At 72.5% G+C, this 81,788-nt stretch carries 65 protein-coding genes, 1 tRNA gene and 1 pseudogene; 31 read left to right on the forward strand and 36 right to left on the reverse strand.

Features of this window, described 5'->3' with window-relative positions:
* Window positions 1–82: 82 nt before the first annotated feature.
* Window positions 83–1,114: a DMT family transporter gene (locus AC3WRM_RS12880; RefSeq protein WP_492248239.1), complete on the reverse strand. Its 1,032-nt coding sequence runs from the start codon at window positions 1,112–1,114 to the stop codon at window positions 83–85.
* 39 nt (window positions 1,115–1,153) lie between these two features.
* Between AC3WRM_RS12880 and AC3WRM_RS12885 the strand changes: the two genes are divergently transcribed.
* Window positions 1,154–1,702: a CGNR zinc finger domain-containing protein gene (locus tag AC3WRM_RS12885; RefSeq protein WP_492248240.1), complete on the forward strand. Its 549-nt coding sequence runs from the start codon at window positions 1,154–1,156 to the stop codon at window positions 1,700–1,702.
* On the forward strand, window positions 1,699–2,319 hold the full coding sequence (locus AC3WRM_RS12890; protein WP_492248241.1) for a GyrI-like domain-containing protein: 621 nt from the start codon (window positions 1,699–1,701) through the stop codon (window positions 2,317–2,319). The genes AC3WRM_RS12885 and AC3WRM_RS12890 overlap by 4 nt, the downstream gene beginning before the upstream one ends.
* 61 nt (window positions 2,320–2,380) lie before the next feature.
* On the opposite strand, the gene AC3WRM_RS12895 is transcribed toward AC3WRM_RS12890, so the two are convergent.
* Window positions 2,381–3,067 carry a hypothetical protein gene (locus tag AC3WRM_RS12895; RefSeq protein ID WP_492248242.1) on the reverse strand — a complete coding sequence of 229 codons (687 nt, stop codon included), beginning with the start codon at window positions 3,065–3,067 and terminating at the stop codon, window positions 2,381–2,383.
* 65 nt (window positions 3,068–3,132) lie between these two features.
* Here AC3WRM_RS12895 and AC3WRM_RS12900 point away from each other — a divergent pair, with 65 nt between their 5' ends.
* The 3 genes from AC3WRM_RS12900 to AC3WRM_RS12910 all read left to right on the forward strand — a co-directional run bounded on the left by AC3WRM_RS12900 (window position 3,133) and on the right by AC3WRM_RS12910 (window position 5,141).
* Complete coding sequence (locus AC3WRM_RS12900) at window positions 3,133–4,092, forward strand: phosphotransferase (protein WP_492248243.1); 960 nt, start codon at window positions 3,133–3,135, stop codon at window positions 4,090–4,092.
* Window positions 4,093–4,108: 16 nt separating this feature from the next.
* Window positions 4,109–4,783: a leucyl/phenylalanyl-tRNA--protein transferase gene (gene aat, locus AC3WRM_RS12905; RefSeq protein ID WP_492248327.1), complete on the forward strand. Its 675-nt coding sequence runs from the start codon at window positions 4,109–4,111 to the stop codon at window positions 4,781–4,783.
* Window positions 4,784–4,862: 79 nt separating this feature from the next.
* Window positions 4,863–5,141 (forward strand): HU family DNA-binding protein, encoded by a 279-nt coding sequence (locus AC3WRM_RS12910; protein WP_067860776.1) that lies wholly within the window; start codon window positions 4,863–4,865, stop codon window positions 5,139–5,141.
* A 72-nt stretch (window positions 5,142–5,213) separates the two neighbouring features.
* Here AC3WRM_RS12910 and AC3WRM_RS12915 read toward each other — a convergent pair whose 3' ends face one another.
* Window positions 5,214–5,522 carry a rhodanese-like domain-containing protein gene (locus tag AC3WRM_RS12915; RefSeq protein ID WP_492248244.1) on the reverse strand — a complete coding sequence of 103 codons (309 nt, stop codon included), beginning with the start codon at window positions 5,520–5,522 and terminating at the stop codon, window positions 5,214–5,216.
* Between the two features lie 114 nt (window positions 5,523–5,636).
* Between AC3WRM_RS12915 and AC3WRM_RS12920 the strand changes: the two genes are divergently transcribed.
* The 4 genes from AC3WRM_RS12920 (at window position 5,637) to AC3WRM_RS12935 (ending at window position 9,122) form a co-directional block, all read left to right on the forward strand.
* Window positions 5,637–6,080: an ATP-binding protein gene (locus AC3WRM_RS12920; RefSeq protein WP_309633541.1), complete on the forward strand. Its 444-nt coding sequence runs from the start codon at window positions 5,637–5,639 to the stop codon at window positions 6,078–6,080.
* A 66-nt stretch (window positions 6,081–6,146) separates the two neighbouring features.
* Window positions 6,147–6,992, forward strand: a complete 846-nt coding sequence (locus AC3WRM_RS12925; protein WP_492248245.1) for a DUF5926 family protein — start codon at window positions 6,147–6,149, stop codon at window positions 6,990–6,992.
* Between the two features lie 119 nt (window positions 6,993–7,111).
* Window positions 7,112–8,590 carry a purine-cytosine permease family protein gene (locus AC3WRM_RS12930; protein ID WP_492248246.1) on the forward strand — a complete coding sequence of 493 codons (1,479 nt, stop codon included), beginning with the start codon at window positions 7,112–7,114 and terminating at the stop codon, window positions 8,588–8,590.
* Window positions 8,591–8,600: 10 nt separating this feature from the next.
* Window positions 8,601–9,122 (forward strand): cysteine hydrolase family protein, encoded by a 522-nt coding sequence (locus tag AC3WRM_RS12935; protein WP_492248247.1) that lies wholly within the window; start codon window positions 8,601–8,603, stop codon window positions 9,120–9,122.
* A gap of 259 nt (window positions 9,123–9,381) precedes the next feature.
* Here the strand turns inward: AC3WRM_RS12935 and AC3WRM_RS12940 are convergent, their stop codons facing one another.
* The 12 genes from AC3WRM_RS12940 to malQ form a co-directional block, all read right to left on the reverse strand.
* The gene (locus tag AC3WRM_RS12940; protein WP_492248248.1) at window positions 9,382–10,602 is read right to left on the reverse strand and encodes an arginine deiminase; all 1,221 of its coding nucleotides are present in this window, start codon (window positions 10,600–10,602) and stop codon (window positions 9,382–9,384) included.
* A 9-nt stretch (window positions 10,603–10,611) separates the two neighbouring features.
* Window positions 10,612–12,570 (reverse strand): 1,4-alpha-glucan branching protein GlgB, encoded by a 1,959-nt coding sequence (gene glgB / locus AC3WRM_RS12945; protein WP_492248249.1) that lies wholly within the window; start codon window positions 12,568–12,570, stop codon window positions 10,612–10,614.
* A 1-nt stretch (window position 12,571) separates the two neighbouring features.
* Entirely contained in the window at window positions 12,572–13,957 is a 1,386-nt protein-coding gene (locus AC3WRM_RS12950) for a maltokinase N-terminal cap-like domain-containing protein (RefSeq protein ID WP_492248250.1), read from the reverse strand.
* Entirely contained in the window at window positions 13,954–15,786 is a 1,833-nt protein-coding gene (gene treS / locus AC3WRM_RS12955; RefSeq protein WP_492248251.1) for a maltose alpha-D-glucosyltransferase, read from the reverse strand. Before treS ends, AC3WRM_RS12950 begins: the two co-directional genes overlap by 4 nt.
* 29 nt (window positions 15,787–15,815) lie before the next feature.
* Window positions 15,816–17,786, reverse strand: a complete 1,971-nt coding sequence (locus AC3WRM_RS12960; RefSeq protein ID WP_492248252.1) for a maltotransferase domain-containing protein — start codon at window positions 17,784–17,786, stop codon at window positions 15,816–15,818.
* 91 nt (window positions 17,787–17,877) lie between these two features.
* The gene (gene glgX, locus AC3WRM_RS12965; protein ID WP_492248253.1) at window positions 17,878–20,004 is read right to left on the reverse strand and encodes a glycogen debranching protein GlgX; all 2,127 of its coding nucleotides are present in this window, start codon (window positions 20,002–20,004) and stop codon (window positions 17,878–17,880) included.
* Between the two features lie 228 nt (window positions 20,005–20,232).
* Window positions 20,233–20,373: a hypothetical protein gene (locus AC3WRM_RS12970; RefSeq protein WP_492248254.1), complete on the reverse strand. Its 141-nt coding sequence runs from the start codon at window positions 20,371–20,373 to the stop codon at window positions 20,233–20,235.
* Between the two features lie 25 nt (window positions 20,374–20,398).
* Window positions 20,399–22,072, reverse strand: coding sequence for a malto-oligosyltrehalose trehalohydrolase (gene treZ, locus AC3WRM_RS12975; protein ID WP_492248255.1), 1,674 nt, complete (start codon window positions 22,070–22,072; stop codon window positions 20,399–20,401).
* A gap of 2 nt (window positions 22,073–22,074) precedes the next feature.
* Window positions 22,075–23,079: an aldo/keto reductase family protein gene (locus tag AC3WRM_RS12980; protein ID WP_492248256.1), complete on the reverse strand. Its 1,005-nt coding sequence runs from the start codon at window positions 23,077–23,079 to the stop codon at window positions 22,075–22,077.
* A 224-nt stretch (window positions 23,080–23,303) separates the two neighbouring features.
* The gene (gene treY / locus AC3WRM_RS12985; protein WP_492248257.1) at window positions 23,304–25,610 is read right to left on the reverse strand and encodes a malto-oligosyltrehalose synthase; all 2,307 of its coding nucleotides are present in this window, start codon (window positions 25,608–25,610) and stop codon (window positions 23,304–23,306) included.
* Window positions 25,607–27,718, reverse strand: coding sequence for a glycogen debranching protein GlgX (gene glgX / locus AC3WRM_RS12990; RefSeq protein ID WP_492248258.1), 2,112 nt, complete (start codon window positions 27,716–27,718; stop codon window positions 25,607–25,609). Before glgX (AC3WRM_RS12990) ends, treY begins: the two co-directional genes overlap by 4 nt.
* A 63-nt stretch (window positions 27,719–27,781) precedes the next feature.
* Window positions 27,782–29,746, reverse strand: a complete 1,965-nt coding sequence (gene malQ, locus AC3WRM_RS12995) for a 4-alpha-glucanotransferase (protein ID WP_492270929.1) — start codon at window positions 29,744–29,746, stop codon at window positions 27,782–27,784.
* Window positions 29,747–30,040: 294 nt separating this feature from the next.
* Between malQ and AC3WRM_RS13000 the strand changes: the two genes are divergently transcribed.
* The 6 genes from AC3WRM_RS13000 (at window position 30,041) to AC3WRM_RS13025 (ending at window position 36,461) form a co-directional block, all read left to right on the forward strand.
* The gene (locus AC3WRM_RS13000) at window positions 30,041–30,781 is read left to right on the forward strand and encodes a helix-turn-helix domain-containing protein (RefSeq protein ID WP_492248260.1); all 741 of its coding nucleotides are present in this window, start codon (window positions 30,041–30,043) and stop codon (window positions 30,779–30,781) included.
* Window positions 30,774–31,502 (forward strand): hypothetical protein, encoded by a 729-nt coding sequence (locus AC3WRM_RS13005; protein WP_492248261.1) that lies wholly within the window; start codon window positions 30,774–30,776, stop codon window positions 31,500–31,502. The genes AC3WRM_RS13000 and AC3WRM_RS13005 overlap by 8 nt, the downstream gene beginning before the upstream one ends.
* 119 nt (window positions 31,503–31,621) lie before the next feature.
* Window positions 31,622–32,332, forward strand: coding sequence for an HAD family hydrolase (locus AC3WRM_RS13010; protein ID WP_492248262.1), 711 nt, complete (start codon window positions 31,622–31,624; stop codon window positions 32,330–32,332).
* Entirely contained in the window at window positions 32,332–34,869 is a 2,538-nt protein-coding gene (locus AC3WRM_RS13015; protein ID WP_492248263.1) for a glycoside hydrolase family 65 protein, read from the forward strand. The genes AC3WRM_RS13010 and AC3WRM_RS13015 overlap by 1 nt, the downstream gene beginning before the upstream one ends.
* 132 nt (window positions 34,870–35,001) lie before the next feature.
* Window positions 35,002–35,436, forward strand: coding sequence for a hypothetical protein (locus AC3WRM_RS13020; RefSeq protein ID WP_492248264.1), 435 nt, complete (start codon window positions 35,002–35,004; stop codon window positions 35,434–35,436).
* Window positions 35,433–36,461, forward strand: coding sequence for an adenosine deaminase (locus tag AC3WRM_RS13025; protein WP_492248265.1), 1,029 nt, complete (start codon window positions 35,433–35,435; stop codon window positions 36,459–36,461). The genes AC3WRM_RS13020 and AC3WRM_RS13025 overlap by 4 nt, the downstream gene beginning before the upstream one ends.
* Window positions 36,462–36,476: 15 nt before the next feature.
* Here AC3WRM_RS13025 and AC3WRM_RS13030 read toward each other — a convergent pair whose 3' ends face one another.
* The 3 genes from AC3WRM_RS13030 to AC3WRM_RS13040 all read right to left on the reverse strand — a co-directional run bounded on the left by AC3WRM_RS13030 (window position 36,477) and on the right by AC3WRM_RS13040 (window position 39,952).
* The gene (locus AC3WRM_RS13030) at window positions 36,477–38,090 is read right to left on the reverse strand and encodes a bifunctional phosphatase PAP2/diacylglycerol kinase family protein (protein WP_492248266.1); all 1,614 of its coding nucleotides are present in this window, start codon (window positions 38,088–38,090) and stop codon (window positions 36,477–36,479) included.
* Window positions 38,091–38,222: 132 nt separating this feature from the next.
* A complete protein-coding gene (locus AC3WRM_RS13035; RefSeq protein WP_492248267.1) occupies window positions 38,223–39,329 on the reverse strand; it encodes an inositol-3-phosphate synthase in 1,107 nt (368 codons plus the stop codon).
* A 47-nt stretch (window positions 39,330–39,376) separates the two neighbouring features.
* On the reverse strand, window positions 39,377–39,952 hold the full coding sequence (locus tag AC3WRM_RS13040) for a PadR family transcriptional regulator (protein ID WP_492248268.1): 576 nt from the start codon (window positions 39,950–39,952) through the stop codon (window positions 39,377–39,379).
* A gap of 471 nt (window positions 39,953–40,423) precedes the next feature.
* On the opposite strand from AC3WRM_RS13040, the gene AC3WRM_RS13045 reads away from it, so the two are divergent.
* Complete coding sequence (locus tag AC3WRM_RS13045) at window positions 40,424–42,592, forward strand: transglycosylase domain-containing protein (protein ID WP_492248269.1); 2,169 nt, start codon at window positions 40,424–40,426, stop codon at window positions 42,590–42,592.
* Window positions 42,593–42,652: 60 nt separating this feature from the next.
* On the opposite strand, the gene AC3WRM_RS13050 is transcribed toward AC3WRM_RS13045, so the two are convergent.
* Complete coding sequence (locus AC3WRM_RS13050) at window positions 42,653–42,880, reverse strand: hypothetical protein (RefSeq protein ID WP_492248270.1); 228 nt, start codon at window positions 42,878–42,880, stop codon at window positions 42,653–42,655.
* Between the two features lie 208 nt (window positions 42,881–43,088).
* Here AC3WRM_RS13050 and AC3WRM_RS13055 point away from each other — a divergent pair.
* Window positions 43,089–43,793, forward strand: a pseudogene (locus AC3WRM_RS13055) (integrase core domain-containing protein); the annotation flags it as partial.
* A 297-nt stretch (window positions 43,794–44,090) separates the two neighbouring features.
* Here the strand turns inward: AC3WRM_RS13055 and AC3WRM_RS13060 are convergent.
* The 4 genes from AC3WRM_RS13060 to AC3WRM_RS13075 all read right to left on the reverse strand — a co-directional run bounded on the left by AC3WRM_RS13060 (window position 44,091) and on the right by AC3WRM_RS13075 (window position 47,624).
* Window positions 44,091–44,723 (reverse strand): hypothetical protein, encoded by a 633-nt coding sequence (locus AC3WRM_RS13060; protein ID WP_492248271.1) that lies wholly within the window; start codon window positions 44,721–44,723, stop codon window positions 44,091–44,093.
* A 581-nt stretch (window positions 44,724–45,304) separates the two neighbouring features.
* Entirely contained in the window at window positions 45,305–46,351 is a 1,047-nt protein-coding gene (locus AC3WRM_RS13065; protein WP_492248272.1) for an alanine racemase, read from the reverse strand.
* The gene (locus AC3WRM_RS13070) at window positions 46,348–46,479 is read right to left on the reverse strand and encodes a hypothetical protein (RefSeq protein WP_492248273.1); all 132 of its coding nucleotides are present in this window, start codon (window positions 46,477–46,479) and stop codon (window positions 46,348–46,350) included. The genes AC3WRM_RS13065 and AC3WRM_RS13070 overlap by 4 nt, the downstream gene beginning before the upstream one ends.
* A complete protein-coding gene (locus AC3WRM_RS13075; RefSeq protein ID WP_492248274.1) occupies window positions 46,476–47,624 on the reverse strand; it encodes a lipid II:glycine glycyltransferase FemX in 1,149 nt (382 codons plus the stop codon). Before AC3WRM_RS13075 ends, AC3WRM_RS13070 begins: the two co-directional genes overlap by 4 nt.
* 97 nt (window positions 47,625–47,721) lie before the next feature.
* Between AC3WRM_RS13075 and AC3WRM_RS13080 the strand changes: the two genes are divergently transcribed.
* Window positions 47,722–48,642 carry a siderophore-interacting protein gene (locus AC3WRM_RS13080; RefSeq protein WP_492248275.1) on the forward strand — a complete coding sequence of 307 codons (921 nt, stop codon included), beginning with the start codon at window positions 47,722–47,724 and terminating at the stop codon, window positions 48,640–48,642.
* A 13-nt stretch (window positions 48,643–48,655) separates the two neighbouring features.
* On the opposite strand, the gene murJ is transcribed toward AC3WRM_RS13080, so the two are convergent.
* Both murJ and AC3WRM_RS13090 read right to left on the reverse strand, forming a co-directional pair.
* On the reverse strand, window positions 48,656–50,293 hold the full coding sequence (gene murJ / locus AC3WRM_RS13085; RefSeq protein WP_492248276.1) for a murein biosynthesis integral membrane protein MurJ: 1,638 nt from the start codon (window positions 50,291–50,293) through the stop codon (window positions 48,656–48,658).
* The gene (locus AC3WRM_RS13090) at window positions 50,286–52,376 is read right to left on the reverse strand and encodes a DUF6049 family protein (RefSeq protein ID WP_492248277.1); all 2,091 of its coding nucleotides are present in this window, start codon (window positions 52,374–52,376) and stop codon (window positions 50,286–50,288) included. The genes murJ and AC3WRM_RS13090 overlap by 8 nt, the downstream gene beginning before the upstream one ends.
* Before the next feature lie 113 nt (window positions 52,377–52,489).
* Between AC3WRM_RS13090 and AC3WRM_RS13095 the strand changes: the two genes are divergently transcribed.
* The 5 genes from AC3WRM_RS13095 to AC3WRM_RS13115 all read left to right on the forward strand — a co-directional run bounded on the left by AC3WRM_RS13095 (window position 52,490) and on the right by AC3WRM_RS13115 (window position 57,795).
* Window positions 52,490–53,932: a CCA tRNA nucleotidyltransferase gene (locus tag AC3WRM_RS13095; RefSeq protein WP_492248278.1), complete on the forward strand. Its 1,443-nt coding sequence runs from the start codon at window positions 52,490–52,492 to the stop codon at window positions 53,930–53,932.
* 61 nt (window positions 53,933–53,993) lie between these two features.
* Window positions 53,994–54,926 (forward strand): DUF808 domain-containing protein, encoded by a 933-nt coding sequence (locus tag AC3WRM_RS13100; RefSeq protein WP_492248279.1) that lies wholly within the window; start codon window positions 53,994–53,996, stop codon window positions 54,924–54,926.
* 106 nt (window positions 54,927–55,032) lie between these two features.
* Window positions 55,033–55,689 carry a 4a-hydroxytetrahydrobiopterin dehydratase gene (locus AC3WRM_RS13105; RefSeq protein ID WP_492248280.1) on the forward strand — a complete coding sequence of 219 codons (657 nt, stop codon included), beginning with the start codon at window positions 55,033–55,035 and terminating at the stop codon, window positions 55,687–55,689.
* 55 nt (window positions 55,690–55,744) lie between these two features.
* On the forward strand, window positions 55,745–57,013 hold the full coding sequence (gene serS / locus AC3WRM_RS13110) for a serine--tRNA ligase (protein ID WP_492248281.1): 1,269 nt from the start codon (window positions 55,745–55,747) through the stop codon (window positions 57,011–57,013).
* Window positions 57,010–57,795, forward strand: coding sequence for an HAD family hydrolase (locus AC3WRM_RS13115; RefSeq protein WP_492248282.1), 786 nt, complete (start codon window positions 57,010–57,012; stop codon window positions 57,793–57,795). The genes serS and AC3WRM_RS13115 overlap by 4 nt, the downstream gene beginning before the upstream one ends.
* Before the next feature lie 94 nt (window positions 57,796–57,889).
* Here the strand turns inward: AC3WRM_RS13115 and AC3WRM_RS13120 are convergent, their stop codons facing one another.
* Genes AC3WRM_RS13120 through AC3WRM_RS13130 form a run of 3 tightly spaced genes read right to left on the reverse strand, consistent with a single transcriptional unit; the run spans window position 57,890 to window position 60,054 of the window.
* Window positions 57,890–58,444 (reverse strand): WhiB family transcriptional regulator, encoded by a 555-nt coding sequence (locus tag AC3WRM_RS13120; RefSeq protein WP_492248283.1) that lies wholly within the window; start codon window positions 58,442–58,444, stop codon window positions 57,890–57,892.
* Between the two features lie 35 nt (window positions 58,445–58,479).
* Window positions 58,480–59,031, reverse strand: a complete 552-nt coding sequence (locus AC3WRM_RS13125) for a bacterial proteasome activator family protein (protein WP_309633511.1) — start codon at window positions 59,029–59,031, stop codon at window positions 58,480–58,482.
* Between the two features lie 51 nt (window positions 59,032–59,082).
* A complete protein-coding gene (locus AC3WRM_RS13130; protein ID WP_492248284.1) occupies window positions 59,083–60,054 on the reverse strand; it encodes an NAD(P)H-quinone oxidoreductase in 972 nt (323 codons plus the stop codon).
* A gap of 841 nt (window positions 60,055–60,895) precedes the next feature.
* Between AC3WRM_RS13130 and AC3WRM_RS13135 the strand changes: the two genes are divergently transcribed.
* The 6 genes from AC3WRM_RS13135 (at window position 60,896) to AC3WRM_RS13160 (ending at window position 65,609) form a co-directional block, all read left to right on the forward strand.
* Entirely contained in the window at window positions 60,896–62,356 is a 1,461-nt protein-coding gene (locus AC3WRM_RS13135) for a cryptochrome/photolyase family protein (RefSeq protein WP_492248285.1), read from the forward strand.
* A 90-nt stretch (window positions 62,357–62,446) separates the two neighbouring features.
* A complete protein-coding gene (locus AC3WRM_RS13140) occupies window positions 62,447–63,241 on the forward strand; it encodes a carbon-nitrogen hydrolase family protein (RefSeq protein WP_492248286.1) in 795 nt (264 codons plus the stop codon).
* Window positions 63,238–64,302, forward strand: coding sequence for a hypothetical protein (locus AC3WRM_RS13145; RefSeq protein WP_492248287.1), 1,065 nt, complete (start codon window positions 63,238–63,240; stop codon window positions 64,300–64,302). Before AC3WRM_RS13140 ends, AC3WRM_RS13145 begins: the two co-directional genes overlap by 4 nt.
* Window positions 64,303–64,352: 50 nt before the next feature.
* Window positions 64,353–64,437 (forward strand) — tRNA-Ser (locus AC3WRM_RS13150).
* A gap of 117 nt (window positions 64,438–64,554) precedes the next feature.
* On the forward strand, window positions 64,555–64,959 hold the full coding sequence (locus tag AC3WRM_RS13155) for a hypothetical protein (RefSeq protein ID WP_492248288.1): 405 nt from the start codon (window positions 64,555–64,557) through the stop codon (window positions 64,957–64,959).
* A gap of 38 nt (window positions 64,960–64,997) precedes the next feature.
* Entirely contained in the window at window positions 64,998–65,609 is a 612-nt protein-coding gene (locus AC3WRM_RS13160; protein ID WP_492248289.1) for a TetR/AcrR family transcriptional regulator, read from the forward strand.
* Window positions 65,610–65,799: 190 nt separating this feature from the next.
* Here the strand turns inward: AC3WRM_RS13160 and AC3WRM_RS13165 are convergent, their stop codons facing one another.
* From AC3WRM_RS13165 to AC3WRM_RS13185, 5 genes are read right to left on the reverse strand one after another with little or no spacing between them, the layout of a single operon-like run.
* Window positions 65,800–66,756: a carbohydrate kinase family protein gene (locus AC3WRM_RS13165; RefSeq protein ID WP_492248290.1), complete on the reverse strand. Its 957-nt coding sequence runs from the start codon at window positions 66,754–66,756 to the stop codon at window positions 65,800–65,802.
* On the reverse strand, window positions 66,753–67,424 hold the full coding sequence (locus AC3WRM_RS13170; RefSeq protein WP_492248291.1) for a class II aldolase/adducin family protein: 672 nt from the start codon (window positions 67,422–67,424) through the stop codon (window positions 66,753–66,755). The genes AC3WRM_RS13165 and AC3WRM_RS13170 overlap by 4 nt, the downstream gene beginning before the upstream one ends.
* Window positions 67,421–67,906 carry an SRPBCC family protein gene (locus tag AC3WRM_RS13175; protein WP_492248292.1) on the reverse strand — a complete coding sequence of 162 codons (486 nt, stop codon included), beginning with the start codon at window positions 67,904–67,906 and terminating at the stop codon, window positions 67,421–67,423. Before AC3WRM_RS13175 ends, AC3WRM_RS13170 begins: the two co-directional genes overlap by 4 nt.
* Window positions 67,903–69,303 (reverse strand): flavin monoamine oxidase family protein, encoded by a 1,401-nt coding sequence (locus AC3WRM_RS13180; RefSeq protein WP_492248293.1) that lies wholly within the window; start codon window positions 69,301–69,303, stop codon window positions 67,903–67,905. The genes AC3WRM_RS13175 and AC3WRM_RS13180 overlap by 4 nt, the downstream gene beginning before the upstream one ends.
* The gene (locus tag AC3WRM_RS13185; protein WP_492248294.1) at window positions 69,300–70,403 is read right to left on the reverse strand and encodes an alpha/beta hydrolase; all 1,104 of its coding nucleotides are present in this window, start codon (window positions 70,401–70,403) and stop codon (window positions 69,300–69,302) included. Before AC3WRM_RS13185 ends, AC3WRM_RS13180 begins: the two co-directional genes overlap by 4 nt.
* 141 nt (window positions 70,404–70,544) lie before the next feature.
* Here AC3WRM_RS13185 and AC3WRM_RS13190 point away from each other — a divergent pair, with 141 nt between their 5' ends.
* The gene (locus tag AC3WRM_RS13190; RefSeq protein ID WP_492248295.1) at window positions 70,545–71,783 is read left to right on the forward strand and encodes an FAD-dependent monooxygenase; all 1,239 of its coding nucleotides are present in this window, start codon (window positions 70,545–70,547) and stop codon (window positions 71,781–71,783) included.
* A gap of 10 nt (window positions 71,784–71,793) precedes the next feature.
* On the opposite strand, the gene AC3WRM_RS13195 is transcribed toward AC3WRM_RS13190, so the two are convergent.
* Genes AC3WRM_RS13195 through AC3WRM_RS13205 form a run of 3 tightly spaced genes read right to left on the reverse strand, consistent with a single transcriptional unit; the run spans window position 71,794 to window position 74,746 of the window.
* Window positions 71,794–72,510, reverse strand: a complete 717-nt coding sequence (locus AC3WRM_RS13195; protein ID WP_492248296.1) for a class I SAM-dependent methyltransferase — start codon at window positions 72,508–72,510, stop codon at window positions 71,794–71,796.
* Between the two features lie 36 nt (window positions 72,511–72,546).
* On the reverse strand, window positions 72,547–73,797 hold the full coding sequence (locus AC3WRM_RS13200; protein WP_492248297.1) for an activator-dependent family glycosyltransferase: 1,251 nt from the start codon (window positions 73,795–73,797) through the stop codon (window positions 72,547–72,549).
* Between the two features lies 1 nt (window position 73,798).
* Complete coding sequence (locus AC3WRM_RS13205; protein WP_492248298.1) at window positions 73,799–74,746, reverse strand: NAD-dependent epimerase/dehydratase family protein; 948 nt, start codon at window positions 74,744–74,746, stop codon at window positions 73,799–73,801.
* 189 nt (window positions 74,747–74,935) lie between these two features.
* Between AC3WRM_RS13205 and AC3WRM_RS13210 the strand changes: the two genes are divergently transcribed.
* A partial coding sequence (locus AC3WRM_RS13210; RefSeq protein WP_492270930.1) for an SDR family NAD(P)-dependent oxidoreductase occupies window positions 74,936–81,788 on the forward strand: 6,853 nt, incomplete at its 3' end.

Consider the following 81,788-nt stretch of genomic DNA (forward strand, 5'->3'; position numbering starts at 1 on the left):
ACCGCGCGTTTGCGTGGGGGAGTGTCTGTTTCCTTGGCGCCCCACGGAAACAGGCACCAGCGGCGACGGTGGGGCGGGGCGCTCAGGTCGGCGGCAGCGGCTCGACCGTGGGCGAGGTCGCGACCTGCTCCTCGACGTACCGGGGCTCGCCGACCTTGACCAGCACGACACCGGCCAGGACGAGGAGCCCGCCGAGCAGCTGGGCCGTGGTCGGCAGCTCGTCGAGCAGCAGCCAGGCGAACAGCACGGCCATGAGCACCTCCGAGAGGGCGACGAACGACGCCACGCGCGACCCAAGCCGTCGTCCCGCTGCGATGCCGGTGACGTACGCGAGCGCCGCGGTCACGACGCCGAGCAGCCCGACGAGCAGCCACCAGGGGAGCGCGACGTCGCCGAGCGTCGCGTCGGCGGTCGACGCGGTCATCGGCAGCACGCCGACGAGCCCGCCGAGACCGAGTGCGGCGCTGCCGACGAGCAGCCCGCCGCCCGCCAGCGCGACCGGCGGCAGACCGACGCGGTCGTCGGCGGACAGCAGGAAGTAGGTGGCGGCGCCGACCGTCGCGCCGAGTGCCCACAGGACCCCGACGCCGTCGAGCGAGACGCCGGAGAGCAGACCCAGCACGAGCCCGAGCCCGCCCATCGCCACGACGGCTCCGGCGACGGTGAGCCGACCGGGACGCTCCCCTCGGGCCGCCCACAGGAACAGCACGACGGCCACCGGCGCCATGTACTCGATGAGCAGTGCGACGCCGACCTGCAGCGTCTGCACGGCGTAGAAGTAGCAGAGCTGCGCTCCGGCGACGGCGAGCAGCCCGTAGAGCAGCACCATCGGCGCGGCGCGCCGGACGCCCCGCCAACGACCCCGCATCGCGAGGGCGGCCGGGAGGGCCACCACGGCCGCGGCGACGCCCATGCGGACCGCGGCGGCCGCGCCCGCACTCCAGCCCGACTCCAGCAGTCCGCGTGCCAGGGAGCCGGACAGCCCGAAGGCGGAGGCGGACACCAGGGCGAACACAAGGCCCGACGTGGTGCGTCCGGTCCCGGCGTTCGGGGAGCGTCGCGCCGACGCCGAGGCGCCCGTCGCCGATCCGGCGTCAGGGGCGTTCATGGTCATGGGTCCTGACGATAGAGGCCGATGTCGTAAGGTGTCAACATGACCTTCGCTCCTGACATCGAGGCCAACCTGCTGGCCACCGTCGAGCTGGTCAACACGGCGGAGGACCCGGACACGCTCACCACGGTCGAGCAGCTCGACGCCTTCTACGAGCGGCACGGCTACACCGGCCGCCGCGACCGCGACGCCGGCGAGCTCGCGCAGGTGCGCGCCCTGCGCCCCGTGCTGCGCGGGTTGCTCACGACCGGCGACCCCGACCAGCTCGCGGTGCTGGTCAACGACCTGCTCGATGCCCATCCCACTCGGGTTCGGCTCGTGACGCACGGACCGCTGGGGCGGCACCTGCACGTCGCCGACGACGACAGCCCGTGGCCCTCGCGCATCTGCGTCGAGGCGGCGATCGCCGTCAGCGACGTCCTGATCGCCGGCGAGCTGTCACGGTTCGGCGTCTGCGCCGACGACGGCTGTGACGGCATCGTCCTCGACCTCTCCCGCAACCGGTCCCGTCGCTTCTGCAGCACCGCGTGCGGCAACCGTCACGCCGCCGCGGAGTACCGGGCCCGCCAGCGCGAGCAGGAGCACGCATGACGCTCGACCGCAAGCGCACGCTCGCCCCCTACCGGGCCCGGCGCGGGGTCTTCGACGTGGTCGAGGTGCCCCCGCTGACGTACCTGGCCGTCGACGGCACGGGCGACCCCAACACGTCGGCCTCCTACGCCGAGGCGCTCGCCGTGCTCTACCCGGTCGCCTACACCCTGCGCTTTGCCGGCAAGGCACTCGGTCACGACGAGACGGTCATGCCGCTGGAGGCGCTCTGGTGGTCCGACGACATGGCGGCGTTCACGAGCGCACGCGACAAGAGCCGCTGGAGCTGGACCGCGCTGATCCTCGCGCCCACCTGGGTCGACGACGCCGCGTTCGCCGACGCCGTCGCGACCGTGGCGCGCAAGAAGCCCGACCTGGGCGGCCTGGAGCGGGTCGACCTGCGCGTGCTGGACGAGGGCCTCTGCATGCAGACGCTCCACGTCGGCCCCTACGACGACGAGGGCCCGGTGCTCGCCCGGATGCACGACGTCGAGATCCCCGCGGCAGGTCTGCGCATGACGGGCCGCCACCACGAGATCTACCTCGGCGACCCGCGGCGCACCGCCCCGGAGCGCCTGCGGACGATCCTGCGGCAGCCGGTCGAGGCCGTCGAGTCCTGACCCGTGGTCCCGGTCAGGCTGCTGATTCCCATCAGTTCATGGGAATCAGCAACGAGTGGGTTCAGCGTTGCCGCTTCGGGATGTTGCGGTCCTTCAGCTCGCGAGCGGCGTACTGCCCGATCTGGTGGGTCGACCACCCGTCGGACCCGCCCGCGACGGCGCCGCCGATGAGCGGCACGCGGCGCGCGACGAGGGTGACGGCGCGGCGGCCGACCGTGCGGGTGACGAGCTCGGCGGTGACCTCGTGGGAGATGATCCGGTCGAGCTCGGGGGAGTGCACGGGCGACGTCGCGAGCGTCATCGGCGGCGACGGCAGCTTGCCCGACTTCAGCAGGTCCTTGACCGCGTCCTCGCCGAGCATGCAGACCAGGATCGCGTTGCGCACCCGCGGGTCGGTGAGGTCGTAGCCGCGCAGCGCTGCCACGCCCGCGACCATGTGCGCCTGCACCAGCGTGACGCCGACGACGTTCGCCGGCACCGACACGGCCACCGCTGCGATGCCACCGAGGTTGGTCACGAAGCCCTGCGCGCCGGCCAGCGCGGTGTGCCGGCGCACGAGACGCGTGATCGCCGCCTCGACGTCACCGTCGGTGTCGACGAGGTGGGCGTCGGCGGCCTTGCGGGCCGAGGGGAGCGGGCCGACGCCGTCGATCGCCCGGTCCAGGACCTGACGGACGAACCCGCCGGCCACCTGCGGAGCGATCTTGTTCGTCGCCGCGACCGCGGCCCTGCCTCGGAGTCCAGCCATGCCCCCATCCTAGGGACGCGGCCGAGGTCCGCCCCCTGAACAGCCGCGGGCCCTACGCTCGGCCCATGGACCAGGCGTTCAGTCGACGCGTCACGTCGTCGGACTGGCTCGAGGAGGCGCACGGCTGGATCCATGCCCGCGCGGAGGAGGCCGGGCACGCGCTCGCCGGCCCTATCGAGCAGCGTCGTGTGCGGCCGTGGTCGACACAGCTGGTCGTGCCGACCGACCGCGGGCGTGTGTGGTTCAAGGCGAACTGCCGGTCGATGGCGTTCGAGCCCGCGCTGCACGCGCTGCTGGCCGACGTCGCGCCCGACCAGGTGGCCGCGCCGCTCGCCGTCGACGCCGCGCAGGGGTGGATGCTCACCGCCGACCGTGGCGTGACGCTCGGCGACTCCCGCGAGACGACCCTCGCCGACTGGCGCGGCGTCATGATCGCCACCGCTCGGCTGCAGCGTCGGCTCGTCGACCAGCGCGATGCCGTGCTCGCGACCGGTGTTCCCGACTGCTCGCCCGAGACCGTCCCGGCACGCTTCGACGCCCTGCTCGAGCGGCTGGCGACGCTGCCGGCCGAGCACCCCTCGTCCCTCGCCCACGCCGGCGCCACCGCGCTCGCCGCACGTCGCGACCAGCTCCTCGAGGCCGTCGCCCGCCTCGCGTCGTCGAGCGTCCCGGTCACCGTGCAGCATGGTGACGTGCACCCGTGGAACGCCTTCGCCGACCTGCGCGTGTTCGACTTCGGCGACCTGCAGTGGTCCCACGCGCTCGAGGTCCTGAGCGTCCCCTACGGCTGGATCACGACGCGCAGCACGCTGGCCTGGGACGACGTGCTCGCCACCTACTCCGAGATGTGGTCCGACGTCGCCGACCCGCGCGACCTCGCCGAGCTGCGCGCCGCCACGGCCTTCACGCAGCCCGTCAACCGGGCCCTGACCTGGTGGGACTCCCTCGAGGGGGCCACCGACGAGGAGTGGCGCGAGTGGGGCGAGATGCCCGCGCACCACCTGAGCCGCGTGCTGGAGGCCTGACGTGCCCGCCGTGCCGCTGCCCCCGACCCCGTGGGAGTTCCGACCCGACCTCTGGCCCCGGTCCGACTGCGTCGCCGCCGGTGCCGACCTCGAGCCGTCGACGGTGGTCGAGGCCTACCGGCACGGCGCGTTCCCCATGCCGGACGAGGGGGACCTGCTGTGGTGGTCGCCGGTCGAGCGCGGTGTGCTCGAGCCGTCGGCGCTGCGCGTCTCGCGGTCGCTGCGCCAGGCGGTGCGACGGATGACGGTCACGATCGACACCGCGTTCGCCGAGGTGGTCGACGCCTGCGCCGACCCCAGCCGACCCGGCGCCTGGATCGACCGCGGCATCCGTGACGCGTACGTGCGCCTGCACGAGCTCGGCTGGGCGCACTCCGTCGAGACCCGCGACGCCGACGGCAACCTCGTCGGCGGGCTGTACGGGCTCTCGGTCGGACGCCTGTTCGCGGGCGAGTCGATGTTCCACCACGCGCGCGACGCGTCGAAGGTGGCGCTGGTGGCGCTGGTCGACGCGGTGGGGCCGGACGGGCTCGTCGACGTGCAGTGGGCGACCCCGCACCTGGAGTCGCTCGGCGTCGTGCGGTGGCCCCGTGAGCGGTACCTGGGAGCCCTGCGGAGCCTCGTCGACGCTCCCGGCCCCGACTGGGACGCCCTCCAGGGCCCGATATCACGGGCACGAGGCACGCCGTAGGGGCCGGGGTGCACCGGAATGTCGGGGTTTCCTGCCTAGACTGCTGAGCGCACAACATCCGAACTCTCTAGGAGTCCCCGTGGCTATCTCCCGCAGCGACCTCGTCTCGGCCCTCGCCGAGAAGGCCGACACCACCAAGTCCACCGCCGACGACGTCCTCAGCGCGCTGGCCGACGTCCTCATCGACGCCGTCAGCAAGGGCGAGAAGGTCGCCATCCCCGGCATCCTCTCGGTCGAGCGCGTCTCGCGCGCCGCGCGCACGGGTCGCAACCCCGCGACCGGTGAGACGATCGACATCCCCGCCGGCTACGGCGTGAAGGTGAGCGCCGGCTCGAAGCTCAAGGCTGCCGCCAAGTGAGCTAGGCCCGTCAGCCACGGAGAGGCCCCCCGGACCACACGGTCCAGGGGGCCTTTCCGCGTCCGGGGACGCTCAGCTCTCGGTGGGACGACCCGCCGCCTCCCAGGCGTCCATGCCGCCGGCCAGGTTGACGACGTCGTGCCCCTGCTGCCCGAGCCATGCCGTGGCCCGCGCCGACCGACCGCCGAGGTGGCAGACGACGAGCGTCCGGGCCTGCGGGTCGAGCTCGCCGACGCGCGCGGGGAGGTCGCCGAGCGGCACGTGCACGGCGCCCGGGACGTGGCCGGCCTCCCACTCGTGGGGCTCGCGGACGTCCAGCACGACGAGGTCGTCGGGCAGCGGGTCGGGCAGGTCGGCAACGGTCGTCGTGGGCACGTCCACGGGGGCTCCTGAAAGGTCTGGCGCCCGTGCGGAGCAGGTCGCGCGCGGCGTCCGCGGCGGGAGGTGGGCCACACGGGCTGGATTATCGGCTGCTGACTGGTTACTTTGGACTATATGCACCCGGGCGGAGAACAGGTCGACGGCAACGCCGCGGCGACCACCCGTCCCTCCGCCACCGTGCGTCTGCCCTTCGAGCCGTCGACGCCGAGCATCGCCCGCACCAAGCTCGCCGGCTTCCTCACCGTGCACCGCGCGTCGTCGACCGTCATCGACGACGCCCTCATCGTGCTGAGCGAGATGGTCGCCAACGCCGTCGCGCACGGCCAGCCGTCCGACGACGGCACGATGGAGCTGGCGTGGACCATCGACCCCGAGCGGCAGCTGCTCGAGATCAGCGTCCACGACGACGGCCAGGGCGGTTCGCTCAAGCCGATCGACTTCGACGAGGACTCGCTCAGCGGTCGGGGGCTGTCGATCATCAACCGCGTCGCCGACCGCTGGTGGGTCGACATGTCGGCCGGCACTCGGGTGGGCGCCGAGCTGCCGCTCGCCCGCTGACCACCCCACGGCCAGCAGCGACCCTGCGGCCTGCCGACGGCTGCACCCCTGGCTAGGGTGCGACCCATGGGAAAGAAGTCGCGCCGCACGAAGGCGCCGAAGCCGGCCCGCATGCCTTTCGTCGCCCGCACGTTCGAGGGCCTGCCGCACGAGGGTGACTGGATCGCGCTGCGCGAGTTCGTGCCGTCCGCGACCGCCACCGTCACGCTCACCGACGGCGAGCAGGTGCGCGTGTGCTCGCTGCTGCCCGGTGGCGGCGCCGGCATCCGTCGGCCCGACGGCGAGATCTGGCTCGGCCTGCAGGTGCTGCACAACTACGGCGACGTCAGCCGCGACCTCGCCGGCGCCATCGAGGCCGCCCGCGAGACCGAGCCCGGCAACCCGGTCCGCCTGACCGACCCGGGCGTCGGCGACCGGCTGCAGCAGATCGTCGACCCCGCGTCGTCGTTCGACGTGGAGGTGCACGACGGCTTCGACTTCTGGGTCGAGGGCACCGACGCCGAGGGCTCCGAGGCGCTGGCCGCCGCGAACGAGTCGATCGCCCCCACGGAGCGCCTGAGCTCGGTCGAGGCGGCCTACTGGGTCCGCATGGGCGACAAGCGCTACCTGCGCTGGGTCGTCACGCAGAGCGAGGCCACGGTGCTCGACGGCTTCGCGCGTCTCGCGGCCGCCGGCGAGGAGACCCTCGGCGACGGCACGAAGCTCATCGGCATGTTCCGCGCCCACGGGCTGCTCGTGCCGGTGTGGGAGATGGACCCGGCCGTCGTCGACGACGGAGCGGCCGCCCTGGAGGAGCCCGTCGCGGCCCTCGCCCAGCGGCTGGAGGGTGCGATCGCCGACGACGCGCCCCTCACCCAGGAGCAGCGCAACGCCCGCGCCAACCTCACCAGCCGTCAGCTCACCATCCGCTGACCCCCTCACCCTTGGGGTGGGGCCCCACCCCAAGGGTGACTCCCCACCGCAGCGCTGGGGTGGGACGCATCCCCTGAGGTGGGCAGACGCGTGACGCCGCATCGTGGGACCCTGACCTCATGAGCGAGCTGGACGCGGTCCGACGGGCCGGTATCGAGGTCACGGGCATCGAGATCGTCGACGAGGCGGAGCGCACGGCGAAGCCGTCGGACCTGTTCTGGCCCTGGTTCGCCGCGAACGTGTCGGTGTTCGGCATCTCCTACGGCAGCTTCGTGCTCGGCTTCGGGCTGTCGCTGACACAGGCCGTGGTCGTCACCGTCCTCGGCGTCGTGGTCTCGTTCGCGGCGTGCGGGCTCGTCGCGATCGCCGGCAAGCGCGGCTCGGCGCCCACGATGATCCTCAGCCGCGCGCCGTTCGGCGTCGTCGGCCAGAAGCTGCCCGGCGTCTTCAGCTGGCTGATCTCCATCGGCTGGGAGACCTTCCTGGCCATCACCGCGACCCTGGCCACCGCCACCGTCCTGCGCGAGCTCGGCTGGGGCGGCGGCACGGCCACGAAGGTCGTCGCCTGCGCCGTGATCGCCGCTCTGATCGTCGCCGCGTCGGTCGCGGGCTACCACGTGATCATGCGCCTGCAGTCGGTGCTGACCTGGCTCACGGGCGCCGCCACCATCGGCTACATCCTCCTCACGTTCGACCAGATCGACCTCGACCGCGTCACGTCGCTGCCCGGCGGCTCCGGCCAGGCCATGGTCGGGGCGTTCGTCATGGTCATGACCGGGTTCGGCTTCGGCTGGATCAACATCGCCGCGGACTGGTCGCGGTACCAGCGGCGCGACACGTCGGGCGCACAGATCGTCGCGTGGAACACGCTGGCCGGGGCGCTCGCGCCCGTCGTGCTCGTGGTCTACGGCATCCTGCTCGCGGGCTCGTCCGACACCCTCAGCGCGGGCATCGTGAACGACCCCGTCGGCACGCTCGCGTCGGTCCTGCCCACCTGGTTCCTCGTGCCCTTCCTCGTCGCGTCGGTGCTGGCGCTCGTGTCCGGCGCCGTGCTCGGCATCTACTCCTCCGGGCTGACGCTCCTCAGCCTCGGCGTGCGCATCCCGCGGCCGGCCGCCGCGCTCGTCGACGGCGTCATCCTGACGGCCGGCACGGTGTACGTCGTGTTCGTCGCGCAGACGTTCCTCGGCCCCTTCCAGAGCTTCCTCATCACGCTCGGCGTCCCCGTCGCCGCCTGGGCCGGCATCATGATCGGCGACATCGCCCTGCGACGGCGCGACTACGACGAGGCGGCGCTGTTCGACGCCTCGGGACGCTACGGCGCCGTCGCGTGGACGTCGGTGGTGACGATGGTCGTCGCGTCAGTCGTGGGCTGGGGCCTGGTCGTCAACCAGATCTCCGGCACCGCGTGGAACGACTGGCAGGGCTACCTCATCGAGCCGTTCGGGCTCGGCACCCGCCTGCCCGACGGCGCCGGCTGGGACGGTGCGTGGCCGTACGCGAACCTCGGTGTGCTGGCCGCCTTCGCGATCGGGCTGCTCGTCACCCTCGTCGCGCGGCGCTCGACCGTGCGTCGCCAGGAGGCCGGTGCCGCGTGAGGGTCGGGGCATGACGCAGACCTGGTTGGTGGTCGTCGACCCGCAGCGGGTCTTCGCCGACCCCGCGTCGCCGTGGGGCTCGCCGATGTTTGCCGCGACCCTCGAGCCGGTGCGTGCCCTGGCGGCGACGATGCCGACGATCGTCACGCGCTGGGTGCCGGCTCCCGACGCCGAGCGGGTCGGGTCGTGGCGGGCCTACTTCGACGCCTGGCCGTTCGCCGACCGGCCGGCCGACGACCCGATGTTCGACGTCGTGCCCGAGCTGGCCGACGTCGCGGCGGCGTCGACGGTGGTGGCGGCGCCGACCTTCGGCAAGTGGGACGTCGTGCGGGCGGTGACGGGCGAGGCCCCGGACCTCGTCGTCGCCGGCGTCTCGACCGACTGCTGCGTGCTGTCGACCGTGCTTGCCGCCGCCGACGCCGGAGCGACCGTGCGGGTGGCCGTCGACGCGTGCGCCGGCTCGACGCTCGAGAACCACCGTCGCGCCCTCGACGCCATGGCCCTCTACGCGCCCCAGGTCACCCTCGCCTGACCCATCCCGCGCACCCTTGGGGTGGGGCCCCACCCCAAGAGTGACCTCCCACCCCAGCGCTGAGGTGGGACGCATCCTTTGGGTGGGGCCCCACCCGAAGAATGTCCGCCCGACGTCCGCCCGCGGGGGACGCTGACCGACGTCACCGCCGCTCATCACCCCCACCCGAAGGATTCACCCCACCCCAGCGCTGGGTGGGTGAGTCACCCTTTGGGTGGGGCCCAACCCCAAGGGCGGCGAGGGTGGGGGGGAGGGTGGGTCAGTCGCGGAGGACGGGGCAGGACATGCAGCGCGGGCCGCCGCGGCCCGACCCGAGCTCGGAGCCGCTGATGGCCACGACCTCGATGCCGTGCTCCTCCAGGCGGGCGTTGGTCTGCTCGTTGCGCTCGTAGGCGACGGCGAGACGGGCGTCGATCGCGAGGGTGTTGTTGCCGTCGTCCCACTGCTCCCGCTCGGCGGTCACCGGGTCGAGGCCGGTGTCGATGCGGTGCAGGCGCTCGATGCCCATCGCGTCGGCCGCGGCGGCGAAGAACGACCGCTCCGGACCGACCCGCAGGTCGCCGTCGTCGTCGAGGGTCACCGCCAGCGCGCGCAGCTGGTCGGCCATGTTCGGGTAGATCACGACGGTGTCGACGTCGACCATCGTGACGATCGTGTCGAGGTGCATCGTGGCGCGCTCCTGGGCGATCGGCACCGCCAGGACCGTCTCGGCGAGCGCTCCACCTCCTGCGGCCCCCGGCCCCGCACCCCCGCCGGGCGCCAGCACCTGCGCCGCGAACCGCTCGAACCCGGCCGGGGTGGTCCGCTCCCCGACCCCGACCGCGACGACGCCGGGCGCGAGCAGCAGCACGTCACCGCCCTCCAGGTGCTCCAGGTGCGGGCCGTGGACGCGCTCGACGCCTGCGAAGCGCGGGTGGTGGGCGTAGACGAGGCCGGTCAGCTGCGTCTCGCGGACGCGCGCCGGCATCGCCAGGCTCGTCACGGCCACCCGGTCGGGCAGCCAGACGGAGGAGTCGCGGGTGAAGAGCAGGTTGGGCAGCGGGTCGACGAGGAAGTCGTCGGGACGCAGCAGGCTCGTGACGATGCTGCGGTGCGCGACCTCGTCGTTGCGCAGGCCCGCGGTCACGACCGCGGCGAGGTCGGCGGGCGCGAGGTCCGACAGCGCGGCCACCAGGTAGCGACGCAGGCTGTCGCCGAGGTGCAGCGTCGACGTCGTGCTCTCGACGATCTCGGCCCGCGCGTCGGCCTGCTCGAGGGTCTCGGTGAGCAGCTCGACGAGGTACAGCACCTCGACGTCGTGGTCGCGCAGCGCCTGCGCGAACGCGTCGTGCTCGTCCTGGGCGCGACCCAGCCAGGGGATGCCGTCGAACAGCAGCGAGTCGTTGTTGCGCGGCGTCAGCCGCGCGAGCTCCTGGCCCGGCCGGTGCAGCAGCACCGTCCGCAGGCGGCCGACCTCGCTCGAGGCACCCCACGTCGTCATGCGCCCACCCTAGGTGGCGTCGGGCACCAGCCAGAGCACCCCGGCCGGAGGCAGCTGCACGGACGCCGACGCGGCGAAGCCGTGGTGCGGCACGCCCTCGGCCTCCACAGCACCGAGGTTGCCCACCCCGGAGCCGCCGTACGCCTGCGCGTCGGTGTTCAGCACCTCGCGCCACCGGCCCAGGAGCGGCAGCCCCACGCGGTAGTCGTGGTGCGGCGCGCCGGAGAAGTTCGCCAGGCACGCCAGCTGCGACCCGTCGCTGCCGATCCGCAGGAAGCACACGACGTTCCCCGCGACGTCCGACGCGTCGATCCACCGGAAGCCGTCGGGGGTGGTGTCGGCGGTGTGGAGCGCCGGCATCGAGCGGTACGTCTGGTTCAGGTCGGCGACCAGCTCGAGGACGCCCGCGTGCAGCGGGTCGCGCAGCTCGTCCCAGTCGAGCCCGCGGGACTCCGCCCACTCGCCCTCCTGCCCGAACTCCCCGCCCATGAACAGCATCTGCTTGCCGGGGTGGGCCCACATGAACGCCAGCAGGGAGCGCACGCCTGCCGCCTTGTTCCACGCGTCGCCCGGCATCCGGCCCCACAACGACCCCTTGCCGTGCACGACCTCGTCGTGGGAGAGCGGCAGCACGAAGTTCTCGGTCCAGGCGTAGTCGATGGCGAACGTCATCTCCCCGTGGTGGTACGAGCGGTGCACGGGGTCGTGGCCCAGGTAGGAGAGCGTGTCGTGCATCCAGCCCATGTTCCACTTGAAGCCGAAGCCGAGCCCGCCCGCGTCGGTGGGTGCGCTGACCCCCGGCCACGCCGTCGACTCCTCGGCGACCATCATCACGCCGGGGTGGTGCTTGTAGACCGTCGCGTTGAGCTCCTGCAGCAGCTGCACGGCCTCGAGGTTCTCGCGTCCGCCGTGCTTGTTGGGCACCCACTCGCCGTCGTTGCGCGAGTAGTCGAGGTAGAGCATCGACGCGACGGCGTCGACGCGGAGGCCGTCGAGGTGGAACTCCTCGAGCCAGAACAGTGCATTGGCGACGAGGAAGTTGCGCACCTCCGGGCGACCGAAGTCGAAGACGTACGTGCCCCAGTCGGGCTGCTCGCCGCGGCGGGGGTCGGGGTGCTCGTAGAGCGGGGTGCCGTCGAAGCGGGCGAGGGCCCACTCGTCCTTCGGGAAGTGCGCCGGCACCCAGTCGACGATGACCCCGAGGCCCCGCTGGTGCAGCTCGTCGACGAACCAGCGGAAGTCGTCGGGCGATCCGAACCGCGACGTCGGCGCGTAGTACGACGTGACCTGGTAGCCCCAGGAGCCGCCGAAGGGATGCTCGGCGACCGGCAGCAGCTCGACGTGGGTGAACCCCATCTCGAGGAGGTAGTCGCCCAGCTCCTCGGCGAGCTCGCGGTACGTGAGACCGGGTCGCCACGACCCGAGGTGCACCTCGTAGATGCTCACGGGGGCCTCGGCCCAGCGGGTCGCGTCGCGCTGCTCGACCCAGGCGTCGTCGCGCCAGTAGTGCGTGGGTTCGACCACGACCGACGCCGTCGCGGGCGGTACCTCGGTGCCGAAGGCGAGCGGGTCGATCTTCTCGTGCCAGGCGCCGTCGGCACCCTCGACGCGGAACTTGTACCGGGTGCCGGCGCCGACGCCCGGGACGAACAGGTCCCAGACACCCGGTCCGCCGAGCGGTCGCATGGCGTGCGCGCCGCCGTCCCAGCCGTTGAAGTCGCCGACGACCTGCACGCTGCGGGCGTTCGGGGCCCAGAGCGCGAACGAGGTGCCCTCCACGGGCCCGTCGGGGCCGTCGTGGGTGCGGACGTGGGCGCCCAGCACGTCCCAGAGCCGCTCGTGGCGGCCCTCGCCGATGAGGTGCAGGTCGAGCTCGCCGACCGCGACGGGCCAGCCGTCCGCGGGCTCGCCGCTGGTGGACGTGCTGCCGTCGGGGGTGCTGCCGGTGGGGATGCTTCCGGACGTCATGTCAGGCCTCCTCGGTGAGGATGCGGGCGATGGAGCCGAGCGGCACGTCGGTCCAGTCGGGCCGGTTGGCGTGCTCGTAGCCCACCTCGTAGACCGCCTTGTCGAGCTCGAACCCACGCAGCAGCACGGCCTCGTCGCGCGGGTCGTGCCCAGCCGCCTTGGCGTAGCCGTCGCAGAACGCGGTCCGGTTGTGGACGGCCCACGCGTCGGCGCGCTCGCGGCGGTCGGCGTCGTGCGGCTGGCCCACGAGCAGCTGGTGGGCGGCGTAGTCGAAGGAGCGGAGCATGCCGGCGACGTCGCGCAACGGCGAGCGCAGCGCCGAGCGCTCCGCGAGGCTGGCCGCGGGCTCCCCCTCGAAGTCCAGGACGAGCCACCCGGCGACGGTGCGCAGCACCTGGCCGAGGTGCAGGTCGCCGTGGACGGGCTGCAGCGGCTGCCGCAGCTCGACGTCGGCGACGGCCTGGAAGGCGGCGCGGATGCCGTCGGTGTGCTCCCGCAGGGCGGGGACCGCGGCGGCTACCCGGTCGAGCCGACGCTCCATCGCCCCGACCGTGCGGGCGAGGTCGTCGCTCGCGGCCGTCTCGGTGCCGAGAGCGCGGGCGAGGTCGGCGTGGACGTCGGCCACGGCGCGACCGAGCCGGTAGGCCTCGCCGGAGAAGTCGCCACCGAGGTCGCCGGGCGGCAGCCCCGCGTCGTCGGCCATGTAGTCGCGGACGCTCGTGGTGGCCATGACCCAGCCGTCGGCGGCGTCGGGCAGGAACCGCTGCAGCATCGCGAAGGTGACCTCGTCGTCACCCAGCACCCCGCTGATCGCGCCGAGCGGCTCGGCGACGTGTGCCGACCCGACCTCGCGCAGCGCACGGTGCAGCACGAGGTCCTTGTTCGTGCCCGGCGTCAGCCGCCGGAAGAGCTTCAGGATGTACTGGCCGCCGTACACGAGCGAGGTGTTGCTCTGCTCCGACGTGATCGGGTGGGCGCGCAGCCCGGTCACGAGCTCGGCGCCCGGCTCGGGCTCGAACCGCAGGTCGCCCACGACGTCGCCGGCGGCCACGTGGTCGAGCAGCACGCCGGTGAGGTCGGCGTCGCCGCTGGCCTCGTACCAGACGGGACCGTCCTCGACCCCGATCGCCGCGGCCGCCGGGACGTCCGGCAGGCCGTCGCTGCGTCGCCCCAGCAGCAGCTGGTAGGGCTCGGTGCGGTCGTCCTGCCCGACCTCGACCACGAGGTGCACGAGGGCCGGGTCGCCGTCCTCGACGACGGTCCAGGCCAGCGGCCGCACGGTGGTCACCTCGCGGTCCTTGCCCCCGAACCACCGCTGGGAGGGCAGCCACCCGGGCAGGGCCGCGGCGATCTGGTCGACGTCGTGCTGGGTCACGGGCTGGCTCACAGCATGCTCCTTCGTTCGCCCTCGTCGCCGAGCTCGACCAGCTGGAACCAGTAGAAGCCGTGGCCCGGCAGGGTCAGCAGGTAGGGCAGCTCCCCGACGCGCGGGAAGCGCACGCTGCCGGTCAGCTCGACGGGGGTGCACCCCTCGTGCTCGCCGAGCTCGAGCTCGACGGGCTGGGGGAAGCGGGACAGGTTGTTGACGCACAGCACGACGTCGCGCTCGCCGTCCGGGCGGGTCCAGACGCGCTGGTAGGCGAGGACGCTCGGGTTGGAGCCGCCCAGGTCGACGAAGTCGCCCTCGGCGAAGGCCAGGTGCTGCTTGCGCACCTCGATCATCCGCCGCGTCCACGACAGCAGCGACGCCGAGTTGCCCATCTGCGCCTCGACGTTGACCGCCTCGTAGCCGTAGGTGGGGTCCATGATCGGCGGCAGGTAGACGCGACCGGGGTCGGACCGGGAGAAGCCCGCGTTGCGGTCCGGCGACCACTGCATCGGCGTGCGCACCGCGTCGCGGTCGCCGAGCCAGATGTTGTCGCCCATCCCGATCTCGTCGCCGTAGTAGAGCACCGGGGAGCCCGGCAGGCTCAGCAGCAGCGCGGTGAACAGCTCGAGCTGGTTGCGGTCGTTCTCCAGCAGCGGCGCGAGCCGGCGGCGGATGCCGATGTTGGCCTTCATCCGCGGGTCGCGGGCGTACTCGCGGTACATGTAGTCGCGCTCGTCGTCGGTGACCATCTCGAGCGTCAGCTCGTCGTGGTTGCGCAGGAAGATGCCCCACTGGGTGCCGGCGGGGATCGGCGGCGTCTGCGCCAGGATCTCGGAGATGGGGAAGCGCGACTCGCGCCGCACGGCCATGAAGATCCGCGGCATCAGCGGGAAGTGGAAGGCCATATGGCACTCGTCGCCGCCGACCTCGGGGTCGCCGAAGTACTCCACGACGTCGGACGGCCACTGGTTCGCCTCGGCGAGCAGCACGCGCCCCGGGAACTCGCGGTCGATCGTCGCGCGCACCTCCTTGAGGTACTCGTGGGTGCGCGGCAGGTTCTCGCTGCTCGTGCCCTCCTCCTCGAAGAGGTAGGGCACCGCGTCGAGCCGGAAGCCGTCGATGCCGAGGTCGAGCCAGAAGCGCAGCACGTCGAGCATGGCCTCGCGGACGGCGGGGTTCTCGAAGTTCAGGTCGGGCTGGTGGCTGAAGAAGCGGTGCCAGAAGAACTGGCCGCGCACCGGGTCGTACGTCCAGTTCGACGTCTCCGTGTCGACGAAGATGATGCGTGCGTCGCTGTACTCGGTGCCGGTGTCGCTCCACACGTAGAAGTCGCCGTACGGTCCCTCCGGGTCCTGGCGCGACGCCTGGAACCAGGGGTGCGCGTCGGAGGTGTGGTTGAGCACGAGGTCGGTGATCACCCGGATGCCGCGGCGGTGCGCCTCCTCCAGCAGGTGCACGAAGTCCTCGACCGTGCCGAACTCCGGCAGCACCGCGCGGAAGTCGCTGATGTCGTACCCGCCGTCGCGCAACGGCGAGGCGTAGAACGGGGGCAGCCACAGGCAGTCGACGCCGAGCCACTGGATGTAGTCGAGCTTGTCGGCGAGGCCGCGCAGGTCGCCCGTGCCGTCGCCGTTGGAGTCGTTGAACGCGCGGACCAGCACCTCGTAGAACACGGCGCGCTTGAACCACTCGGGGTCCGACGGGGCCTGCTCGGCGTGGCCGAAGTCGTCGGCGCTCGGCTCGGAGAGCGTCCCGTCGGCGGCGACGTCCTCACCGGTGTGCGGGGTCTGCTCGAGCCCGTCGAGCGCAGCGTCGGGTGCTGTCGCCTCGGGGGGTGCGTCGGCCATCTGGTCTCCTCCCAGGAGGGGGCGCGGGGTCATCGGGGGGTCACGTGCAGGATGTGCGCGGGCGCGCGGGCCGGGTCGAGGCGCACGTAGGTGGCCGGGCCCCAGGCGTAGGTCTCGCCGGTCACCTCGTCGTGGGCGACGAGCTCGGCGTCGGGCGACAGGCCGAGCACGTCGAGGTCGAGGAAGACCGTGCCCTCGCGGGCGTCGTGCGGGTCGAGCGAGAGCACCACCACGACGAGGTCCCCGGTCGCGGGGTCCTGCTTCGACCAGGCGAGCAGCGCGTCGTGGTCGACGTGGTGGAAGTGCAGGGTGCGCATCTGCTGCAGGGCCGGGTGGGCGCGGCGGATCTCGTTGAGGCGGGTGATCCAGGGCTCCAGCGAGCGTCCCTCGGCCAGCGCGGCGGCGTAGTCGCGCGGACGCAGCTCGAACTTCTCGGAGTGCAGGTACTCCTCCGCGCCGGGGCGGAGGGGCTCGGCCTCGAACAGCTCGTACCCGGAGTAGACGCCCCAGGTGGGGGCGAGCGTGGCAGCCAGCGCGGCGCGCAGCGCGAACATGCCCGGGCCACCCACCTGCAGGTGCTCGGGGAGGATGTCGGGCGTGTTGACGAAGAGGTTGCCGCGACCCTCGTCCCAGTGGTCGCGCAGGTCCTCGCCGAACTCGACGATCTCCTCCTTCGTCGTGCGCCAGGTGAAGTACGTGTAGCTCTGCGTGAAGCCCAGCCGCGCGAGCCCCCAGAGCCGCGCCGGCCGCGTGAACGCCTCGGACAGGAACAGCACGTCGGGGTGGCGCTCCTTGACCTCGGCGATCAGCCACGCCCAGAAGCTCGGCGGCTTCGTGTGCGGGTTGTCGACGCGGAAGATGCGCACCCCGCGCTCGACCCAGTGCAGCGTCACGCGCAGCACCTCGGCGTAGATGCCGTCGGGGTCGAGGTCGAAGTTCAGCGGGTAGATGTCCTGGTACTTCTTCGGCGGGTTCTCGGCGTACGCGATGGTGCCGTCGGGCAGCGTCGTGAAGAAGTCGGGGTGCTCACGGACCCAGGGGTGGTCGGGCGCGGCCTGGAGGGCGAGGTCGAGGGCCACCTCCATCCCGAGCTCCTCGGCCCGCGCCACGAACGCGGCGAAGTCGGCGTCGTCGCCGAGCTCGGGGTGGATCGCGTCGTGACCGCCCTCGGCGGCACCGATGGCCCAGGGCGAGCCGACGTCGTCGGGCCCGGGCGTGAGGGTGTTGTTCGGACCTTTGCGGTTCTCGCGCCCGATCGGGTGGATCGGGGGCAGGTAGACCACGTCGAACTGCATCGCGGCCACCCGGTCGAGCGCCTCGGCGGCCGTGCGGAAGGTGCCGTGCACCGGTCGCCCGTCGGCGTCGACGCCACCCGTGGACCGGGGGAAGAACTCGTACCAGGAGCCGAACGCGGCGCGGTGGCGGTCGACCCACACGCGACGCACCGGTCCACGGGTGAGGAGCTGGCGCACGGGGTGGTCGTGCATGACCGTGCGGACGGCGGTGTCCAGTGCCGGGCCCACACGGGCGCCCAGCGGCAGGGTGTCGTCGCGCAGCGCCGCAGCGGCACCGGCCAGCGTGCCCGCCTGGGCGCGCCGGTCGCGTCGCGCCGCGACCTCGTCGAGCAGGCGCGCGGCGATCTCGAGATCGTTGGCCAGCTCCGCCGGGGTCTGGCCCGCGGCCAGCTTCGCCTCGAGGGCGTGCACCGCGGTGGCCCACGGGTCGCTCCAGGCGTCGACGCGGAAGGTCCACAGGCCCTCGGCGTCGGGGACGATCGTGGCGGCGAAGAGGTCGAGGCCGGTGCCCTGCTCGTGCATCCGCACGGTGCGGTCGCGCCGCTCGCCCGGCCCGCGCCAGGCGACGGTGGCCGCCACGGCGTCGTGACCCTCGCGCCAGACGGTGGCCCGCACGGGGACGTGCTCGCCGACGACCGCCTTCGACGGGTAGGTCCCGTCGCCGGACAAGGGTCGGACGTCGTCGATGCCGATCCGGTCCGTCATGCGGTGCACTCCCGTCGCTCGCGTCGGACGACTCGTCGGCCGCCGTCTCGAACGTACCCAGGTTCGGGGGGTTGCGCGATCCGCCGAGGCCTCAGTCCTGGCGCGGCGCCTTCAGCAGCAGGAGCGATCGACCCTGCACCGTCACCCGTCCTCCCGCGGGAAACGGGTCGGTCGAGGCCGGCGACCCGTCCGCGGACGTCGTGTCGAGGGTCGGCTCGAACGTCTCCCCGAACTCCGGGCCCGGAAGGACGACGTCGACCGGCTCGGCCCCGGCGTGCAGCAGGAGCAGCCACGAGTGGTCGGTGAGCAGCTCGCCCTCACGGGTGCGGGACTGGCTGTGGGAGCCGTCGATCCACATGCCGAGGGTGCGTCGCTCCGGGTCGAGCCAGTCGGGCTCGGTCATCTCGTGGCCGTCGGGGCGCAGCCAGATGAGGTCGGGCCGGCCGGTCGGCGTCGTGCGGCCGTCGAAGAACTCCGCCTGTCGCAGCGCCGGACTGTTCGCGCGCAGGTGCACGACGCGCCGCGTGAAGGCGAGCATCGCGTCGCTCTCGGGCGTCGACGTCCAGTCGACCCACGAGGTCGGGTCGTCGAGGCAGTAGGCGTTGTTGTTGCCGCCCTGCGTGCGCCAGCGCTCGTCGCCGGCGACGAACATGGGGGTGCCGGTCGACAGCAGCAGGGTGGCCAGCAGGTTGCGCGCCTGGCGCGTCCGCAAGGTCAGCACGTCGGGGTCGTCGGTCTCGCCCTCGACGCCGTGGTTCCAGGAGCGGTTGTCGTCGGTCCCGTCGCGGTTGTCCTCACCGTTCGCCTCGTTGTGCTTGTGGTCGTAGGAGACGAGGTCGCGCAGCGTGAAGCCGTCGTGGGCGGTGACGAAGTTGATCGACTGCCACGGTCGGCGCAGGGTGTGGTCGTACAGGTCGGAGGAGCCGGACAGGCGGTACGCGAGCTGGTCGACGCCAGCGGACGCGCCGCGCCAGAAGTCGCGCACCGTGTCGCGGTACATGCCGTTCCACTCGGCCCACTGCGCACCGAACGCGCCGACGCGGTACCCCTCGCCGGTCGCGTCCCACGGCTCGGCGACGAGCTTGCAGCGGGCGAGCACCGGGTCGGTGGTGATGGCGGTCAGGAGGGTGCTGTCGCGGTCGAAGGCGCCGCCGTGCGGCCGGCCCATCGTGGAGGCGAGGTCGAAGCGGAACCCGTCGACGCCGAGCTCGGTGGCCCAGTAGCGCAGCGAGTCGGTGACGAGGCGGACCACCGCGGGCGACCCGGCCTCCAGCGTGTTCCCGCAGCCGGTGATGTCGGCCATGTGCCCGTCGTCGTCGTGCAGGTAGTAGGCCGGCGCCTCGAGCCCGCGCAGGCTGAGCGTCGGTCCGTCCGGGCCGCCCTCGCAGGTGTGGTTGTAGACGACGTCGACGAGGACCTCGATGCCCGCGGCGTGCAGCGCGGCGACCATGGTGCGGAACTCCTCGACCTCGCGCCCGGGCTCGCTCGCGTAGCCCGGGTGCGGCGCGAAGTAGCCGAGCGGCGAGTAGCCCCAGTAGTTGTGCCGGCCGGCCGCCACGAGCGACGGCTCGTCGGTGAACGCCTGCACGGGCAGCAGCTCGACCGTGGTGACGCCGAGCCGCAGCAGGTGCTCGACCACCGCGGGGTGCGCGAGGCCGAGGTAGGTGCCGCGCAGGTGCTCCGGGACGTCGGGGTGCTGCTGGGTGAAGCCCTTGACGTGCAGCTCGAGGACGACGGTCTCCTCGAACGGCACCTCGGGCTTCGTGCCGGTGTCGGGGCCGCCGGGGCTCGTGACGACGGCGAGCGGCACGTGGCCGAGGGAGTCGACGGTCGACATCTCGACCCCCTCGGGGTCGTCGGCCCACCCGCGGGCGGCCTCCATGTCCGTGAGCGCGCCGGTGACCCGGCGCGCGTAGGGGTCGAGCAGGATCTTGTGCGGGTTGCACCGCAGGCCGGTCTTCGGCTCGTACGGGCCGTGCACGCGGTACCCGTACGTCTGCCCGGGCAGGACGCCCTGGACGAGGCCGTGCCACACCCCGAAGGTGCGCTCGGTCAGCTCGATGCGGCGCTCGCTGCCGTCGTCGTCGACGAGGCACAGCTCGACCCGCTCGGCCACGCTGCTCGCGACGGCGAACCGGACACCCCCCGCCTCCGGGTGGGCGCCCAGCGGGAACGGGCGGCCGGCGAGCACGGGCAGGTCCTGCGGGCTCGACGTCATGCGCCCCAGTCTCTCAGGCGGTGGGTCCGGTGCGGGCTGGTCCGTCGTGACGTCGGGGAGGTTCCCGGCGGTGTGGCTCGCGCTGAGCCGTTGCCGGGTGGTCTCGATACGACCCTCCATGCTCCTTCGTCGCAGGAGGGTCTCGACCAGCGAGGGTGTCGCGGGTGGGTCTGCTCGACCGGCGAGGGTGTCGCAGGAGGGTCTACTCGACCGGCGACGGGCGAGGGGTCAGGAGTACGGACCCGTGAAGGGGGCGGGGGCGTCCGGGTCGTCGACGTCGCCCTCGACACCCGGGTCCTGCTTCTTGTGCTTCTGGTCGTCGTCCCAGTCCTCGTGCTTGCGAGGATCCTCGCTCGGCATGTCGCTCATGCCTCAGTGTGCGGCGGGCGCGGCCTCAGCGCTCGCCGGACGACCACAGCACCGCGTCGCCGCGGCGCACCTCGGCCCGCTCGGCGTCCAGGTCGACGTCGACGACGAACGGGCCGCGGTGCAGGAGCACGCGGCGGTCGTCGTCGGCGACCTCGACCCTCGTGTCCACGAGGGACGGGTCTCGCAGCTCGGGGTGGGCGCGGCGCAGCGCGACCAGCGAGCGGTAGACCTCCAGCACGCCACGGTGCCGGGGCTCGTCGAGCTCCTCCCACCGCAGCGTCGAGCGCTCGAGGGTCGCGGGGTCCATCGGGTCGGGCACCTCCGACTCGCCCCAGCCGTGCCGGCCGAACTCGCGCCGACGTCCGGTGCGCACGGCCTCGGCCAGCTCGGGGTCGGGGAAGGAGGCGAAGAACTGCCACGGCGTGCTCGCGGCCCACTCCTCGCCCATGAAGAGCATCGGCGTGAACGGTCCGAGCAGCACCAGCGCAGCGCCGCACGCCAGCAGGTCCGGCGAGACGGCCTCCGAGATGCGGTCGCCCGTGGCTCGGTTGCCGACCTGGTCGTGGTCCTGCAGGTACGTCACGAACGCGTGACCGGGCACGGCGTGGACGTCGACGGGACGACCGTGCGTGCGGCCGCGGAACGACGACCACGTGCCGTCGTGGAAGAACGCGCCGCGCAGCACCTTGGCGAGCGCGCCGGGCTCGGCGAAGTCGGCGTAGTAGCCGTCGGTCTCGCCGGTGAGCGCCACGTGCAGCGCGTGGTGCACGTCGTCGGCCCACTGCGCGTCCATGCCGAGACCGTGCTGGTCGCGCGGGACGACCGTGCGCGGGTCGTTGCGGTCGGACTCCGCGACGAGCGACAGCGGACGACCGAGCCGCTGCGACGCCCGCTCGGTCTCCAGCGACAGCTCCTCCAGGATCGTGAGCGCCCTCGCGTCGGACAGCGCGTGCACGGCGTCGAGGCGCAGCGCGTCGACGTGGAAGTCCTCGAACCACGAGATCGCGTTGTCGAGCACGTAGCGACGCACCTCGTCGGAGCCCTCGCCGTCGAGGTTGAGGCCGGGGCCCCAGTCGTTCTCGCCGGCGAAGTACGGACCGAAGCGGTCGAGGTACGCGCCGGACGGGCCGAGGTGGTTGTAGACGACGTCGAGCACGACGCCGAGGCCCCGGGCGTGGCAGGCGTCGACGAACCGCTTGAAGCCGTCGGGTCCGCCGTACGGCTCGTGCACCGCGCCCCACAGCACGCCGTCGTAGCCCCAGCCGTACGGGCCGTCGAAGCTGTTGACCGGCAGCACCTCCACCAGGTCGACGCCGAGGTCGACGAGGTGGTCGAGCCGCTCGACGGCGGCGTCGAAGGTGCGGCCCGGTGTGAACGTGCCGACGTGCAGCTCGTAGACCACGGCACCGCGCAGGGCGCGACCCTCCCAGCCGTCGTCCGTCCACGCGAACGCGTCGTGGTCGTAGGTACGTGACGCCGCGTGCACGCCGTGCGGCTGCCAGACGGAGCGAGGGTCGGGCAGCGGGGTGTCGTCGTCGCCCAGCAGGAACGCGTAGTCGGTGCCCGGCGCGAGGTCGACGTCGTGCCACCACCACCCCGAGCGCGCCTCGCCGGGCTCCCACGCCTGCATGCGGTGCTCGACGCCGTCGATCCGCACGCGGACGCGGTCGTGGTCGGGGGCCCAGAGGGTGACGGCCACGCTCAGACCACCCGCGTGGGCGGCGACGCCGTCTTGCTCGGGTCGGTCGTCGGGATGCTGCCCAGCACCTCGTCGATGGTCGCGAGCACGTCGTCGTCGAGGGTGATCCCGCTGGCGGCCGCGTTCGACTCGACCTGCTCCGGGCGCGAGGCGCCGACGATCGCGCCGGCGACGTTGTCGTTCGCGAGCACCCACGCGATGGCGAGCTGGGCCATGGTGATGCCGAGGTCGTCGGCGACGGGACGCAGCCCCTGCACGGCGGTGAGCACCTCGTCGTCGAGGAAGCGCTCGATCATGTCGGCGCCGCCCTTCTCGTCGGTCGCGCGGCTGCCCTCGGGCGGGGCGGCGCCGGGCTCGTACTTGCCGGTGAGCACGCCCTGGGCGATCGGCGACCACACGATCTGCGACAGGCCCAGCTCCCGGCTCGCGGGCACGACCTCGCCCTCGATGACGCGCCAGAGCATCGAGTACTGCGGCTGGTTCGAGACGAGTCGGAAGCCGAGGTCACGGGCGAGCTCCTGCCCCGCGCGGATCTGGTCGGCGGTCCACTCGCTGACGCCGATGTAGTGCGCCTTGCCGGCGCGGACGACGTCGGCGAACGCCTGCATCGTCTCCTCCAGCGGCGTCTCGTGGTCGTAGCGGTGCGCCTGGAAGAGGTCGACGTAGTCGGTCTGGAGCCGCTGCAGCGAGCCGTCGATCGACTCCATGATGTGCTTGCGGGAGAGTCCGGTGTCGTTGGGCCCGCCGGGTCCGGTGGGCCAGTAGACCTTGGTGAGGATCTCCAGCGACGCGCGCCGCTCGCCCTTCAGCGCCTCGCCGAGCACGCTCTCGGCCTTGCCGTTGGCGTACACGTCGGCGGTGTCGAAGGTCGTGATGCCGGCGTCGAGCGCCGCCCGCACGCATGCCGTGGCCGCGTCGTTCTCGACCTGCGAGCCGTGGGTCAGCCAGTTGCCGTAGATGATCTCGCTGACCTTGAGGCCGCTGTTCCCGAGGTACCTGAACTCCATGCTCCGAGCCTAGGCGCGCTGCGCCGTCCCGCGACCCGGGCGAGCACCTCGCTGGTCGAGTAGTCGACGCCCGTGAGGAACGAGCGTGGCGGAGACGTATCGAGACCAGTCTCGGCGGATCAGCGTGGGTCGCCTTGCGCTGAGCCGTTGCCGGGTGGTCTCGATACGCGGCCACGTCGCTCGTTCCGCCCCCGCAAGCGGGAGGTGCCCCCAGCGCGTGGCCGCTACTCGACCAGCGGGGGGCGGGTGAGGAGGGCGACGGGGTAGGTGGCCAGGAGGTCGGCGAGCCGGACGTCGCCGCCCGCGGACGTGGCACCCGTCAGCACGTCGGTCCACGACCCCGTCTCGAGGGGGAGGGTGGTCTCGCCCCAGCCGCCGCGCCGCTCGAGCCCGACCGGGAGACGGGTCGCGACGGCGACCAGGTCGTCGCTGCGGCCGAACGCGAGCGCGTGCTCGGCAGCCGGTCCCGACGCCGCCAGCGGGGTGTACCCGCGGAACAGGTCGGGCCGGTCCCTGCGGAGTCGCAGCACCCGACGCACGAGCGACGTCTTCGCCGCGCCCGACGCGTCGAGCTCGGGCAGCCAGCCGTCGTCGAGGCGACGCAGCAGGGTGCGGAACGCGTCGTGGTCGACGGGACGTCGGTTGTCGGGGTCCACGAGGGAGAAGTCCCAGCCCTCCGTGCCCTGGTAGACGTCGGGGACGCCGGGGCCCGCCAGCTGCAGCAGCTTCTGCGACAGCGACACCGTCCAGCCGAGGGCCCGGATCCTCCCGACCAGGGCCTGCACCTCCGGACCGAGCTCGGAGCGCACGCGCGCGGGCCACGTCGCGACCGACTCCTCGAACGCCTCGTCCGTCTCGGTCCACGTGGTCCGGACCTTCGACTCGCGCGCGGCCTTCAGCAGGTAGTCCGAGAGCCGCTCGTCGCTGATCGGCCAGGCTCCGAGCAGCGTCTGCCACGCGAGGAGGTCGAGCGCCGGCTCGTCGATCCCGCAGCGCGCCGACCAGTCCTCGACGGTCGACGTGACCTCCTCGCCCAGCTCGGCGAGCACCAGCATGCGCGCGCGGGTGTCCTCGGACCGCTTCGTGTCGTGCGTCGTCAGGGCGGTCATGGCCGCCGGGTGGTCGGCCTCGCGCGCCGCGGCCAGCGCGTGGAAGCCCTCGACGTCGACGCCCCAGACGTCCGGGGAGCCGCCGACCTCGTTGAGCGCCGCGAACCGGGTGAAGCGGTAGAAGGTCGTGTCCTCTGTCCCCTTGGCGACGACCATCCCCGACGTCTGCTGGATGCGGGTCGCGAGCTCGCCGGTCGGGTCCTCGGTCACCTGCAGGTCGAGGGCGCGGATCGCCGGGTCGACGTCGGGCCGCCGCGCGCGGGCCCGCTCGACGGCTGCGTCCCACGCCTCGCGTCCCGCCTCGGGCAGGTAGGAGCGGTAGACGCCGAACGCGACCATCGTCTCGGCCACGGCGGTCCGAGCGGCGTCCTCGTGCACGTCGCGCAGCAGCGCCGCGATCCGACGCACCTCGGCCACGAGCACCTTCCGGGTGACCATGCGCCGGGCGTCCTCCTCGACCGCCGCGTAGTCGGCCGGCGCGCCGAGTCGGTCGGCGAGCGCCTGCCAGGGTGCCTCGCCGGCCGGGTCGAGCAGCACGCCGGCGACCTCGCGCATCGCGTCGTAGCCCGTGGTGCCGTCGACCGGCCAGGTCGTCGGCAGCTCCTCGCCCGGGTGCAGAATCTTCTCGACCACCAGCCAGGCGTCGGGAGCGGCGTCGTGCAGACGTCGCAGGTAGCCGCCCGGGTCGGCGAGCCCGTCGGGGTGGTCGATGCGCAGACCCGTCACCCGACCCTCGCCGACCCAGCGCAGCACCTCGCGGTGGGTGTCGTCGAAGACCGCCGGGTCCTCCACCCGCACGGCGGCGAGCGTCGTGATGTCGAAGAAGCGCCGGTAGTTCAGCTCCGACCCGCCGCGACGCCAGCCGACCAGCTCGTAGTGCTGCCGGTCGTGCACCTCCTGCGGCGTCATCGACGCGAAGCCCGGGTCCTCGAGAGTGGCGCGGTCGACCGGGAACCGGTGGTCGTAGTACGTCAGCTCGTCGCCGTCGACGGACAGCTCCGCCACGTCGGCGTCGTCGCCCAGCACCGGCACGAGCACGCGCCCGCGCGTCCAGTCGACGTCGAAGTGTCCCGCCCAGGGCGACGCCTCCCCCTCGGCCAGCACCGACCACCACCACGGGTTGGCGCGTGGCACCTCGACCGACATGTGGTTGGGCACGACGTCGACGACCAGGCCGAGCCCCGCGTCGCGCGCGGCAGCCGTGAACGCGTCCCAGCCCTCGGGGCCACCGAGCTCCGGGCGCGCGCGGGTGGGGTCGGTGACGTCGTAGCCGTGGGTCGAGCCGGGCGTCGCGTCGAGCACGGGGGAGACGTACACCGCGCCGACGCCGAGGTCCTGCAGGTACGGCACGAGCGCCTGCGCCTCGGCGAAGCCGAACTCCGGGCGCAGCTGCAGGCGGTAGGTCGAGCTGGGAGCGCTCACGACTCGACCCGCTGCAGCACCACGAGGGAGCGGGCCGTGACGTCGATCGTCGCGCCGCCCTCGACGAGGTCGTCGCCGGGCTCGTGGACGCTTCCGGTGGCCGTGTCGACGACGACGCCCCAGGTGCTCGCGTACTCGCCGTCGGGGACGGTGAAGGTGATGTCCTCGTGGTGGGCGTTGAAGGCGAGCAGGAACGAGTCGTCGACCACCCGCTCGCCCCGCTCGTCACGTTCGTCGATCGCCCGGCCGTTGAGGAACACGGCGACCGCCCGACCGAAGTCGTCGTCCCAGTTCTCGTCGGTCATCTCCTCGCCGGCCGGGGTGAACCAGGCGATGTCGCGCAGCTCGTCGGCCTTGCGGACCGGCTTGCCCTGGAAGAAGCGACGGCGGCGGAACACGGGGTGCGCGGTGCGGAACGCCGCGAGCGCCGACGTGAAGCCGAGCAGGGCGTGCTCGTGCTCGTCGAGGTCCCAGTCGACCCACGACGTCTCGTTGTCCTGGCAGTAGACGTTGTTGTTGCCACCCTGCGAGCGGCCCAGCTCGTCGCCGTGCAGCACCATCGGCACGCCCTGCGACAGCAGCAGCGTGGCCAGGAAGTTGCGACGCTGGCGCCGGCGCAGGTCGAGCACCTCCGGGTCGTCGGTCGGGCCCTCGACGCCGCAGTTCCAGGAACGGTTGTCGTCGGCGCCGTCGCGGCCGTCCTCGCCGTTGGCGTCGTTGTGCTTCTGCTCGTAGGAGACGAGGTCGTCGAGCGTGAACCCGTCGTGGGCGGTGACGAAGTTGATCGACGCGTAGGGCCGGCGCCCCGTGTCCTGGTACAGGTCCGACGAGCCGCTGATGCGGGACGCGAACTCGCCGAGGGTGGCCGGCTCGCCGCGCCAGAAGTCGCGGACCGTGTCGCGGTACAGACCGTTCCACTCCGTCCAGAGCGGCGGGAAGTTGCCCACCTGGTACCCGCCGGGCCCGACGTCCCACGGCTCGGCGATGAGCTTGACCTGGCTGACCACCGGGTCCTGCTGCACGAGCTCGAAGAACGTGGCGAGCTTGTCGACGTCGTAGAACTCGCGGGCGAGCGTGGCGGCGAGATCGAAGCGGAACCCGTCGACGTGCATCTCGGTCACCCAGTAGCGCAGCGAGTCCATGATCAGCTGCAGCGGGCTGGGGTGGCGCACGTTCAGGGAGTTGCCCGTGCCCGTGTAGTCCATGTAGTGCTGCGGGTCGTCCTCGACGAGGCGGTAGTAGGCCTGGTTGTCGATGCCGCGCATCGAGAGCGTCGGGCCGAGGTGGTTGCCCTCCGCCGTGTGGTTGTAGACCACGTCGAGGACGACCTCGATCCCGGCGGCGTGCAGCTCGCGCACCATGCCCTTGAACTCCTGCACCTGGCGGCCGGGCTGCGAGGCGTACGCGTCGTGCGGGGCGAAGAAGCCGATCGTGTTGTAGCCCCAGTAGTTCGTCAGGTCCTTCTCGACCAGGTAGTGGTCGGTGACGAACTGGTGCACCGGGAGCAGCTCGATCGCCGTCACCCCGAGACCGGTCAGGTGCTCCACGATCGCCGGGTGGGCGAGCGCGCCGTAGGTGCCGCGCAGCTCCTCGGGGACGTCGGGGTGCGTCATCGTCAGGCCCCGCACGTGCGCCTCGTACACGATCGTCTCGCGGTACGGGTGGCGCGGCAGCCGGTCGTCGGCCCAGTCGAAGTACGGGTCGACGACGAGCGAGAACGGCACGTGACCGGCCGAGTCGTCGTCGTTCGGCTCCTCCGGGGAGCCCATCTCGTAGGCGAACAGCGACGGGTCCCAGTCGGGCTGGCCCTGGATCGCCTTCGCGTACGGGTCGATGAGCAGCTTCTGGGGGTTGCAGCGCAGACCCTGCTCGGGGTCCCACGGGCCGTGCACCCGGTACCCGTAGCGCTGGCCGGGGCCGACACCCGGCAGGAAACCGTGGTGCACGAAGCCGTCGACCTCCTCGAGCCGGACCCGGGTCTCGGTGCCGGTCTCGTCGAAGAGGCACAGCTCCACGTGGTCGGCGACCTCGGAGAACAGGGCGAAGTTGGTCCCGGTGCCGTCGTACGTGGCGCCGAGCGGGTAGGGCGATCCGGGCCAGGTGCGCACGGGGTCTCCTCGTCAGGGGGGTGGGGTCATGGGGGTGGGGTCGTGGGGGCGGGGTGGTGCGGGTCAGGGGGTCGGCCGGGCCGCTCGCAGGGGCGCCACCGCTGCCCGGACCCGGTCGTGGTCGAAGAACGCGTCGAGGTCGACGGGCAGGCGCACCCGCCAGTTCGGGTACTCGTCGACCGTGCCGGGCAGGTTCGGCTGGCGCACCTGCCCCACGGCGTCGGCGGGCGAGCTGAGCACGAGCCGCGACGCCGCCGGCGCGATGACGGCGTGCAGCGCGACGAGCAGGTCGTCGGTGTCGATGCCCTCCTCGCGCAGCAGAGCCAGCAGCGCCTCGCGGTCGGCGGCGGCGGTGGCGAGCGCCTCCTCGAGGGGCTCGCCGAGCAGGTCGAGGTCGGCCTGCACGCGGATGCGCTCGTCGCGCAGCCAGCCCTCGACCGTCGGGAGGTCGTGCGTGCTGATGCTGGCCATCGTCTCCGGCTCCCACTCCCGAGGGGGCACGTGCGGCTGGCCGGGGGCGTCCCAGTCGCGCTCGAACCACAGCACGGCCGAGCTGAGCACGCCGCGCTCGTGCATCGTCCGGGTGACGACGTCCTCGACCGTGCCGAGGTCCTCACCCACCACGACGGCGCCGGCGCGCGTGGCCTCGAGCAGCAGCACCGCGAGCATCACGTCGGCGTCGTAGTGCACGTAGGCGCCGCGGTGGGCCGGCTCTCCCGGGGGGATCCACCAGAGCCGCCAGAGCCCGGCGACGTGGTCGACGCGGATGCCGTCGCCGTGGCGCAGCACGCTGCGCACCACGTCGCGGAACGGGGCGTAGCCCGTCTCGAGGAGCCGGTCGGGCCGCCAGGGCGGCAGGCCCCAGTCCTGGCCGAGGGGGTTGAACGCGTCCGCGGGGCAGCCCACGCGGACGTCCGAGGCGAACACGTCCTGCAGCGCCCACGCGTCGGCGCCGCCGGGGTGGACGCCCACGGGCAGGTCGTGCACGAGACCGACGGCCATCCCGGCGTCGTGCGCGGCGTCGCGGGCGGCGTCGAGCTGCTCGCGGCACAGGTGCTGCAGCCAGGCGTGGAACGCGACGCGGTCGGCCAGGTCCGCGCGACTGCGCGCCACGGCGTCCGACGTCGGGTCGCGCAGCTCCTCCGGCCACTCGCGCCAGTCGGCACCGTGCCGCTCGGCGAGCGCGGAGAACGTCGCGAAGGCCGCGAGGTCGGGCTCGGCGTCGAGGTCAGGGTCCTCGTCGGCCGACGCGAAGGGTCGCAGCAGCTCGAGCGCCTGGCGCTTGGCCGCCCAGACGGCGTCGTGGTCGAGCAGGTCGTCGGCGGGCGCCGGGTCGGGCGCGAGGCCGAGCACCTGCTCGCGGGTGGCGTCGTCGGCGGCGGCGAACGCGGCCACGTCGGTCACGCGCAGGTAGAGCGGGCTCGCGAAGCGTCGGCTCGACGGCGAGTAGGGGGAGCGGACGAGCGGGGTCGCCGGCACGAACGCCTGGACGGGGTTCACGAGCAGCACGCCCGCGCCCTGCTCGGTCGCGGCACGCCGCGCGAGCTCGGCCAGGTCGGCGAGGTCGCCCATCTGCCACGAGCCCGACGAGTGGACGGAGTACAGCTGCAGCATCCAGCCCCAGGTGCGCGGCACCTCCGGCAGCCGGGCCGGCGCCACGACGACCGTGACCTCGTCCCCGTCGTCGGTGACGAGCCGGTGCCAACCGAGAGGCAGGTCCGCCGGCAGCACCCCGTCCACGTCGAGGGCGGAACCGTCCTCGAGCTCCATCCGACCGCGGGCGCCGAGGTCGCGCGCCCGACCCTGCACCACGGCCACCGTGCCGGGCACGGGCGAGCGCGTCGACCTGACGTCGTCCAGCGCGAGCGCGACCGACTCCGGCGTGCTCGCGTCGACACCGAGCTCGGCGAGCACCGCGACGACCACGTCGGGGTCGACGTCGACCGGGCTGCGGTCGGACCCCTCGTAGGACACGGCGACGCCGTGGGCCGCGGCGAGTGCGGCGAGGTCGTCGTCGGGGAAGGCCATGACGCCCAGCATGGTCGCGGACGGCTCGGCCCACCACTCCGGCGAGGCCCGTGTGTCCCGACGCACTCGTGGGTCGGATCGTCGTGGCGTCCCGCGCCGGTCACCTCGTCCCTGTCAGGACCCTGCGCTGGTGGGTGGGCTCATGCCCAGGGGAGTGCATCTCGGGAGCATCAGGGCTGCTCGAGGGCATGGATGGCATGGATGGCATGGATGGCGCGCATCGCGTCATTGCTGCAATCCTTCCAGAACGCGTATGATTGTCTCAATGGGTCCGTCCTGGGAGGGGATCACGACATGTCCCAGCTGAGCGTGAGCGAGGCGGCGCAACGCCTGGGCGTCTCGGCGAGGCGTGTCCAGGAGCGCATCCAGGACGGTTCGCTCGCTGCGGAGAAGGTCGGAGGTCGTTGGCTCGTCTCCGACGTGGACGTGCTGGAGCTACGTCATCGGAAGAGGCCGGGACGTCCTCTCTCGGAGAGGTCCGCCTGGGCGCTGCTGGCAGCCGCCAGCGACGGACGACTCCTGCACGAGTACTTCGCCCCACCGGAGCGTTCCCGAGCACGTGCCCGACTTCGCGCGCTACGCAGTGCTGCGGCCCTCGCCGACCTGGACGAGATCACCGTCCTCCTCGGGCACGCTCTGCGGCACCGGGCAGAGAGGCGCTTGTTCGTCGCATCGTCCCGCGACCTCGACGGGGTGCGCGGTGACTCCCGTGTCACCGTGTCCGGCCTCGACCATCCGGGCTCCAGTCTCTCCGCCGCGGACGTCGCGGAGGGCTACGTCCGAGCTGAGGACCTGCCGGAGATCGTCGACGTCCACCTCCTGTCACCCGCGTCGCGTTCGCGCGCGAACGTCGTCCTGCACGTGCTGAGCTCTGCCGCTGGACCGTACGCGACCGAGCGGGTGATGGAGTCGGACCTGCTGCACGCGGCGGACCTCGCCGAGTACTCCGGGGTGAGGGAGAGGCACGAAGCACTCCTGGCAGCCCGCCGCGTCACGCCCTGGTCCGGGGCCGAGGTCGGCGCGCGCGGTGACTGAGCCGATCGAGATGCCGGCCATGGGCATCAAGCAGGAACAGTCGTGGCACGCGCTCATGGACCTGTGGGAGCGACTCCCCGAGGGGTGGACCCTCATCGGCGGCCAGCTCGTGCACCTGCACTGCGCCGAACGCGGTGCGGCTCCTGCTCGGGCCACGAACGACGTCGACGCGGTCGTCGACGTGCGGGCAACGAGCGACATGCTGGAGAGGTTCACGGCGGTCCTCCAGGAGATGGGCTTCCGGCCGGACACCTCCGGAGACGGGCTCCAGCACCGGTGGCGGCGGGACGAGGCGCAGATCGACGTCCTCCTTCCCGAGGGCATCGGTGAGCGCGCGGCCTTGCGGCACGGTGTCGGGGGAGCGCCGAGCCTCGAGGCGCCGGGGACGACGCAGGCCCTCGCGCGCTCCCGTCCGGTCGAGGTCGCCGTCGGCACGAGGATCGGGACCGTCATCCGGCCGAACCTGGTGGCCGCCTTGATCGGGAAGGCCGCAGCACGCACGAAGATCCCGGCGGACGGAGCAGCGGCTCGGCACTGCGTCGACTTCGCGATCATGGCGACCCTCGTCAGTGCTCGCGACTTCCGTGAGACGACCCTGGGGCCCAAGGACCGGCAGCGCCTGCGGTCCATGCTGGAGATCTGCCGCGAGGAGGTCGCCGTGCTGCAGGTGGAGGGTGCGCTGGACGGGCTGGACCGGCTCGAGCGCGCCGCCGGTCTCTGAGGCAGCGACCGTGGCACGGCTCTCTCCCGGGGACCACTGCGCGGACGAGCGTCGCCGGGTCAGCCCGCGAACTCGACACCGTTCACGTGGCCGACACGAGACCGGCCTAGGCTGCTCGCGTGGACTGGAGCGACTACGACGCGGCCCTCTTCGACCTCGACGGCGTGATCACGCCGACCGCCGAGGTGCACCGGCGCGCCTGGGACCAGATGTTCAACGACGTGCTGACGCAGCGCGGTGTCGAGGAGCCGTACACCGACGCCGACTACTACCGCTACGTCGACGGCAAGCCGCGCTACGACGGCGTCCGCTCCTTCCTGGAGTCACGCGGCATCGAGCTGCCCGAGGGCACGCCCGACGACGCGCCCGAGGAGGAGACCGTCGGCGGGCTCGGCAACCGCAAGAACGTCCTCTTCGAGGAGATCCTCGACCGCGACGGCGTCGAGGCCTACCCCGGCTCCGTCGCCCTGCTCGACGCGCTCGCCGAGCGCGGCACGAAGGTGGCCGTGGTCTCCAGCTCGCGCAACGCGCCCAAGGTCCTGCGTGCCGCCGGCCTCATCGAGCGGTTCCCGATCATCGTCGACGGCGCCGTCGCCGCCGACCGCCAGCTGGCGGGCAAGCCGGCCCCCGACACGTACCTGTTCGCCGGGCAGCAGCTCGACGTCGAGCCGTCGCGCGCGGTGGTGCTCGAGGACGCCACGTCGGGCGTGGCGGCGGGCCGCGCCGGACGCTTCGGCCTCGTCGTCGGGGTCGACCGCGGAGCCGGTGCCGACGCGCTGCGCGAGCACGGCGCCGATGTCGTGGTCGACGACCTGCAGGAGCTCGTCTGATGTCGCCGCTGGACCAGGCCACCGAGCCCGTCGACGAGGACCGCGGTCTCGGACCGTCGCACGAGGCGCCGCCCGTGCGCGACTTCCTCGACCGCTCGCGCTGGCCCGCCGACGAGTGGCGGCTCACCGAGCGTCGCTACGACGCCGGCGACCTCGGCCTCACCGAGACGCTGTTCGCCGTCGGCAACGGCTACCTCGGCCTGCGCGGCAACGTCGAGGAGGGTCGCGACTCCCACACGCACGGCACCTTCGTGAACGGCTTCCACGAGACGTGGCCCATCCAGCACGCCGAGGAGGCCTTCGGGTTCGCGCGTGTCGGGCAGACGATCGTCAACGCGCCGGACGCGAAGATCATCCGGCTCTACGTCGACGACGAGCCGCTGCTGCTCTCGGTGGCCGACCTGCACGAGTACGAGCGCTCGCTCGACCTGCGCGACGGCGTGCTCCGACGCCGCCTGCTGTGGCGCACCCCGTCGGGGAAGCGGGTGCTCGTGGAGTCGACGCGCATGGTCAGCCTGGAGCAGAAGCACCTCGCGGTGATGACGTTCGAGGTGACCCTGCTCGACGACCCCGCCCCGGTGGCGATCTCGTCGCAGATCCTCAACCGGCAGGACGGCGAGGACGAGTACCACGTGCGGCACAAGGCCATGGGCGAGGGCAGCGACCCGCGCAAGGCCGAGCAGCTGACCCGACGGGTGCTGGAGCCCCAGACGAACGAGGGCGACACCGACACCGGCCGCGTCGCGCTCGGCTTCCGGTGCGCGGAGAGCGGCATGACGCTCGGCGTGATGGCCGACCACGACATCGTCACCGAGAACGAGTTCACGAGCCGGGTCGTCACCGGCGACGACCTCGCGAAGACCACGTACCGGATCGCCGCCCAGCCGGGCGTCCCCGTCCGGCTGACCAAGACGGTCGCCTACCACACGTCGCGCGGGGTGCCGTCGCGCGAGCTGCTCGACCGCTGCCGCCGCACCCTCGACCGCGCCCGCGACCTCGGCGTGCCCGAGCTGCGCGCCGAGCAGCGCACGTGGCTCGACGCCTTCTGGGCGCGCGCCGACGTGGAGGTGCCCGGACAGCCGGAGGTGCAGCAGGCGATCCGCTGGAACCTGTTCTCGATCGTGCAGGCCGCGGCCCGGGCGGAGGGCCAGGGCATCCCCGCGAAGGGTGTCACCGGCTCCGGCTACGGCGGCCACTACTTCTGGGACACTGAGGTCTACGTCATGCCGTTCCTGACGTACACCACGCCGCGCGCCGCACGGAACGCGCTGCGCTTCCGGTACTCCCTGCTCGACGCCGCCCGCCGCCGGGCCGGCCAGCTCGCGCAGAAGGGCGCGCTGTTCCCCTGGCGCACCATCAACGGCGAGGAGGCGTCGGCCTACTACGCCGCCGGCACCGCGCAGTACCACATCGACGCCGACATCGCGTACGCGCTGAGCCAGTACGTCGGGGCCACCGGAGACGTCGAGTTCCTCGACCGCGAGGGCATCGACGTGTTCGTGGAGACCGCGCGGCTGTGGGCCGACCTCGGCTTCTGGCGCAGCGAGGAGGGCAGCACCTTCCACATCCACGGTGTCACGGGGCCCGACGAGTACACGACGGTCGTGAACGACAACCTGTACACGAACGTCATGGCGCGCTTCAACCTGCGCCGGGCGGCCGAGGCCGTGCGCACGCTGCAGCACTCGAACCCCACGGCGTACGCCGAGGCGAAGGCCCGGTTGTCGCTCACCGACGAGGAGGTCGAGGAGTGGGGTCGCGCGGCCCGCAACATGAGCATCCCGTTCGACGAGCACCTCGGCATCCACCCGCAGGACTCGCACTTCCTCGAGCGCGAGATGTGGGACCTCGACCACACGCCGCTCGACAAGCGGCCGCTGCTGCTGCACTACCACCCGCTGGTCATCTACCGGTTCCAGGTGCTGAAGCAGGCCGACGTCGTGCTGGCGCTGTTCCTGCAGGGTGAGGACTTCACCCCGGAGCAGAAGCGTGCCGACTTCGAGTACTACGACCCGATCACCACCGGCGACTCCACGTTGTCGGCGGTCGTGCAGTCGATCATCGCCTCCGAGGTCGGGTACCACGACCTCGCGTACCGCTACTTCCTGTCCGCGCTGTTCGTCGACCTCGCCGACCGGCACGGGAACACGTCCGACGGCGTGCACGTCGCGTCGACGGGCGGCGTGTGGAGCGCGGTCGCGGCCGGGTTCGGCGGCTTCCGCGACCTCGGCGCCGGCCAGTGGACGATGGACCCGCGCCTGCCCGACGACTGGGAGTCGCTCACCTACCGGCTGACGCTGCGCGGCACGCGGGTGCGGGTGACGGTCCGCCCCGACGAGCTGGAGCTCGTGGTCGAGGACGGCACCGGGCACCTGGCCTTCGAGGTGCGGGGCGCCGAGGTCGTGGTCGGGCCCGACGCGCCCGTCACCGTGCCGCTCCACGGCCAGGGTCCGCGCCTGGAGGGCCAGCCGCCCAGCCCGATCGGCACCCGCCGCTCCGACGGCACGGTCATCTCCGCCATCGTTCCCGGCGCCTGAGCCACAGGTCTCCGGCTCCCCCCACCGCAAGCAGGCGCGCCTTCTGCGCGTTCACGTGGGGCCCCACGTCAACGCGCACGGGCGGCCGGTCCGTCTCGCGACCCCTGCCGCACCCGCCCTAGACTGCTGGGTGTGTTGATCGTCAGGTACGAGGTCAGTGACGGCAGGTCCGGGGAGGACGTCGTCCTCGTCGACCAGAAGTGGTCGTTCGGGCGGGTCGGCGGAGACGAGGCGCCCACCGTCGAGACCGACGACCGCCGGGTCAGCCGCGGTGCGCTCGTCATCCGCGACAGCGGCCCCGGCCCCGTCGTCTTCCGCGGCCAGCGCGGCGAGCAGGCCCGGGTGGGCCTGGTCAGCGACGACGGCAGCACCGAGTGGCTCGCCGAGGGCAAGGCCGGCAACCTCACCGCGACCGCCCGCCGCGTGACCTTCGACCTGCAGGACGAGAACGTGCTGTCGCTCGAGGTCGAGTTCGCCGACCGGGGCAGCGTCGTCGAGCGGCAGCAGGCCGCGCAGCCGCACCTGACCCTGGTGCCGGACCCCGACGACACCGCCGAGCAGCCGTGAGCGGGCCGCAGGACGTCGAGTGCGTCGACCTCGCGTTCCTGCAGGACCTCCCGAAGGCCGAGCTGCACGTGCACCACGTCGGCTCCGCGTCGGTCGAGGCCGTCGCCGAGCTGGCGGCCCGGCACGAGGGCAGCACGCCCGTGCCCACCAACCCCACCGCGCTCGCCGACTACTTCCGGTTCACGGACTTCGCGCACTTCGTCGAGGTCTACCTCTCGGTCGTCGACCTGCTGCGCACGCCCGAGGACATCTGGACCCTCACGCACCAGGTCGGCACCGACCTCGCGGCGCAGAACGTGCGCTACGCCGAGCTGACGCTCACCCCGTACACGTCCATCGTCCGCGGCATCCCCGTCGAGGCGTACGTCGACGCCGTCGAGGACGCGCGACGTCGGGTCGAGGCCGACACCGGGCTCGTGCTGCGCTGGATCTTCGACATCCCCGGCGAGTCGGGCCTCGAGGCGGCCGACGTCACGCTCGACGTGGCCCTCAACCACGCCCCCGACGCCCTCGTCGGGTTCGGGCTCGGCGGACCGGAGATCGGCGTGCCCCGTCCGCAGTTCGCGGACCACTTCGCCGCCGCGCGCGCCGCGGGGCTGCACAGCGTCCCGCACGCCGGGGAGTCGACCGGCCCGCAGACGATCCGCGACGCGATCGAGCACCTCGGCGCCGAGCGGATCGGTCACGGCATCGCGGCCGCGCAGGATCCCGCCCTCATGGCGCTGCTCGCCGAGCGCGGCATCGCCCTCGAGGTGTGCCCCACGTCGAACGTCTGCACCCGGTCGACGCCGTCCCTCGCCGAGCACCCGCTCCCGACGCTGGTCACCGCGGGCGTCCCGGTCACGATCAACAGCGACGACCCGCCCATGTTCGGCACGACCCTCACCCGGGAGTACGCGGTCGCGGCCGACCTGCTGTCCCTCGACCGCACGGGCGTGGTCGACCTCGCACGGGCAGCCGTCGACGCCTCGTTCGCGCCCGACGCGGTCAAGACGTCGATCCGCGCCGAGCTCGACGCCGTCTGACCCGCTCGGGCGACGTCAGCCCTTCTGCACGGTGGGCGCCACCGGGACCCGCACGAGCAGCACGCCCGGGCGCACCTCGGCGGTGATCTCGGTGCCCTCGTCGACGGGGTCGCCGTCGAGCTGCATGGGGGTCGGGCCGGTGGCCTTCACATGCACCCGACGGCCGGTGAAGCGGTCGAGGCGGTCGTTCGTGCGCTTGCGGCGCGTGATCACCCGCGCGGCGATCGACAGCCAGCCGAAGAACCGGCGGGGTGCGATCACCACGACGTCGAGCTCGCCGTCGTCGATCTGCGCCTCCGGCAGCAGCGGCAGACCCGCCTGCAGGTACCCGACGTTGCCGATGACCACGGTCCGGGCGCGGAAGGTGCGCGGCTCGCCGTCGTCGACGGTGATCGTCACCTTCGTGCCGGAGTAGCGCAGCGCCTTGACGCCCGACACGACGTAGGCGACCCAGCCGACCTTCTTCTTCAGCTCGTCGTTGACGCCGGTCATGATCATCGCGTCCATGCCGAGACCCGCCATGACGAGGAAGCTCGTCTCGACGCCGGAGTCGGTGCTGAAGCGGGCCAGGTCGATGGCCTTGTCCTGGCCGCCGAACGCCACCTCGAGGGCGTCGCGGGAGTTGAGCGGGATCCCGAGGTTGCGTGCGAGCAGGTTGCCGGTGCCCTGCGGGATGATCGCGACGGCGACGCCCGTGCGGGCGGCCTCCTCGCAGACCGCGCGCACCGTGCCGTCGCCACCGGCCGCGACGACGAGGTCGACGTCGGCCTCGAGCGCCGCCTCGGTCTGTCCGTGGCCCGGGTCCTCGACCGTCGTCTCGAACCAGGCCGGCTCGTTCCAGCCGTGCTGGCCGGCGACCAGGCGCACGAGGGCCTTGAACTCCTCGACGTCGGTCAGCTTGGAGGGGTTCAGGACGACCGCCACGCGCTTGCGACCCGTGCCCGTCACGACCGCGAGCTCCGGCGGGAGCCGCGTCGCGTCGGTCGCGACCGCCAGCCAGAGCACGATCGTCACGAGGGCACCCAGGGTCAGGCCGGCGGTGACGTCGGACAGGTAGTGGACGCCGAGGAGCACGCGGTCGGCGGCCGTCACCAGCGCCAGCAGCGCCCACAGCGCGAGCAGCAGCCGGCGTCGCCAGCCACGGCCGGTCAGCACGATGGTCAGCAGCGCGAGGACCGTGAACAGCACGCCGGCGCCGGCGGAGTGCCCGCTGGGGAAGGAGTACCCGCCGATCTCGTGGATCGGCTCCTCCCAGGCCGGTCGTGGACGCTGGAACACCAGCTTGACGAGGGCGTTGCCGCCGATGCCGGCCACGCCGCTGAGCGCGACCCAGGTGGCGATGCGCCACTCGCGGCGCGCCAGGGCCGTCGCCGCGAGCAGGGCCAGGACGATCCCCACCCCCACGTTGGAGAGCACGACGGCCAGGACCTCGAGCACGTCGACCAGCCAGGGTCGCGCGGCGCTGACGTCGAACGCCGCCCGGGCCACGCCGTCGTCGACGTCCTGCAGCCAGGCGGCGTCGGTGCCGACGAGGAACGCGAGCAGGGCGAGCAGCGTCACGAGGACGACGAGCACCGTGGCGTACACGCCGTCACGGCCTGGCTCGGCGCGACGCAGGTCGATCGACACAGGCGTCCTTCCGGTCGGGGTCTGGCCGGTTCAGCGTAGTGCGGACCGGGCGTGGACGCGCCGAGGCGGTGTCGCCCGGCCTCCAGGGGAGGGACCGTGCGACACCGCCTCGGGGTCGTGCGGGGTGCGGGGTCAGCGCTCCTCGGTGCCGGAGATGAAGGCCTCGAGGCGCTGGCGGCCGACGTCGTCGGGACGCTGCTCCGGCGGGCTCTTCATCAGGTAGGAGGACGCGCTCAGCAGGGCGCCGCCGATGCCGCGGTCCTTGGCGATCTTCGCCGCGCGGATGGCGTCGATGATGATGCCGGCGGAGTTGGGGGAGTCCCACACCTCGAGCTTGTACTCCAGGTTCAGCGGCACGTCGCCGAACGCACGACCCTCGAGGCGCACGTATGCCCACTTGCGGTCGTCGAGCCAGGCGACGTAGTCCGACGGGCCGATGTGCACGTTGCGGTCATTGGCGCCCACGCCGGCCAGCGAGCCGGTGAGGTTCGACGTGACGGCCTGGGTCTTGGAGACCTTCTTGGACTCCAGGCGCTCGCGCTCGAGCATGTTCTTGAAGTCCATGTTGCCGCCGACGTTCAGCTGGTACGTGCGGTCCAGGGCCACGCCGCGGTCCTCGAACAGCTTCGCCATGACGCGGTGCGTGATCGTCGCGCCGACCTGGCTCTTGATGTCGTCGCCGATGATCGGGACGCCCGCGTCCTCGAACTTCTTGGCCCACTCGGGGTCGGAGGCGATGAAGACGGGCAGCGCGTTGACGAACGCGACGCCGGCGTCGATGGCGCACTGCGCGTAGAACTTGTCGGCCTCCTCCGAGCCCACGGGGAGGTAGGAGACGAGCACGTCGGCCTGCGTCTCCTTGAGCACCTGGACGACGTCGGCCGCCGGCGCGTCGGACTCCTCGATGGTCTGGAGGTAGTACTTGCCGAGACCGTCGAGCGTGTGCCCGCGCTGCACCGTGACGCCCGTGGGCGGCACGTCGGTGATCGTGATCGTGTTGTTCTCGCTGGCCCGCGTGGCGTCGGCGAGGTCGAAGCCGACCTTCTTCGCGTCGACGTCGAACGCGGCCACGAACTCGATGTCGCTCACGTGGTAGTCGCCGAACTGGACGTGCATGAGTCCGGGGACCGTGCCCGCCGGATCAGCGTCCTTGTAGTACTCGACGCCCTGGATCAGGGACGTGGCGCAGTTGCCGACGCCGACGATGGCGACGCGGATCTGGTGGTTCGCCGAACCCATGGGTTCTCCTTCAGGTGGATGGTTGGTTGGTCGGGGTGGATCGGGGGCTAGAGGGACCCGGACCGGTCGGCCGGGTCGGGGTGGGGGTTGCGCTCGCGCTCGATCAGGTCGGTGAGCCAGCGCACCTCCCGCTCGACGGACTCCAGGCCGTGGCGCTGGAGCTCGCGGGTGTAGGCGTCGGCCCGTTCGCGACCGCGCTGGTTCGCCTCGCGGACGTGCTCGAGGCGTTCCTGCAGCCGGCTGCGCCGACCCTCGAGGATGCGCACGCGGACGGCCGACTCGGTGCGACCGAAGAACGCGAACCGCACGCTGAACGTCTCGTCGTCCCAGGTGGCGGGCCCGGAGTCCTCCATCGCGGTGGCGAAGTGCTCCTTGCCCGCGGCCGTGAGGTGGTAGACGATCCGGTTGCGGCGTCCGCGCACCTCGACGTCGCGGTCCTCGTCGGCCTCGATGAAGCCGGCGCGCACCAGCGTCTTCAGGCAGGGGTAGAGGGTGCCGTACGAGAGCACCCGCCCCAGCCCGAGCAGGCTGATCAGCTCCTTGCGCAGCTCGTAGCCGTGCATCGGCGTGTCGTGCAGCAGGCCCATGACCGCCAGCTCGAGCGTCGCTCCACGACGTGCCATCGCGACCCTCCCGCTGATCGGTCGGGCGTCCGGCGACGACCCGCTATATCGGGACGATACATCAGATCGGCATTCCATGTCAGCCCATGTCAGGCGCGGGTGTCAGGTCATGTCAGGTCCTGTTGTCCGGTCATGTCCGGTCCGGCAACGGCTCCGCGCGGACCGGCTCCCAGCGTCGGCCTGGAGTGGTCTCGATACGCCCGACCGGGCTCCTTCGTCGCCGGTCGGTCTACTCGACCAGCGAGGGATCCGCTGGTCGAGGAGCGGCACGGGCGACAAAGAAGCCCTGTGCCGCAGGCCCCGCAGCGAGTGCCGCGGGGGATCCGACGGAACCTGCGACGCGTCCGGCGTCGACCCGCCATCCTGGGGTTCTCAGGATGATCGGGCACACTGGAGCGATGCCGCGCCGTGTCCCGGGCGCACGCACAGCACCACGCCCTGCCCACAGGGCCGAGACGGAGGAAGTGGTCCGTGGCCACCAGCACGCACCGAACCAAGCCGAAGAGCACGCCCCGCAAGCCCGGTCTGTTCCGTCGCATCGGCGGCGACGGACCGCGCTGGAAGCGGGTGCTGCGCTGGTTGGCGCTCCTGCTGGTGCTCGGCATCCTCGCAGCGGCGCTGCTGTTCTTCGTGCTCTACCGGATCATCTCCATCCCTGACGCGAACGCCGACTTCCAGACGCAGACGACGAAGGTCTACTACTCCGACGGCAAGAGCGAGCTCGGCACGTTCGCGATGCAGGACCGCGAGAGCATCCCGCTCGACGAGGTGCCGTCCGTCATGCAGGCGGCCGTGATCGCCGCGGAGGACCGCACGTTCTACGAGAACCAGGGCATCGACTTCAAGGGCATCCTGCGGGCCGTGCGCGACAACGCGACCAGTGGAGAGATCACCAGCGGTGGCTCCACCATCACGCAGCAGTACGTGAAGGTGCTGTACCTGAACCAGGAGCGCTCCTACAAGCGCAAGGTGCGCGAGGCGATCCTCTCGATCAAGATCCACAACCAGCTCTCCAAGCAGGAGATCCTCGAGGGCTACCTCAACACCATCTACTTCGGCAACGGCTCCTACGGCGTCCAGGTCGCCGCGCAGACGTACTTCGACCGCCCGGCCTCCCGGCTGAACTACGCCCAGGCCGCGCTGCTCGCCACCATCATCAACAGCCCGAGCTACTACGACCCGTACGCCGAGGGGGCGAAGGAGCGGATCCTCCCGCGCTACCGCTACGTGCTCGACGGCATGGTCAAGTCGGGCGCGATCACGGCCGACGAGGCCGCGAAGTACCAGGACCAGCTGCCCCGCGTCGTCCCCAAGAAGAACAGCAACCGGTTCCGCGGCACGAGCGGCTACCTGCTCGAGCTGGTCCGCACCCAGCTGCGCCAGGCGGGCTTCTCCGACAACGAGATCGACGGCGGCGGCCTGCGGGTCACGACCACCTTCGACCGTCGCCTGCAGCGCGACGCCGTGAACGCGGTGCGCACGATCATCCCGCAGAACCTGAACGAGCTGAACGTCGGACTCGTCTCCGTCGAGCCCGGCACGGGCGACGTGAAGGCGATGTACGGCGGTCGCGACTACCTCAAGAGCCAGCTGAACTGGGCGATGCAGAGCGTCCAGCCGGGCTCGACGTTCAAGGTGTTCGCCGTGATCGCCGGTCTGGAGGACGGCTACGGCCTGCGCACCACGCTGAACGGCAGCTCGCCGCTGCGCATCGGCAACAGCATCGTCGGCAACCAGGGCGACAGCGGCGGACGCTCGTTCGGGCCCGTCACGCTCGAGATGGCGACGCAGGAGTCGATCAACACCGCGTTCGTCGACCTCACGCAGCAGATGAGCGGCGGTGCCGACGCCGACGCGAGCATCGGCGCGCGCAAGATCCTCAGGGCCGCCAACCAGGCGGGCATCCCGCGCTCGGTGACCGACAAGATCAGCCCCGTCGCGGTCACGTCGCTCGGCTTCGCCGGCGTCCCCGCCGTCGACATGGCCAACGCCTACGCGACCATCGCCGCCGGTGGCGAGCGCGCCCAGTGGCACGTCCTGAAGAAGGTCACCGGCCCCGGCGGCAACGACCTCGAGCTGCCGAAGCGCGAGACGCGGCGCTCGATCCCCGAGGACGTCGCGGGCGACACGGTCGCGGCGCTGCAGAAGGTGACCTCGGCCGGCACGGGAACCAACGGCCGCACCATCTGCCCGACGATCGGCAAGACGGGTACCGCCACGGCGGGCAAGAACGACGCGGACCAGCACGTCTCGTCGTCGTGGTTCGTCGGCGCGACGCCCAAGCTGGCCACGGCCGTGACGTTGAGCCGCGGCGTGGGCAACGAGGACATCGAGGGCTACCTGGTGCCGTTCTTCGGCGGTCAGTACCCGGCGCGCACGTTCAAGGCGTTCATGGACCCTGCCCTGCAGGGCACCGACTGCGGCAGCTTCCCGCCGCCCGGCAACATCCAGGCCGACAAGGGCCGCACGTACGTGCCGCCGGCGCCCACGGCGACCCCGTCGCCCACGCCGACGCCCACGCCGTCGCGGACGCCGCGTCCCACCCCGTCGCCCACGCCGACCCCCAGCCCGTCGCCGACCGCGACGGAGCCGGCGCCGACGGAGTCAACCCCGATCATCCCCACCCCGCAGGATCAGTGACGGCACGACGGTGGCCGCCCCAGAGGGGGTGGCCACCGCGTCCGCGTCGTGGGCGGGAGGTCAGTCCAGGACGATCCGGTCGAACGTGGCCGTCGTGAACCGCACCGCGCAGCGCACGTCGTCGCCGACGGCCGGCGCCGTGGCCGACGCGGGCAGCAGCACCTGCGACGCGTGCATGTGCGGGGGCTCGGCGAACCAGCGCTGCCGGCCGTCGACCGTGAACGGGCTGAGCATCAGGCCGGCGGCCTCGAGGCCGCCCTTGGCGAGGGTCTTGCCCCGCTGCACCACGCCCGCGCTGGAGCGCGGTGCCTCGACGCCGAGAAGTGCACGGTCCAGGTCGGCGAGACCGTCGAGGGCTTGGGGGCAGGCTCCGCCCGGACACCACGAAGACGAAGAAGCTCAGAAACTCGAGGACGACGTCTACGTCTTCTCTGGGTCGTCTGCCTATCTCCGACACGCGAACTTGTACAAGCGGCAGTGACGGGCCGCATGTGTGACCGTCGGACGGGTCCTGGCCCGTTATCGGATGCCGCTGTTGGCCCACCTCGACCAGTCGACCGGTCTGGCAGTGCGCAAGCCTGCGCCGCTGCGTGACGAGGCGTCCGCTGCGGGCGAGTTGGTACACGTTGACGTCAAGAAGCTCGGCAAGATCCCTGACGGTGGCGGATGGCGGGCCCGCGGCCGCGGCTCGGCTCAAGACCGCGCCGTGGGCTCTGCTCGGGACAAGGCCGCCCGGGCCGGGGCGGCCGGCTCGCGGGGCTACTCGTTCCTGCATCATGCCGTCGACTCCCCCACGCGGTTGGTCTACTCCGAGCAGCTGGCCGATGAGCGCAAGGAGACCGCAGCCAGGTTCTGGGAACGCGCACGCGCCTTCTTCTCCGAAGCAGGATTCGAGATCACCGCGGTCATGACCGACAACGGAGCCTGCTACCGCTCACACGACTTCGCCGCAGCCCTCGGCGACGGGGTCAAGCACCGCCGCACCCGGCCCTAGCGGCCCCAGCCCAACGGCAAGGTCGAACGGTTCAACCGCACCCTCGCCACCGAGTGGGCCTTCGCCCGCCCCTACTTCTCCGACGACGCTCGCGCAGCAACCTACGCCGCCTGGATCCATCACTACAATCACCACCGCCCCCACACCGGCATCGCAGGCCTCACCCCCGCGCAACGCGTTCACAACGTCACGGGGAACTACACCTAGATCTCTTCGTAGGTCCGCCTTTCGCCCCAAGCGAACGTGCTTTCGGCGATGAAGTCTTGAAGTTCGGACGCCAAACGACGGCGAACTTCGGCGTCGGACTCCCTGGACCAGTCAGGTGCCCACAGGTAGAACGAGGACGGCTCGCCGCAGGCTGAAAGGTGCAGGGTGAGCTGTCCGCTGTCGCTCCGAGTGATGTGGATCGAGTCAACCTCGTCGTGAGATAGAAGCGCCCCCAGGACCGGAGCCAGGATCTCTTGTATCGCCCACAACGGTCCGCGCTGGTTCGACCCACCCGTCTTATCCATTGTAGAAATACCACTTGCCCTTGATCGTGATGTGCACGTCGCCTCCGCCGCCGATGTTGTGGCGGAAGTAGAACTCGTCCTGATACCGGATGTAGTAGTTCTTCTTCACCGGGTTGTACGTCCCGTGAAACTGATAACTGGCCGACACGTTATGCGGCGACTGGGTCGGCTTCTTCGTGCCGTTGTGCCACCAAGCCATCCCTGTCTCTTTGACGGTACTGGCAGCGATTGAACGCATCTTGCTCGAAAGACGATAACCCCAGGGTGCCGTTGAGCCACCGCACTTGTGCTGCAATGTGTACTCACCGTTCGAGTCTGACCAGGAGTTGGAGGTGCCGCAGGCGAGTTTGTCGTAGCCGACGGGTTCGAATGATTGTGCGGCGTGCACCGTCGTATCGTCATCGGTGCCGACTACCTGGGCATCATCGCCAAGAAGATCGCGAACCTCCTCCAGGTCGGAACCGCTTGGCTCCTGATCGAAGGAAATCTCGACGGCCGACTGAGCGGCTGGGGTCACGTTCGATGTCTCCGGCTGAGCGGCCATGGCCGGAGTGCTGGTCAATGCGCTCGAAGTGAGCACGAGGGCGGCGAGTGAGGCACCCGTCTTTGAGAGTCGTGAGAACATGATTCGTCCTTCATCGGGCGATTGGCTGCGCCGGTGAAATGGGAAGGTAGCCGCGTCTCAAGTCAATGCGCAACAGACCAGTCCTTTCGGCAGATGGATGGATGCTGAACTCTGGTTTGGAGAGGGTCGAGGCTGACACTCGTCCGCCAGCCCTGGCGGAAGAGGTGCGTGGTGGCCTGCTCGGAGTCTCTTGATTCGGCGGTGCTCGGCCACAGGTTCGACCCACGAACTCGTGCTCCGGCTGCCGCTGCCGCACGGGCGCTCACCCGGCAGGGCCGACAGAAGCCGGCCTTGGTGTACGCCGCACCGAGCGGCGCGGGCAGGACTGGATCGGACCCGAGCTCGGGATCCCTGCCAGCACGGTCGGAGCGAGCCTGGCCCGCCACCGGGTCCCGCTGCTGCGCGAGTGCGCGCCCTTGGCTCGACTTCTCCAACAATCGACGACGCCACTCAGCCCTCGCAGGACTACCTCCGATCAGCCGAGTGTCATGAACGTCCCCGCCGAGTACACCTCGTCGCACGACACGACGCGGCCGCCACCCCGGGGGTGGCGGCCGCGTCGTGCGTCGTGTGCTGGGTGGTCAGGCCAGGACGACCCGGTCGAACGTGGCCGTGGTGAACCGCACCGCGCAGCGCACGTCGTCGCCGACGGCCGGCGCCGTGGCCGACGCGGGCAGCAGCACCTGCGACGCGTGCATGTGCGGGGGCTCGGCGAACCAGCGCTGCCGGCCGTCGACCGTGAACGGGCTGAGCATGAGTCCGGCGGCCTCGAGGCTGCCCTTGGCGAGGGTCTTGCCCCGCTGCACCACGCCCGCACTGGAGCGCGGTGCCTCGAGCCCGACGCCGTGACTGGTGCCGCCGGAGATCACCAGCAGGTAGCCGTCGCGGGGGACCGCCCGCTGCCGGTAGCCCACCCGCTCGCCGCGGGAGACCCGGTGGACGTCGAGCACCTTCGCGCGCACGTCGAGGGCGCCGAGGTCGCCGAGCCACAGCGACGTGCCGACGCGTGGGCGCACGGTGAGCCCGGGCCGACGCTCGCGCAGCTGACCGAGCTCGCCTGGGCTGAGGTGGGACACGTAGAAGGTCGTCGTGTCGAGCTGGGACGCCTCCAGCGCCGCCGCCCATGACTCCGCCTCGGCCAGGTTGCTCCCGGTCATCGGCAGGTGGGCGGCGAAGCCCTCGACCGCGAGGCCGCCGAGCGCGGCCACCGCGGCGGCGAGTTCGTGCCGGTCGAAGCCGTGGCGCGCCATCGACGTCTCGCCCTCGACGACCACCCGCGCGCCCGGCGCGCGCTCGGCCAGCGCCGCCACGTCGGCCACCCGACCCACCGTGTGCACCACGCGAGGGTCGGCGAGCGCCTGCTCGACCGCGGCACCGTCGAGGAACGGGCGCCACGGACCGAGGACCATCACGTCGCCGCCGAACGCCTCGAGCGCCTCCGGCACCTCCGCGTAGACACCCACCGCGACGGTGTCGGCGCCGAGCGCCGCGCTCTCCGCGGCCAGCCGGTCGCGACCCAGCCCGTAGCCGTTGCCCTTGATCACCGGCACCAGCCCCGGCAGGCGCTCCGCCGCAGACTTCAGGTGACCGCGCCAGCGCTCGACGTCGACGTGCAGCTCGAAGGTCATCCTCGTCTCCTCATGTCGTCGACTGCGTCGCCGCATTCGTCGCTCGGCTGAATCGCGATCGTGCGCGCAGCGGGTGCGTTGCTGCCGTGGTCGCGCACGTCGCGCACGTCGCGCACGTCGCGTTTCACCCTCGTTTCCTCATGTAGGCGGTGAACGCGGCGTAGAGGGGGCGGTTGAGGGGGAGGTCCCACTCGCCGAGGTACTCGACCGCCTCGCCCCCGGTGCCCACCTTGAACTGGATGAGGCCCACGTGCGGGTCGTCCGGGTCGAGCGTGTCGGTGATGCCGCGCAGGTCGTAGACCGTGGCGCCCGCGGCGAGCGCGTCGCGCATCATCTGCCACTGGACGGCGTTGGACCCGCGCACCTCGCGCTTCGCCGACGTCGACGCGCCGTAGGAGTACCAGGCGTGCGTGCCCACCCGCACGAGCGTGGTCGCCGCGACCAGGTCGCCCTCGTGGTGCGCGAGGTACAGGCGCATGCGGTCGGGGTCCTCGCCCGTCAGCGCGTCCCACATGGTCAGGAAGTACGACAGCGGACGCGGTGTGAAGTGGTCGCGCTCGGCGGTCTCGACGTACACGCGGTGGAACGCCTCGACGTCCTCGCGCCCGCCGAGCGTCACCTCGACCCCCGCCTTCGCGGCCTTGCGGATGTTGCGCCGCCACAGCTGGTTCATACCGGCCAGCACCTGCTCCTCGGTGCGAGGCGCGCCGTCGGCGTCGGCCAGGGGCAGCCAGAAGTTGTACTGCGGCTGGCCCGCGCTGAACCCGCCCTCGGTGGCGAGCCGGCGCCAGCCGAGGTCCTGGAGCTGGTCGGCGACGGCGAGCGCCGCGGCGTCGTTCACGTCGGCCGGCACCTCGCCGAGCGTGCCGAGCGCCGGGTCGGCCACGGCGGCCTTGACGGTGGCGGCGTGCCAGCGGCGGGTCACGACCGGCGGTCCCATCCGGATGCCGAACGCCTTCTTCGCCTTGAGGTGCGCGGCCAGCGGCTCCAGCCAGGCGCCCAGGTCGGCACCGGCGTCGACCCACGGCAGCACCGGACCCTCCGGCAGGTAGGCGAGGTAGCGCCTGACCTTCGGCACCTGGCGGTACAGGACCAGCGCGGCACCCACGACCTGGCCGGACGCGTCGATCCAGCCGACCGACTCCGACCCCCACTCGGCCTTGACCTGCGCCCACGCGGGCGTCTGCAGGAAGGAGACGGAGGGACGGCCGGCGACGAAGTCGAGGTGCTCCTCGCGGGTGATCGTGCGGACGGTCACGGGGGAGGGGCTCACCCGGTCGAAACTACCAGCGCGCCGGCCGCCCAGCAGGATCAGTTAGGCTAGCCTAAGCAACTGCCTCACCGTCGACGTCCCGCCCAGGAGGAGAACCATGAGCGAGGTCCCACCGGTCTGCCGGGCCACCGTCGTGCGCAAGGTGCGGCTCTCCGCGCACCTCGTCACGGTCACGCTGCGGCCGGAGGAGTTCACCTCCACCGGCGTGCCCGACGAGTACGTGCGGCTGATGATCGCCCCCGAGGGGGCCGAGCTCGCGATCCCCACCTACGACGAGAACTGGGTCATGCGGGTGCCCGAGGGTGCCGTCGAGCCCGCCGCCCGCGTCTACACCATCTCCGACCACCGCGTCGTCGACGGCGTGCCCGAGGTCGACATCGACATCGCGGTGCACGACCACGGCGTCGGCGCCGACTGGGTCAAGCGCTGCGTGCCTGGCGACGAGGTCGGGATGATGGTGCCGCACGGCCTCTACGCCGCACCCGACGACACCGCCTGGCAGCTCCTCGTGGCCGACGTGACCGGGCTGCCGGCGCTCGCGCGGATCCTGCGCGGCCTCCGCGTCGGGCAGCGGGTCGAGGCCGTGGTGGTCCTCACCGACGAGGGCGACCGCATCGCCCTGCCCAGCGCGGCCGACGTCGACGTGCGGTGGGTCGTCGTCGACCGCGAGACCGACATCTGCGGTGCGCTGGAGTCGGCCGTCACCGAGCGCGGCCTGCCCGCCGCCGGCGAGGCGACCGACGACGTGCCGCTCAGCCGGTACGTGTGGCTCGCCGGCGAGGCGCGAGCCAGCCGCGCGGCCCGCAAGCTCCTGCGGCGCACGCTCGGCTGGCCGCAGGCGGACTTCTACACCTGCGGCTACTGGCAGATCGAGGCCGAGAAGTGGAACGCCCGCTACGAGGAGGTCGCGGAGGAGGTCGGCGCGAAGGCCCGCCAGGCCTACCTCGAGCTGGCCGAGACCGACCAGGGCGCCTACCTCGACGCGATCGAGGAGATCTACGAGAAGGCCGGCCTGTAGCCGGGGCTGCCCGTCAGGTGCTGCGTCCGCGCAGCGACCGCACGAGGTGCGCGAGCTCCTGCATGCGGGTCAGGCGCGTGCCGACCAGGTAGGTCACCGCGCCGAGACCGCCGGCCACGACGAGCGTCACGAGCGCGCCGACGGGCTCGCCCCGGTCGAGGCCCAGGGCGTCCAGGACGGCCACGGAGCCGAGCATCGCGCCGACGGCGAGTGCGAGCGAGATCGTCAGCCGGACCACGAAGACCCGTGTCTCCCGGTCGACCAGCCCGCCGAGCCGACGCGACAGCAGCGTCGCCGAGACGGTGGCTCCGACGGCGTAGGCGATGCCGAACGACAGCGCCAGCATCGGCGCCACGTGCCGTGGCTCCACGTCGTGGGTGAGGACGAGCGCCGCGACGATGTTGGTGGCTGCGACGACCACCTGGACGAAGAACGGCGTCCGGGTGTCCTCGTCGGCGTAGAACCCGCGCAGCACCAGGTAGTGGATCGTGAAGGCGATCATGGCCGGGGCGAAGGCGGCGACCGCGAGGCCGATGACGTCGGCGTTCGGGCGCAGCGTCGGCACGAACCCGAGTACGGCTGCCGCCGACCAGCCCAGGCAGCCCACCGCGACGGCGAGCGGTGCGATGATCGCGAGCGTGACCCGCAGCGTGCGCTGCAGCTCCAGCGCCATCCGGTCGTAGCGACGCTCTGCCGCGAGCGCGGAGAGCGTCGGGATGATGGCTGTGGCGAGCGAGACGGTGATGACGCCGTGCGGCATCTGGCTCACCAGGAAGCCGATCTCGTACACCGCTGAACCGGTGGCCTGCGTCCCTTCGCGCGCGCCGGCTAGCGTGCCTCCCACGCCGAGCCGCTGGATGACGATGAACGCGACCTGGTTCGCGGCGATGAAGCCGAGCGTCCAGGCACCGAGGCGGAGGGTGTGGCCGAGGCCCACCCCGCGGAAGTCGAAGCGCGGTGCGTACCGGAACCCGGCCTGCCGCAGGAACGGCACGAGCACCAGCGTCTGCACGGCGATGCCGAGCGTCGCGCCGCCGCCGAGCAGCAGCGCCTGGCCGGTCGAGAACCCGCCCGTCCCGCTGGAGGCGCCGTAGAGCACCAGGTACACGCCCAGGGAGCCGATGGCCACCAGGTTGTTGACGATCGGCGCCCACATCATTGGCCCGAACTTCTGCCGCGCGTTGAGCACCTGCCCGACGAGCACGAACGCGCCGTAGAAGAACACCTGCGGCATGCACAGGTACATCAGCAGCTGCGCCGACTCGCGCTGTGCCTCGTTCCGGTCGGCGAACAGCTCCCCGTCGAACACCACGTGCATGATCAGCGGGACGAGGAGGGTGAGGACCACCGCCGCCATACCCAGGACCAGCAGGCCGAGCGTGATCACGCGGTTGGCGTAGGCGTCGCCGCCGTCGGCGTCGTTGCGCATGGCCCGGACGAGCTGAGGGACGAGCACGACGTTGAACACGCCGCCGGCCACGAGGATGTAGAGCGCGTTCGGCACCGTGTTGGCGTTGTTGAAGAGGTCGGCGTTCAGCGCGGTGCCGATGGTCGCCGCCAGCATGAGCAGCCGGCCGAAGCCCGTGACCCGGGACACGACCGTGCCGATCGCCATCCCGGCGCTCGCGCGGGCGACGTTGCGTTCAGCCATCGGTCGGGGTCTCCTCGGGGGTCTCGGTGGTGGCCCGTCGGCCGCGCAGGAAGCGTCGGCCCAGGGCGAACAGGACGAACAGCCCCGCGGCGCCCATGAGCGCCCACAGGGCCACGCCCACCCGGCTCGACCGCACGTTGAAGGAGTCGGCACGTCCCACGGCCGTCCCGTCGGGCGAGATGAGCTGCGCCGTCAACGTCGACGACGTCTGGTCGCCCACGTCGACCTGCACCGTGACCGTGCGCCGCTCACCGGCCTCCACCTGCACCGGGGCGACGTCCGGGATGCGCAGCGCCGGGTTGCTGGCGCTGATCCGCACGCCCACGCGCACGGCAGTGTCGGTGTCGTTGCTGACCGTGAGCGGGAAGCTCCCCTCCGCGCTGGAGAGCGTGATGGCGGGCGGACCCTCGACGGCGAGCCGGCCCAGCTCCGAGCGCACCCGACCGAGCGCGCCCGTGGCCGCGCGCAGGCCCTCGGCGCGGTCGGAGCGCCACGCGGTCGACAGCAGGCCCGTGGACGTGCGGTCGGTGCGGGCGGCGAGGTCGTCGCCCTCGACGGCCAGGCCGGCGAGCACGCCGCCCTCGCGGGCCAGCTGCTCGACGGCCGTCACCTGTGCCTGCGACAGCGGTCGGGCGTCGGCCGTGCGCGCGACGTCGCCGGTGTACGCGGCGCGCCGCGTCGTCATGAGGTCCTCGAGGTCCTCCGGCGTGACGAAGTCGGGGTCGAAGGCACCGGCGAAGGCGTCGTCGGCGTCGCCGGGGTTCCAGCGCGGGTCGACGAGCACGAACGCGTCGGCCTTGGAGTCCGCGTCGGCGCTGCGCTCGAGCGAGGCCAGCGCGGCCTCGCTGAGCAGCCGCTGGCGCAGCGTCGCGACCGTCGCACCGCCGGGTACCCCGACGTCGAGTCCTGCGTCGACGAAGAGCGGCACGGGGCCGCTCTTCGTGCGGCGGGTGACGACGGAGCCGAGCCGCGGCTCCCAGTCGGGTACGGCGTCACGGGTGACGATGACCGGTCGGTCGCCGCTGCCGCGCACCTGCTGGAGCAGGTCCAGGGTCGTGCCCCCGGGTGTCGGCCACGTGACCCGGCGACCCGACACCTGGAACTGCGCCAGGGCCGACGACGTCGCGCGCTCGATCGTGCCGGTGAGACGGTCGTGGGCGTCGGAGCGGCTGAGCGCCAGCCAGTCGGGGCGGGCGTAGCCGAGCGTCCACGTGGCCACCCGGCGGGACAGGCTCGTGAGATCCTCCACGAACGTGCGCGCGGCCGCCCGTTGCGTCTGGTCGAGGCGCACGTCGCGCGGTAGACGCCGACCCTCGGCGAGGTCGTCGACGGCCACGAGCAGGGCAGGGTCGAGCACGACCGACGTGCCGTCGGAGGGGGCGGCGAGCGCCTGGTCGAGCAGGTTGCGGAGCTGGCCGCCGGGCGCGACCCGCTCGGCCAGGCCGGGGGCGTCCATCCAGGTGCCGGACGGGCCGAGCCGGTCGGGCAGCACGAACGGCCACACGAGCCCTCCAGGCACGCGCGCGGAGTCGCGGTCGAGGCGGGGCAGGAACGTGGTGGCGCGGGCGATCGCGGCGTTGTCGCGGGTGCCGTCCTCGGCCGTCGCGAGCACCTGGACACCCACCGGGTAGACGCCCTCGGCGCCCGAGACGCGCAGCTGCGCGTACGGCACCCGCACGCGGAACGGTCGGGTGCTGCCAGGCGCCAGGGTGCCGACCTCGTCGATCGAGTCGAGCTCGACCACGCGCTCGCCGGTGTAGCTGGCCTGGCTCTCGACCGCGTCGCTCACCTGCTGGCGCGTGGTGAACGGCGTCCGGGCGATCACGAGGTAGGCCTGCGCCTTCGTCCACCGCTCCTCGCCGCGGTTCGTGATCGTGCCGGTGAGCGTGACGGTCGCGCCGTCGCGCAGCTCGGTGGGGCTCACGCCCGTGATCCGCACGGCCACGTCGGGGTCGACGGCGGCCTGCGTGGGCGCGGCGACGGCCACCGTCAGGGAGCCGCCGAGCAGCAGCGTCAGGGCGCACACGACCAGGCGTACCAGAGCTCCCGGGCCCGGACGCACACGTCGGGCCGGGTTCGTCACCCGCCCATCGTAGTGGTCGACCCCCACGGGCCCGGCCACCTCGACCGGGCGCGCTGCGGTCGCCGCGGCACGGCCCCCGGGCGCCCGGGCGCGGCGCACTACACTCGGGGCCCGTGTCCGCCCCCGCCTCTCCCTACGACGTCTCCGCCGTGCGCGCCGCCGCCGACGCCGTGCTGCGCGAGCACCCCGTGCTCGCCGAGCTGGGCGGTCTGTTCGCGACAGCGGGCCACGAGCTGGCGCTCGTCGGCGGGCCGGTGCGCGACGCGCTCCTCGGTCGCCGGGTCAGCGACCTGGACCTGACGACGTCGGCCCGGCCCGACGACGTCGAGCGGCTCGTCGCCGACTGGGCGGATGCCGTGTGGGACGTGGGCCGGGAGTTCGGCACGCTCGGCCTGCGCAAGGGCGACGATCAGATCGAGATCACCACCTACCGCACCGACGCCTACGACCCGACATCGCGCAAGCCGCAGGTGGCCTTCGGCGACACGCTGCAGGGCGACCTGTCGCGCCGCGACTTCACCGTGAACGCCCTGGCGCTGCGGCTGCCGTCGGCCGAGTTCGTCGACGAGTTCGGCGGTCTCGACGACCTCGCGGCCGGGATCCTGCGCACGCCGGTGACGCCCGAGCAGTCCTTCAGCGACGACCCGCTGCGCATGATGCGGGCCGCCCGGTTCGTCGCGCAGCTCGGCTTCGCGGCCGACGCGGCCACGACGTCGGCCATGACGGCGATGGCCGACCGGATCGAGATCGTCTCGGCCGAGCGGGTGCGCGACGAGCTGGTCAAGCTCGTGTGCGGGCGCGAGCCCGTCGCCGGGCTGCGGCTGCTCGTCGACACCGGCCTCGCCGACCACGTGCTCCCCGAGCTCCCCGCGCTGCGGCTCACCGCCGACGAGCACCACCGGCACAAGGACGTCTACGAGCACTCGCTGACCGTGCTGGAGCAGGCCGTCGAGCTGGAGCACCGGCTCGAGCAGCGTCCCGACTTCGTCGTCCGCTTCGCCGCGCTCGTGCACGACATCGGCAAGCCGCGCACGCGACGCTTCCTCGACGACGGCACGGTGACCTTCCACCACCACGACGTGGTGGGCGCGAAGATGACGCGCAAGCGCATGAAGGCCCTGCGGTTCAGCAACGAGCAGATCGCGCAGGTGAGCCTGCTCGTCGAGCTGCACCTGCGCTTCCACGGCTACGGGTCGGGGGAGTGGACCGACGCCGCCGTGCGCCGCTACGTCCGCGACGCTGGCGACCAGCTGGAGCGGCTGCACATCCTCACCCGCGCCGACTGCACGACCCGCAACCGGCGCAAGGCCCAGCGGCTGCAGCGTACGTACGACGATCTGGAGCGTCGCATCGAGCAGCTGGCCGCGCAGGAGGAGCTCGACGCCATCCGGCCCGACCTCGACGGCAACCAGATCCAGCAGATCCTCGGCATCGGGCCCGGGCGCGAGGTCGGGGAGGCGTACCGGTTCCTGCTCGACCTGCGCCTCGACCGTGGGCCGCTGGGCGAGGACCTCGCCGCCGAGGCGCTGCGCGCCTGGTGGTCCGCGCGCGGCTGACCACGCCGGCTCGCGCTGCGCCTACCCTGGTCGGCATGACTGCAGCAGCGGGAGCCCTCTGATGGCCGGCGGACTCGTGGCCCTCCTCGACGACGTCGCCGCCCTCGCGCGCCTCGCGGCCGCGTCGGTCGACGACGTCGGTGCCGCGGCCGGCCGGGCGAGCGCGAAGGCCGCCGGTGTGGTCGTCGACGACGCCGCCGTCACGCCGCGCTACGTGCAGGGCCTGGACCCCCAGCGCGAGCTGTCGGTCATCGGCCGCATCGCGCGGGGGTCGCTGATCAACAAGCTCGTGATCATCCTCCCGGCGCTGCTGCTGCTCAGCGAGTTCCTGCCGTGGCTGCTCACGCCGCTGCTCATGCTCGGTGGCGCCTACCTGAGCTTCGAGGGCGCCGAGAAGCTCTGGGAGAAGGTGTCGGGGCACGCGAAGACCGAGAAGCCTCGTTCCGTCGGTGGTGCCGACCAGGAGAAGGCCGTCGTGAGCAGCGCCGTGCGCACCGACTTCATCCTCTCCGCGGAGATCATGGTCATCGCGCTCAAGGAGGTCACCGACGAGCCGTTCGTGTCGCGGGCGGTCATCCTCGCCGTCGTCGGCATCGGCATCACCGTGCTGGTGTACGGCGTGGTCGCCCTGATCGTGAAGATGGACGACGTGGGCCTCGCGCTCACCGAGCGGTCGTCGTCGGCGGCGCAGTCCGTCGGGCGGGGGCTCGTGAAGGCGATGCCGAAGGTGCTCGCCACGCTGGCCGCCGTCGGTGTCGTGGCGATGCTCTGGGTCGGCGGGCACATCCTGCTCGTCGGCACCGACGACCTCGGGTGGCACGCGCTCTACGACCTGGTCCACCACGCGGAGGAGGCCGTGCACGACGCGGTCGCCGGTGGCCTCGGCTCCGTGCTGGCGTGGCTGACGAACACGTTCTTCTCCGCACTCCTCGGGCTGGCGGTCGGTGCGGTGCTGGTCACCGTGCTGCACCTCGTGCCGCGCCGTCGTCACTGAACGGCACGGTCGTGCTGGTCTGACCACGTCGGTCGCGGGACGTCTCCCGAGCCCCGTTCGCACGTCGGGGCTGGCGGTCGTCGCCGCGTGGTGCCACGGTGGGGTCATGACGGACGAGCTGCTGTCGGGCGACCAGGTCGAGGCGATGGGCCTCGACGACTGGCGGAGCATGTACGGGGCCGTGGAGGCGTGGTTCGCCACGGGCGACTTCGCCACCGGCCTGCGCCTCGTCGACGCGATCGGCGCAGCGGCCGAGGAGGTCGGCCACCACCCCGAGCTGACCCTCACGTACTCCGCCGTCCACGTCCTGCTCACGAGCCACGACGTCGGCGGCAAGACCCGGCGCGACGTCGACCTCGCCCGCCGGATCAGCGCCATCGCCGCCGACCTCGGCGTGCGGGCCACGCCGTCCACGGTCCAGCGGCTCGAGCTCGCTCTCGACACGTGGGACGTCCCGGCGATGCGACGGTTCTGGTCGGCCGTGCTCGGGGTCGACCCGGGCGGCGTCGACGACGAGGTGCGCGACCCGACGGGCGTGAGCCCGACGATCTGGTTCCAGGAGACCGACGAGCACCCCGAGCCGCGGCAGCGGTTCCACCTCGACCTGCGCATCCCTCCGGAGGAGGTCGAGCCCCGTCTGGCCGCGGCGCTCGAGGCTGGCGGCACCCTCGTCTCCGACGCGGAGGCGCCCCGCTTCTGGGTGGTCGCCGACCCCCAGGGCAACAAGATCTGCCTCTGCACGCACCGCACGCGCCGGCAGTGAGCAGCGGGGCCACCGGCCACCCGGACGGCAGCGGTGGGCCGGATAGGCTGACGAGGTGATCGACGCCAGGCTGTTGCGAGACGACCCCGAGTCCCTCCGAGAGGCGCAGCGGCGCCGCGGGGAGGACCCCTCGATCGTCGACGCGCTCGTCGCCGCCGACGAGCGACGTCGCTCGACCATCGCCGCGTTCGAGGCGCTGCGCAGCGAGCAGAAGTCCATGGGCAAGCAGGTCGCGCAGGCGCAGGGCGAGGAGAAGCAGACGCTCCTCGCACGCACCAAGGAGCTGAGCGCGCAGGTCAAGGCCGCCGACGCCGAGCAGACCGCGGCCGGCGAGGAGTTCACGACGCTCCTCAAGGCGCTGCCCAACCCGGCGCCCGACGCCCCGCCCGGCGGCGAGGACGACTTCGTGGTCCTCGAGGAGGTCGGCACCCCGCGCGACTTCGCCGCGGAGGGCTTCACGCCGAGGGACCACCTCGAGCTCGGCCAGCTGCTCGGCGCGATCGACGTCGAGCGCGGCGCCAAGGTCAGCGGCTCCCGCTTCTACTTCCTCACCGGCGTCGGCGCCCAGCTCGAGCTCGCGCTGACCCAGCTGGCCATGTCCAAGGCCGCCGAGTGGGGCTTCACCCCCATCATCCCGCCCGCGCTCGTCAAGCCCCAGGCGATGGAGGGCACCGGCTTCCTCGGCCAGGCGGCCGACGACGTCTACCACCTGGAGAAGGACGACCTGTACCTCGTCGGCACGTCCGAGGTGCCGCTCGCGGCCTACCACTCCGACGAGATCCTCGACGGTCCGCGCCACTACGCCGCGTTCAGCCCCTGCTTCCGCCGCGAGGCCGGCTCGCACGGCCGTGACACCCGGGGCATCGTGCGCGTGCACTGGTTCGACAAGGTCGAGATGTTCGTCTACACCTCCCTCGAGGACTCCTACGCCCAGCACGAGCGCATCCTCGGCTTCGAGAAGCAGTGGCTCGACCTGCTCGAGCTGCCCTACCGGGTCATCGACGTCGCCGCCGGCGACCTCGGCCTGTCCGCGGTCCGCAAGTTCGACTGCGAGGCGTGGATCCCCACGCAGGGCAAGTACCGCGAGGTCAGCTCCGCCTCGAACTGCACCCAGTTCCAGGCCCGCCGGCTCGACATCCGCAACCGGCTCGACGACGGCGGCACGGAGCCGTCCGCCACCCTGAACGGCACGCTCTGCGCCATGCCGCGGATCATCGTCGCGCTGCTCGAGAACGGGCAGCAGGCCGACGGGTCCGTGCGTCTGCCCGCGGCGCTGCACCCGTTCCTCGGCGAGGTGCTGCAGCCGGTCGGGGCGCGCGCATGACGGGCTGGCGTCCGAGGATCGTCGCGCTCGACGTCGACGGCACCATGGTCGACTGGGAGAACCGGATGACCGACACCGTGCGCGACGCCGTGCACGCCATCAAGGACTCCGGGGTGCACGTCGTCATCTCCACGGGCCGCGCCATCCCCGGCGTGCTCGACGCCGCCCGCAACCTGCGCCTCGACGGCGGCATCGCCGTGGCCAGCAACGGTGCCGTGGTGCACACGTACTCGCCCGTCGAGGTCGTGCACACGGTCACCTTCGACGCGAGCGAGGCGGTGCGGCGCGTGCTCGAGCACATCCCGGACGCGCTCGTCGCCGTCGAGGAGGTCGGCACCGGCTACCGGATCAGCGCGCCGTTCCCCGAGTGGGAGATCGACGGCACGGTCACCATCCAGACCGTCGACGAGCTGGTCGCCGAGCCCGTCACCCGCGTCATCATCCGCGCTCCCGAGCACGACGTCGAGGAGTTCGGCCGGCTCGTGCACGGGCTCGGCCTGAACGAGGTGAACTACAACATCGGGTACACCGCGTGGCTCGACATCGCCCCCGACGGCGTCTCCAAGGCGTCGGGCCTGGAGGTCGTGTGCGAGCGGCTCGGCGTCGACCGGGCCGACGTGCTCGCGGTCGGCGACGGCATGAACGACTACGAGATGCTCCGCTGGGCCGGTCGCGGCGTCGCGATGGGCCAGGGCTCGGACGAGCTGAAGGCCGTCGCCGACGACGTCACCGGCACGGTGCTCGAGGACGGTCTGGCCACCGAGCTGCGCCGCTGGCTGTAACGCAGAGGGTCTGGACGCTTCCTGCGTCTCGCTCCGCCGCGGCTCCCTCTCCCGCAAGCAGGAGGTGCCCCCAGCTGCGCTCGCTCGGACTCGCTCAGGCGAGTCGGGCGGCGTCGAGCGTGTCGAACGCGTCGAGCACGTCGTCGACGGTCGGCACGCGGCGGGGGCTGGGCGCGACCTGCACCTCGGCCTCGGCGGCCTCGGCGCGGGCCCGACGCAGGTGACGCTTGATGGTCGACGTGGAGCAGCCCAGACGCTCGGCCAGCTGCTGGCAGGTGTCCTTGGGGTGGGCGGTGCGCGCCGTGAGCACGGCCTCGTGGCTTACCGGACCCGCGCCGCTGCGGGCGGGACCGTAGGAGCCGGTGGGTGCCGCGTCGACGACGATGCCGAGGCTGTCGCGGATCGCGGCGCGGTCGGCCTCGGTGGTGCAGGCGACGAAGCCGGAGACGTCGACCTCGACGACGGCGCGGTACAGGCAGTCGACGAGCAGGGGGCAGCCGGCGCAGCGTCGGTGCGCCAGCGCCAGCACCTCGCCCATCCCGGCGCGGCTGGCCGCGTCGAGCTCGTGGGCGCCGAGGTACAGCCGCTCGTCACGGAAGACGGCCTCCCGTGTGCACGGAGGCGCGTCGATGTCGGTCACGATGGTCATGGGTCCCTCTCCCGTTCGCATCCTTTCGCGACACCTTAGAGGTACATGCCTCCCGTGGGAGCCGATTGCGACGAATCGGTACTTTGGTCACCCTCGGTGCCGTTTGACTGCGGAAGCGCCAGCCTCATGTTCTGGAACTGCGCCTGAGCCTGCACCTGCTGTGCGTACAGCGCGGCCTGGATGCCGTGGAACAGTCCCTCCAGCCAGCCGACCAGCTGGGCCTGGGCGATCCGCAGCTCGGCGTCCGACGGCGCCTCGTCCTCGAACGGGAGGCTGAGCCGCTGCAGCTCGGCCACCAGCTCGGGGGCCAGGCCGTCCTCCAGCTCCTTGACCGACTGGCGGTGGATCTCGCGCAGGCGCACCCGGCTGGCGTCGTCGAGCGGGGCGGCCTTCACCTCCTCGAGCAGCTGGCGGATCATGCCGCCGATCCGCATCACCTTCGCCGGCTGCTCCACCAGGTCGCCCAGCGCGGTGCCACGCTGCTGCGGCTCGACGTCGCCGCCCGGCGCGGCCGAGCCGTGCACGGGGGAACCGTCGGGGCCGATCACCTGGGGCGGGATCGCGGACTCACGGGGAGCATCACTCATGCCTCCACCCTAGGAGAGCACGCCGACACGCACCCCTCGGCCACGCGCCGCTCAGAGCGTCAGCAGCACCTTGCCGGTGTGCGAGGAGTCCTCGAGCAGCTGGTGGGCGTCGCGCACCTGCTCCAGCGGCAGCCGGGCGTGGATGATCGGACGCACGGTCCCCTCGGCGACCAGCGGCCAGACCTGGGCCACCATCGCCGACACGATCGCGGCCTTCTCCTGCGTGGGTCGGGCACGCAGCGACGTCGCCATCACCGCGGCCCGCTTCATGAGGAGCCGGTTGAGGTTCAGCTCGCCCTTCACGCCGCCCTGCAGCCCGATGACGACGAGGCGTCCGGCGGTGTTCAGTGCGCGGACGTTCTGGTCGAGGTACTTGGCGCCGATGATGTCGAGGATGACGTCGGCCTTGAGCCCCGCCTCGTCGAGCGCGTCGACGAACTCGGTCTCGCGGTAGTTGACGACCAGGTCGGCACCCAGGTCGCGGCAGAACGCCGCCTTCTCCTCGCTGCCGACGGTGACGACGACCCGCGCGCCGAACGCCTTCGCCAGCTGGATCGCCATCGTCCCGATGCCGCTCGCACCACCGTGCACCAGCAGCGTCTCGCCGTGCTGCAGCTTGGCCATCATGAACACGTTCGACCACACGGTGGCGGCCACCTCCATGAGGCCGGCCGCGTCGACGAGGTCGATGTCGCGCGGTGCCATCGCCACCTGGCCGACCGGCACCGCCACGTACTCCGCATAGCCGCCACCGGACAGCAGCGCCACGACGTGCTCGCCGACGGTGTACTCGCTGACCCCCTCGCCCAGCGCGACCACGTCGCCCGAGCACTCCAGGCCGAGTACCGGCGTCGCACCCTCCGGCGGGTCGTAGAACCCCTGACGCTGCATCAGGTCGGCCCGGTTGACGCCAGCCGCGGTGACCCGCACCAGCACCTCACCGGGCCCCGGCGCAGGCGTCTCCATGTCGACGACCTGCAGGGCCTCGACCCCTCCCGGCTCCGGAACCACGACAGCACGCATGCGTCCGAGGCTAACGGCGCGCCCCGACGTCCGCCTCGGCGGTCACGGGTCGGACGGGGGGTGGGGTTCTCGACCTGCGGATGCGTTGGTGCGGCTTCGAGGCCGGGTGGGGGTGCGTCGGCGTGGCTTGCCTCTCGGGTGGGGCTGCGTGGGTGCGGCTTCCCGTTCGGGTGGGGCTGCGCTGGCGTGGCTTCCCGTTCGGGTGGGGGTGCGCTGGTGCGGCTTCGACTCGTCCTGCGCTCCGAAAGGGCCTCGACCGGGCGGCTGGGCGGGGGCCGGCTTCGGGTCTCGGGCTGTGGCCCGCGCTGTGGGACGCAAGATACTGCGTTCGTGTGCTGGGACTCCAAGGAGTCTGCGTTCGCCACGGGATCCCGTCGTGAACGCAGAAGCGTTCGAGCTGGTTCGCGTGAATGCAGAGTCTTGGGTGCCCTTTACGTTGGGGGGACGAAGGATTCTTCTTTCTCGTGGAATGTTCCACGAGAAAGAAGAATCCTTCACACCCCTCGCCCCCTCAGCGGTGGATGCGCCACCTGAACAGGCCTCAGAAGGTGGCAGATCCACCGCCGGCACGCGCAAACGCAGAATCTTGCGTCCAACGCGAGCCGCAGCCCGAGAACCCAGCCCACTTCGCGCCCAGCCGCCCAGTCGAGGCCCTTTCGGAGACCACCTCCACGACAAGCCGCAGCGGCGCAGCCCCACCCGACCACGAAGCCGCGCCGACGCAGCCCCACCCGAGCAGCAAGCCGCGCCAACGCACCCCCACCGCCAGGACAGTCAGCACCCACGCAGCCCCACCCCACTGGACAGGCGGACCCTCGTCCCCCGCCCTAGCGTGGGCGGCGTGAGCCGACGCGTCCGTCTGGTGCTGCCCCACCAGCTGTTCCTGGAGCACCTCGACGTGCCGCGGGGGACGACGTTCGTGCTGGTCGAGCACGACCTGCTGTTCCGGCAGTACGCGTTCCACGCGCAGAAGCTGGTGCTGCACCGGGCGTCGATGGAGCGGTTCGCGCAGCGGCTCGTCGATGCCGGGCACGACGTCGGCTGGGTGAGCACCGACGGTCGGACCACCAGCCGTGCGGCCCTGGGCCGCACGTTCCGGGCCGATGACGAGGTGAGCGTCTACGACGTCGTCGACGACTGGCTCGAGCGCGACCTCGAGGCCTGTGCGGACGACGTGGGCGTCCAGCTGGAGTGGCTGGAGACGCCCTGCTTCCTCACGACCCGCGAGCAGGTGCGCGAGCAGCTCGGCGGCAGGCGTCCGCGCATGCAGCACTTCTACGCGTGGCAGCGGCAGCGCCTCGACGTCCTCGTCGACGGCGGCCAGCCCGTCGGCGGGAAGTGGTCGTTCGACGAGGACAACCGCAAGAAGCTGCCGAAGGGCGTCGACGTGCCCGACGTGACGCGGCCGGAGCGGGTCGACGCGGTCGACGACGCGGTCGGCTGGGTCACGCAGGCGTTCCCCGACGCGCCCGGCGACGTCGACGCCTTCGCGTGGCCCACCGACCACGACGAGGCCGCCGCCATGCTCGAGCAGTTCGTGACGGAGCGGCTCGAGACCTTCGGTCCGTACGAGGACGCCATCACGACCCGGTCGGCGACCGTGTTCCACTCGGTGCTCACGCCGGCCCTCAACATCGGACTCCTCACCCCCGGGCAGGTCCTCGGCCGTGTGCTCGCGCACGCGGACGACCACGACGTGCCGCTCGCGTCGCTGGAGGGCTTCGTCCGCCAGGTCATCGGGTGGCGCGAGTACATGCGCGGCGTCTACGTCACCCACGGACGACGCATGCGCAGCACCAACCACCTGGCCCACACCCGACCGCTCGCGAGCGGCTGGTGGGACGCGACCACCGGTCTCGCGCCGGTCGACCTCGTGCTCGAGCGCGTCCTGGCGAGCGGCTACGCGCACCACATCGAGCGGCTCATGGTCGTCGGCAACGCGATGTGCCTGCTGCGCATCGACCCCGACGACGCCTACGAGTGGTTCATGACGCTCTTCGTCGACGCCTACGACTGGGTGATGGTGCCCAACGTGTACGCGATGAGCCAGTTCGCGGCGGGTCCGCTCGTCACCACGAAGCCGTACGTGTCGGGGTCGGCGTACCTGCGCCGCATGTCCGACCTGCCGAAGGGCGACTGGTGCGACGCGTGGGACGGCCTGTACTGGACGTTCGTCCGCGACCACCTCGACGTCTTCGCGACGAACCCGCGCTCGCGCATGACGGCCCGCTCCTACGAGGGGATGGAGCCTGCGACGAAGGCCACGCACACCCGGGCCGCCGCGCCCTTCCTGGACGACTGACGCCCGGCGTTGCAGGGCTGCCCGGCCCTCGCAGGCCGTCGGGAACCGGTCTCATCCCGCTCTCAGTCCGCCCCTGTCACACTGGACGGCATGCGTGTGGCGGCTGTGCAGGTGGCGTCGACGATCGACTCCACCGCGAACCGGGACCTCGTCGAGGCCCGCCTGGCCGCGCTCCCCGCCGACCTCGACCTCGTCGTCCTGCCCGAGGCGACGATGCACGACTTCGGTCCCACCGACCACGACCTCGCCGCGGTCGCCGAGCCGCTCGACGGGCCCTTCGTCGCGACGCTGGCCGACCAGGCCCGACGCCTGGGCGCGACGGTCGTGGCCGGCATGTTCGAGCGCACCGACGACCTGCCGTACAACGCGCTCGTGGTGCTGGACGCCGACGGCGCGCTGCGTGCCACGTACCGCAAGATCCACCTGTACGACTCGTTCGGCTACACCGAGTCGTCGCGGCTGCGCGGCGGCGACGTCGAGCCGGTCGTCGTCGACGTGCCGGCGGCCGACGGCTCCTCGACGTCCGTCGGGCTGATGACCTGCTACGACCTGCGCTTCCCCGAGCTGGGCAGGGCTCTCGTCGACGCGGGGGCGGAGCTGTTCGTCGTGCCCGCCGCCTGGGTGGCCGGCGAGCACAAGCTGCACCACTGGCGCACGCTGCTCGCCGCCCGCGCCGTCGAGGACGTCGTGCCCGTGGTCGCGGCCGCGCAGGGCGGCGAGCGCTACACCGGACACTCCCTCGTCCTCGACGCCTGGGGCACTACCCTCGCCGAGGGGGATGCTGGAGAGGACGCCGTGGTGACCGCCGAGATCGACCCCGCCGACGTCGCGCGAGCCCGTGAGGTCAACCCGTCGCTCGCGAACCGACGGATGGGTCAGCGGTGAGCCGCACGCACGCCACGAGCAGCGGCGGACGTCGTCGGCTCGACGCGTCGGTGCCGGTCGACTACGACGTCCCGGTCCGTCAGCCGCGGCTGGAGTCGCCGACCGCCACCCGGTACGCGTTCGCGGCCACGATCGTCGCGTGGGTCGTGGGCGTGGTCGGCGCGGGGTCGTCGCTCGTGGCGGTCGCGCACCCGCAGTGGATCGAGCGCGTGGGCGCGGCCCTGCTGCTGGTGGTGTTCAGCATCGGCCTGACGCACCGCGGCGGTGGCCACATGCGCATCTGGACGGTCGCGTCGTCGGTGCTCGCCGTGGCGGCGGTCGCGACGGGTGTGAACCTGCTGGTCGCCTCGGCGGCGGCGGTGTCGGCGATCCTGGCGAGCGTCTGGGCGGTGGTCGCGACGAGGCCCGCTCGGACCGCTCTCGGCGCGGTCAAGGAGTTCGCCATCGCGTTGCTGGTGGCGTTGAGCGGCACGGTGGCCGTGGCGGCCTGGAACGCGCCGGTCGCGTACCAGCGGTTCAACCTGGTGGTGCTGGCCGCGTCGCTGACGGTCGCGATCGCGTTCGTGTGGAACCTCGGTGCCGGTCTGCACGGGCTCGGCAAGCAGAACCTGGCGATCATCTCGGGTGTCGCGATGGTGCTCGTGGTGCTGCTGGCGTACTCCAGCGTGGTGCGCACGCACGGCTCGGAGTCGTTGGTGGAGGGCATCACCAACGCGGTGACGTGGATGCGCGAGACGGTCGGTGGCGTGCCCCGGCCGGTGGAGGTGTTCATCGGCTTCCCTGCGCTGATCGTGGGCGTGTCGCTGCGGTCGAAGCGTCGGGACGGCTGGTGGGTGCTGGTGTTCGCGGTGCTCGGCACGGGCGTGCTGACGACGTCGCTGGTGTCGCCGGGTGCCTACCCGTCGTACATCGCGTTGTCGACGGCGTACTCGGTGGTGCTGGGCCTGCTGGTGGGCCTGGCGGCGCGGTTCCTGCTGGTGCGCGAGCGCGGGTCGCGGTCGTCGCGTGCGTTGATGCCGACGTTGCGGTCGGAGCCTGGCCGGATCGCCCCGCTCAAGTAGTGCGAGAATCGGCGATGGCGCCGCCCCGGTCCTGACCGGGCGGATGCCGTGGAGGGGTGCCGGAGTGGCCGATCGGAACCGCCTTGAAAGCGGTCGTAGCGAGAGCTACCGCGGGTTCGAATCCCGCCCCCTCTGCTCAGCGCCGCGCAGCGGCCCCTCCCACCCCGTTGAGTGTGACGTTTCGGGCCTTGAACACCCCGAATCAGGCCCCAAACGTCACACTCAGCGGGGTAGGGCAGACTGAAGGACCTCATGACCGTCTACCGACTCGACCGCGCACCCGTCCTCGCCGTGGTGGGGGTGATCGTGGTCGTCGCCGCGGTGACGGGCTTCGTCGCGTTCGTCGCGACGTCGGCGCTCGCGGGGGTGGCCACGGTGGTGCTGCTGGTGGCGGCCGCGCTGCTCGCGCTGCGCCCGCCGACGGTGGCGCGGCTCGACGAGCACGGCATCCGCACGCGTCGGGCGCGTGAGCGGTGGGTCGACGTCGACGACGTGACCCTGCGCGACGGGGCGCTGCTCCTCGCGCTGGGCGAGGAGGGCGCGGAGCAGTGGGCGGTGCGCATCCCGCTGGCGTCCGTCGGTCGACGCTCGCCGGAGCTGGTGCGCGAGGTGTACGACCGGATGAACACGGCCCACGGGTACCGACGCTTCGAGTGACGCCGGTCGTCGCGGTCGTCGAGCGGTAGGTTCGTCCCGTGACCTCGACGTCGAAGCCGCGCTCCCACTACGCGCGCGGCCACCAGCGGCGCGCGGAGGTCGTCGCCGCCACGATCGAGGTGATCGAGCGGCGGGGCATCGAGGGCGTCACGCACCGGTCCGTGGCCGCTGCCGCCGGCGTGCCGCTGTCGACGACGTCGTACTTCTTCGACTCCCTCGACCATCTGATCGGCGAGGCCGTCACGAAGATCGCCGAGGACGTCGTGGCCGGCGCGGACGCGCTCATCACGCAGCTGCGGGACGCCGAGGGCGGCTCCCGGCGCGAGGCGGTGGAGCGGCTCATCGAGCTGATGTCGGTGCAGCGTCCCGGGCCGCTGGTCGCCCAGTTCGAGGCATACCTCGCCACCACGCGCCGACCCGAGCTGCGGGCTGCCGTGCAGCGCATCGTCGGGGTGTACGAGGACACCGCGGCCGCCGTGTTCGAGGCGCTGGAGGTCGACGAGCCGCGGCTGGCCGCGCGGCAGCTCGTGGCGCTGCTCGACGGCCTCGCGCTGCTCTCCGTCGCGGCGCCCCGACCCGACGACGCCGACGTGCGCCGCGACGCGCTGCGCCGGCTCGGGGCCATGCACCTCGGCCCCGACTGGGACTGAGCGGTCAGCCCAGCACGAGCAGGCTGATCGCGACGTACTGGCACGTCCACGCGGCGATGGTGCACCGCGGTGTCGTGGGGCAGAGCCTGCTCGACCCCGACGCGACCTCCGCGGCCGCCCTCGACCGGCTCGCCTGGCTGTCGCTGACGCTCCCGGCGCCTCCCGCCGACGGTGGTCCACGGACGGGTGCTCAGCGGGTGGGCGTGGAGGCGGCGAACGCGTCGACGGAGGCGAGGTCGTAGGAGCCGGCGTCGGTGCCGAGACCCTGTGCCACCTGGGCGGCGACCGCGCAGCCCAGCCGGGCCGACTCCTCCGCGGAGCGACCCGTGGCGCGCCCGAGGAGGAAGCCCGCCGAGAACGCGTCGCCGCAGCCCGTGGTGTCGACGACGTCGATCGCGAAGGCCGGCACCTCGACCACCTCGTCGGCCGTGACCACCACGGCCCCGCGTTCGCCGGCCGTCGCCGCGACGCAGCCGACGCCCTTCGCCAGCAGCGCGCGTGCGCCCTCGACCAGGTCGGTGGCACCCGTGAACCCGAGCACCTGCTCGTCGTTCGGCAGCAGCACGTCGCAGTGCGGAAGGGCGTCCTGGATCCACTCGAGCATCCCGGGGTCGCCGGGGGCGAGCACGTCGATCGACGTCGTCATGCCGGCGGCCCGCGCCGCGGCGAGGAGCTCGCCCGCGGCCGGTCCGCCGACGAACTCCGGCCCGCCCAGGTGCACGTGGTCGACGCCCGCGAGGTCGGCGACGTCGGGCAGGGTGAGGCCGCCGTTCGCGCCGATGACGTGCCAGGCCGGACGGTCGCCGTTCGGACGCACCGGGATCACCGACGTCGACGTCTGCTCGGTCGGGTGGGTGGCCAGGCCCGTCACGTCGATTCCCTCGTCCTCCAGCAGCCAGCGCAGGGTGCGGCCGGCCGCGTCGGCGCCGACCGCGCCGTAGGACCGGACGTGCGCGCCGAGGCGGCTCAGCACCAGGGCGGCGCCGCCGGCGGTGCCGGCGGCGGACAGCCGGATCGACTGCACGAGCTGGCCCTCGGAGCCCTCGGGGACCGACTCGATGCCGACCGCGTGCGCGTCGAGCACGTGCACGCCGACGGCGGCGACGGTCACGGTCGCGGCGGCGGGGGTGGGGGACGTGGTGGTCATGGGTTCTCCTGGACGGTTCCGTAGTGGCGCTCCAGCGCCTGGGTGATGACCGCGAGCTGCTGGTCCTCGGTCAGGGGCACGGGCTCGGACACCTGACTCACGCGCAGCAGCAGCTCGGCCAGCCACTCGACGAGCAGGGCGTGGTCGACTGCCGCGCGCAGGTCCTGCCCGAGGGCGACGGCGCCGTGGTGCGCCATGAGCGCCGCCTGCCGCCCGTCGAGCGCGGCGAGCACGTGCTCGGCCAGCTCGGGCGTGCCGAAGGTGGCGTACGGGGCCACGCGGATCTCGCCGCCGAGCAGGATCTGCTGGTAGTGCAGCACCGGCATCGAACCGAACCGCGCGGGGGCGCAGGCCACGGCGGTCGCTGCGGGCGAGTGGGTGTGCACGCAGGCTCGGGCGAACGTGCGACGGTAGACGTCGAGGTGCAGCGTCAGCTCCGACGTCGGCTTGAGTCGGCCCGAGACGACGGTGCCGGACAGGTCGGTCTCGACGACGTCGTCGGCAGTGCACCGTCCCAGCACCACCCCGGTGGCGGTGACGAGCACGCGGTCGTCGCCGACCCGCGCCGACACGTTGCCGGCGGTGCCGACGAGCAGGCCGACGTCGGCCAGCTCGCGGGCCGCGGCGGCGAGCGCCTCGCGGGGGTCGTCGGCCTCGGCGCCGCTCATCGGGTCTCGCGGGGCAGCGGCCGCTCCGAGCGGAGCAGCGTGTCGAGGTTGTGCATCGAGCGCTGGAACTCCTGCGGCAGGGTCCGGCCGAGGACGGCTGCCAGCACTGGGCCGATCACTGGGCCGAGCGCCAGGCGGAAGGTGACCTCGTAGGTCATCAGCGTGCCGCGGCCGTCCGAGGTCGGCGTGAACGTGAAGACGTTGCGGACGTCCCGCAGGGGCGCCAGGCCGTCGCCGGCATCGACGCGACGCGCGCGCGGCTCGACCTCGAGCACGGTCCACGTCGTCGTCGCGGTGAGCGGCCCGAGGGTGCTGTTCCGCTCGCCGTACGTGCTGCCGACCGTGGCGCTCCCGTGGTGGTGGGTCACCTCGAGGCAGCCGTCGACCCATTCGGCGTAGCGGGAGGTGTCGTCGACGACGGCCCAGACGTCGTCGACGGGGGCGTCGATGCGGCGCTCGGTGCGGACGCGGTGCTGGCTCATGCGGTCTCCTCCTGCGGGGTGGTGCGGGTGATGAGGACGGCGGCGGCCTCGCCGGTGCGGACGGCGCCGTCCATGTAGCCGTTCCAGTAGGTGGCGTGCTCGGCGCCCGCCCAGAGGACGCGGCCGTGCGGCACGTCGCGCCAGGGTCCGAGCTCGGTGAGCACGCCGGGCGCGAGCACGGCGGTGGGTCCGCCGCGGGTCCAGGTCTCGGTGGTCCAGTCCTGCTCCCAGTAGTCGACGGGCTCCAGCGCCCTGGGCCCGACGACGCGCGCGAAGCTGCGCAGCACCGCCCCGCGCCGCTGCTCCGCCGGCCGGTCGGCCCACGTCTTCCAGGCGTGTGCGCCGAGGAAGCCCATGAGCACCCCTGGTGCACCGGACGGCGGGGTGTTGTCGAACATCGAGCAGACCGGCTCCGCGTCGCCACGGAACAGGCCCTGGCCGGAGAGGCCGTCCTCGCGCCAGAACGGCTCGTCGTACACGGCCTCGCACTTCATGAGCGTCCCGAACGTCATGCGTCGGAACAGCTCGGCCTGCGGGGCGGGGAGGGCGGGCTCGAGGTCGATGCCGGCCACGAGGTGCGGGGGCACGGCGACCACGACGTGCTGCGCGTCGACGTCGAGGTGGTCGGTGCTCACCCGTGCACGGGTGGCGTCCTGCGCGATCCGCCGCACCGGCGCGTCGAGCACCACCGCGTCGCCGAGGTCGGCGGCGAGCAGCGCCGAGATCCGGTGGGAGCCGCCGACGAACCGCGACTCCTGCGCGCCGCCGTCGACGCCGATCATGCGGTCGAGCGTGCCGCGGTGCGTCTCGTCGCCCGCGCCGGCCACGTACCAGAGGGTGAACAGCGCCGACGCCTCTGCGGCCGTCGTGCCGTACGCGGAGCCGAGCAGGATCTCGAGCACCTCCACGGCGCCGCCGCCGAGCGACAACGACCGCGCCCACGACTCCGTGGTCATGGAGTCGAGGCGGCGGGCGTCGGGGGAGCGCCACGGGGCGTCGACGTCGATGCGCTGCACCGCACGGTCGAGCCGGGCCATGAGGAGACCGAGGTCGGGGAGGGTGGTCCAGGCCGGAGGGATGTCCCCGCCGAACCGGCGCACCGTCCTCCCGTGCACGTACACGGTGTCGCCGACGTCGTGGGCGCGGAACGTCTCGACGCCCAGCTCGGCGGCCAGGGCGAGCACGCGGTCCTGCGTGGGGCCGACGAACTGGCCGCCGGACTCGACCACCTGCCCGTCGCCCAGGTCGTGGTTGAGAGTGCGGCCGCCGACCCGGTCGCGCGCCTCCAGCACCAGGACGGAACGCCCCCGCTCCTGCAGACGTCGGGCCGCGGTGAGCCCGGCGAGTCCGGCGCCGACCACCACGACGTCGACGGTGCGATGCTCCCGCGCGGTCATCGGACGGCCTCCCCCGTGGCGAGCGGCACGAGCCGCTTGCGCAGCTGGCCGGCGGCCTCGTCGAGCACGCGACGGGCGACGGTGCCGACGCCGGTGGCGTTCACCAGCCCGTGGACGATGCCCTCCTGACGGGTGAGCGTGGTGGGCACGCCGGCCTCGAGCAGCCGGGTGGCGTAGGCCTCGCCCTCGTCGCGCAGCACGTCGAAGCCGGCGACGACGACGTGGGCGGGCGGCAGTCCCTCCAGGTCGAGGGCGAGGAGCGGTGAGACGCGCGGGTCGTGGGCCTGGGCGGGATCGGTGAGGTAGTGCGCCTTGTACCAGTCCATCTGGGCGTCGCTGAGGAAGAACCCGTCGCTGAAGAGCTCGTACGAGCGGTGCTTGGTGGTCAGGTCGGTGACCGGCATGAACATCAGCTGGAAGGCGGGCACCGGCACCGCCGGGTCCGTGCGCGCCTCCTGGGCGCTGACCAGGGAGACGACGGCCGTCAGGTTGCCGCCCGCGCTCTCGCCGCCGACGGCGACGGCCGACGGGTCGATGCCGAGGTCGGTCGCGTGGGCGACGACGTGACGGAACGCGGCGACCGCGTCGTCGACGCCGGCGGGGAAGGGGTGCTCGGGGGCGAGGCGGTAGTCGACGGACACGACGGTGATGCCGGCCGTGTCGGCGAGGTAGCGGCAGACGGAGTCGGCGGAGCCGAGGTCGCCCAGCACCCAGCCGCCCCCGTGGAAGTAGACGAGGCCGGCCGAGAGGGCGGGGAGCCCGGCGGGCCGGTAGATCCGGGCGGGCAGGTCGCCGCTGGGGCCGGGGAGCACGAGGTCGCGCACGTCGTGCACGGGGTACTCGTAGCCGAACACCCAGGCCTCGCCGTCGATCTGGCGGCGCCCCTCCTCGACGGGCAGCGTCTCGAACGTCTCGCCGACGGCGAGGTTCAGCAGCCGCACCCCGACCTGCGCCTCGACGTCGAGCGTCTGCCCGTCGATCGTGATCGGCCTCCCGGCGATGGCGCGCTTGAGCGGCCGCGGCAGGCGACCGAGCGTGCGCACCACGCGGCGCGCGACCCGGTCGGACAGGGGTCGGTGGGTCGACTGGTTCTCGGACATGGGGCTCCCTCGCTGGCGTGTGAGCCAGGGTACACCCAACATCGGACATCTGTCCGATGTTCTGCGACGGGCCTCGTTGGGCATGCGGGTCGCCACCGAAGACTTCACCGTGAAGTGAACCCACGCGACGAAGGAGCCCCGATGTCCGCCACCCGCCCCACCGTGCTCGTCACCGGTGCGAGCATCGCCGGCCCCGCCCTCGCGTGGGGGCTGTCGCGCGCCGGCTTCGCCGTGACGCTCGTGGAGCGCTCGCCCGAGCCGCGCACGACGGGCCAGAACATCGACGTCCGCGGACTCGGCCGGCAGGTGCTGCGCCGGATGGGCGTCGAGGAGGAGGTGCTCGCACACCTGACCGGGGAGGACGGCACCCGCTTCATCGGCCCGGACGGCACACCGGTCTCCGTCCTGCCGAAGCAGGAGGGTGCCGACGTCGACGGACCCACCGCCGAGATCGAGATCCTCCGCGGACGCCTGTCGCAGATCGTGCTCGGCACCCTGCCGGCCGCGGTGGACCAACGGTGGGGAACGTACGTGACCGCCGTGGCGCAGGACGCCGACGGCGTCGACGTCGAGCTGGCCGACGGCACGCGGGAGCGGTACGACCTGCTCCTCGTCGCCGAGGGGCGCGGGTCGCGCACCCGCCGGCTCGTCATGGGCGAGCGCACCGAGGTCCGCGACGCCGGCGTCTCGATGGCCTACGGCACGATCGACCGCAGGCCCGACGACACCGACTTCTGGGACTGGTACACCGCCCCGCGCGGTCGGTCCGTCACCCTGCGGCCCGACGACGTCGGCACGATCCGGGCCACGCTCACCTTCGCGTGCGAGCCGTTCGGGTTCGAGCGGCTCGACACCGACGCTCAGCTCACGGTGCTGCGGGAGCGCTTCGAGGGCGCCGGGTGGCAGACCGAGCGCGTCCTGGACGGCTTCGCGCAGCACCCGGAGGAGCTCTACGCCCAGCGGTTCGCGCAGATCGTGCTCCCGACGTGGAGCGAGGGTCGAGTCGCGTTCCTCGGCGACGCCGCGTGGGGCTCGGGCCCGACCGGGATGGGCACCACGCTCGCGTTGGTCGGCGCGCACGTGCTGGCGGGCGAGCTGGATCGCAGCGTCAGCCTCGGGGAGTCGCCACGGCGGGCGTTCGAGCGGTACGAGCGCCTGCTGCGCGAATACGTCGACGACGCGCAGACCCTGCCGCCGGGCGGTGGTCGGCTGATGCACCCGTCGACACGGGCCGGCGTCCGGGTGCTCAACACGATCGCGAGACTCGCGGCGTCGCGGCCGCTCAGTAGCGTGCTGCAGCGCAGGCTCCTCCCGTCACGCGATCGTGAGCCTGAGCTGCCCGAGTATGCGCCCCTCCAGCGCCAGAGGCGTGCTGCGTGACGTCGTCGCCTCAGCCGGCGTGCTGCCCGACGAACAGACCTCGGCCGGACGGTCCTCCCTCGAGGTACTCGACGTCGAGGCCCGCCCGGCCGAACGAATCCTGATACTCCTGCCGGTCGAACAGGGTGATCTCGTACTGCTCCGTCTCGTGCCGCACGCCGGTGGAGGGTTCCGCCACCAGCCAGTGGATGTCGAGCCGTGACACGCGGCCGTCGCGCACGGAGTGCGAGACCCGGGAGATCGTGCGCTCACCCGCGCGGACGACGTCGGCCGCGACGTAGCCACTGAGGAAGGTCGACGGGAACCACCACGGCTCGACGACCACGACGCCCCCAGGCGCCAGGTGGCGGGCGAAGGACGCGACGGCGGAGTCCAGCTCCTCGACGTCGGCCATGTGGCCGATCGAGCTGAACATGCACGTCACCGCGTCGAAGCGCCGGGGCAGGTCGATCGAGCGCATGTCGCCCTGTGAGATGGCGAGCATCGGGTGACGCCGGGCAGCCACCTCGATCATCGCGGGCGAGAGCTCCAGTCCCTCGACGCGGGCGAACTTCCGGGCGAGCGGCTCGAGATGACTTCCCGTCCCGCACGCGACGTCGAGAAGGGACTCGGCCTGCGGTGCCCTCGCCCTGACCAGGTCGGCCACAGCAGCGGCCTCCGCGGCGTAGTCCTTTCCTCGAGCCTCGTAGAACTGGTCGTAGAGCTCTGCGAACTCTCCTTCGTACACGGGCTCCTCCTGGCGTTCGGGACGGTGGACGTTCGATCAGGCGTCGAGGGGGATTGCACGTGCGGCGACGGTGCGTCGTTCGATCTCCTGCGCGACGGCGAGAGGCGAGGGCTCGGACCGCAGCTCGTCGCGCAGGACGCGGGCGCGCAGGCCGAACTGGGCGTCGTCGAGGACGGTGCGCACCGCCGCCGCCAGGGCGTCGGCATCCGTCCGCTGCGGGTCGAGGGAGAGACCGGCGCCGGCATCCGCGATCTGCTGGCCGCGCAGGAGGCAGTCCCACTCGTGCGCGACGGCTACCTGGGGAACGGCTTGGTGCAGCGCGGACGCCCACGTTCCCGCGCCGCCGTGGTGCACCACGAGGTCGGAGGCCCCCAGGAGCACGTTCATCGGGACGAAGTCGACGAGACGGACGTTGGCCGGTACGTCGCGGGTCGACAGTCCGGAGCGCGTGACCACGATCTCGTGATCGAGGTCGGCCAGGTGCGCCAGGAGGTCGACCAGGTCGATCCCGTGGCCGAAGCCGGAGAAGCCGCCGGTGATGACGACACGTCGACGGACGCCGTCCTCCAGCCAGGCAGGCACCTGCGAGCGGCCGTTGTAGGGGACCAGGGTCCCGGACATGGTGTCGAGGGCGGAGTCGAGGCGGAAGCGCGTCGGCAGCTGCTCGATGGTCCACTGGCCGAGGGCGAGGTCCTCTGAGGCGTCGACGCCGTGGTCGGAGGCAAGGCGGCCGAGCCAGTCGGAGAGAGGATCGGGTCGGTCGTGGTCCTCCCGGCGGTTCCTCAGCTCGAGGAACCGCGTTCGGAAGTAGCCGGTGAGATCGGTGCCCCACGCGACCCGCGCGTGCGCCGCTCCGCTGGCGCGCGCCGCGACGCCGCCGGCGAAGGTGAACGGCTCCCACAGCACGAGGTCCGGTCGCCACTGTCGGGCGTGCGCGACGAGGTCGGCGACGAACTCGGGGTTGTTCACCCGAGGGAACACGAAACGAGCGTTCACCGACTCCAGGCCGAGCACGAAGTCCCACGAGTGCAGCTCGTCGTGACGTCCCGCGAAGTCCAGGCCGGTGGAGTAGCGGTGGACCTCACCCGCCTCGACGGTGTCGATCTCGAACAGGCGGTGGTCCGTACCGACGGGGACCGCGACGAGGCCGGCCGCGGTGATGTCGTCCACGAGCGCGGGTTGGCTCGCGACGCGGACCTGGTGGCCAGCCAGGGTGAGGGCCCAGGCCAGCGGCACCAGTCCCTGGAAGTGGGTGCGGTGCGCGAACGAGGTGAACAGGACCTTCACCTCACCGGACCTCGGTCTTCTCGTGGAGGGCCTCGACGACCCCGCGGACCCCGTCCTCGAGACTGACCTGCGGCGACCACCCGGTGATCGCCGTGAACCGGCCGTCGCTGGCCGCGTCGTCTCGGAAGTCGTTGACGGCCGCGTGCGCGGGGGCGGGGACGCTGAGCACCGGCACGGGAGGCAACCCGGTGATCGCGCCGGTGGCGTGGGCGATGGCCTCGAACACGGTGCGCAGCGGTCGGGTGCGGCCCGAGGAGAGCTCCCAGACCCCGCCCACCAGGTCACTCTGGTGCTCCAGCGAGGTCAGCACGGCACGGGTGGCGTCATGCACGTGCAGCAGGTCCCGACGGACTGCCCCGTCGTTCCAGAGCGTGAGCCCGCTGCCCTCGAGGGCCTTGCGTGCCATCGCCGCCACGACCCCACGTCCGGTCTGGCCGGTCGGTCGGGCGACTCCGTAGATCGTCGGCAGGCGCAGGACGACGGAACGGACGACGCCCTCCCTGCCAGCCCGCTCGAGCAGGTGCTCGACCTCGATCTTCTGCTCGGCGTAGCGGCTGACGCGTTCCGGGGCCCCGGCCTGCACAGAGCTGAGGTAGACGAGGAGAGGCGCCTCCCGGCGCTCGGAGAGGACCTCGACGAGCTCGCGGACCGCCTCGACGTTGATGCGGTCCGACGCCGGGTTCTCGGCATCTCGCCAGGTCGACCCCTCGGTGCCGTACGCGGCGGCGTGGACGACGACGGACGCCTCGCGCACCGCGAGCGCTGCCGAACCCGGCACGGCGAGGTCGAGGCGGCGGTCGACCACGTGGTCGCTCGGGCGCACCCCTGACCGCGAGACTGCGACCACCCGGGAGGCGTGTCGCGGCAGCGCCGCCAGCAGGTCTCCGCCGACGTAGCCGGACGCTCCGAGCAGCGCGATCACCGGGTCCTGTCCCAGGTCGTCCGGCATGCCTTCCCCCCGTGTCGCGCTCGCGAACGAGAACACCGTACCGGATTCTCGGGACGCCGCCGGACGGGGGCGAGCATTCATCCGAACGTCACCTGCTCAGTTTGTCCCGCCGCTTCCCGTCTGGTTTGCTGGCGTCGCACGGGCGGTCGTGCAGCCCGGACGAACCCCTGGAGCCCGAGGAGTCTGCCCGTGGACCGCGCCACCGCCGACGTCCGAGCGCTCGACGTGCCGTCCGACGCTCCGCTGGCCCTTCCCCTGGCCGGTGCCGACCGTGATGCCGTGCGTGCGCTCGCCCTGGGAGTTCGCAGAGCGGTGGTCGACGGTCAGCTGGGTGACCTACGTGCCCTCGGCGCCGCGCTGGCGGCGCAGGTCGCCGCCCCCGTCCCTGACGGTCATCGTGCCGTGCTGGTCCTCGACGCCGGCGCCACGCACGAGGACCTCCTGGAGGTGCTGGAGGCGCTCGTCGCAGGACGCCCGGACCCGCGTCTCGTGCAGGGCGAACCGCGACGCGACCCCGGCGCGACTGCGCTGGTCTTCCCCGGGCAGGGTGCGCAGTGGCCGGGCATGGGCTCGCTCCTCCGCGAGCAGTCGCCGGTGTTCGACGAGGCCATGGCGCGGTCCCTGTCGGTGGTCGCCGAGGAGCACCCCGCCTGGCCCGACGACGCTCTCGACTCGGTGGAGAGGCTGCGAGCGGTCGAGGTGGTCCAACCTGCACTCTTCGCGGTGCAGACGTCGCTCGCCGAGCTGTGGCGAGCGCACGGTGTCGAGGTGGACCTCGTGGTGGGCCACAGCATCGGCGAGCTCGCCGCCGCGCAGGTGGCCGGGGCGTTCTCGCCTGCGGACGGGGCACGTGCCGCTGCTCGCTGGAGTCGCGCGATGATGCCGCTGGTCGGCGTGGGCGACATGGCGTCGGTCGGCCTCGCGCTCGACGACGTGCGGGCGCGGCTCGCCCGGTGGCAGGACCCTGACCTCGAGGTGGCCGGCGTCAACGGTCCGACGTCGGTGCTGCTGGCGGGAGATCCTGCGACGGTCCGGACCCGCGTGGCCCAGCTGCGGGACGAGGGTGTCCGTGCCCAGGTCATCGCCGTCGAGATGGCGGCTCACTCCCGCCAGGTCGACGCCGTGGCCGCGGACCTCGCCGCCGCCTTCACAGGCCTGGAGCCGGCGCCGCTCGACCTGCCGTTCGTCTCCAGCGTCGCGGGTGGCCGTGTCGAGGGTCCGTACCTCACCGGTGCCCACTGGGCGCGATGCTTCCGCGAGCCTGTCCGGTACGACCGGGCCGTCGAGGTCGCTCTCGCCGAAGGAGCGGGAACCTTCGTCGAGGTCAGTCCGCACCCCGTGCTCGCCGCCGTCACGCGTCAGGTCGTCGAGGCCGAGGGTTCCGCCGCGCAGGTGGTGTCGACCCTGCAGCGCGACGTCGGAGGGCTGGGCCGGTTCCTGCACTCGCTGGCCCAGGTCTGGGTCGGCGGCACGGCGGTCGACTGGTCGGCGTCCTGCTCGGACGTCGAGCCCTCCGCCGTCCCCGTTCCCGCGCCGCTGGGCGACCTCCCGAGGACCGACGGCGGACTCGCGCAGGACGGCCGTGGTCCGGCGCCCTCGGCCCCGCACGACGTCGTGGCGGTCGTACGAGCCGAGGCCGCCACGGTGGCTGGCCGTGCCGTGCGCTCCGACGAGACGTTCCTCGAGATGGGGCTCGACTCCGTGCTCGTGGCCCAGCTCAGGACCCAGCTCGCCGCGGCGCTCGGCCGCGACCTGCCCATCACGTGGTTCTACGACTTCCCGACCCCGGGCGCGCTCGGCGACGCGTTGGCCGGAGCGGTCGACCGTCCCGCGCCCCACCGTCCAGCGCCCGCCTCGCGCCACGACGACGAGCCGATCGCCGTCGTCGCGATGGCGTGTCGGCTCCCGGGCGGCGTGGCGACGCCGGAGGACTTCTGGGAGGTGCTCTCAGGCGGTCGCGACGTCGTCGACGGTCTCCCGGCGGACCGAGGCTGGGACGTGGCTGCCCTGCTGCACCCGGACACCACCCGGTCCGGCACCACCGTCCAGCGCAGCGGTGGCTTCCTGCGTGCCGTCGCCGACTTCGACCCTGCGTTCTTCGGGTTGTCGCCGCGAGAGGCGCTCGCGACGGACCCCCAGCAGCGGGTGCTCCTCGAGCTCTCGTGGGAGGTGCTGGAGCGGGCAGGGATCGCACCGGACTCGTTGCGAGCCACGCGCACCGGCGTCTTCGTGGGACTGATTCCTCAGGAGTACGGCCCAAGGCTCGCCGACGGCGGGAGGGGTGTCGAGGGCTACCTGATGACCGGCACGACGTCGAGCGTCGCGTCGGGGCGGATCGCGTACACGCTCGGGCTCGAGGGCCCCGCGCTGACCGTCGACACGGCGTGCTCGTCGTCCCTGGCCGCGGTGCACCTCGCGTGCGCGTCGCTGCGACGGGGAGAGACCCCGCTGGCCCTCGTGGGCGGGGCCACGATCATGCCGACGCCGGGCATGCTCGTGGACTTCAGCCGGATGGGCTCGCTCGCCCCCGACGGCCGCTCGAAGGCCTTCTCCGCGGCGGCGGACGGGTTCGGCATGGCCGAGGGCGCCGGGATGGTCGTGCTCGAGCGGTTGAGTGACGCCCGTCGTCACGGCCATCCCGTCCTCGCCGTGGTGCGTGGCACCGCCATGAACTCGGACGGCGCGAGCAACGGACTGTCGGCCCCGAACGGCCGCGCACAGGTGCGCGTGGTGCGGGACGCGCTCGCAGACGCGGGGATCGCCGCAGCCGACGTCGACGTCGTGGAGGCGCACGGGACCGGGACGCGACTGGGCGATCCGATCGAGGCGTCGGCCCTGCAGGACGCCTACGGAGACGGACGCCAGCGGCCGCTGCTGCTCGGGTCCGTGAAGTCGAACATCGGGCACACCCAGGCGGCCGCCGGCGTGGTGGGCCTCATGAAGCTGGTCCTGGCCCTGAACCACGACCTGGTCCCGCCGACGCTGCACGCCGCCGAGCCGTCCACGGAGATCGACTGGTCCGAGGGGGTCCTCGAGCTGGTGCAGCGACCCACGCCTTGGCAGCGCGGCGAGCGCCCCCGGCGTGCGGGGGTGTCCTCGTTCGGGATCAGTGGCACCAACGTGCACGCCGTGCTGGAGGAGGCTCCTGGACCCGCCTCCTCGACCACCACGTCGCACCGCGGCCCGGCGGCCTTCCCCTGGGTGCTGTCAGGAGCGTCGCGGGAGGCGGTCGGGGCTCAGGCCGCACGCCTCGCGGACCACCTCGAGGAGCACCCGCAGCTCGATCCGGTCGACGTGGCCCGCACGCTCGCGACGGGGCGGTCCCCGCTCGGGCACCGGGTCGGACTGGTCTCGTCACCCGAGCGGGTGGTCGAGTCCCTGCGCGCCGTCGCCGATGGCACCTCACGAGCGGCATCCGGTGTCGTCGACGGGGTGGCCCGACCGGTCTTCGTCTTCCCCGGCCAGGGATGGCAGTGGGCGGGCATGGCCGTCGAGCTGCTCGACACGACCCCCGTCTTCGCCCAGGCCATGCGCGAGTGCGCACGCGCGCTCCGGCCGCACCTGGACCTCGACGTGGTCGAGTTCCTGCGCGGCGAGGCGGCGCAGGCCGGCTCGGCAGGTGCGCTGTCGACGGAGCGGGTCGACCACGTGCAACCGGTCCTGTTCGCCGTGATGGTGTCCCTGGCCGCCACGTGGCGTGCTCAGGGTGTGGAGCCCGCCGCCGTGGTGGGACACTCCCAGGGCGAGATCGCAGCAGCCTGCGTGGCGGGCCTGCTCACGCTGGAGGACGCCGCCCGCATCGTCGCACGTCGCAGCCTCGCGATAGCCGCCATGCCGCGTCGGGGCGCCATGGTCTCGATCGCCGCGCCCTTGGAGGAGGTCCGTGCCCGCCTCGGTGACCGTCTGGACGTCGCCTCGGTGAACAGCCCCTCCTCCGTGGTCGTGGCCGGTGACCGAGACGTGCTCGACCTCCTGGTCGCGGAGTGCGCGGCCGACGGGATCCGGACCACGCGGCTGCCCGTGGACTATGCCTCGCACTCCCGCCACGTCGACGACATCGAGGGGGAGGTGCTCGAGGGCCTGTCGCCGGCGCCTCGACCTCTGCCCGGCGCCGTCCCGATGCTGTCGACCGTCACGGGCCGATGGGTAGGCCCGGGGGACCTGGGTCCCCGGTACTGGTTCGACAACCTCCGCAGCACCGTGCGGTTCTCCGACGCGGTGCAGTCGCTCGTCGACGGCGGTTGGGGGACGTTCGTCGAGATCAGTGCGCACCCGATCCTGACGACGGCCGTCGAGCAGACCGCGGAGGCCCACGGGCACGACGTCGTCACGATCAGTACGCTGCGCCGCGGCCACGGTGGGCCCGACGAGCTGGCGTCCTCGCTCGCGCGAGCCTTCGTCGCCGGCGTGCCCGTCGACTGGCGCGAGACGTTCCGGGGTTCGGGGGCGGTGCCCGTCCAGCTGCCCACCTACCCCTTCGAACGCCGCCGCGTCTGGTGGTCGCCGTCCTCGGGAGACGGGGCGGGCGCGGCACCTCCGGACCCCCGTAGCTACCGGATCGCCTGGCATCCCGGTGCCATCGACCCCCACGCGCGCTTGCGAGGCACGTGGGTGCTGCTGCACCGTCCAGATCTGAAGCAGTCCTTCCTGGCCACGGCGGAGGAGGCGCTGGCACGCCGCGGCGCACGGGTCGAGCGCTGGGCGGTTCCCCCGGGAGGGGCGGAGCAGGAGGTCGCGGCGGGGCTCGAAGGCACCTCGGACGTCACGGGGATGGTGAGCCTGCTGGCCGTCGACGCGTCCGAGGACGCGGGCTCCCCGCTGTCGTCGCCCGTGATCGACGACCTGCTGGGCGCGGTGCGAGCCGTCGTGGCGTCCGACTCATCGGCGCGGCTGTGGTGGGTCACCAGCGGAGCGGTCGCCACGAGCCCCCACGAGCGTCTGCGGACGCTCGGCCACGGAGCCTCCTGGGCCATCGGGAGGATCGTCGGGCTCGAGAACCCGACCGTGTGGGGAGGTCTCATGGACCTGCCCGGCATCGACGCCGAGGACGCCGTCGCGCAGCTCGGGGCCGTCCTCGCCGCCGACGACGGGGAGGACCACCTGGCGTTGCGCCTGTCGGGACCCTGGGTACGTCGATGGGTGCGCGTCACGACACCCGCGACGCAGCAGTGGCGCCCGCGCGGGACCGTCCTCGTCACGGGGGCGACCGGCGGTGTCGGGCGTCAGGTCGCGCGGTGGCTGGCCAGCCGGGGTGCGCAGCGGCTGGTGCTGCTGAGCCGTAGCGGTCCCCAGGCGGAGGGGGCGGGTGACCTGGTGCGCGAGCTGGAGGTCGCAGGGGCACAGGTCGACCTCCGCGCGTGTGACGTCGCCGACCGGGACGCTCTCGAGCAGGTGCTCTCCGACATTGGCGACGACCTCCCTCTGTCCTCGGTCTTCCACGCGGCGGCGACCCTGGACGACGCCGTCGTGACCGAGCTGACCGCCGAGCGCATCGAACGGTCCAACCGCGCGAAGGTCCTGGGAGCGCTGCACCTGGATGCACTGACCCGGGACGTGGAGCTGGACGACTTCGTCCTGTTCTCCTCGTTCGCCTCGGCGTTCGGAACACCGGGGCTCGGTGGGTACGCGCCCGGCAACGCGGTCCTCGACGCGCTCGCGCACGAACGCCGGCGCGTCGGACGTCCGGCGATGTCGGTGTCGTGGGGCACGTGGGCCGGCGGTGGAATGGCCGAGGGTCCGGTCGCTGAGCGGTTCCGCCGCCACGGCGTGCTGCAGATGGACCCGCGCGACGCGACGGCCTCGCTCGTCTCGGCCCTGGACCGGGCCGACGCGGCACCGCTCGTCATGGAGATCGAGTGGAGGCGGTTCGTGGCCGCCTACACCGCGCTCCGGCCGACCCGTCTCTTCGACGACCTCGCTGAGCGCGGCCCGGACGCTGTCCAGGCTGCGCGCACCGCGGACGAGCCGGCACGCGGAGGCCGTCCGGCGGACCGCGACGCGGTGACGGCACTCGTGCGAGACCGGGTCGCGGACGTGCTGGGGCACGAGTCGGCAGACGCCATCGACGTGGACCAGCCCTTCGCGCGGCTCGGGGTGGACTCGCTGTCGGCGCTGGAGCTGCGCAACGCGCTCGGCGCGACGACGGGGGTGCGCCTGCCCACCACGATCGTCTTCGACCACCCGACGGTGCGGCGCCTCGCCGCGCACCTCGCGGAGCAGCTGGGTCTGTCGGAGCAGTCCGTCGGCCCGGAGCGGGAGAGCGTCGAGAGGGACGACGAGGACCCGATCGTGGTCGTGGGCATGGGGTGTCGGCTGCCCGGCGGTGTCGACGGACCGGAGTCTCTCTGGGACCTCGTGGTCGACGGGGCGACGACGGCGACGGACGCCCCCGACGACCGGAGCTGGACCGTCGAGGAGCTGGCGCGCGGCGGCGTCGCCCGCGGCAACTTCATGGACGGTGCCGGCGACTTCGATGCGGCGTTCTTCGGGATCTCGCCGCGGGAGGCGTTGGCGATGGACCCGCAGCAGCGCCACGCCCTGCAGTCGGTGTGGGAGACGCTCGAGCACGCCGGCATCGCTCCGGACTCGTTGCGGGGCACCCGGACCGGCGTCTTCGTGGGGCACTCGCACCAGGGGTACGGGACGGGTGCCGTGCAGGACGGCGGCGACCTCGAGGGGTACCGCCTGACCGGGACCACCGCCAGCGTGGTGTCGGGGCGGGTGGCGTATGTGCTGGGTCTGGAGGGGCCGGCGATCACGGTGGACACGGCGTGTTCGTCGTCGTTGGTGGCGTTGCACCTGGCGGTGGGGGCGTTGCGGTCGGGTGAGTGTGATCTGGCGGTGGCGGGTGGTGTGTCGGTGATGGCGGGGCCTGAGGTGTTTGTGGAGTTCTCGCGTCAGGGTGCGTTGGCTGCGGATGGTCGGTGCAAGCCGTTCTCGGCGGCGGCTGATGGCTTCGGCCTCGGCGAGGGGTCGGCGTTCGTGGCGGTGCAGCGGTTGTCGGTGGCGCGGCGTGAGGGGCGTCGGGTGTGGGCTGTGGTGG

The sequence above is a fragment of the Aeromicrobium sp. EU05-FHT14F07 genome, assembly GCF_058790455.1.

Coding starts and splice junctions, on each gene's coding strand:
- AC3WRM_RS13170 (WP_492248291.1), bottom strand. CDS start 67,424: ATGAGCGGCGCCGAGGCCGACGACCCCCGCGAGGCGCTCGCCGCCGCG.
- AC3WRM_RS13125 (WP_309633511.1), bottom strand. CDS start 59,031: ATGAGTGATGCTCCCCGTGAGTCCGCGATCCCGCCCCAGGTGATCGGC.
- AC3WRM_RS12935 (WP_492248247.1), top strand. CDS start 8,601: ATGACGCAGACCTGGTTGGTGGTCGTCGACCCGCAGCGGGTCTTCGCC.
- AC3WRM_RS12970 (WP_492248254.1), bottom strand. CDS start 20,373: ATGAGCGACATGCCGAGCGAGGATCCTCGCAAGCACGAGGACTGGGAC.
- AC3WRM_RS13060 (WP_492248271.1), bottom strand. CDS start 44,723: ATGTTCTCACGACTCTCAAAGACGGGTGCCTCACTCGCCGCCCTCGTG.
- AC3WRM_RS13105 (WP_492248280.1), top strand. CDS start 55,033: ATGACGGACGAGCTGCTGTCGGGCGACCAGGTCGAGGCGATGGGCCTC.
- AC3WRM_RS13120 (WP_492248283.1), bottom strand. CDS start 58,444: ATGACCATCGTGACCGACATCGACGCGCCTCCGTGCACACGGGAGGCC.
- AC3WRM_RS13115 (WP_492248282.1), top strand. CDS start 57,010: ATGACGGGCTGGCGTCCGAGGATCGTCGCGCTCGACGTCGACGGCACC.
- treS (WP_492248251.1), bottom strand. CDS start 15,786: ATGGCCGACGCACCCCCCGAGGCGACAGCACCCGACGCTGCGCTCGAC.
- malQ (WP_492270929.1), bottom strand. CDS start 29,746: ATGGCCTTCCCCGACGACGACCTCGCCGCACTCGCCGCGGCCCACGGC.
- AC3WRM_RS13185 (WP_492248294.1), bottom strand. CDS start 70,403: ATGTCCGAGAACCAGTCGACCCACCGACCCCTGTCCGACCGGGTCGCG.
- AC3WRM_RS12960 (WP_492248252.1), bottom strand. CDS start 17,786: ATGACGGACCGGATCGGCATCGACGACGTCCGACCCTTGTCCGGCGAC.
- AC3WRM_RS13140 (WP_492248286.1), top strand. CDS start 62,447: ATGCGTGTGGCGGCTGTGCAGGTGGCGTCGACGATCGACTCCACCGCG.
- AC3WRM_RS13080 (WP_492248275.1), top strand. CDS start 47,722: ATGAGCGAGGTCCCACCGGTCTGCCGGGCCACCGTCGTGCGCAAGGTG.
- AC3WRM_RS12925 (WP_492248245.1), top strand. CDS start 6,147: ATGGGAAAGAAGTCGCGCCGCACGAAGGCGCCGAAGCCGGCCCGCATG.
- AC3WRM_RS13000 (WP_492248260.1), top strand. CDS start 30,041: ATGTCCCAGCTGAGCGTGAGCGAGGCGGCGCAACGCCTGGGCGTCTCG.
- AC3WRM_RS13205 (WP_492248298.1), bottom strand. CDS start 74,746: ATGCCGGACGACCTGGGACAGGACCCGGTGATCGCGCTGCTCGGAGCG.
- AC3WRM_RS12920 (WP_309633541.1), top strand. CDS start 5,637: ATGCACCCGGGCGGAGAACAGGTCGACGGCAACGCCGCGGCGACCACC.
- AC3WRM_RS13100 (WP_492248279.1), top strand. CDS start 53,994: ATGGCCGGCGGACTCGTGGCCCTCCTCGACGACGTCGCCGCCCTCGCG.
- AC3WRM_RS13175 (WP_492248292.1), bottom strand. CDS start 67,906: ATGAGCCAGCACCGCGTCCGCACCGAGCGCCGCATCGACGCCCCCGTC.
- glgX (WP_492248253.1), bottom strand. CDS start 20,004: ATGACGTCGAGCCCGCAGGACCTGCCCGTGCTCGCCGGCCGCCCGTTC.
- AC3WRM_RS13040 (WP_492248268.1), bottom strand. CDS start 39,952: ATGGCACGTCGTGGAGCGACGCTCGAGCTGGCGGTCATGGGCCTGCTG.
- AC3WRM_RS13130 (WP_492248284.1), bottom strand. CDS start 60,054: ATGCGTGCTGTCGTGGTTCCGGAGCCGGGAGGGGTCGAGGCCCTGCAG.
- AC3WRM_RS12980 (WP_492248256.1), bottom strand. CDS start 23,079: ATGGAGTTCAGGTACCTCGGGAACAGCGGCCTCAAGGTCAGCGAGATC.
- AC3WRM_RS12900 (WP_492248243.1), top strand. CDS start 3,133: ATGGACCAGGCGTTCAGTCGACGCGTCACGTCGTCGGACTGGCTCGAG.
- AC3WRM_RS12930 (WP_492248246.1), top strand. CDS start 7,112: ATGAGCGAGCTGGACGCGGTCCGACGGGCCGGTATCGAGGTCACGGGC.
- AC3WRM_RS13065 (WP_492248272.1), bottom strand. CDS start 46,351: ATGACCTTCGAGCTGCACGTCGACGTCGAGCGCTGGCGCGGTCACCTG.
- AC3WRM_RS13180 (WP_492248293.1), bottom strand. CDS start 69,303: ATGACCGCGCGGGAGCATCGCACCGTCGACGTCGTGGTGGTCGGCGCC.
- AC3WRM_RS12885 (WP_492248240.1), top strand. CDS start 1,154: ATGACCTTCGCTCCTGACATCGAGGCCAACCTGCTGGCCACCGTCGAG.
- AC3WRM_RS13165 (WP_492248290.1), bottom strand. CDS start 66,756: ATGACCACCACGTCCCCCACCCCCGCCGCCGCGACCGTGACCGTCGCC.
- AC3WRM_RS13015 (WP_492248263.1), top strand. CDS start 32,332: ATGTCGCCGCTGGACCAGGCCACCGAGCCCGTCGACGAGGACCGCGGT.
- glgB (WP_492248249.1), bottom strand. CDS start 12,570: ATGACGTCCGGAAGCATCCCCACCGGCAGCACCCCCGACGGCAGCACG.
- AC3WRM_RS12940 (WP_492248248.1), bottom strand. CDS start 10,602: ATGACGACGTGGGGTGCCTCGAGCGAGGTCGGCCGCCTGCGGACGGTG.
- AC3WRM_RS12895 (WP_492248242.1), bottom strand. CDS start 3,067: ATGGCTGGACTCCGAGGCAGGGCCGCGGTCGCGGCGACGAACAAGATC.
- AC3WRM_RS13155 (WP_492248288.1), top strand. CDS start 64,555: ATGACCGTCTACCGACTCGACCGCGCACCCGTCCTCGCCGTGGTGGGG.
- AC3WRM_RS12890 (WP_492248241.1), top strand. CDS start 1,699: ATGACGCTCGACCGCAAGCGCACGCTCGCCCCCTACCGGGCCCGGCGC.
- AC3WRM_RS13190 (WP_492248295.1), top strand. CDS start 70,545: ATGTCCGCCACCCGCCCCACCGTGCTCGTCACCGGTGCGAGCATCGCC.
- AC3WRM_RS12880 (WP_492248239.1), bottom strand. CDS start 1,114: ATGACCATGAACGCCCCTGACGCCGGATCGGCGACGGGCGCCTCGGCG.
- murJ (WP_492248276.1), bottom strand. CDS start 50,293: ATGGCTGAACGCAACGTCGCCCGCGCGAGCGCCGGGATGGCGATCGGC.
- AC3WRM_RS13035 (WP_492248267.1), bottom strand. CDS start 39,329: ATGGGTTCGGCGAACCACCAGATCCGCGTCGCCATCGTCGGCGTCGGC.